Genomic DNA, 115,343 nt, shown 5'->3' on the forward strand with positions numbered 1-115,343 from the left:
GAGAACGTATCCTGGCGGTTGCCGGAGGATCGCCGCTGATGACTCGCGTTGTCGGAACCGGTTGCGCGCTGTCAGCGGTGGTGGCGGGCTTTGCGTCGCTGCCAGGCGACAGGCTGCTGCACGTCGCCAGCGCCTGCCGGGTGATGAGCCTGGCGGGCGAAAGAGCAGCCAGCGCAGCGGCTGGACCGGGCAGCTTTGTGGCGCTGTTTCTTGACGCGCTTTATGGTCTGGAGATCGGCGCATGAAGCGAATCAACGCTCTGAGCATCGCCGGGACCGATCCCAGCGGTGGCGCGGGCATTCAGGCCGATCTGAAAACCTTTTCCGCGCTGGGAGCCTATGGCGCCAGCGTGATCACCGCGCTGGTGGCGCAGAATACCCGTGGGGTGCAGTCGGTTTATCGCATCGAAGCGGATTTTGTCGCCGCGCAGCTGACCTCGGTCCTTAGCGATGTGCGGATCGATAGCGTTAAGATCGGCATGTTGGCCGAGAGCGATATCGTGGAGGTGGTGGCGGCAGAGCTAAAATCCGCCGCCGTGCCCTGGGTGGTGCTGGATACGGTGATGCTGGCGAAAAGTGGCGATCCCTTGCTCTCACCCCAGGCCGTAGCCACGTTGCGGGAGCGCCTGCTGCCCCAGGTGTCGCTGATCACGCCAAATCTACCCGAAGCCGCTGCACTGCTGCAATGCGCAATGGCGCGCAGTGAACAGGAGATGCGCCAGCAGGGAAGGGCGCTATTACAGCTGGGCTGTCAGGCGGTGCTGATCAAGGGAGGCCATCTCAGCGCTGCCGAAAGCCCGGACTGGCTGTTCACCCACGAGCTTGAGCAGCGTTTTACCTCTCCGCGCGTTCCTACCAAAAACACCCACGGTACGGGATGCACACTGTCTGCCGCGCTGGCCGCTTTGCGTCCACGTCACCATAGCTGGGTTGCAACGGTGCAGGAGGCAAAAGCGTGGCTACAGGGCGCGCTTGAGCAGGCTGATACGCTGGAAGTGGGCCACGGCATTGGTCCGGTGCACCATTTTCACCGCTGGTGGTAATATTCCTGATAGCGTGCGAAAAAAAGTTTTCACTGGGATCGTTCTGAAAAATGGAGTCAGCAATTTGCGTTAAGGGCCCAATTGGGTCCACGCTGTTGGGGTCGGAAATCTTTCAGGGCAGGCCTTGTCGCCTGCCGATTTCACTTAAACAGGAGCTAACATGACGGACATCGTACAGTTATTGGGCAAAGAAGCTGACACTCTTCTGCAACATCGCTGCATGACCATTCCAGCGGAAAGCCTTTATTTACCGGGCGCGGATTATGTCGATCGGGTAATGATTGATAACAACCGTTCTCCTGCCGTGTTGCGCAATATGCAAACGCTTTACAACACGGGCCGCCTGGCCGGTACTGGCTATCTCTCGATTCTGCCGGTCGATCAGGGCGTTGAGCATTCGGCGGGCGCCTCGTTTGCCGCTAATCCGCTCTACTTCGATCCGAAAAACATTGTTGAACTGGCGATTGAGGCCGGCTGTAACTGTGTCGCTTCAACCTACGGCGTACTGGCCTCGGTTTCTCGCCGCTATGCGCACCGCATTCCGTTTATGGTTAAGCTGAACCACAACGAAACTCTTAGCTATCCGACGCAGTACGATCAGACGCTGTATGCCAGCGTGGAGCAGGCATTTAATTTAGGCGCGATTGCAGTAGGCGCGACGATTTACTTCGGCTCCGAGCAGTCCCGCCGCCAGCTGGAAGAGATTTCCGTGGCATTCGAGCGCGCGCACGAACTGGGTATGGTTACCGTGCTGTGGGCCTATCTGCGCAATAACGACTTCAAAAAAGACGGCGTGGATTATCATGCCAGCGCCGACCTGACCGGCCAGGCTAACCATCTTGCCGCGACCATCGGTGCCGATATCGTGAAGCAGAAAATGGCGGAAAATAACGGCGGCTACAACGCGGTGAAATTTGGCTCCACCGACGAGCGCGTCTACAGCAAGCTGACCAGCGACAACCCGATCGATCTGGTGCGCTACCAGCTGGCGAACTGCTATATGGGCCGGGCAGGACTGATCAATTCCGGCGGCGCGGCGGCAGGTGAGACGGATACGGCAGAATCCGTGCGCACGGCGGTGATCAACAAACGCGCCGGCGGTATGGGGCTGATCCTGGGACGCAAAGCCTTCAAGAAATCGATGAAAGACGGCGTAGCGCTGATCAATGCCGTTCAGGATGTCTATCTGGCGAAAGACGTCACCATCGCCTGACGAGCGATATTGATAACAAGGGGCTGGCAATGCTTAGCCCCATATCTTTCACCCTGGGTGATTATTTTGTTACAAACTATCGCCTGACCACCCCCTTCATCTCCCCGCCGAACCAGATAAAATAACGCTTTAGCCTGACAAGAGCCGTTAAATCAATAATGAAGTGGTTATCAAAAAATGCAGGGTTGTTTACCGTTAAAACCTGCATTGCCGCCTTTCTGGCCTTATATATCGCTCTGGAACTCAACCTCGATAAGCCCGCTTGGGCGATGGTCTCGGTTTATGTGATTTCTCAGCTTTATTCTGCCTCTACGCTGTCGAAGGCGCTGTTTCGCTTCTTCGGCACGGTGCTGGGCGGGATATTTATCTTTCTGGTTTACCCGCTGACCGTCACTCACCCGCTGCTGTTCAGCCTCAGCGTTTCACTGTGGGTGGCCTGCTGTCTTTATCTTTCTCTGCATGACCGCACGCCAAAAAGCTACGTGTTTATGCTGGCAGGCTATAGCGCGGCGATTATGGGCTTTGCCGACGTAACCACGCCGCTGTCGATCACCTACACCGTTATTTCCCGTATTGAGGAGATCACCGTGGCGATTATTTGCAGCAGCCTGGTACATATGCTGGTTTTCCCGGTAAAGATGCGCAATCTGCTGGAAAACAGCGTCAGCCACTGGTTTGACAGCGCAAAGAATCTCTGCAACGAGCTGCTGACCGTCGAATCAAAAGAGACCTCGCCGGAAAGGGAGCAAATTCTGGTGCAGATGGCTAACTACCCGATAGCGGTGGAAACCCTGATCACTCACTGCGCGTATGAAGGTGACTCAGCGAGGAAGCTTATCCGCCTGGTGAGCGCGCAGTATCAGCACCTTTCCTATCTGATCCCAACGCTGACGGCGATTGAAAAGCGCCTGAGCCTGCTGGCTGTTCAGGGCATCGCCTTTCCTGATTTTGTGGCCCAATCCTTCAGCAGCTTCCTCGTCTGGCTTAACAGCCCGGAGCAAAGCGGCCATGCGCAGGCCATCAAGGCGGATATCAATGCCTCTCAGGAGAGAATCAAAGCGCTTTATCGCCGTGGCGAAATGAGCGCGGAAGAGGGGCTGTTGCTGATCGGGCTGCTGGAGCGGTTGCTCAACTTTATTCGTATCGCCGACTCTTATTTTGGCGCCAAAGAGCGCGTCAGCCAGCTCGGTCCGGAGAGGAAGCGCAGCAGGCATAAACTGATCAGAAAGCATCGGGACAAAGGGTTGATCCTGCTCTCATCCTTTACGGCTTTTTTTGCCACGCTGCTTGGCTGCCTGTTCTGGATCGGCAGCGGCTGGAAGGACGGTTCGTCGACGCCGATGATTGCCGCCGTGGTCTGTTCGTTTTTTGCCTCACTGGACAGCCCGATAGCCCCAATGAAGGTGTTTCTGAAAGGCGTGCTGATTGCCATCGCGATCAGCGTGCTTTACGTCGGGCTGCTGATTCCGATGACCGTAACCTTTGAGTCGCTGATCATCTGCCTGGCTCCGGGACTGCTGGCGCTTGGACTGGTGATCGCCAATCCCGCGACTAACTTTATCGGGCTGATCATCGCCACACAAATCCCCGGGTTTATTGGCATGACGCACGATCTTAAACCCGACCTGCTGTCGATTATTAACGCGTCGATCTCAACGATCGTCGGCATTTTGCTGGCGGTGATTGTGACGGCGATTATTCGTAACAGAAGGCCCGCCTGGTCCGCCCGCCGCGTGCTGCGCAAGGGCATCAAAGAGCTGTTACAGTTTACTGGAGAAATTAAAATCGACGCTTCGTCGCTGCTGTCCCGGCAGCAGTACGTGGCCAGCATGATTGATAAAATTAATATTATTCTGCCGCGTAATAAAATCGATCCGACGCCGGGCGTGGCGCTGGGCGGGAATTTGATTGCCGAAATCTGGCTTGGCGTGAACTGCTATGATTTCTATGCCCGCCATCAGGCGGCGATTAAAGAGCACCAGCTGGAAACGGATGCGGTGATGTTTGAGATCAATCAGTACTTTAAACAGCGGCTCAGGAATATTCACCTGGAGCCGCCGCAGTCGCTGCTGACCGAGCTGAACCGGCTGCTGATTAAAACCGAAGGGCTTTGCCGGGCCGATATGACTCTGTTCAGGCCGCTGTTCTATCTGTTCAATATCCGCATGACGCTGTATCCCACACAGAGGTGGCCTGCGCTATAGGGGTTTTTCAAACCAGTCGCTGTTCTGCTCGGCAATCGGCGTGATGGAGAAAATCATCTCCTGCAAATGGCGGCGTAGCGCACGCTCTGCGCCGTCAACGTCTTTAGCCGCCAGCGCCCGGAAAATCTCGCGGTGTTGCTCAATCAGGCTTTCCGGCGGAGAAACTTTACTCAGGGTGAGGAACCGCACGCGGTCCATCGCCGCCTTGATATTCTCCACGGTTTCCCACGCCAGCTCACAGTTGATGCTTTGGGCTATCAGCCGGTGAAATTCGTCGTCCAGCAGTAAAAAAGCCTGGCTGTCATGCCTCTCTGCCGCCATCTGCTGTAGCTGAAGGTTGTGCTCCAACTGGGCTAACGAGCTGGCTGACGCCTCTACGGCCGCGCGGCGGATCACCGCCACTTCTACCGCTTCACGGATAAAACGGCCGTCCGCGACCCGTTGGGCAGAGATCTTGCGCACAAAGGTGCCGCGCTGCGGCAGAACCTGCACCAACCCGGCTTCAGCCAGCTTGATAAAGGCTTCGCGAACCGGCTGGCGGGAGACGCTGAAGCGCGCGGAAACCTCTTTTTCGGACAGCAGCGAACCTGGCGGGATCGCGCAGGTCACGATATCCTGGCGCAGAAAGCGATAAATCTGCTGATTCACCGGCTCGCTGGCGGTGATGACGTATGCGGTAGACATTCGTAATATCCCTATTTATCCCTTATTTTTTCACGCTACGAATGCGTCGGCTGCTGCGTGAAGGATGAGGGAGATAAATACCCATTTTCCTTCAGGATGCTGCCGGTTAAGCTACATTCCGACGATTAAAGGGTGAGACGATGGGCGGATGCCCTTACATGAAAGTCTAAGTCTAAACAGGGCGCTGGCGCTTCGCCAGCGCTTATTCGCTTAAGCCTGTTCAAGCACGCGTTTTACCGTATCTTTTGCGCCTTTCTCGCGTAAAAGTTGGCTGAACTGGTTCACTTTCGCGACGAAAGCGGGTTCGGCGGCCAGATCTTCGCCAAATACCGCTTTTAACGACAGCAGGGCTGCTACCCGCTCTTCGCCCTCTGCGGTTTCCGCCACGCGTTGCGCCAGCTGCTCACGCATCGGATCGCGGATTTCAATGGCCTGACCCTGCTCATCGACGCCGCTAACGTAGCGCATCCAGCCCGCCACGCCAAGGGCCAGCAAATCGTAGCGACCGCCGTTTTTCAGGTGCCAGCGGATACTGTCCAGCCAGCGTTGCGGCAGTTTTTGCGTGCCGTCGTTGGCAATTTGCGCCGTGCGGTGGCGGATCGCGAGATTTTCATAACGGGCAATCAGCGAGTTGGCGTAAGCCTGCAAATCCACCCCTTTCGTCTGTAGCGTGGGTGCCTGCTCATCAAGCATCAATTGCAGCGAGGCCTGACGAAAGTGCTTATCCGCCATGCAGTCGCTGATATGCTCGTAGCCTGCCAGATTCCCCAGATAGGCGAGGAAAGAGTGGCTGCCGTTCAGCATACGCAGCTTCATCTCTTCAAAAGGCAGCACGTCACTGACCAGCTCAGCGCCCGCTTTTTCCCACGCCGGGCGGCCGCTGACAAAGTTATCTTCAATCACCCACTGGAAGAAAGGCTCGCAGGCGACGCTGACCGGATCGTCACAACCCAGCTTTTCACGCAGGGTGGCATGGGTTTCATCGGTCATTGCCGGCACGATACGGTCGACCATAGTTGAAGGGAAGGTTATGTTTCCTGCAATCCATGCGGCCAGCTCGCTGCTCTGCTTTTCGGCCAGGCCAAGCACGACGTTACGGGTGACGTGCCCATTTTCCGGCATGTTGTCGCAGGACATCACGCTGAACGGCGGCAAACCGCGCTCGCGACGGCGCACAATTCCCGCCAGGATAATGCCAGGCAGGGAGGAGGGGGCCTCAGGATGGGCAATGTCGTGCGCAATCGACGGATGCGCTAAATCCAGCTTGCCGCTGGACGGCTCGTAGCAGTAGCCTTTTTCGGTCACGGTCATCGACACGATCGCCACGTCCGGCTGCGCCAGCGCCTCAATCACCGCATCAATGCCGTCGGACTTGCCGTGCAGCGCCTCTTTCACCACGCCGATAACCCGCAGCGCCATCTCGTCACCGGCCATTTCGGCGACGGTGTAGCAGTAGTCCTGCTGCTTAAGCGCCTGGATCAGCTCCCCGCTGTTCAGGTTGACTTCGCAGTAGCCCCAGTCGCTGCCGTACTGGCTGGCCAGCCGGTCGCTGCACACGGCCTGATGGGCGCGATGGAAGGCGCCAAAACCGATATGGACCATGCGGGTCCGTACGGCCTGGCGGTCATAATCCGGACGGACTACGTCCGGGGAGAGAGAATCAAGTGAAAGCATCGATAATCCTTTCTGTTGCGGCGCGTGGATCGCCCGCGCGCCCATTCTTCACACTAAAACCGCTGTGTTCTGCGCCTTCGGACTTTTAATCACAAAGAATACCAGCACCGCACCCAATGCGGCTACACAACCGGCCAGCACAAAGGCGCTGTCGAATTTACCGGTGTGATGCACGATGTAGCCGGTAACAATGGGGCCGACGATGCCGGACAGGCTGCCGATCAGATGGATAAATCCGCTGATCCCGCCCACGCGACTTTTGTGCACCACATCCTGAATAATCGCCCAGTAGATAGCGCCGGTGATGTACAGGAAGAAAATGGAGACGGACATCAGGGCAACTGCCGGGTACACCCCTTTTACCGAACCGGCCAGGCCAACACAAATGGCGGCGGCAAACAGCGAGACGACCAGCACAATTTTTCGCGACAGCAACAGCTTACCGGTAATGTTGAAGATCTTATCCGATATCCAGCCGCCGAGCGCCAGGCCGACAAAGCCAACAATCCACGGGATCATGGTAGTCATACTCATCGACTTGATATCGAGATTGTGCGCCTGCACCAGGTATGCCGGGAACCAGCTCAGGAAGAAGAACAGGATGTAGTTGTAGCAGAAGAAGGCGAAGGCGGTCACCAGGATAATCGGCTGGCGCAGGTAGTAGCCCAGCCCGTGAGCCGCCTGAGCCAGCTCTTCGTCCGGACTGGTCTGTTCTTCTTTCAGCCTGGTGACCAGCGCGCGTTCTTCTTCACTCACGCGGCGGCTTTTCATCGGGTTATCGGCAGAGATAAAGAACCAGACAACCATCCACACAATCCCGACCGAGCAGATAATCATAAACGCCGGGCGCCAGCCAAACGCCAGCGCCAGATAGCCAATGATTGGGCCAGCGACGGCGCCGCCCAAAGGCGAACCGGCGCTGAGTAAGCCCATGGCGGTAGCGGCCTGCTTTTTCGGGAACCAGCCGTTGATCGCCTTGTTGGCGGAGGCGCAAATCGGGCCTTCCGCCATACCGAACAGCACGCGCAGGATCAGCATTGACCAGAAGCCGGTTGCCACCGCCGTCAGGCCGCAGAAAATCGACCACAGGCCAACCGCCAGACCCATCACCAGCGTTGGCCCGAATTTGTCGGTCGCCAGGCCGCCAACAAAGTTAAATATGGCGTAGCCGAAGAAGAAGCTGCCGAAGATCAGGCCAAACTGCTCGGCGTTCAGCATCAGGTCTTTTTCAATCATCGGCACGGTGAGCGACAGGGCAACACGGTCGAGGTAGTTGATCATGTAGACCATAAACAGCAGGAGTACGATAGTCCAACGTAGGTTTTTGAACATGGTAATTCCTTGATTATATTTATAATAAGTAGAGCATAAACGGCCAGCGACGCGCTGCCCGCTCCGGGTTTATTCCACGGCTAAAATCACCTTGCAGCAGCTGCGCGGATCCTTTTCGAACAGCGTCATCGCCTGTTCAATATCGCTGAGCGGCAGATAGTGGGTGACCAGTTTTTCCGGCTGAATCAGCCCCTGTTCCATCCAGCTAATGACCTCTGGGAAACGATGGCTGTTCAGGCGTGAGGTAAACAGCGACAGCTCTTTACTGGTCAGGCTTTGCTGCGTAATGCTACAGGTCTCGCCGGAGAAGCCCAGCAGGCCGATACGCCCGGCCGGTGAGGCCAGCGCGGCGGCTTCAGCCAGAATCGAAGGGTGGCAGGCGGCGTCGATAATCAGCGTCGGCTGTTCGCCTTCCAACTGGGCAGCCAGCGGAATGTCGCTGTTATTCAGCACCACGTCCGCGCCATTGGCCTTTGCCATGGCCAGGCGTTCTGGCAGACGATCGGCGACGATCACTTTACGCACGTTATATACGCCTTTCAGTACCTGAATTGCGGTCAGCCCCATCGGGCCGGAGCCGAAGATCAGCGCAACATCCTCAGGCTGCGGCTTGAGAAACGCAGTAATGTTGGCGGCGATGGTGAACGGCTCGACCAGGCTGGCAAGCTTGTCCGGAATGCTTTCGGGCAGGAGGTAAGCATTGGCGGCAGGCGCGACAGCGTATTGGCTGAAGCCGCCGTCGCGATGCACGCCAATCACCTGAAGCTCGCTGCAAACATTAGGGCGGCCGATGGAGCAGGGATAGCAATGGCCGCAGCTGACCACCGGATCTACCGCCACGCGCTCTCCGATTCGGGCGGCATCCACGCCCTCGCCGACGGCATCAATATGACCAAAAAATTCATGGCCGATCACGCGCGGATAGCGGGCAAAAGGGTTATGACCATGCCAGATATGCACATCCGAACCGCAGATGCTGGCGTACTGGACTTTGACCCGAACTTCACCGGCGGCGGGCGAAAGTTCGGGACGATTCTGGAGCTGTAATTCACCCGGGCGTTCAATCACGACACTTTTCATGCTTATCTCCTGGCCCGTTTTTACCGAGCCTTTAGCGACATCAATGCTGAAAAAATACGCGTTAGCGTACTACCATACAAGTTGTCTCGCGTGAATGTTCGACCGGGATCACATTTGTCCGCTGAGCTGGCGATTGGTCAGATTGGGGTTGGCAGGTCAGCCAAAGGCAAGGAAGTGAAATAGCGTTGTCATGGGACGGTATCCACCGCAGCACCATGACAACGTGCAGGCCTCAGGCCAGCAGCTCGCAAGACGGCGGTAAACGGCAGGAGAGGGCCTTCGGGATCACCTCAATACGGAATGAGGTGCCGCTCAGCGGTTCGCCGTCGAGGTTAAAGGTCATCTCGTGTGGGGTGGTGATTTCCAGCCACGGCAGGGATGCCCGAATGATGTTCGGGTTATCGTCATCGCCGCCAATCATCGAGTTCAGCAACGTCGGCACGATCTCTTTGGCGGTCACAATGCTCAGATCCAGCTTGCCGTCATTTATCAGCGCGAAGGGGCACAGACGCTGACCGCCACCGGCCTGACGTCCGTTACCAATGCCAATCACCAGCGCATCGCCCTGCCAGCTGAAATCCGGGCCGCGCAGCTCGCAGCTGTCGGCTTTTAGCGTGTCCATGCGCATCAGCCCGTGGATGAAATAGGAAACGCCGCCCAGCGCTGATTTCAGCCTGGCTGGCGTTTCAGTGGTGATACGGGTGCCGAAGCCGCCGGTCGCCATATTGATAAAGTAGTGAGTGTGGTTAACGTTGGCGAGATCGATAGCGGTGGCTTTACCCACCATCGCCAGCCGCAGGGCGTTTTCCATCTCCTGGGGAATACCGGCGCTGGTGGCGAAATCGTTGGCGGTGCCCAGTGGGATAATGCCCAGCACCGGGCGCTGGTGCGCTTCATGACCCGCCAGCGCCGTGGCAATTTCATTGATGGTGCCGTCGCCGCCGCCGGCTATCACCGTTTCGACCTGATGCTTCACCGCTTCCGCCACGTAGCGTTCACCGTCTCCGTGTTCCCAGGTGACGCGAACCTCGATGGGATAACCTTCCTTGCGCAGCGTAAAAATGGCTTCCCGCAGGGCTTCGTTGCCTGCGCCTTTGCCGTTCAGAATCACCAGCGTTGTCGGCTTTTTGTCCATGTCAGTCTTCTCGTCATTGGTGAGCCGTTGAGGCCAAAAGTGCTTCAGTTATAGCACATTTTGCCTCTTCGACGAAAAACCTCGGGCAAAGAAAAGCCCGCCCGGGGGAGCCGGGCGGGCCAAGGAGGTGGTTCCTGATAAAGACTGCCGTTTAGAATTCTCGTTTTTGACAAGGCGCATTCTAGCCGGGAACGATTCAGGGTTATGTGATCAAATTCTAATAAAAGTAACCTGAAGTAACTTAATTGACATTAGCCATGGCGTCAGCACGTTTTGGCGGCGCATCCGGAAAATTACGCATCAGCAGTGCAAACGACAGATCGATATCTTCCGGTAGCGGGATCCAGACAAAGTGGCCGTTGCCTGGCGCCACGTCCGTCGGCTGTAGTTTGGCATTTTCCATCGTCAGCAGATCGAAAGTGATATTGCCCGCCGGGGTCATCAGCTCCAGGCTGTCGCCAACGCTGAACTTGTTCTTCACTTCTACCAGTGCTTTCTCTCCACGGCGCTCGCCGCTGAACTCGCCAACAAACTGCTGGCGGTCTGAGGCCGAAAAGCTGTGCTCATAATTCTGATAGCTGTCGTGCGTGTGGCGACGCAGGAAGCCCTCGGTATAGCCGCGGTGGGCCAGTCCTTCCAGCGTGTCCAGCAGCGAGTCGTCAAACGGCTTGCCTGCCGCCGCATCGTCAATGGCGCGGCGATAAACCTGCGCGGTGCGGGCGCAATAATAGTGTGATTTGGTGCGACCTTCGATTTTCAGCGAGTGAATGCCCATCTGCGTCAGGCGGCCAACGTGCGCCACCGCGCGCAGATCTTTCGAATTCATGATGTAGGTGCCGTGCTCATCTTCAAAGGCGGTCATGTACTCGCCGGGGCGCATCGACTCTTCAATCATGTAGACTTTGTCCGTCGGCTGCCCTTCACCAAGCGTCGGCTCAACGTTTTTTACCGGGATCGGCTGGTATTTATGCACAATTTGCCCCAGCTCATCCTGCCTGCCTTCCTGCACCTTGTATTCCCAGCGGCAGGCGTTGGTACAGGTTCCCTGATTTGGATCGCGCTTATTGATGTAGCCAGAGAGCAGGCAGCGTCCTGAATAGGCCATACACAGCGCGCCGTGAACAAAAATCTCCAGCTCCATGTCCGGCACCTGCTGGCGGATCTCGGCAATCTCTTCCAGCGACAGCTCGCGGGAGAGGATCACCCTGGTCAGCCCCATCTGCCGCCAGAATTTTACCGTCGCCCAGTTGACCGCGTTAGCCTGCACGGAAAGATGAACGTCCATCTGCGGAAAGGCTTCCCGCACCATCATGATCAGCCCTGGGTCGGACATAATCAGCGCGTCTGGCCCCATCTCAACTACCGGCTGGAGATCGCGGATAAAGGTTTTCAGCTTGGCGTTGTGCGGCGCGATGTTGACCACCACGTAGAATTTTTTGCCCAGCGCGTGGGCTTCGTTAATGCCCAGCGCCAGATTCTCGTGGTTAAATTCGTTATTGCGTACCCGCAGGCTGTAGCGTGGCTGGCCGGCATAGACCGCGTCTGCGCCATAGGCGAAGGCGTAACGCATGTTTTTCAGCGTGCCGGCCGGAGAAAGAAGTTCCGGTTTGAACATGAGGGAGACCCCGGTTTTCATCTGATGTCAGGTCAGATATTGCGAGAAAGGCCGTCAGAGACGGCCTTATAAAGAGTGCGGGGATTGTAGAATCTCAGGCGGGCAATGTAAATTGCGCTAGATCAAGCGGCAGACATCTGCCTCCCAGCGATAGCCCATACCGTAAACCGCGCGGATGAACGGCTGGTCCGAATCGAGCAGCTCAAGCTTGCGGCGCAGGTTTTTGATGTGGCTGTCGATGGTACGGTCAGTCACCACGCGGTAATCATCATAAAGATGGTTGAGCAGCATCTCGCGGGAAAAGACCTTGCCTGGTTCCTGGGCCAGCGTCTTCAGCAGACGAAACTCTGCCGGGGTCAGATCCAGCGGGCCATCATTCCAGCTGGCCTGAAAGCGGCTTTCGTCAATCAGCAGCAGTGAGGCTTTTTGCGCCTCCTCCGGCGAACGATGACAGCGCTTGAGGATAGTTTTTACCCTTGCGACCACCTCTCGCGGGCTGAACGGCTTGCAGATATAGTCATCCGCGCCAATTTCCAGCCCCAGCAGGCGATCGATCTCTTCCGTTTTGGCCGTCACCATCACGATCGGCAGCTCGGAGAAGCGGCGGATTTCGCGGCACAGCGTCAGGCCATCCCTACCTGGCAGCATCAGATCCAGCAGGATCAAATCCGGCGGCGTCTGTTTTACCCATTCCAGCACTTCATCCCCACGCAGAAGATGATGGGTACGGTAGCTGGCGGCCTGCAGATAATCCACCATCAGTTGGCCAAGTTTGGGCTCGTCTTCAACCACCAGAATTAGCGGGGTAAGCGTTTCCTGTTCCATTACACTCATCTGCTTAACAAGAGGCGACAGACCTCTTTAGTTAGTCTTGCAGGGTAAGTGTACCGTAATTTTCAGCCCCCCGGCATCGGAGTGATCCGCAATAATGCTCCCGTCGTGAGCTTCCACAATGTTCTGGCAGATAGCCAGGCCAAGCCCGGAGCCGCCGCTGGCGCGATTGCGCGAGCTTTCCGCCCGATAGAATCGCTCAAAAATTCGCTGGCGCTGTTCGTCGGTGATGCCGGGACCGCTATCGTCGAAGTGGATAATCTGCTGGCCGGGCTGCGATACCAGCGTCACCGTCAGGCCGCCGCCCGCGTCGGTGTAGCGCAGGCTGTTCTCCATCAGATTGGTAAAAAGCTGCATCAGGCGATCGGGGTCGCCAAACAGCGGTGCCTGCTCCGGCAGACGCAGAACCAGCGAGAGTTGACGACTCTGATAGCGTCCTTTGAAATTGCTGGCGACCAGCTCCAACAGCGACACCAGATCCGTGTTGCTTTTGCGGTAGGCGAGGGCACCCTCGTCAGAAAGCGAGAGCTGGTGGACGTCATCAACCAGTTTGGTCAGCGTGCTGACCTCCCCCTGAAGCGAAACGATCGACTCCGGGGTCAGCTTGCGTACGCCGTCCTGAATAGCTTCCAGCTCGCCGCGCAGGATAGCCAGCGGCGTGCGCAGCTCGTGCGAGATATCCGCCATAAAGGCCCGGCGCATACTCTCGTTCTTCTCCAGCGTGCTGGCGAGACGGTTAAAGTCCTGCGCCAGGCGGCCCAGCTCATCGCGGCTGTTGGCCTGCACGCGGCTGGTGAAATCCCCGGCGGCAAGATGGTGAGTGCCCTCTACCAGTCGTTTGACCGGCGCCAGCAGTCCCCGCGACATCAGCCAGGTGACCAGCGCGGCCAGCAGCATGGTCAGGCCGACGATAATCCAACTGGTGCGCTTCTGCTGCTGATCGAAGTTAATATCCGCGCTGCGGGTCAGGCGTTCAGGCGGCGAGCCGATCACCCAGCCGACGATACGGCCGTCGCTGGTAGTAATATTGCGTCGCGACCCTTCCGGCGGCACCGGCCCTCGTGGGCCAATCATTACGTGGTACTGCTGATCGATAATCCAGAACTGCGTGCGCCAGCCGTGCGGAGGCAGCTGCGAGCTGGAGTCCGGGTTCTGCTCCAGCGAGTGCAGGATCTGGAATACCAGCCGGTTATTGTTGCGTAGAAAGTTCCAGTTGCCGTGCTGCTCGTACTGATCGGACAGCGCGTCGCTGAGCAGCACCAGCCGCTGCTCGTTGCCCTTTTTGATGTAGTCGATAAAGCCGTGTTCGAAGCTGAGCCGCACCCCCCAGTGCATGGTGATCAGCACCAGCATACAGGTAGAGAAAATCGCCGCGAACAGCTTGGCGGTGATGCCAATACGCATTTTTGCAAACATCAGGACTTCCTCTTGCGGCTCAATACCACGTTTTTACTGACGTCCAGCGGCACCCGCCAGAACACCAGCGCGGGCAGGATGATAACCAACGCCATGCACAGCCAGGTATAGATAAAGGCCTGATGCACCTCCGGGCTACCGGCCAGCGCGTGATGGCCGAAGGTCCCCAGCAGCAGGCCCGCCACGGTTACGCCGACGCTCATCGATAGCTGCATAATCATTGATAGCAGGCTGTTGCCGCTGCTGGCCAGCTCGTCCGGCAGCTCTTTCAGCGTCAGGGTATTCATTGAGGAGAAACGAATGGCGTTGACCATTCCCTGCAGGAACAGCACCACCGGCAGCAGGTAGTCCCAGCCCATCAGCGCCACGGCAGGGAACAGCAACACCACCAGCGCGAGGCCGATCGTGGCTCCCACCAGCACGTTGCGATAGCCGAAGCGGTTGACGATTTGCACCACGATCCGCTTCATGCCCATATTGCCCAGCACCATCGGGATCATCATCAGTCCGGCGTGGAACGGCGTGTAGCCCATTCCCACCTGCAAAAAAATCGGCGTCATAAACGGCAGCATACCGCTGCCGATGCGGCCGGTGAAGCTGCCCAGCAGCCCAATGGCGTAGATGCGATTATCAAACAGCTTCAGGCTGAACAACGCGCGGTCGTTGCCCCTGGCGTGCAGCAGATAGAACAGTAATGAGAAGACGCCAACCAGGATAAACAGGCAAAGCAGCAGCGGTGAAATGCCCAGCCCACGCTGCCCATCAAGCGCCAGCGTCAGCGTCGCCATGCCTGCCGCCAGCAGCAGAAATCCGATAAAGTCGAAGCGTCGCGGCGGCAGGCTCAGATTCGGCATCAGCATCAGCGTGGCGATGGCGCCAATCACGCCGACCGGGATATTAATCAGGAAGATCCAGTGCCAGCTGGCGTACTGCACCAGCACGCCGCCGAGCGCCGGGCCAAGCAGCGGGCCAACCTGGCCCGGCAGCGTGACGAAGGTCATCGCTGCCATATACTGCTCGCGCGGCACCAGCTTCATCACCGTCAGCCGACCCACTGGCACCATCATCGCTCCGCCGATCCCCTGCATCACGCGGGCGATAATCAGCTGATCCAGCGAGGTCGCCATCGAGCAGAACAGCGATCCAAAGCTGAACAGAACTATCGCGCTGAAGAACACATTTCTCACCCCGAAGCGGTCGGCCAGCCAGCCGCTGACCGGCAGCATCACCGCCACGGTCAGCACGTAGGAGACGATCACCGAGTGCATATTCAGCGGGTTCTCGTTCAGGCTGCTCGCCATTGAGGGCAGCGCCGTGTTGACGATGGTGGTATCCAGCGACTGCATAAAGAAGCCAAAGGCAACGATCCACAGCTGCCAGCGCACGGTTGAGGGAAGCGTATTCATGAACGGACCAGTTCCTGACGGGGCCTGCGGCGAAGTTTATCCATATACAGATAAACTACCGGCGTGGTGTAAAGCGTTAACAGCTGGCTCATCACCAGCCCGCCCACAATGGTGATCCCCAGCGGCTGGCGCAGCTCTGCGCCATCGCCGGAGGTTAGGACCAGCGGCAGCGCCCCCAGCAGCGCCGCCAGCGTGGTCATCATAATCGGCCGGAAGCGCAGCAGGCTGGCCTGGAAAATCGCCTCGCGCGCGCTCAGGCTGCCGTTACGCTGTACGTCCAGCGCGAAGTCCACCATCATAATGGCGTTTTTCTTGACGATGCCGATCAGCAACAGAATGCCAATCAGCGCGATCAGGCTGAATGGGGCGCTAAATAGCTCCAGCGCCAGCAGCGCGCCGACGCCTGCGGAGGGCAGGGTGGAAAGAATCGTCAGCGGATGGACATAGCTCTCGTAGAGTATTCCCAGCACGATATACACCGTGGCAATAGCGGCCAGAATCAGCCACAGCTGGTTGCTTTGACTCTGCTGGAAGGCCTGGGCGGTGCCCGCAAAGCTGCCGCGCACGCCAGACGGCACTCCCAGTTGGGTCATGCTGCGGTCGATGGCCTCCGAAGCCTGCGACAGCGACACCCCTTCCGGCAGGTTAAAGGAAATGGTCGATGCGGCGGACAGGCCCTGATGGTTAACCGACAGCGGGGCGTTAGCCGGTAGCCACTTAGCAAAATAAGAGAGCGGAATGGCTTTGCCGTCGCTGTTTATCACGTACATCAGATCCAGCGAGCTGGGGGCCTGGGTGTAGCGCGGATCGACTTCCATCACCACCTTGTACTGGTTAAGCGGCTGGTAAATCGTGGAGATTTGGCGCTGGCCGAAGGCATTATTCAGCAGATTATTCACCGCCGAGACGTCAATGCCCAGCCGGGCCATACTTTCACGATCGTAGGTCAGCGCCATTTCAGACCCCTGATCCTGCTGATCGGAGTTAACGTCCGCCAGCTCCGGCAGCGCAGAAAACGCCTGGCGGATTTTCGGCTCCCAGCTGCGCAGATCGTCCAGATTGTCCGACAGCAGCGAGTACTGATAGCCCGCGTTCGATTCACGGCCGCCGACCCTGAGATCCTGAACCGCCGACAGATAGAGGTTGGCGCCGGGTTCTTTCGCCAGCCGGGCGCGCAGTCGGGCGATCACCTCCTGAGCGGTTTCGCTGCGTTCGCTTAGCGGCTTCAGGGCGATAAACATCAAACCGCTGTTGGTGCGTGAGCCACCCGTGAAGCCCACTACGTTGTCGACGGTCGGGTCGTCGCGCACGGTTTTCATAAAGTCCTCCAGCTTGCCGCGCATCGCCTGGAACGAAATGCTCTGGTCAGCCTGAATAAAGCCCATCAGCCGGCCGGTGTCCTGTTCGGGCATAAAGGTTTTCGGGATGGAGATGTAGAGATAAATAGTCAGGCCGATGGTGGCGAGAAACACCAGCAGCGTCCAGCGCGAATGGTTCAGCACCCAGTTGAGCGAGCGGCCGTAACCCTGCTGGAGGGCGATCAGCATTCTGCCAAAGCCGCGCAGGCGTGGCTGTTCACGCCGGGGATGGGCGCGCAGAAGCCTGGCGCACATCATCGGCGTCAGCGTGACGGAAATGACCAGCGAGATGGCTATGGAAACCGACAGCGTGACGGCGAACTCCTTAAAGAAGCGGCCAATCAACCCGCCCAGCATCAGCAGCGGCAGGAAAACCGCGATTAGCGACAGGCTCATTGAGAGCACGGTGAAGCCGACTTCCTTCACCCCCTGTAAGGCGGCCTGAAGAGGCTTCATGCCAGCTTCGACGTGGCGCGAGATGTTCTCCAGCACCACAATAGCGTCATCCACCACAAAGCCGGTGGCGACGGTCAGCGCCATCAGCGACAGGTTGTTAAGGCTGAAGCCGCAAAGGTACATCGCGGCAAAGGTGCCAATCAGCGAAACCGGCACCGCTACGGCAGGGATCAGCGTGGCGCGGCCCGAGCGCAGGAAGGCAAACACCACCAGGATCACCAACCCGACCGAGATCGCCAGCGACTGCTCCACTTCGTCCAGCGAGGCGCGAATGGTTGGCGAGCGATCCTGCGATACGTCCAGATGAATCGAGGCCGGGATGATGGTGTTCAACTCCGGCACTTTGGCGCGGATACGGTCTACGGTATCAATGATATTGGCTTCGGGAAGCTTGCGGATCAGGATCAGGATCGCTGGTTTAGCATTTGCCATCCCGGCATTGCGCACGTCCTGCACCGAGTCGCTGACGCTGGCGACGTCGCGCAGGCGAACCGCAGCGCCGGCATTGTAATGCACCACCAGCGGCTGGTAGTCCGCCGCCTTTTGCAGCTCGTCATTGGTTTTCAGCTGCCAGCGCTGATGGCGATCCTCAATCGCGCCCTGCGGTCGCCGCTGGTTGGCGTTGGCGATAGTTTCCCGTACGGCATCCAGCGACACGCCCTGATTAAACAGCGCCTGCGGGTTAAGCTCTACCCTGACCGCAGGCAGCGAACTGCCGCCGATAGTCACGTCGCCCACGCCGTCAATCTGCGACAGCTTTTGCGCCAGCTGGGTAGACGCGTAGTCATACAGCTGGCCCTGCGAATAGGTATCCGAGGTCAGCGTCATAATCATGATCGGCGCGTCCGACGGGTTTGCCTTTCGGTAGGTTGGGCGGCTGGGCATACCGGTCGGCAACAGGCTTTGCGCAGCGTTAATGGCGCCCTGCACATCGCGTGCCGCGCCGTTGATGTCCCGGTCATAATCAAAAACCAGGATAATACGCGTGCTGCCCAATGAGCTGGTCGAGGTCATTTCGCTGACTCCGGCAATGCGCCCCAGCGAACGCTCCAGCGGCGTGGCGACGGAGGAAGCCATTGTTTCCGGCGCCGCGCCGGGAAGCGTAGCGGAAATCACGATGACCGGAAAATCCACCTGGGGCAGGGGAGAGACCGGAAGCAGCCGGAAGCCCAGCACGCCCGCCAGCAGGATGGCGAACGTCAGCAGGATCGTCGCGACCGGCCGGTGGATAAAGAGCGCAAAAAACTTCACTACGCCTCCTCCGGCTTAAAGCGGCGGCGGGTGGCGTGGGCCAGCCGGTCAAACAGCAGGTAGATCACCGGCGTGGTGAACAGCGTCAGCACCTGGCTGACCACCAGCCCTCCTACCATCGCCACGCCCAGCGGCCGCCGCAGCTCGGCCCCTACGCCGGTGCTGAGCATCAGCGGCAGCGCCCCCAGCAGCGCGGCCAGGGTGGTCATCAAAATCGGCCTGAAGCGCAGCAGGCAGGCCTGATAGATCGCCTCATAAGGCGCCATGCCCTGCTCGCGTTCGGCAGCCAGCGCGAAGTCAATCATCATGATGGCGTTTTTCTTCACGATGCCGATCAGCAGAATGATGCCGATAATGGCAATCACGTCCAGCTCGTTGCCGCTGATCATCAGCGCCAGCAGCGCGCCGACGCCTGCGGTGGGCAGGGTAGACAGAATGGTGATCGGATGGATGAAGCTCTCATACAGCACGCCAAGCACGATATACATCGCCACAATGGCGGCGACGATCAGCCAGACGGTGCTGGATAGCGCGGCCTGAAACGCCAGCGTGCTGCCCTGGAACTGGGTCATAATCTCCGGCGGCATCGCCAGATCCTGCTCTGCTGTGCTGATGGCGTTGACCGCCTGCTCCAGCGAGTAGCCGTCGCTGACGTTGAACGAGAACGTCGTGGAAGGGAACTGGTCGAGGTGGTTAATGCTCATCGCGCCGTGGCGTTGCTCAATGGTGGCGATGGCGCTCAGCGGCACGATGCCGCCTTCGCTGCTGTTCAGACGAATGCCGTCCAGCGAGGCCAGGCCCGGCGTGGCCGAGGTATCATGCTCAAGCACCACGCGATATTGATTGGCCTGGGTGTAAATCGTGGAGATCAGGCGCTGACCAAAGGCGTTGTACAGCGCGTTATCCACGTCCGCCATGGTAATGCCGAGGCGGCTGGCATTGTCGCGATCCACCTTGATATAGGCTTCCAGTCCCTGATCCTGCCAGTCGCTACTGACATCCTTCAGTTGCGGCAGCGTGGCCAGCTGCGCCATCAGCTTCGGCACCCACAGGCTTAGCGACTCCAGCGAGCCGGCCTGAAGCGTGAACTGATACTGCGTGCGGCTGACCGTGGTATCAATCGTCAAATCCTGCACCGGCTGGAGGTAAAGGTTAACCCCCGGCAGCCTGGCTACCTCGTTTTGCAGGCGATCGATCACCGCCGGAATGCGATCGTCACGCTCGTCGAGCGGCTTAAGATTGATTTGCAGCCGCCCGCTGTTCAGCGCCGGGTTAGTGCCGTCAACGCCGACAAACGAGGTCAGACTTTGCACCGCCGGGTCTTTCATAATGATCGAGGCGACCTGCTGCTGACGCTGCGCCATACTGGCGTAAGAGACGGACTGCGGCGCCTGGAGCGTGCCCTGAATAATGCCGTTATCCTGCACCGGAAAGAAGCCTTTGGGAATGACGATCCACAGCAGCACGGTGATCGCCAGCGTGCCCAGCGCCACCCCCAGCGTCAGCCAGGGATGGTTGAGCACCCGCCGTAAAAAGCGGCCATAGCCAGCAATAATTCGATCGAACAGGGCCTCGCTGGCGCGGGAAAAGCGGTTCTGCTTACGCAACGATTCCACGCTGAGCATTCGCGCGCACATCATCGGCGTCAGCGTCAGTGACACCACGGCTGAAATCAGAATGGAGACGGCCAGCGTGACGGCAAATTCCCGGAACAGGCGGCCAACGATATCCCCCATAAACAGCAGCGGGATCAGCACCGCAATCAGCGAGAAGGTGAGGGAGATAATGGTGAATCCAATCTCTCCGGCTCCTTTAAGCGCGGCGGCCAGCGGCTTTTCGCCTTTTTCGATATAGCGAGTGATGTTCTCGATCACCACGATGGCGTCATCCACCACGAAGCCGGTGGCGATGGTCAGGGCCATCAGCGTCAGGTTGTTGATCGAAAAGCCAAGAAAGTAGATCACCGCAAAGGTGCCGACCAGCGAAAGAGGAACGGCTACCGCAGGGATAATCGTGGCCGGAACGTTGCGCAGAAACAGATAGATGATCATCACCACCAGCGCGATAGCCAGCATCAGCTCGAACTGCACGTCATGCACAGAAGCGCGGATGTTGGTGGTGCGGTCGGTCAGGACCTTGACCTCAACGGATTTCGGCAAAGAGGCGGTGAGCGCTGGCAGCATCTGGCGGATGCTGTCGGCGGTAGTGATAATGTTTGCGCCGGGCTGGCGCTGGATATTCAGCACGATCGCCGGCTGGCGGTTAGCCCAGGCGCCGAGCCAGCTGTTTTCCGCACCTTGCTCAACGGTCGCCACGTCGCGCAGCCGCACCGGTGAACCGTTCTGGTAAGCCACAATCAGCTGGCGATAGTCCTCGGCTGACTTCATCTGGTCGTTGGCGGAAAGGGTAATTGAACGCTCCGGGCCGTCCAGGCTGCCTTTGGCGGAGTTGACGTTAGCATTGCTGATAGCGGTACGGACGGTTTCGCTGTCCAGATTCAATGCCGCCAGCGCCTGAGCATTGAGTTTTACCCTGACCGCAGGCCGCTGCCCGCCCGCCAGCGTCACAAGACCCACGCCGGAAACCTGAGAGATTTTCTGCGCGACCCTGGTTTCCACCATATCTTCCACCTGCGTCATCGGCATACTGGTGGTGGTGACCGCGAGGGTCATAATGGGCGGGTCGGCCGGGTTGACCTTACTGTAAACCGGCGGGTTCGGCAGATCGGAAGGCAGCAGGTTGGTTGCGGCATTGATCGCCGCCTGCACTTCCTGCTCGGCGACGTCCAGCGGTAAGGTTAGCTGGAATTGCAGGGTAACGACCGACGCGCCGCCGGAGCTTTGCGACGACATCTGCTTTAAGCCCGACATCTGGCCGAACTGGCGCTCAAGCGGCGCGGTAATGGAGGAGGTCACCACGTCCGGGCTGGCGCCGGGATAGAGCGTCACCACCTGTATCGTTGGGTAGTCCACTTCCGGCAGCGCCGAGACGGGTAGCGAGCGATAGCCCAGGATACCCGCCAGCAGAATAGCGACCATCATCAGCGTGGTCGCAACCGGACGAAGAATGAACTGGCGGGACGGGCCGCCGCTGGCGTTAGGAGGCATGACCTGCATCAGGAGCTGGCTCCTTTCGAAGGCAGCGCGCTTTTACCTGAAGTCAGCGGCGTGGCCTGCGGTGCAACGACCTCCACTTTAGCGCCCTCGGTCAGGCGATCGATGCCGTCGGTGACAACCCGCTCACCGGCATCCAGCCCGGCCGTCACCACCACCTTCTGGCTATCCTGCAATCCGGTGGTGATCAGTTTCTTGCTGACTTTATTTTCTGCGTTGACCACCCAGACAAAGTTCCCTTCATTGCCCATTTGCAGCGCCGCCGACGGGATCACAATCGCGTCCTGCAAGGTGCTGACCTTCAGGCGGGCATTAACAAACTGGTTGGGGAACAGCATATCGTCCTGATTGCTAAAGCGGGCCTTCAGCTTTACGGTGCCGGTAGTCGCGTCAATCTGGTTATCCATGCTGAGCAGCGTGCCGCTGGTCAGCAGAGTTTTATTGCTGCGATCCCAGGCTTCTACCGGGATCGGCTGTCCGCTTTTTTGTGCGGTGAGCAGGGTGCTGATGGCGTTTTCCGGCAGGCTGAACACCAGGTCGATCGGGTGCGTCTGGGTAATCACCACGATGCCGCTAGTGTCTCCGCTGGTAACGTAATTCCCCACGTCAACCTGCTTCAGCCCGACGCGGCCGGAAATGGGGGACGTCACGCGGCTGTAGGTCAGATTGAGCTGCGCGCTCGCCACGCTGCCCTCATCGGCTTTCAGGGTGCCCAGCGTTTCGTTCACCAGCGAACGCTGGGTATCCATTTCCTGCTGCGAGACGAGGTTGGTTTTAGCCAGCTTCTCGTAGCGGGCCAGATCGCGGCGGGCATTCGCCAGCGTAGCCTGATCTTTTGCCAGCTGTCCCTGAGCCTGGGTTAACGCCACCTGGTAAGGACGGGGATCGATCTCTGCAATCAGCTGTCCGGCCTTCACCTCCTGTCCTTCGGTAAAGTGCAGGGCGACCAGATCGCCGTCAACCCGGCTGCGCAGGGTGACGGTATTGGCCGCCGTCACCGTGCCCAGACCGGAGAGATATTGCGGTACGCTTTGCCGCAGCGCTTCCGCTGCCTGAACAGGCGCCAGCGCGCCCGCGCTGCCGCGGCGCCCACCGCCTTTACCTCCTCCGTTCCTGTGATGCCCGGCGTCGGCCGTTTTCTCCGCTGTGGTACCGCTGTGGCTGCTGTGCCACCAGTACCAACCGCCTGCGGCAATTGCGGCAATAATCAGGACGGGCAAGATTTTTAAGGAACGGCGCTGGGCTTTCATCTTGTTGTTAGCTCTCCGGTAGCAAAAATGTATCCACAAGGGCCAAAAAGAAGGCCCATAATTTTCCTATTTTAGCGAATTTATCAACCGCAAAAGTGAAGGAATTAAGGATAACCGTTCAACTGATGTAAGTATTCCTGTCGTGCACATCTTTTGCCACAAATCAGCGAAGCGCGGGCGAAGATGTTTGCTACGCTAGAAGTCACGCGAGAAACAATTCATATTCAGGAGAGTCATGATGAGTCAATCAGAGCACCGTTCGCTAGGCCGCACCGGTATTCAGGTTCCCACGCTGACCTTTGGCGGCAACGTGTTTGGCTGGACCGTAGACCAGAAAACCTCGTTCTCCCTGCTGGATGCGCTGGTGGAAAAGGGGCTGTATTTCATTGATACCGCTGATGTGTATTCACGCTGGGCACCGGGAAACGCAGGCGGCGAATCCGAAACGATCATCGGCAACTGGCTGAAACAGAGCGGCAAACGCGACAAAATTGTGCTGGCTACCAAGGTGGGCATTGAGATGGGGCCAGGCAAAACCGGGCTGTCGCCGAAGTATATTCGCCAGGCGATTGAAGACTCGCTGCGCCGTCTGCAAACGGAAACCATCGACCTTTACCAGGCCCATCGCGATGACGCTGATACGCCGCTTAATGAAACGCTGGCGACCTTTGACGCGCTGATTAAAGAAGGCAAGGTGCGTGCGATTGGCGCTTCTAACTATTCGGCAGAACGCCTTAGCGAAGCGCTGAAAATCAGTGAAGAGCAGGGGCTGGCCCGCTATGAAACGCTGCAGCCGGAATATAACCTCTACGATCGCGAAGAGTATGAAAGCGGACTGGAAGAGGTTGCGCAGAAAAACGGTCTGGCGGTCATTAACTATTATTCTCTTGCCAGCGGTTTCCTCAGCGGCAAGTACCGTAAGCCGGAAGATGCCAGCAAAAGTAAGCGCGGCGACGGCGTGGTAGAGAAATATCTCAACGAACGCGGGCTGCGTATTCTTCGGGCGTTGGATCAGGTTGCCGAGTCAACGCGCGCCACGCCAACGCAGGTTGCGCTGGCCTGGCAGATTGCCCGGAAAAGCATCACCGCGCCGATCGTCAGCGTAACGTCGCTGGCGCAGCTTGATGAACTGACCAAAGCGGCCTCGTTAAAATTGAGCGATGCGGACATTCGCGAGCTTTCTGAAGCCAGCAGCTACTGAATGGCGCTCCCTGCGCCGCCTTCAGGGAGGCGCAGGGAGATCGTTGGTAAAGCTACTGGCAGGCTGCCGGTTTGCCGTTAGCGGAACAGGACCTGCGCCCAGCGCGCCAGCCCAGCGGTAACGGAGCCAAAATCATCACCGCTGGCGAGAGGGATATCAGGCAACTGCTGCTGCAACGCCTGGCGCAGAATCGGTGAACGCGCGCTGCCGCCGGTCAGATAGATCACTTCCGGGCGGGTGCCGCTGGCATCCAGCGCCAGGCTAACCTGCTGCTGAATCCGTTCTAACGGCTGAGCAATCGCCGCCTCTAACCCTGCCACGTTGATATCGGTATCCAGCGCCTGTTCAATAAAATGCAGAGCGGTAGTGACGGTAGCCTGTTCAGAGAGCGCGATTTTGCTCTCTTCTGCCGCTCGTACCAGACGGTAGCCCAGACGCTGTTGCCACACCTTCAGCAGGCGTTTCACCTTTTCCGGCTCCTGCGCATCACGGATCAGCTCCAGCAGCAATTTTCTGCTGGCGGCGGCATAAAAATCGCTCTGCGCCGGGACATCGTTGATGGCGACGGCATTCCACCACGGCAGCGCGGGCAGGGCGATCCCTTTCTCCGTTGCCCCTCCCAATCCCAGCAGCGGCATCAGCTCCTTAAAGGCCAGCATAATGTCGAGATCGTTGCCGCCCACGCGGCAGCCGCTGTGGCCTAACAGGCTGTCGTTGCGATCGGCTTTATCGTGCCACTTTGGCCCCATCAGCAGCATTGAACAGTCGGTGGTTCCGCCGCCAATATCCACGACCAGCACGCGCGTTTCCGTCGTCAGGGTCGCTTCAAAATCCAACCCGGCAGCCACCGGCTCAAACTGAAACGCCACGTCCTTAAAACCGGCCCGGCTGGCCGCGCGGGCAAGAATCCCCTGTGCCTGCCGGTTTGCTTCTTCGCCGCCAAGTCCCTGGAAGTTGATCGGACGCCCGATCACCGCCTGGGTCACGCTGTCATTCAGATGGCGCTCCGTCTTCAGGCGGATATGCAGCATCATCGCGCAGACCAAATCCTCGAAAAAGGCCACCTGCTGCGGTTTCAGGCCGCTGGCGCCAAGAAAGGATTTAGGCGATTTCACAAACCAGACGTCTTCAGGATCGGCCATATACTGCGCAAGGGAAGCCAGACCAAACTGGACGCTGGCCGCCGTCACTTCAATATCTTCTTCGCGATTGAACGCCAGCGCGCGGCGCAGGACGGCCTGATTTTCAGCCTCAGGCGTCGGGATCTGATGATGGCGGAACAGCCACTCGCTGACCGCATCACGGGTGGGCGCGCTAAGCATCGAGGGTAATAAGGTGGAGCCTTGCTCCAGTGGCAGCAGTGTCGGCGCGCCTTCATTCATCACGGCGACCGAACAGTTGGCTGTCCCGTAATCAAACCCTATAAACATTTATCCCCCTCAGCTGGAAAAAAGGGGGCGACTTTAGCCCAGGCCTGGGTGGAGAGCAAGGACCCGAGACTATTTAATCGTAAAGTAGCTGTTGATCAGAAGCTCGCTCAGCGGCTCACGGGGAGAAATTGCGCCGCCCCAGACGCCATCCACGCCAATGTTCGACAGGGTGCTCAAGGTTACCGCCTGCTCAACCGGACCGGCAATGGTGGCAATAGCCATGCGCTGCGCGTGTCCATGAAGGATGGAGACCATCATTTCATCCATCAGGTTACAGTGCACGTTAGCAATCAGTTCCTGGCTGAGGATCAGGTAGTCAATGATATCGCCCGGCAGATGATACATAGCGTCCAGATTGCGGCCAAAATCACAGAGCACAATTTTGCAGCCGCGCTCGCGCAGGCGTTCCACATTGCGGCGAATCTGCTCATCCGCATCGATCAGCGCGTCGGCATGAAGTAAAAAGTGCAGAAGATCGCCAGGCATGGCAAAGCGCGTTATTTGCGCCAGCATCTCGCTAATGAACGTATCGTTACGCAATCCTTGAGTGGACAGGGGCAGGGCGAGCGTCAACGCTTTGCTGAGCACCCCCTGGGCGTAGTTCTGGAAGAATTCGGCAATCAGCTTACGGTCCAGCGCGACAATCAGGTCTTCATCTATCAGCCCTGCGCGGAAGGTACGCTCATCAATTTCCTGACCTTCCGGAGTGAATAGCTGCATTTCCGTCAGATAAAAGCTGACCGACTGCGGCTTGCGCGGAGGGCTGACGGCGGAAACCAGCAGTCGCATTGGCTGCTGGGTAATAATCTGCTCATTATCCCGACGGGTGAGCGTGGGTTTTAGCGTGCGCAACAGCTGGGCATCATAGACCGCAAGCTGACCGCGACCGCTGTGCTTGGCGTTATAGCAGGCCAGATCGGCCTGCGCCATCACGTCGCTGAGGCTGGCATTCTCCCTGGTCAGCTGAGTGATCCCGGCGCTGGCGCCGACGCGATGCATCCGCCCCTCCCAAAGGAAGCGATAGTCATTGACGGCCGCCACGAGACGACCAATAACGTCGCGCGCGTTGTCCGGCGGGCAGTCGTGCAGCAGGATGCCAAACTCATCGCCACCCAGCCGGGCGAGGAAATCGCTGCTGCGCAGGTGGTGCTGCATCAGCCCGGAAATTTCCCTCAGCAGGGCATCGCCAGCCGCATGGCCTGCGGTGTCGTTAACCGCCTTAAAGCGATCCAGATCGACAAAGACCAGCGCATGTTCTTTCTGCTGCTCGACCGCCGAAAGCAGCAGCGTTTTGAGCTTCTGCTCAAAGCTGACGCGGTTTGGCAGGCTGGTCAGCATATCGTGCGAGGCGCTGTAGCTCAGGCGCCGCATCATTTCCCGCGATTCGCTGACGTCCTGAATCACGATCACGCTGCCAATATGGTCACCCTTCAGCGTCTTCAGCGGCGTGATGCTGTAATGGATATCGTACTGGCTGCCCGCGCTGTTATGCAGCACCAGATCCTGCTCCAGCTCTGGCCTGGACCTGGTCTCAGGGATTTCACAGACCAGCAGGCTTTCCAGCTTCGGCCCATTTCTACCGTGAGTGATGCGCAGAATCGTGTTCAGCGGCTGGCCTCCGGCGTTTTCCTGCGACCAGCCGGTCATGCTTTCCGCCACCGGGTTCATAAAGGTCACGCGCATCTCTTCATCGGTACTGATCACCGCTTCGCCGATAGCGTCAAGCGTGATGTGCATCCGCTCCTTTTCCTGATAGAGCGCATCCGTCAGCGCGCGAACGGGCGTCACGTCCTGATTGATGCCCAACATGCGCTCGACGTCGCCGTTTTTATCCAGCACCATGTTGGCCTGGCTGCGGATGTGGCGAATGCCCAGGTCGGTATCAATGCGAAACTCGATATCAATCGGAGAAGAGGTTTTTACCGCATGATCAAACGCGTCAATCGCCGCCTGCCGGTCTGCCGCCAGCAGGCTGTTCGCCCAGGTCAGATAGGTCGCCTTACCGCTTTCCGGCAGACCGTAGATCTGGAACATCCGCTTGTCCCAGCTCATTTTTCCGGTAGTCAGGCTCCACTCCCAGACGCCAATGCCGCCCGCCTCGTTCGCCAGGGTGATGCGCTGCATCAGGCGTTTATTGACCTCTTCGGTTTTTTTCAGCTCGGTAATGTCTTCAATCTGGGAGATAAAGTAGAGCGGCAGCTGCTCGCTGTCGCGCACCAGCGAAACGGCCAGCAGCGTCCAGACAATCTGTCCGTCCTTGCGGAAATAGCGCTTTTCCATGCTGTACGTTTCAATCTCGCCCGCTAACAGCGCGTTGACGAACTCTACATCTGAATGCAGATCGTCTGGATGCGTGAGCTGCTGGAAATCGATTTTCTTCAGCTCTTTTTCCTGATAGCCCAGCAGAGTACAGAGGGATTTATTGGCCTGGAGCAATTTCCTTTCGGGGGAAACCAGCGCCATGCCAATAGAGGAGAATTCCATCGCGTGGCGGAAGCGCGTCTCGCTTTCGGAAATGTGCTTTTTCTCTTCGCGAAAAGAGTGCATCACCAGCACCATCATATGATTGGGGAGCAGGGCCATTAAAAAAGGCAGCCAGGCAGAGTTGGATGCCGGCCACTTGCTGCTATGAATATCAAGCACACCCAGCGCCAGCATCAGCGTCATCATGGTCAGCGTGGCGAAAAACACGACAAAAGCCTCGAAGCGGGGCAGGCGCACGGCGCTATAAAACAGCACCACAATTACGAAGGTGAAGGGCCAGGGCAGATAGCGCAATGAGATGTAGCTTAGCGCCAGGGTGACGACCAGCGTCACCAGCGTTTCAAACAGCGCGTTCTGATGTCGGGCTTTATGAAAATAGTCATTCTTCCACAGCAGACAAACGGGTCCGATCGCCAGCATACCGATCGCTTCGGAAATCACCCAGGTGGAGAAAAAGCGGAAGCTGGCATGGTCGCCTGTTCCCTGTGCCCAGGTTGCCAGCAGGCCGCCAATCAGCGGGGAAAACACGCCGACCGTCACCATCATTTTGCTCCAGCTGAGCAGTGAGTCGAGCGGCGAGTGGCGATCCAGCATGACCCGCAGTAGCGATCCGCCAATGATGGCCTGGAGCAGATTAATGAGCGGAAATTTGACGTTCGCCAGCATCGGACCGATGACCAGTGCGTTGGCCAGCACTATCCCAAGAAAACAGCTCAGCAGAACCCGCGGCAGTGAGGAAAGGGATAACCGGAAGATGAGAATGGTCATCAGCGCCGTAGAGAACCATAACGGTGAGATTTGCCCACTGACCTTAACCAGCTCCAGGCAGAAGAAGGTTAAGACAAAACTCAACCCGCCCAGTAGTAGCGCCTGGGGCCAGCGAAGGGCTGTGCGTTTCACGGATAACAGGGTGTCAGTCGTCATTCATCAGTCCAGCACGGCGCCGGAGTCCCTACTGAACCGGAGGCGCAATCTACGTTACTTGAGCGATGCTAACATAACCGATTATGAATGCTTGTGGTAATTCAAAACAGGGCTGTATTCGGCCGATTGAACGACAGAAATTCGCCCTTTTGTTGATCCCTGCACGGTTACTGGCGCAGTTTCAACAGATCGGCGCGGGTCCAGGCATGATCGATACCGGCGATTTGCATCGAAAGATGCTGGAGGTACTGCTGGGTAGTAGCGTTGCGCCCGTGGCTCAGTAGCACCAGGGGGAGCAGCAGCGCTATGCCGACCTGGCCGGTTGAAAAGCCCTGGAGCGTTGAACGACGCTGGCTGACGAGAAACACACTGCTGAGGGTGAATCCCAGAATCAGTCCGCTGATCACTTCACTGGTTGAGTGGTAATTCAGGACCAGGCGAGATACGCCGACCATCAACGGAATAAGGTAGCCAACGGCTACGGTCACAGCTCGCCAGCCAGGGCTGAGGCGACCGCTAAGCAGCCAGAACATCACCGGCCACAGGGTGGCGGACATGGCGCTGTGGCCGCTAAAACCGGTGAAATTAAAGCGAGCGCTGCCGATGCCGAACCCCATAAAGGCAATTTTAGACAGGCTGACGATGGTGCCAGCGGCACAGAAAGCCAGTGCCCAGTACCAGACGGCACGATGGTCGCTGTTTTTCCAGGTGATCAGGACTGCCATAATCACCGCGGTGGGGATTAACAGCATGCTGTCGCCAAAATAGGTCAATATATGCAAAATGTGCCCGTGCACCTGATTTCCTTCTTGCTGTGTTAAAAGGCCAGTTAAGTTAATCAGCGGCTTTACATGGCTTGCAGAGCTGTTGCCCGCTAAGCCTCTGCCGCCTGGCTAAAAATGTGAGAGTGATCTCATTACCATCAGTTTAACGACCAATGCCATGCGCGCCTAACGGGATAGTCTGAAAAGCAAAACCGCGCTTTTCTCTGGCATCAACCTCCCGAAATCCTTATAATTACGCGCGAAATCGTCCTCTCCTTTGTCTTTGACACCAGTAATCAGGTCTTCAATTTATGACTGACAAGTCGCACCAGTGCGTCATCGTAGGTATTGCCGGCGCATCCGCCTCGGGAAAAAGTCTTATTGCCAGTACGCTCTATCGCGAAGTGCGCGAGCGGGTTGGCGATGAAAATATCGGCGTCATCCCCGAAGATGCGTATTATAAAGACCAGAGCCACCTGACTATGGATGAGCGGGTTAAAACCAACTACGATCACCCCAGCGCGATGGATCATAACCTGCTGCTACAACACTTGCAGAAGTTGAAGGCGGGCGAGGCTATCGAACTCCCGGTATACAGCTACGTTGAGCATACCCGTACTGCGCAAACTGTTCAGCTTAAGCCGAAGAAAGTGATTATTCTTGAAGGCATTCTGCTACTAACCGACGCTCGCCTGCGTCAGGAAATGAATTTCTCCATCTTCGTCGACACGCCGCTGGATATCTGCCTGATGCGCCGCATGAAGCGTGATGTCAACGAGCGCGGGCGCTCTATGGATTCCGTAATGGCGCAGTATCAGAAAACCGTTCGCCCAATGTTCCTGCAGTTCATTGAGCCTTCCAAGCAGTATGCCGACATTATCGTGCCTCGCGGTGGGAAAAACCGTATCGCTATCGATATTCTGAAGGCCAAGATCAACCAATTCTTCGAGTAGCCGCCGGGACCCGGTTATTGATAGCCGGGCAGAGAGGCTGCGCGGGGAGCACAAGGACGTAGCGTTTCCCCAAGCCGTTCAGGCACCACCTTATTCCGAGGGAGTTTTAACCATGAGATTATGCGACCGCGACATTGAAAGCTGGCTGGACAACGGCCAGCTTGAGATTATTCCACGCCCCCCTATCGAGCGCATTAATGGCGCGACGGTCGATGTGCGGCTGGGCAATCAGTTCAGAACCTTCCGCGGCCACACGGCGGCGTTTATCGATCTTAGCGGGCCGAAGGATGAAGTGAGCGCGGCACTCGATCGCGTTATGAGCGATGAGATAGTGCTGCCGGAAGGCGAGGCGTTTTTCCTGCACCCTGGCGAACTGGCGCTGGCGGTGACGTTTGAATCCGTGACGCTGCCGGACAATCTGGTCGGCTGGCTGGACGGGCGATCTTCGCTGGCGCGTCTGGGGCTGATGGTTCACGTCACCGCACACCGCATCGATCCAGGCTGGCAGGGCCGGATTGTGCTCGAGTTCTATAATTCAGGTAAGCTACCTCTGGCATTACGCCCTGGGATGCTGATCGGCGCGCTAAGCTTCGAGCCGCTTTCCGGGCCCGCCGCGCGGCCGTACAACCGCCGTAGCGATGCAAAATATAAAGGGCAGCAGGGCGCGGATGCCAGCCGGATAGACAAAGATTAGGATCATCAGGCCGTCAGCGTATTGCCTGCGAGCATACCTGTCGGGAATAAGGGGAAGGCATGAGACGATTTATTACCACGCTGGCTATTTTGCTGGTGGTAATTGTGGCCGGAATGACAGCACTGGTCTTATTGGTTAATCCCAACGATTTTCGCGGTTATATGGCTCAGCAGGTTGAGCAGCGCAGCGGCTACCGCCTGGCGTTAAGCGGCAATTTGCGCTGGCACGTATGGCCGCAGCTGAGCATCCTCTCCGGCCAGATGACGCTGACCGCACCAGGGGCTAAGCAGCCGGTGGTCAGCGCCAGCAATATGCGTCTTGACGTCAGCCTTCTTCCTTTAATTTCGCATCAGCTTGCGGTCAAAAAAGTGATGCTGAAAGGGGCGATCGTTAATCTGACCCCGGACAGCGCAGCGCAGCGGCCTGCCAATGCCCCCGTTGTCCCTGATGATTCTGTTCCGGTCGATGAGGTGACTAAGGGATGGACGTTCGATATTGCTGAGCTGCGCGTTGCTGACAGCCTGCTGATTTGGCAACAGGGCAACGGCGAACAGCTAAATCTTCGCGATCTTAATCTTCAGCTTTCGCAGGACCGCAAACGCCAGGCCCATATCGAGCTGAGTAGCCGTATCAGCCGCGACCAGCGTGAACTGCTGCTCAATCTTAACAGCGATGTGGACGTCAGCCGCTATCCGCAGCATCTCTCTGCGACGATCAATCAGCTCGACTATCAGCTCACCGGCGCGGATCTGCCGAACGAAGGGCTGAAAGGGCAGATGAAAATGCAGGCCGACTGGAACGCAGGCGCTCAGGCCTTCAACCTTAAAAATCTCTCCCTGACTGCCAATGACAGCCAACTGAGCGGCAGCGCCAGTGGACGGCTCAGCGCCCGCCCGCAGCTGAAGGTGGACCTGCATTCACCCGAGCTGAATATGGACTCGCTGCTGGGCCTTGAGCCTGACAGCGACAACGGGGGGCAGACCGTTCAGGCGCAGCGGCAGGGCCGTGGTCCGGTGATCTCTCAGCCCGCTGAGCATGATAATGCTGATTCACCGCTCAATGCGATGGACGGCAATATTGCGCTGACCATAGATAAGATGCGCTGGCGGGGAATGCATTTCGACCAGGTAAGGATGAACGCCTCCAGTCAGGATGGCCTGCTGACTCTGGCGACGCTGAACGGTAAAGCCGGAGGAGGAGAGTTCTCTTTACCCGGCAGCATTGATGTCCGTACCGCCGAGACAAAGGTAAACCTCCAGCCTGAGCTAAAAAACATTGCCGTGGCGCCGTTACTTAATGCCTTTGATCTGCCTGCATCGTTGAGTGGCGAGCTCTCTCTGTCCGGGGCATTCAGCGGTTATGGCCTGACCGTTCCTTCCTTCAGGCAGCGCTGGAAAGGCACGGCAGCGGTGAGTCTGGACAACGCCCAGTTGGCCGGGCTGAATTTCCCGCGGATGATCCAACGGGCCGTTGAGCGTAACAGCAACCGGGTTCGCGGACCGGCAGAAACCGCCAGCAGCAGCAATTTGCAGCAGATTAAAGGTGAGGCGACGCTGGATAACGGCGTGCTGACCTTCCCGGGGCTGAACGGGCACTCTCCGATGATGGACTACAGCGGCAAAGGGCAGGTAAATCTTGTCAGCCAGCAGGCCGATTTGACCTTTGGCATTAAGGTAACCAACGGCTGGAGCGGCGACGATGAGCTGGTCAGGCGTTTGCAGCAGACGCCGGTGCCGCTGCGCATTTACGGTCCCTGGCTTGGGCTGAACTACTCGCTGCAGGTCGACCAGGTTCTGCGTCAGCAGCTACAGGACGAGGCGAAGAAACGATTACAGCAATGGTCAGATCGCAATCAGGACAGCGACAAGCATAACTCGGTGCAAAAGCTGCTTAAGGATATGTAGAACCGGGTGATAAATTAAAAGGGCTGATGAAAATCAGCCCTTTTTTTGGACGCGAACGTTTGGTTACTGCAGTAAAAAACTATACCTCGTAATCAGGTTCTTCCGCTATCGCCATCGGCGCGATCTGCACCTTCTGCACCCGGTGGCTTTCTACCTGCAGGACGCGGAACAGAAAATCGCCAATCTGAATCTCTTCCCCTTCCTGCGGCACGCGCTGCGTGTGTTCCATCAGCAGCCCGGCCAGCGTGTGGTAGTCCCGCTTTTCATTCAGCGGCAGTTCCAGATACATCACCAGATCATCCAGCGGCATGTGGCCATTCGCCGTCCAGCTGCCGTCGGCGTTTTGTTGAATATCGTAACGGGGATCGATCGCTTCCCCCTCGTTTGGCAGGTTGCCAGCGATGGTTTCCATTACGTCGCTCAGCGTCACCACGCCCTCCACCGAACCAAACTCATCAACGACGAAGGCAAAATGAGTGCGCGCGGAGCGAAACTGCTCTAGCGCCGGCAGCAGGGCTAACTGCTCCGGGAAGACCAACGGTTGGCGGACCAGTGCGCGAATGTCCAGGCTGTCGCCGTGCAGGGACTGCTTAAGCAAATCAATGACGTGAACAACGCCCAGCGGGTCGTCGCTGTTATCGGTCACTACGATCCGCGTATGCTGATTAATATCGAGAAGGGCCATGATTTTTTCCGGTGATTCGCTAAGGTCAACCTGCTCCACATCATGGCGTGAAGTCATGATACTGCTGACGGTGCGCTGGCCCATTCTCAGCACCCGGGCAATCATCATGCGCTCCTGCTTATTGAAGATGGCCTGGCTTTCAATATTGTCAGCCACCAGAGAGGAGGTTTGCGCATCAAGCTCCGCCTGCTCACTATGGCCGCGCAGTAAGCGCAACACCGCCTCCGCCGTTCTTTTACGCAACGGTGATTTGGCATGTAGGAAGCGGCGGCGATTATACTGCGCCAGCTGATTCAACCCCTCAATCAGTACCGAAAAGCCAATCGCGGCATAAAGATAACCCTTAGGAATGTGATAACCGAAGCCATCTGCAACCAGGCTGAAGCCAATCATCAGCAGGAAGCTCAGGCAGAGAATCACTATGGTCGGGTGCTCGTTCACAAACCGCGTTAAAGGCTTACTGGCGAGCAGCATCAGGAAAATGGCCACCACCACCGCCGCCATCATTACTGGCAGATGGTCTACCATGCCGACGGCGGTAATCACCGAGTCCAGCGAAAATACCGCATCCAGCACCACTATCTGAGCCACTACCGGCCAAAATTTAGCCCCGCGCTTTTGCGGATGTTCGTCTTCGTCCTTGCCTTCCAGCCGCTCATTCAATTCCATTGTGGCTTTGAACAGAAGAAAGACGCCGCCAACCAGCATAATGAGATCGCGTGCGCTGAAGGGGTGACCGCCAGCAGAGAAGAGCGGAGCTGTCAGGGATGAAAGCCACGAAATAGAGGCCAGCAGCAGCAGTCGCATAACCAGCGCCAGCAATAGACCCGTAACGCGCGCGCGGTCGCGCAGGGCGGGGGGCAGTTTTTCCGCCAGAATGGCAATAAAGACAAGGTTATCAATGCCCAGGACCAGTTCCAGGACGATCAGCGTGACAAGACCGGCCCAGATAGACGGATCGGCGATCCATTCGAACATTGCGTACTCACCTGCGAGAATTTAAAGAAGAGCTTTGATGATAGTGAATCGGATGCAATACAACAAATATTCAGAACAGAAGTGGGGAAGTGAAGGTCAGTTTATAGCCACATGAGGGATAATTGACAAATGAAATTACTCAGAAGAATCCAGTCTATATCCGTACCGACGTTTTCAAGACTATTCGCATAGGTCACCCTGATGAATTGAGTGATACTTAACGGCTGATGGCAATCCGTAAGGATTAATCTTATCCAGATCGAATTAATCTGAATTTCATCAGGAGAAAAGAGGGCATCAAGGCTATGGGCTGCGAAGAGAGGTAGTCTTAATCCTAAAAGCCAGCGTACGGGAAGGCGACCTCTTGTAAACAGGCCAGTTATAACTAGTATAGCAACGTGTTAGTAAATGTCTGCGTTAATGATGCTGGTTAGCGTAGTAATGGTGTCTGAATGTCCATTTTTGTGAACAGCGACACGTTAAGGAGACAAACACGTTAGCCTGCGCCTGGAGAGGACAGGATAAAAACAACAAGGTAAAGCAGCGATACAGCACATTGGCAGCTACAAGCCAGGGGCGGTAGCGTGTTTAGCCGGGGACAACAGCCTGACCGAACTGCTGAAATATTACTCGCGTTGTTGTTGATTTTACATGTCAATTCTCTTACCGCATTGCCAGCTACAATGACTTTTTATACGGCTCCCAAATACGTTTCCTGTGTAATAAATGACGTGAATAAAAACACGAAATCATTTTCAGTGGTGGAAATAAATAAATCACAGGCTTCCGAAGAAAAAATTAAGAGTTAACTATGCGCGATATAGAGTTTACCATTAAAGGATTGTTAATTAAGCTGTCACTGGCTCTTTCTGATCTTATCTTATTTAACGCCTCTTTGTTTGTTGCGGTGCTGTTGTTGAATGCATTGCCCGGTAATATTCTGGGTGACATTTCAGCACAGTCGCTGCAATTAAAAATAGCGACACATATCATCCTTTCTGTGGTATGCGTTTTTTGGTTCTGGGTGCGTCAGCGCCATTATACCTATCGCAAGCCATTCTGGTTCGAACTAAAAGAAATCTTCAGAACCATCCTGATATTTTCCGTTATCGACCTGTCGATTACCGCTCTGTCTAAAGGGGAGATGTCCCGCTGGATTTGGGTTATGACCTGGCTTCTGGCGCTGATATTTATTCCCGTTGGTCGCGCCGTAGTGAAGCGTATTCTTAACCATATCGGTTTGTGGAAAAGGCAGTCGATCATTATCGGTAGCGGTAAAAATGCTGAGGAAGCCTACCTGGCGCTGCAAAGTGAAGAGGTGATGGGGTTTGACGTTGTGGCATTCTACGATGTTGATGGCACTACGCCAGCGCCTGCCTTATTTGGCATTCCGGTTATCCGTGAGGAAACGCCGCTGTGGCACCTGGTGAATGGCGATACCCAGTTTATCGTCGCCGTCGAATATGAGCAGAGCCAATATCGCGATTTGTGGTTAAAAAATCTGGCAAAACACAACTGCCGCTCCGTTTCCGTGATACCTTCACTGCGTGGCGTTCCGCTTTATGGCACTGATATGGCCTATATCTTCAGCCATGAGGTGATGATTCTGCGAGTCAGCAATAATCTGGCGAAACGGACCTCCCGTTTCCTGAAGCGCACTTTTGATATTGTTGGCGCGCTGAGCATTATCATCATGCTGATGCCGGCGCTGGCTGCGCTGATCTTTATGGTTGCCCGTGATGGCGGTAGCCCAATTTATGGTCATGAGCGCGTCGGCAGGAACGGCCGTAAGTTCAAATGCCTGAAGCTCCGCTCTATGGTCGTTAATTCACAAGAAGTGCTGGAGGAGGTTCTGCGTACCGACCCGGCTGCCCGCGAAGAATGGGATAAAGACTTCAAATTAAAAAACGATCCGCGTATCACCCGTGTTGGGCACTTCATTCGTAAAACAAGTCTTGATGAACTCCCGCAGCTGTGGAACGTTGTGCGCGGGGAGATGAGCCTGGTCGGCCCGCGTCCGGTTATCGAAGATGAACTGGAGCGTTATGCCGGTGACGTGGATTACTACTATATGGCTAAGCCGGGTATGACCGGTCTGTGGCAGGTCAGCGGCCGTAATGATGTGGATTACGAAACTCGTGTTTACTTTGACTCATGGTATGTAAAAAACTGGTCACTGTGGAACGATATTGCCATTCTTTTCAAAACGGTTGGGGTGGTTTTGAAACGCGATGGCGCTTATTGATAGGTGGCTGTAGTCCTGTCAAAAAGGAGCGAACGCCCGTCGGTTCGCTTCAAAATGAAAAGCGTCTTTTGACTGTTAACTGTCATTGACTTGCGAGCTAAACAAACTTTTTTTGACGAATGTTGAGCGTCGGCTTTAATCAAACCGGCAAGGCATAAAAAGGATAGGGAGTTGAAGATAATGACTGACAGTTACAGTGCTTGAAAAGTGGCATCCCCTGAATAATTTTGCATGACGCTACACAGCGGCGGACTCGCCACTATCAATCAAATTACTGATAGCGAAGAACCAGATGATCACAATCAAAACGAAATTGATACCCCTGTTGGTATCGGCCACACTCCTCTCAGGATGCACCATCGTTCCTGGAAGTACTGTTTCCACTTTTGGAAAAGATGTTATTAAGCAACAAGACAGCGACTTTGATATTGACAAGTACGTTAACGTTTTTCCAATGACGCCGGCTCTGGTTGAGCAAATGCGAGTTAAGCCGGTGGTAGCTCAGCCGAATCCGCAGTTGCAGACTGAGTTACAGACTTATGAGTACCGTATTGGGGTAGGGGACGTGTTGACTGTGACCGTTTGGGATCACCCGGAACTGACTACGCCAGCTGGCCAGTATCGCAGCGCCAGCGATACCGGTAACTGGGTACATTCTGACGGCACGATCTTCTATCCTTACATTGGGCGTGTCCGGGTTGCAGGCCGTACCGTGCAGGAAGTTCGTAGTGAAATTTCTAATCGTCTGGCTCAGTTCATCGAAAGTCCGCAGGTTGACGTCAGCGTGGCTTCGTTCAAATCGCAGAAAGCGTACGTAACCGGAGAGGTGACCACCTCTGGTCAACAGCCGATTACTAACGTTCCTCTGACTATCCTTGATGCCGTTAACGCCGCTGGTGGTCTGACTGCAAACGCCGACTGGCGTAATGTGGTGCTGACGCACAACGGTAAAGAAATGCCTATCTCACTTCAGGCACTGATGCAAAATGGCGACCTGTCTCAAAACCATCTGCTTTATCCAGGCGACATTCTCTACGTTCCGCGCAATGACGATCTCAAAATCTTTGTGATGGGCGAAGTGAAACAGCCTGCCACCATGAAAATGGACCGCAGTGGCATGACGCTGGCGGAAGCGCTGGGCAACTCGCAGGGTATGGACCAGACCTCCTCCGATGCTACCGGGGTGTTCGTCATTCGCCAGATTAAAGGGACTAATCGCCAGAAGATTGCGAATATTTATCAGCTGAATACTAAAGACGCTTCGGCGATGGTGATGGGTACGGAATTCCAGCTGCAGCCTTACGATATCGTCTACGTCACGGCTACACCTCTGGCGCGTTGGAATCGTGTCATTTCTCAACTGGTACCAACCATCAGTGGCCTCTACGACGCAACGCGTAACGTTCAGGTTATTCATAACTGGTAATACCGGGGAACATTATGATTAATTCAATCCTGGTGGTCTGTGTTGGAAACATTTGCCGCTCTCCTACTGGGGAGCGGTTGCTCAAATCGTTGCTGCCAGAAAAAGAAATCGCTTCAGCCGGGCTCGGTGCCTTGGCAGGAGAGGCAGCCGATGAGACAGCAAGCAGCGTGGCCGACGTTCACGGCGTTTCGCTGGCGGGCCATATCGCCCGACAGCTGACGTCGGACATGTGCCGGGATTACGATCTGATCCTGGTGATGGAAAAGAAACATGTCGATCTGGTCAACCGCATCAACCCTTCCGTACGTGGCAAGACCATGCTATTCGGCCACTGGCTCAACCAACAGGAAATAGCGGATCCTTACAAGAAAAGCCGCGATGCCTTTGAAGCCGTGTACGGAATACTCGAAAACGCTGCCCAGAAATGGGTCAACGCATTAAGCCGATAGTTGAGAATATTCATGAATATAAAAAGTAAGGCACCGTCATTACCGAAAGAGGAATCTAACGGATTAGATTTTGCGCATCTTGTTGGGCAGCTGATAGACCATCGTTGGGTTATTATGGCTGTTACCGCACTATTTATGCTCGTCGGGACGCTCTATGCATTATTTGCCACTCCTATCTACAGTGCGGACGCATTAGTTCAGGTCGAGCAGAGAAATCCAAATACTGTCTTAAGTGACCTTAGCGAAATGCTTCCGGGGATGACGCCACAGTCTGATACGGAAATCGAACTGATTGAATCTCGCATGGTTATTGGGAAAACCGTCAGTGATTTGGGTCTGGATACGATTGTGCAGCAGGACTATATGCCGGTTATTGGTCAGGGACTGGCCCGGATCTTGGGTAATAAACCGTCAAATATCGCCGTCTCTCGTCTGGATATCCCCCTCACCTGGGATAAGCGTACTATCGGCCTCGAGATTAACGATGCACAATCCTATACCGTCACGCGTGATGGTGATGAAATATTTAAAGGAAAAGTTGGACAATTTGAGCAGCATGATGGCGTGAGTATTCTCGTCAGCGGTACTAATGCGGAAAAGGGAACCAGTTTCACCATTACCAAACTCAGCGATCTCCAGGCGATTCAGATGGTGCTGGGTAATCTGGTTGTTGCGGATAAAGGTAAAGATACCGGCGTGTTGGGTATGACCTATACCGGCGAAGACCCGATATTGATCAGCAAGGTGCTTAATCAGATAGCCAATAACTATCTGCTGCAAAATGTGCAGCGCAAGTCTGAAGAAGCCGAAAAGAGCCTTGAGTTCCTGAAAGTTCAGTTACCGCAGGTGCGGAATAATCTGGACGTTGCCGAAGACAAACTCAATAAGTTCCGCCGTGAGAACGAATCGGTGGATATGTCTCTGGAAGCGAAATCTGCTCTGGATTCATCGGTAAGCGTGCAGAGCCAGTTAAATGAACTGACTTTTAAAGAAGCAGAAGTGTCACAGCTGTTTACTAAAGATCACCCAACTTATCGCGCATTGTTAGAAAAACGTAAAACGTTGGAAGATGAACAGGACAAGCTGAACAAGAAAATAGCTGGTATGCCGCAAACCCAGCAGGTGATTTTACGTCTGACCCGTGATGTCCAGGCAGGTCAGGAAATCTATATGCAGTTGCTTAACCGTCAGCAAGAGCTGGGTATCAGTAAAGCAAGTACGGTGGGTGATGTCCGCATTGTTGACCGGGCAGAAACGGCCGGTATGCCCGTGCAGCCTAAAAAACTGCTGATTCTGCTGGCAAGCCTGGTGGCTGGTTTCATCCTGGCCGTCGGGGGAGTACTGGTGAAAGCGCTGTTCCATCACGGTATCGAAACTCCGGATCAGCTGGAAGAGTTGGGCATGAACGTTTATGCCAGCGTGCCGCTGTCAGAATGGCAACGTAAGAAAGACACTGAAGCATTGGCGCGACGGGGCAAAAGCAAAGCGAATCCCAATAACTCTCTGCTGGCATTGGGCAATCCTACGGACCTGTCAATTGAAGCGATTCGTAGTTTGCGCACCAGTCTGCACTTCGCCATGATGGAAACAAAAAATAACGTACTGATGATTAGCGGAGCGAGTCCAGGCATTGGTAAAACGTTTATCTGTTCTAACCTTGCCACGTTGGTGGCGAAAGCCGGACAACGAGTGCTGTTTATCGATGGGGATATGCGTCGTGGCTATACGCATGAACTGTTGGGAGCAGATAACACTGTAGGTCTGTCAAGCGTGCTGTCGGGTAAAGCAGAAATAGGGCCAGGTTTGATTCAGAAGGGTGAATACGGCTTTGACTTCGTGCCACGCGGTCAGGTGCCACCGAATCCTTCCGAGTTGCTGATGCATCCACGTATGGAGCAGCTTCTTGCCTGGGCTACTCAAAACTATGATCTGGTGCTGATTGATACGCCTCCAATTCTGGCTGTTACCGATGCGGCTATTATTGGTAAGCTGGTGGGCACATCATTGCTGGTCGCACGCTTTGAAGCTAACACTGTTAAAGAAGTCGAGATCAGCTACAAACGTTTTGCGCAGAATGGTACTGATATTAAAGGCGTAATACTCAATGCCGTTGTACGAAAAGCAGCAAATTCATACGGTTATGGCTACGATTATTATGACTATAAGTACACTAAAGATATAAATAGTTGATTTAGTGTTCGCGGGGGGACTTTTCATCGAAGATGGAAGGTTCCCTTAAAATTTTCAGCGTTAAATCCGCTTCCATTGCGGCGGTATAAAAGGTGCCTGGGAAATGAAGGACATTCGCTTTTCAATCGTAATTCCGGCATACAACGCATCAAAATCGATCGTGAAGACACTCGATTGTGTGGCTGCGCAAACCTACCAGAATTTTGAAGTGATAATTATTGATGACAAGTCGGCTGATGCGAATGAACTGGCTGCTATCGTTAAGGGTGAGCGGTACAGTCAGTTAAACATTACGCTTGTGCTATCAGAGGATAAACTGAATGGCGCGGGTGCGCGTAATAAAGGCATTGAACTGGCGAGTGGAGATTACGTCAGTTTCCTTGATGCTGATGATGACTGGCGACAGGATAAATTGCAGATTTGCGCCGAAAAAATTACTGCGCTCGAAGAACAGGGTAAAGAAAATTTTATTCTTTATAGTCAGGTCAATATCTATGAAGACGATCGTTTCCTGAAAATCATGCCTGTTAAAGCTGTTGCCCCTGGCGAAAGCGTCGCGGAGTATCTTTTCGGATTGTATGGTTTTATTCAGACCAGTACCATCGTACTCAAACGCGAGTATGCTGAAAAAATAAAATTTGATTCTCGCTACATTCGTCATCAGGATTATGACTTCTGCATTCGTGCTGATAAATTACATTTTGAATTCATTATGATTGCTGAACCACTGAGTAATTACTATATGGTGACTACGCACAACTCAAAACATAAAGGCGAGTCCGTTAAATACTCTTTCTTCTGGCTTGATAGCATGAAGCCATTCCTCACGCAGCGTGAGACGTATACTTATAAAGCATATAAATTACCTATTCGTTATAAAATGGATGGTCAAAAACTGCGTGCGTCATTAAGTTTTATGAGCTATTTCTTTCTGACCGACAGAACTAATCGTCATTACTTTATCGGGCGTCTGAAAGAGAAGGTTTACTCCCGTATTTTGGGACGATAATCTCAAAACAATAATAAAAGGCAGATATGTAATGACAGTATATTGGATAATAAGTTACATCATACTTATATTTTGTGCATTTGAGCTATTTTCCATCAAACAGCTCAATGATACGAAGGTCAGGCACTTTCTCAACTGGTGCTTCTTTGTTGCTGCAATCATCCTGGTTTTCTTTGGGGGAATGCGCGGCGCATCCTCGGGTATTGATGATGGGCAATACGTTGCGTTTTATCATGATTTTGCTGCGCAGTTACACATCAGCGATTATGACAGCATCACCGATATTTATCGTTATGAAAAATTGTTCATGCTGCTCGCATGGGTGCTTTCGTTTTTCACCAGTCAAAGTTATTACTTTTTGTTCTTTGTCTGTGTGGTTGCGGTCTCAACTAACGCTTACTGTTATAAAAAATATTCACCACTGATTCTTTGTTCGCTGTGTCTTTATTCAGCACATTTGTTTATCAACAAAGATATGAATCAGATCCGTTTCGGCTTGTGTAGTGCTTTTGCTGTTGCCAGCCTTTGTACTGCCGCTAACCGAAAATATCTCTGGTCATTAGTATTCTTTATTTTCAGTACACAATCCCACTCGACGGGTTGGACATTATTACTGATCCTGCCATTCCTGTTCATCAGAGAAATGAAATATCTCGGTATCATCATGATCCTGGTGGCCATACCGTTAGGTATTATTGGTGGGAAAAAGCTTTTCCTCGACTCTTTTGGTCTGGTGCCAGTGTTAGGGGACAGGGCAATGGACTATAGTGGGACAGCTTTTGATACTAATACGCCAGTCTTCAGTCTGGGTAATTTCAAAAACATAGGTTTTGTGGTCTTCTTTACTTTGTACTATTTCAAGGAAGGGATTAAAGAAGATGAACGGCTGGTTTATATACTGTTAATTGCCTACTCTATTGGTGCTGCTGTACGTATTACCTTCTCAGACTTTGGTATATTTGGTGGTCGCGTTGGTAACCTGTTCCTGCATACTGAACCTCTGCTGCTGGCTTTCTTGCTAAAACGCTTGCGTAATCCTTTATTGACGTTTGGCATCCTGGCTGCAATGACGACTTACTATCTGGCTTACAATACGATATTATCGGTGCAATCTATTTTAGGGTATTCCGTAGCGCCGCTCTTTAAAATATTTTAGTGCGGGATTTTATGCTCAATTAAATATGTTGGTTTTATGAAGTTGGCACGAAGCATTCATTAAGCTGACTCATTGGGCGAAGTTGTTATCCGGTAATAAATTAAAAAGTAGGCGAAATAGAATGAAAAAATTGATCATGCTGATTGATGGCATTTCAAACAGTGGTGGCACGGATCGGGTGGCGAGCACGCTCTCGAGCCTGTTATGTGAAGAGAAATATGACGTAACCTTATATTCTTTAACACCGGGAGAACCTTATTATCCGACCAGTGATAGGGTAACGGTTATTAATCCCTCGGCATCGGTCAGAATGTTGAAGTTGGTACAGTTCTGTCAGTATTTAAAGAAAAATCCACAAGATGCCATCATGATCATTTCGATGGGTAAACTATCTGTTCAGGCTTTACTGATATTGAAGTTTTTCAACAACAAAACAAAAGTTGTCTGCTGTGACCATGTTTCTATTGAATCATTTTCAAAGACTATCCGTCAGTTAAAGCTATTCTGCTATAAACTAGCCGATGAAATTGCGGTACTGACCGATCATGACAAACGTTTGCTGAGTGATACGCATCATCTTCAGAACGTACACGTCGTCAGAAATATCTCTCCGTTTCATAATAATAAAATTGATATTATTTTTGCAGATATGATGGCGGCTAAGTCTAAAACAGTAATCGCTGTTGGCCGGCTTACCCGGCAGAAAAACTTTTCTCGTATGCTTGATGTCTGGAAAGAGGTAGATAAGCAAGGTTGGACATTGCTCATTGTCGGCAATGGGGAAGAGAAATCTGAATTACAGAAGAAAATTTCTGATTTTAACCTGCAGGACAGCGTGACGATTGTTGAGCCCAGTAGAAAAGTTGATGAGTATTACCGGAATGCTGGTTTTCTGTTAATGACATCACGTTATGAAGGCTTACCGATGGTGCTGATTGAAGCGAAAGATTTTGCTCTTCCAACTGTGGCGTTCAACTGTAAAACAGGTCCAGATGAAATTATCACTGACGACGGATATGTTATTCCTTATGAAAATAACACCGACTTTGTTGAGAAAGTTAACCTCTTAATCGCCGATTCTGCAAAACGCCAGTCCTTATCCGCGAATGCCTGGAAAAATGCCAGCCAGTATGGCCCGGAGCGAATTATTAGTCAGTGGGAACAGATCCTGGGATAAAAGAGAGAGAATTATGTTTTCTGTATTAATGTCGCTCTATTCCAAAGAAAAGCCAGATAACCTCGATCAGTGCCTGAGCAGTTTGTATGCCCAGACGCGTAAAGCTGATGAAATAATCCTGGTTTACGATGGTCCAGTCACCGAAGAGTTGCAGGCTGTTGTAGAAAAATGGCAGCCTCTGTTAATGCTGACATTGGTTAAACTTGAAAAAAATGTTGGGCTGGGGAATGCGTTAAATGCAGGCCTGAACCGCTGCACGCATGATCTGGTCGCCAGAATGGATACTGATGACATCTGCCTACCGCAACGCTTTGAAAAGCAGATTGCTTTTATGGATGCAAATCCTGGCGTTTCATTGCTGGGTGCGGCTGTTACTGAATTTGATGAGCATGGCAAAGAACGTTTGAAAAGTTTGCCCGTCACATATAGTGAAATCTGTCACTTTGCCAGACTAAAAAATCCTTTCAATCATATGTGCGTCGTGTTCCGTAAGCAGGCGGTTATCTCTGCGGGTAGCTACCAGCACCATTTGTTTATGGAAGATTACAACTTATGGTTGCGGATGATGGCGGAAGGGCAACAGATGGCTAACCTACCTGATGTGTTGATGCGTGTCAGAGCAGGAAGTGAAATGGTTAGTAAGCGGCGCGGTTGGCCCTATATTAAAAGTGAAATTCAATTGTTTAAGCTTAAGAATAAGCTAAAACAGGTTCCCTTGTTGACGGGAAGTATTTATTTTCTTATCCGCACCTCTACGCGCGTTATACCTACAGGTCTGATGAAATATTTGTATGAAAGAGACCGTGGGAAGTAGGACGGATTTTCATATTAAACATCATGCTTTCATGGGGTGGGGACCTACCACTATAAAAATAATCAATGTCTCTGGGATTAATATGATTCTAAATTCACTCTCGTTATAACGGAGTTTTGATATGAAACGAAGAGAACTCATTCGTACTGCATTTTCATCCCTGGTCGCTACAACGGCTTTGGGAACGTTAGCTAACGCTTACGGCGCTGAACCAGATAATATTACTCTTAAGAAAGTGCCGAGTGAAGCTTTACCGAAAGAGTACATTTCAATCGCTTCGCCGCAGGATATCTTTATGATGCCTGACCGATTCTGGACAGGTTTCAAAGGGACGCTTTATATTGGTAAGGAAAATAGTGACCCGAAGCAGGATGGTAATCACATCGATGTTTTCTATAAACGTCCTAATGGTGAGCTCGCTATTCTAAGTCAACCTATTCAGCTGACCAAAGAAAACATTGAAAATCTTATCAGTGATAAAGGTTCTCTTTGGTCAGCCGCAGAGTATTCGATGGCCGTTTATGACCATGACGGAAACCGGATATTCTACTCGCCGGATGTAAAAGGTTCTGGCGTTGCTGAGTTTAACCGTCGTCTGACGGCACCTGCTGGTTACCAGCTTATTGGTGAGATTGAATCCTGGCAAGATCTTCAACAACTTCCACCACTGTTTGACGGTGCCAAAGTTAAGCTACGTAGTTGGCATAAAGACGGAGAATCAGGCGGCGGGACCTTTATGGGTAAACTCTCCTCCGCAGCAGACGATAAAGGGGTAACCTGTTCGTCTGGCAAGAACTATCACTGGCAAAGAGTCATTAGTGACCATAACGATCTGACATTGTTCGATTTTGGCGCAATTAATGATGGTAAAACAGATTGTGCTGATGCTATGCACGCAATGTATTTGTGGGCGCAAAAAAACAATCAAAAAATCTCAATTAAATTTCCTGCGGGAACTTTTTTTGTCTCTGCATTTGATATTTCAAAGAAATACAGTCGTTACGTCAGAATCTCTGGTGCACCGGTGAGCTTTGGCTATTTCCCATCGACAAATATTATCTCGGACGGTAAGTCAGATTTTGTTTTCAACGTTAATGCTCGCTGGGTTGAATTAAGTAACATTTATTTCAACGGGCAAGTAGACAAAAATAAAAATGAACAGGGCTTATACAATAACATTTGTAAGGCCGGGCAATACTTCAGAGGTTCAAGTCTGAATTTCCGTTATGTCGGTGGGGTGGCTATAAGCCTTGTAGATACCCTGGATTGTAAGATCAGCCAGTGGTACGCAGGCCGCTGTACAGGCGATGTTATTAAAGCGGTATGGTCGGATACTAAAAAAGGGATGTGGAATCATAACACTGCGATTGAACTCTCTAATTTTAATGTGCAATCTTGTAATCCTGGTAAAGTGCTGAATTTACCGCGTACCACACAGGCATTAATTCATAACGGTTGGATTGAACACTCTGAAAACCCAGGTGATATTTCAGATGGGCAATGGATTATTGATGCATTGAGCATGGAAGGGTGTAAGAACCCGCTGGATGCAAAAAATTCGCGACTGAATATGCGACAAATCAATCTTCAGGTACGCAGTAAAATCGATAACTCGCGTGCAGAGGGCAGTTGGTTAAGTCGCTTTGAGCGAGGCTCGACCCGCATTGAATCCTTTGGTATCGCAACCGAAGGCAGCATGAAATACAATTTTCTTGGATCACGATTTCATATCAGCAATAAGTCTGACAATGAACAGTGGCTGGAAGTCGGCAAGCTTTTTTCTCCTGCACAGGGTGATAGCTGGGAAATTGAGGTATTTGGTAAGGCCAGCTATGAGCAAAACGCCGGCAGTCCTTATCTCGACATTAAAGCTGGCAACACCCTGAATGGCCGTGCAACCATCCATTTTCAGAGGAAGCAGAAGCTCAGCGAAATGTCCTGGTCTGCCGAGGGAGCTTCTCCGGTGGTCGATGTGGCATTTACTACGCCATCAGATACGGATGTTATTCTCTTTGTTAAGCTGGCGAAGAACCTTAATGCTGGCATGATCCTGATTAAAACTACCGCGCAAGACCGTTTTATGTCAGGACGTTGTGCACTCTTCGATGCGGTACTTGCTCCGCAAGATAACGCTCCTGGTGATGCGAAAACGGCATTGAGGCAGTTATCACTGCATAACGGGTTGGCCGGTTTTGGCGCAAACAACGAGGGTGATATCCTGGTTGCCTCCCGGGCATTGCCAGCTTCATCAGTTGAAACGAGTCAGCCACACGGATTTATTTCTGTGGTGATTAATGGCGAACAGTGTGCAATGCCATATTTTAAGACTAAATAGGTTTCGATATAATTTAAATCGGCCATGCTTGCGTATTCAGGTAATTATAATGATATAAAAAACCGTCCGGCGCGGTTTTTTATCCGTTGAGAAATTTTAATCTTTATTTCTATAAAAATATTTCTTTTTAAGTGGGAGACATAATGAAGGTCTATTATTTTAAGATCGCAGCCGGTAACTTTGGTGATGATTTGAATGCGTGGCTATGGGATGAACTGCTACCGGGTGTTTTCGACGATGATGAAAGTTTACGTTTTGCAGGTATCGGTACTATCCTGAGCTCCAGTCTTCCTCAAGCCAAAAACTGGATTGTCTTCAGCAGTGGGGTAGGTTATGGACGTTTGCCTTACAACTTTGGTGGTGAAGGTTGGGACATCGTTTCGGTACGAGGGCCGTTAAGTGCGCATATTCTTGGTTTGCCGAAGGAAAAAGCGATTACCGATGGTGCGGCGCTACTGGCAAGCCTGCCAGAGTTTCAGCCTTTACCCGAAGCAGAACGTAGTGGCACAATTTTTATCCCACATCATGATGCGTTGCACACCGGGCGCTGGCAGCAAGTTTGTGAGATGGCCGGTATTGAATTTGTCAGCCCGCAGAATGAGTCTAAATACGTTATCAACAAAATCCGCAAAGCGAAACTGGTACTGGCTGATGCCATGCATGCGGCAATTATCGCTGATGCGATGCGTGTGCCTTGGGTGCCGTTGGTGACATCAGATCAAATCAACACGTTCAAATGGCTGGACTGGACACAAACTATTCAGCAGGGCTATAACCCTCTGGTATTAGGTGGCAGTTCAATGCGTGAGGCCTGGCGTAATAAAAGTCTTCCTTTCTACGGTGAGAAATATTTTTATCCGAACGCTGATATCGATACTGTTATCAATGAGTTCATCCGTGCCCGTAAACTTAAAAATAAGAGCTGGTGGCCGAAATATACGCGGTACAGCCGCTATTTCACCGCAAATGCGCCAGACAGAATGTTCCAGCGGATGGAAAATAAATCGCCAAGAAGTTGGGACAACGCCTATATGGAACGTGCCTCAGAGCGTCTCGCACGCGCGTCTGAGAGCACCAGCTATCTGAGCGAAGATGCGGTATTCAACGATAATCTGCAAAAACTTCAGGAAAAATTGCTCACTGTTAAGAACTATGTGAAACCCAGTTCTGTTTGATTAAGGTATACAACGTGGCAACTGAAAATAATCCAAATAAACATCGAGCCAGTCTTGCATCCGGTGCAATATGGTCGTTGTTATCAAACTTGTTTTCGCAAATCATCACCTTTGTTATCTTTTTGGTTCTGGCAAGACTATTATCGCCACATTTGTATGGTGTACTAAGCGTCGCGATTATGGTGACGCTATTCTTTCGAACGGTCTTCTATGACAGTATCGCTACGGCTATTGTCAGGAAGAAAGAGCCCAGCGTTGAAGATTATAACTCTGCATTTTTGCTCTGTAATTTGATTGCGGTCCCCGGCGTAATTGTCGTTTATGTGCTGGCCGATTTTTTCGAAAGAGTCATGGGGATTGAAGGGCTGGCCACTGTGGTGCGAGGCACCTGCATTATCATTGTCACCAGCGGGCTCAGCCGTACTCACGAAGCATGGCTGACGCACAATATGCAATTTAAAGCGCTGGCTATACGGTCGGTTATCTCTATTACCCTGGGCGGCATCGTGGGGATTTATTTTGCCTGGAAGGGGATGGGTGTTACCGCGTTGGTATTACAGCAGGTGGTGACTAACGTCTCGGCAACAGTGATTCTGTGGATTACAATTCCATGGAAGCCGTCAATGCAATATTCGAAACAATCGATGAAGGAGCTGCTCTCTTATTCGAAACATGTTGCGCTGAGTGGATTCACCAACTTCATGAATCAGAACTCAGATATTGCATTTATCAGTTACTTCCTGGGAAGCTCGGCCTCTGGTATTTATTTTGCCGGTAAACGTATTGTCAATACGGTGAATACGGTACTTTCCTTCGCGCTATCAAGGATTTCACTGCCTGCATTTTCGAGGCTTCGCGATCAGCTTCCAGAGTTCCGTAAACGTTATCTCAATGCTGTTTTTATCACGATCAGTGCCACAGCTCCTGCATTTATTGGATTGTCCTATCTTTCCTATGACTTAACGCTGCAATTGTTGGGTATTAAATGGATTGAATCTGTTCCAGTGATGCAAATCGTAAGTTTTGCCGGTTTTATTACTTCAATCGGTTATTACAATAATTCGGTTATGTTCGCGCTAGATAAACCTAACTGGCAGGCAAAACTGACCATGCTGTATGCGATATCTAACGTCGTTGCATTTCTAATATTTGTAAAATATGGCATTATCGCAGTAGCATTAGCATTTACACTACGCACTATTTTGCTTTATCCGATTTCAGTTTGGTGTGCAATTACCTTGCTGAATATAACCTGGCGGCAGTATATGGCTGAGATAACAAAACCTATTTTAGGTTCTCTGTTAATGTGCGTATTCCTGTGGGGTGTTGATTCATTACTTAAACTGGAAAGTGGCTGGTTAAAAATTTCAGTGGATATTATTCTTGGCGGCGCTTTTTATCTTGTATTTACCCTGGTTTTTACCAGAAAAGACAAGTTAGGTGTTTTCTTCAGTATGGCTAATAAACTTAAAGTGAAAAAAGCAGCTTAACTTCTGCGGTGATATAACGTTATGCGCTGATGAATTTGGGACAGGCGCCATCAGGGTTTTCTGCTGGTGCCTGACTTTATGATTCATAGTATATACGTGTCTCTAAGTTCTGTGACTAAGGATATGAGTAAAATTGATGAGTATTTTATCCGTCGTGGTTCCTGTTTATAATGCAGAGGAATTTTTACCATATCTGTTTTCTCAGTTGAGCCTGTTTCCCGAAGAGCAGGTAAAAATCATCCTCGTTAATGATGGTTCTACTGATAACAGTAAAGCACTTTGCCAGGCACAAGCTGAAAGCGCTGCCAATTTTACATTAATCGATCAGAAAAATTCGGGTGTATCGCGTGCACGTAATGCTGGATTAGCTGAGGTAACAACGGATTACCTGTGGTTTTGCGATCCTGACGATAAGTTTGATGCTCATGCGATATTCAGTTTACTTGAAACTACGTTAGCCGATACGACGCAACCTGTGCCTGACGTAGTGAGTTTCTCCTATGATATATTCTTCATGGACTCTAAACAGATCTACACGTATCAGTTCGATAATATGCGCTGTTCTGGTTTGGAAGTTATAAAAAATTACAATAACTATAAGAGGAAGAATAATCTAAGTACTGTCTGGAATAAGTTATTCAGGACAGAGCTTATCCATGGTAACGAGATCGTGTTTGATATTACGATGCATCATTCAGAAGACCGGGTTTTTAATATTCATGCTTTTCAACATGCACAGCATGTAGTTATGAGTCCACTGATGGGGTATCGTTATATTAAATACTCATCGGGTACTTTATCGACAAAGTTTGATCAGGGACGGGCAATCAATACGAACAAAGCCGACACAATCATGGTTGATTATCTGGCCTCTCAGCGGGTTGACGTCAGCCAAATTCGTGACTGGATGACGTTAAATTATATCACACTCAGCTGTGAAAACGCGGTACGTGGTGATATTAGCTTGACCAAAGGATATAAGTGTTTTAGACAGGAATTCTATAAAGCGAAAGATCATCGTAGGATTAGTGCTGAAGGCGGAAGTACGGTTAATAAACTCTTCTGTTTTTTGATTAATCATAATAGTCCTCTCTTTTTTTATGTGCTGTTCTCATTAAAAATTAAAGCCCGAAATTTCCTTAATTTTTTTAAATGATAATGATTTTCCAATATCATATCTGACTAACTTCCGAGACGATATTATGATTATTGGCCTTGCAAATAATGCCTATCCAGAAAAAAGATGTATCACCTGCAACGACGGTAATACTTTTATTAATCTTAAGAAGAATAATTTTTATACATATTTGAATTTTGTCCAGGCGAAGATGGGGATAACTCAACCGAACTTCATTTTTCGCCCCATTTTCTCACTAAAAAAACATCGTCTGGATCTATTCCATTTCTTCAATCATATTCCCATTACTGATATGATGTGGGCCGTGACATTTGAAACGGCCGTACCGCGTATCCGTGAAAATATTACGCTTCATCGGGTTCGTGATGGTGAAAATCTGATGTTGCCGAATGCAAAAACACGAAAAATGCTTTCACTGGCAGCCAGAGACAATTGTATTGCATTGATTGCCATCTCAGAGTGCGCGAAAAAAATTCAGATGGCACTCCTTTCCTGTTACCCCGACCTTGAACAGCAGATAGCCAGCAAGGTGCGTGTCGTGCATCCTCCACAAACACTTTTTACTGAAGTGAAACATCGCCACGACAGCAAAATAAACTTTATGTTTATTGGTAAAGATTTCTATCGCAAAGGGGGAGCTGAAGTGCTTTTAGCCTTCAGTGAACTTTATCAGGATGGCATAATTAATGCTGAACAAGTCTCACTGAATATCATCGGAGATACTCAGCAAAAGCAGAATTATTTGCATGGTCGTTTCCCTGATGATGAGGCGTTTTATCAAAAGTTAGACGAAATTCAAAGAACACTCCCTTTTTTGCAAGCATATCAGTCACTACCGAACCAACAGGTTATCGAGATGATGCAGCGTACTGACATTGGTCTCTTGCCCTCCTGGGGTGATACCTATGGTTATTCAGTATTGGAAATGCAGGCCTGTGGATGTCCGGTTGTGACTACCAATGTCAGAGCGATGCCTGAGATTAATGGTGATGACGCTGGCTGGCTGATTGATCTCAAGCTCAACCGCTTTGGTGAGTTATTGATCGATACCGCTGAAGATAAACGACGTACTCGTGATAAAATTGTCTCATCGTTGAAGAAAATAATAGTTGACGTGGTTAATAACCCACAGCTTATCCCTGTTCGGGCAAATAAATCAATTGAACGCATAAAGCTACAACACGATCCTGAAAGATATAAACAAACTCTGGACAACATCTACCAACAATAAGACTTTTCCCTTTGTCGAATTTGTACGTATTGTGCAATAATGTGCAAAGAAAATTATTAAATTAATTTGAAATGAATTTATCTTCGGAGAGCAGTTATGAAATTGTATTTTTATAAGTCCAGGCTGGGTAATTTCGGTGACGATATTAATAAATGGCTTTGGAATGATTTATTGCCTGGTTTTTTCGATGATAATGAAGATGTTCGTTTCTCTGCAATAGGTACAATTATTAGTCCTGAAATGCCTAAAGCAAAAAAATGGATCGTGTTTGGCAGCGGCATTGGCTATGGTTTTCCTCCGGCAGGGTTTGGTGACGCCAGTTGGGATATTAAATGTGTTCGTGGTCCATTAAGCGCAAACGTGCTAGGCCTGCAAAAACACCAATATATTACTGACGGCGCGGCTTTTTTACATAGCCATCCGGAATTCACCCCACTGCCCGAAAGTGAACGCTCAGGCGTCATTTTTATTCCTCATCATAAAGCGCTGGCTCATGGACAGTGGGAAAACGTCTGTAAAATGGCCGGGGTAACGTATATCGATCCACGTACGGAGGCGAAAGAAGTCATTAACAAAATTCGCCACGCTAAGCTGGTTCTTGCCGACGCTATGCATGCGGCCATCATCGCCGATGCCATGCGTGTACCATGGGTTCCGATGGTGACTTCCACTGAAATCAGCACGTTTAAGTGGCTGGATTGGGCACAAACAATTGACACGCCTTATATGCCGACAGTGCTGGGCGGGGAATACGCCACCAACGCTTTACGTAAAAGTGGTGTTATGTACCACGGCAGCAATCAGAGCGTGAAGGGGAGAGATGTTGAATATGCCATCAATGATTTTAAATACCGTATCCAGTTGAAAAGCTCAACTGGGTTGCAGCGGCATATCGATAAGATTCGCTATATCTCTTTACGCTTGCCAGAAAAAGTGGTGAGGAGTAAAGAAGATAAAATAAACAGCAGCTGGGATGCTGCCATGGTCGAACAGGTGGCAAAAAAGTTAGAAGTGGCAAAAAATCGTCAAGGTTTTCTCAGTGACGATGCCATTTTCGCAAACAATTTGTCTCGCCTGCATGAACAATTGCAGATTGTGAAAAACACTGTTTGGTAAAGCTCCTTGCCCGGCAGGCTGTCTGGAACGCTCTGTTTCAGTAGGTTTAAAAGTTTGATACCCGAAGTGATGATGTAACTCTATGTTTTAATAGGGGGTCTTGCTCGAAGATAAGGCAGAGATAAATCCTATAATCTCCCTGTCGACCACAAGAAATATTCCATTTACGGTATTAGCTATTAAACTACAGCTGGTCAATGGACGGATACCCATGAGATTGTCCTCTGTAGGGAAGTTTGACTGCGGAATCTCTATTTTTAACATCAGTGATGGAAATACTATGACTAAATTGAAAGCAGTTATCCCCGTTGCAGGTCTGGGTATGCACATGCTACCTGCTACTAAAGCCATTCCTAAAGAGATGTTGCCGATTGTCGATAAACCGATGATTCAGTACATCATTGATGAGTGCGTTGCCGCAGGGATTAAGGAAATTGTTCTGGTCACCCACGCATCTAAGAATGCGGTTGAGAACCATTTTGATACGTCTTATGAGCTTGAAGCGCTGCTGGAAGCTCGCGTTAAGCGTTCGCTGCTGAGTGAAGTTAAGTCTATCTGTCCTCCGGGCGTGACGATTATGAACGTACGCCAGCCGCAGCCGCTTGGCCTGGCAAACTCGATTCTGTGCGCTCGTCCAATGCTGCATGATGAAGCGTTTGTGGTGGTTCTGCCGGATGTATTGCTGGATGACTCAACGGCTGACCCGCTACGTTATAATCTGGCCGCGATGGTCGCGCGTTTCGAAGAAACCCAGCGCAGCCAGGTGCTGGTCCATCACATGCCTGAGGCCGATCTCTCCGAATACTCGGTAATTAAAACTCAGGAGACGATGGATAACCCAGGTCAGGTCAGCCAGATCGTCGAGTTCGTCGAGAAACCTGAAAATCCACAGACTTTAAGTTCCGATCTGGCTGCGGTAGGGCGTTACGTTCTGTCTGCGGATATCTGGACCGAGCTGGAAACCCTTGAACCGGGTGCCTGGGGCCGTTACCAGCTGACCGATGCTATCGCCAATCTGGCGAAAAAACAGCCGGTTGAAGCGCATCAGCTTTCAGGCGCCAGTTTTGACTGCGGTCGCAAACTGGGTTATATGAAAGCCTTCGTTTCCTGGGGTCTTAGAAACAACGCGCAGGGACGTGAGTTCCGCGAAGAGATCAAAAAGATTCTGGCAAAATAAACCGCAACCCTAACGTAGCCGCGTCGCGCGTGGTTACAAGGAGTTTATATGGCTATTTTAGTAACGGGCGGAGCTGGCTATATCGGTTCTCACACGGTGCTGACGCTGCTTGAGCGTGGCGACGACGTAGTGGTACTGGATAACCTGAGTAATGCATCGCGCGAATCCATCAGCAGGGTAGAAAAGCTGACTGGGAAGACGGCCACCTTCTGTGAAGGGGATATTCTGGACCGTGCCTGCCTGCGCGACTTGTTTGCGCAGCATAACATCTCCTCGGTCATTCATTTTGCTGGCCTGAAAGCGGTGGGGGAATCTACCCGTATGCCGCTTGAGTATTACCAGAACAATGTGACCGGCACGCTCGTGCTGCTGGAAGAGATGCGGGCCGCTGGCGTAAATCAGTTTATCTTCAGCTCCTCGGCGACGGTTTACGGTGCTGATGCGCCGGTTCCCTATGTGGAAACTACGCCAATCGGCGGCACGACCAGTCCTTACGGCACCTCGAAGCTGATGGTTGAATTTATCCTGCGTGACTATGCGAAAGCTAACCCGCAGTTCAAAACCATCGCGCTGCGCTACTTTAATCCGGTAGGCGCGCACGAGTCCGGCCAGATTGGTGAGGACCCGAACGGCATCCCTAATAATCTGCTGCCTTATATCGCGCAAGTGGCGATTGGCCGTCTGGAGAAGCTGGGCATCTTTGGCGGCGACTATCCCACCAAAGACGGCACCGGCGAGCGCGATTATATCCATGTGATGGATCTGGCCGAAGGACATCTTAAGGCGCTGGATCATATTGCTTCGGTGGAAGGCTATAAAGCCTATAACCTCGGTGCTGGGGTAGGGTATTCCGTGCTGGAGATGGTTAAGGCGTTTGAGAAGGCGGCCGGACGCGAAATTCCCTATCAGATCTCTCCTCGTCGCGCTGGCGATCTGCCCGCGTTCTGGGCCGATGCTTCACTGGCTGATAAAGAGCTGGACTGGCGCGTATCTCGCGGTGTCGATCAGATGATGCGCGATACCTGGAACTGGCAAAGTAAGAATCCAAACGGTTATAATTAAGAGTATTCTGGCCCGCTTCGCCTCCGCATAGGCGGGCCTGCATTTCTTTATCCCTCCTCGCCGTCACCACACTTCACACTACCTCCTCTATTGCTCAGATTTTTATCATCTCTTTCCACAGTCAAACAGCATATAAAAAGATATTTCCTGCTCATTATGGTCAAAAATAAAACAACCCACCCTCGCATCCCACTTTAAAGATTAAAGTTTGTAACCAACTTGTTATGCAATTATTATGTGGAAATATCACTCTCAATCTATGTAAATCAAGGTATTAGCCTCAGTAGCTAAGATAATTCCTAAAGCCATAGGTCAATATTTTGAAATCTTTAGCGTAGAGGGTGTTTTTACGCTCGGGCACAGGTAAAATTAATCCTAAAGTTACAGAACAATTTTCCCTGCTAAAGGGAGGGAATGTGGACTGAGTGGCAGCTTGAATTTAGTTTGTACAGTAGATTGGTAGCTGCAAGCCAGGGGCGGTAGCGTGCCTGCTATTTATTTTTAAGTACGATAATTGAGCAATGACTGAGCGTTTGTTGCGAAATACTTTCCGTTAGAGGTTGTCGAATGTTACTTCCAGTAATTATGGCCGGTGGAACCGGCAGTCGCCTGTGGCCGCTATCGCGTGAACTGTACCCTAAACAGTTTATTTGCCTGCACGGACAGCATTCAATGCTACAGGAAACGGTGATGCGTCTTTCTGGTGTGGAAGCGCAATCGCCGGTGGTGATCTGCAATGAAGAACATCGTTTCCTGGTGGCCGAGCAACTCCGACAAATTAAAAAGTTATCGCACAACATTATCCTTGAACCGGTAGGCCGCAATACGGCGCCAGCTATTGCACTCGCCGCGCTCAATGCCATTGAACATGATGAAGACCCGATTCTGCTTGTGCTTGCAGCGGACCATATCATTGATGACAAAAAAACATTTCATGCGGCAATAGAACGAGCCATTGCCTTCGCTGAAGAAGGTAGCCTTGTTACCTTTGGCATCGTGCCTGCCGGCCCTGAAACAGGTTATGGTTATATCCACCGTGGCGAAAGCGTTTCCGGCCAGCAGGCATCGCCCTATAAGGTCCAGCGTTTTGTTGAGAAGCCCGATTTGAAAACGGCAGAAGGCTATATCAACTCCGGCGAATACTACTGGAATAGCGGCATGTTTATGTTCCGTGCCAAACGCTATCTCCAGGAACTGGAGAAATTCAGACCGGATATTCTGGAAGCGTGCAAGCGCGCGATGGCTAATGTGAAGGCGGGCGGCGACTTCATCAGTATCGATAAAGCAGACTTTAATCTCTGCCCGGATGAATCTGTTGACTATGCGGTAATGGAAAAAACCGCTGATGCCATCGTTGTGCCGTTGGATGCAGGTTGGAGCGACGTAGGATCGTGGTCGGCGCTGTGGGAAGTCAATGAAAAAGACGACAGCGGCAACTCTCTCAAAGGTGATACCTTCGTTCATAATTCAAAGAATTGTTATATCAACACGGATGACCAGCTGGTTGCGGCGATTGGCGTTGAAGATCTGGTTATTGTGAATACCAAAGATGCCGTTCTGGTAGCCAAAAGAGATCAGGTCCAGGACGTTAAGCGCGTGGTCGAATTCCTCAAAGCGGAATGCCGTACTGAGTACCGTAAACACCGCGAAACCTACTGGCCGTGGGGCCGTGCCGATCTCGTCGTTCAGGCCGAGCGTTTTAACGTTAATCGCATTACGGTTAAGCCTGGCGAGGCGTTCGATCTGCAAATGCATTACCATCGCACTGAGCACTGGGTGATTCTCTCCGGTACGGCAAAAGTCACTATTTTAGATAAAACGATTCTGCTGACGGAAAACCAGTCGACATTTATTCCTATTGGTTCGGTGCACACGCTTGAAAATCCGGGCAAGATCCCGCTTGAACTGCTTGAAATCCAGTCTGGTTCTTATTTAGGCGATGACGATATTATCGAAATCAAAGAGCAGTTCGGTCGCAGTTAATGGATAAGATGAAGAGAACTATGTCAGCATTAACCTGTTTCAAAGCATATGATATTCGTGGCGAATTAGGCAAAGAGCTTAATGAGGATATTGCCTATCGTATCGGGCGTGCCTATGGGGAATTTCTGACCCCAAAAACCATTGTGGTGGGGGGCGATGTTCGCCTGACCAGCGAAGCGCTCAAGCTGGCGCTGGCTGAAGGATTAATGGATGCCGGTACGGACGTTCTGGATATCGGCATGAGTGGGACGGAGGAAATCTATTTTGCTACTTTCCATCTGGGAATTGATGGTGGAATAGAAGTCACCGCCAGCCACAATCCAATGAACTATAACGGCATGAAGCTGGTAAAAGAAAACGCTCGTCCGATTAGCGGTGATACCGGGCTACGTGATGTCCAGCGGCTCGCTGAAGAAAATAATTTCTCCCCCGTTAATGCTGCAAAGCGCGGTAGCTACAAACAGATTTCGGTACTGGATGCCTACATCGATCACCTGATGGGCTATATCGATCTGAATAATTTCCGTAGCAACATGAAGCTGGTTATCAACTCTGGGAACGGGGCGGCGGGGCATGTAATCGACGAGATTGAGAAACGCTTCAAGTCCGCAGGCGCGCCAGTTGAATTTATCAAAGTTCATCATCAGCCGGATGGCAACTTCCCGAATGGTATCCCCAACCCTTTATTGCCTGAGTGCCGTAAAGATACCGCCGATGCGGTAAAAGCGCATTCCGCAGATATGGGCATCGCATTTGACGGTGATTTTGACCGCTGCTTCCTTTTCGATGAGCACGCTGAATTCATCGAAGGCTACTACATTGTTGGGCTGTTGGCCGAGGCGTTTCTTCACAAAGAGCCAGGCGCAAAAATTATTCACGACCCGCGCCTGACGTGGAACACCGTCGATATTGTCGAGAAAGCGGGCGGTATCCCGGTGATGTCCAAAACGGGCCATGCCTTTATCAAAGAGCGTATGCGCCAGGAAGATGCCGTTTACGGCGGCGAAATGAGCGCCCACCACTATTTCCGCGATTTTGCCTACTGCGACAGCGGTATGATCCCATGGTTACTGACCGCCGAGCTGCTGGCCGTGAAGGGATTGACGCTGGCCGAACTGGTTGGGGAAAGAATGAAGGCCTATCCGTGCAGCGGTGAGATTAACTCTAAGGTTTCAGATACCGATAAAGTTATTTCAGAATTAATATCACTTTATAAAGATTCAGGGATTCTTGATGAAACTGATGGTATTAGTTTCGATTTTGAATACTGGCGGTTTAATATTCGTAACTCCAATACTGAACCCTTGGTGAGGCTGAATGTTGAAAGTAAAGGTGATAAAGCTTTAATGGTCAGAGAAACGGAAAGGTTACTGAGTTTTTTGAGAAGAGAAGGACAATGATTGATTCATTAAAGCAACTTTTACGTTATAGAGGTTTCATTACCAGTAGCGTTCGTCGTGAGTTTCAGAGTCGCTACCAATCCAGTATTCTCGGGCCAGTATGGATGTTTATACAACCAATATCACTGATATTGATATATACGGTAATATTCTCAACCCTGATGAAGGCAAGATTACCCGGTAATAGCGATCATTTTGCGTATAGCATATTCTTATGCTCCGGAATTATAATGTGGAACTTGTTTTCGGAAATATTAAGTAAAAGCGTTACTGTTTTTATCAGAAACGCGAATTTGTTAAAGAAGCTTAGTTTTCCAAAGATTTGTTTGCCCGTAATAGTCTTTTGGGGAAGCATAATAAATTTCGCTATTCTTCTCGGCGTATTTATTCTGGTTCTTGTTTTTTCAGGACATGTGCACTTCATTTCTCTGCTGCTCGTTATTCCATTAGTTCTTCTGTTATCTGTTTTTGCCGTTAGTTTTGGGATGATTACCGGAATAATAAATGTTTTTTTTCGGGATGTTGGACAGTTTATTTTTGTTTTTATGCAATTCTGGTTCTGGTTAACGCCTATAGTTTACCCAATAAATATTCTCCCCAGCTGGGCAAGAGAAATCGTAGAGCTGAATCCTTTAACTGGTATTGTCGTATTCTCACAAAAGATGTTTGTCTACGGTGATGTCAGCGATTACAGAATGCTTCTCCCCAGTCTCATTTCGTCAATTGTTTGTTGCGCATTGTGTATTATTTTGTTCAAAAAAAGAAGCAAAGATATGGTGGATGAACTATGACTACTCAAATTGTTGTCGAAAAATTGGGGAAGGCATATCGACAATATAAAAATAACTACTCAAAATTAAAAACAATTATATTTGCATCGAAAAATCCTGACAATTTTAAGCGTAAATGGGTTATTAAGGATGTTAGTTTTTCAATTGGCCCGGGCGAGGCAGTTGGCATTATCGGCATCAATGGGGCAGGTAAAAGTACTTTATTAAAACTCATTACTGGGACCGTCTCCTCGACCGAGGGGAGCATAAAACTTCAGGGCCGTGTTGCTGCGCTATTAGAATTAGGCATGGGATTTCACCCTGATTTTACCGGTAGGCAAAATATTTATATGGCCGGGCAGTTAATCGGCTTATCAGTTAACGAAATCAATCGCAACATAAAACAAATAATTGAATTTTCTGAGATTGAAGAATATATAGATCAACCTGTAAGGGTATACTCAAGTGGGATGCAGGTCAGACTGGCTTTTAGTGTGGCTACGGCAATAAGACCTGATATTCTAATCATCGATGAAGCTCTCTCTGTAGGCGATGCTTATTTTCAGCATAAAAGCTTCGAGCGGATAAGAAAGTTTAAAGAGTTAGGCACTACCTTGCTGTTAGTGTCGCATGATAAACAGGCGATTCAGAGTATTTGTGACAGGGCTATTTTAATCTCAGGCGGTGCGAAAGTGATGGAAGGCACTCCTGAAGAGGTCCTCGATCATTATAACGCATTAATAGCTGATACCAGTCCTCGCAAAACGCCTCCCGTTAAAGTAGTGGATCCTGTTGTTAGCGAGAATAAAAAAGATAAAAATAAAGTACAATTAACCTCCGGAACTGGCGAAGTAGAGTTAATCAATATCGCTCTGACCGATGATGAAGATCGACAAATTGAAGTGGTTAAAGTAGGCCAGACTGTTGTTCTTAAATTAACTGTGTTAGCTCATGAAGTGCTGAAAGAATTGGTTATCGGTTATGTAATCAAAGATAGATACGGTCGTGAAATATTCGGTACAAATACTCACTATTTTAACAAGACTTTGCTTGATGTTCAGAAAGATGAACAGATAAGTTATGAGTTTAAATTCCCGGCTAATATAGGTGAAGGGAATTATTCTGTTTCTATTGCAGCGCATATGGGAAGCTCCCATGTCGTTAAAAATTTTTTATGGAAAGATGTCGCTATCGTATTTAACGTAATTAATGCTGATTACGAAACATTCATCGGTAGCTCATGGATTCCACCTATAATAGAGTGTTCCAGATAATGCAAGATTTCTACAGAAAATTCGAAGACGCCTATCGTGGTTCGGAACAATTAATCGCACAACGCCTGACTTTTTACACCCCATTTATCCAGAGTTTATTGCTTGAAACGCCAAACCCAGTAGCGCTTGACCTGGGATGTGGGCGCGGTGAGTGGCTAAAGTTTATAAAGACCTTAGGCATAGATGATATGCTTGGTATTGACCTGGACGAGCAAATGCTTGAGGCGGCAAGGAAGCAAAGTTTAAATGTTATTGAAGGAAACGCGCTCACTTTCCTGGCCGACGCACCTGACAATAAATATGACCTTATCACTGCATTTCATTTTGTTGAACATATAGATTTTGCAAGTCTACAGGCGTTGGTTTCTAATTTATTTAGAGTATTAAAACCAAATGGTTTAATCATATTAGAAACGCCCAATGCGGAGAATCTGGTTGTGGGGAGTAATAACTTCCATTTAGATCCTACGCATGACAAACCTATTCCTTCGTTATTGCTCGAATTTTTGATTAAACATCATGGATTCAGGCTGACTACCACTGCAAGGCTACAGCATAATAAAGAATTTGATAACGAGGAAGAGCTTGGGCTTTTCGATGTGATTAATGGTACAAGTAAGGATTATGCGGTCATTGCCAGTAAACGAAACGAACCTCAATCAGGTAAGTTTGCTAATCTATTTACTAATAAATATGGCTATAGCCTGCGTGATATGCTGTTGATGTATGATGAGAAACGCAATGCAGAGAAATTAGATTTAACGCAAAAGATTTCTGCGTTGTCTGCATTGGAAGTTGATACTATCGCGATCCGCAAAGATCTAAGTCTGCTGGAAAGTAATTATAAAAGCCTGGAGGAAAACTTTAAAAGTCAAAACAAAAAATTAAATGAAGAATTGCAGGCTGTTTATAGTAGTTCATCGTGGAAACTTACCGGTTTTTTAAGAAAAGCTAATGCTAAAGTTAAAGTCAGAAATCCAGGCCTGCATAAAATAAAAACGGCTGTTGAACGCATTATTTTCTCTAAAACAACAAGTAAAATATATTATAAGCTTTATGCTATTAATCCTAAAGCGACATTAAAGCTAAGACGTCTTTTGATGCGTTTCGTCGCTTTTGTATCAGTAAAATCATTGCCTCATCAGGCTGCTGGCTCGGCAGCGATGGGAGGATTGAATAATCTGAACTTCACTGAGCTATCTGTCTTTATTAATCAACACGCTAACATCGATTCTAATAAATTCAGTGAATATCTCGATATTCTTCTCGACAGTGAAGCATTAGTTCCTTTCTTTTCTGAATATCCAGATGAGTTGAAAATGTGGATATCGAAACTTCTTAAGATTGCTCAGTTAGGAAATGATGATGTTATAATTAATTCCCTGCCTCATAATAACATCGATCATACAATTGGTTATGCACTTTATATTTCATTGCTTGGCCGTCTTCCGGGAAGTGTCAATGAGGTGGATTATCCTGTGAAACACCTCTGTACGGTAATTTTAAATAGTAATGAATATAAAGAATTCAGTGGCAAAAACTTATCTGGCTGGTTTAAATCATGATATATATTAACGTTACCAGTACCTATACGACTAAGCGACGTACTGGAATACAGCGTGTAGTTATTAATCTGGGTGAGCATCTGTCTAAAGATAAGCGTTTCTGCTTTGTCACATATGATTATAAGCTACATGCGTTTTTAAAGATTATAAATTTCACCTCCTTTTCTGATGCTATCTATGAAGGAGATTGTGAACTATTAATTTTAAAAGCGAGCAAGCTAACGTCTGACGATTCCTTTTTCGATATCGACGCAGCCTGGAGCGACGGCATTGACCGCCATGTTCTCTATTCAAATTTGAAAGAACGTGGCGTTAAAATTATAAATTTACATTATGATAGCGTTCCAATTGTTAATGCCGCATGGTCCCATGCTAATACTGTCATTCGCTATACTAAGTTCTTTCATGCAAAAATCGCTTATAGCGACTTTATTTTTTCTATTTCACAATTTGTTAAAGACGAAATTGATGATTTCTCCCAAAAATTTTTGGGCGTGCCAAAACCTGGCGCCGTTATCCCACTAGGCCCTCTGCCTACGGTTGACGAGTCTGATGTTTCAAATTTCGCTACACTGGAACAGAAATTTGAACATCTATTAAATAAGCCTTTCTTTGTTGCGGTCGGGACACTTGAACCCCGTAAAAATTATGAGCTGCTTCTTAAGATCTATAATGATTCTGGAATTTCTCAGGCTAATCTTGTTATGATTGGTAGGGAAGGATGGAATGTTGATAATTTAATTAGCGATATAAAATCGTCTGAAAAATATAATAAATCAATTTTCTGGCTTTCTGATGTCAACGATGAAGAATTGGCCTTTCTCTACTCAAAATGCTATGCATATATAACCACCTCACATTATGAAGGTTACGGTTTGCCAGCGCTTGAGTCGTTGAGTTTTGGCATTCCGACCATTGTTTCAAACGGTGGAGCATTACCTGAAGTAGTTGGCGACGCGGCAGAGGTCTTTGATCTTGCGAAACCAGAGCAGCTCGCCAACATAATGAAAAGAATCATAGCCGAGCCGGATTACCGTGAGAGTCTTATTCTCAAGGCTAAGGCGTATATCTCTCCATCATGGTCAGATGTTGCCGAAACGATTATTGATAATATTAAGAAAATTGAAGCACATGCCGGTGATTATGACTTTCTTTCAAAAGCTGAACAGATTGTTTATATTTCAATCGATCCGATTAAATTTGGCTTGAGCTTACATTCTGTTGTTGAAAGAATGCGTTTTGTTAATTCAGTGGTCCTTCTCACTAAAAAATCTTTATATGATGATTTTGAACGGATTCTGATTGATAGCGGATTAAAATATAACATTATTACGGATGAGGAACTGTTGTCTGAACAAGAGATTTCTGTGCTTGATCATCAGACAAGGAATACACTGCTCAGACAAAAACTTTATCAACAAGATTTCATCTCAGCTAATTTCATTTCTTCTGATGATGATTACATTGCGATTAAAGATATTGGCAGTGAATTTTATCAAAATGGTGAAAGCCACAATTGTTATTACTATTCAAATAATCTCGAATCATGGCTTGGATCCTATCCTCAAAAAACAAGTTATGACAATGGGTTAATCAAAACAGGCATCCTGTTAAAAAGCTTTGGCTACGATACCAAGGCTTTTTCCTCGCATATGCCGCAAATTATCAATAAAAAACTTGTTAATGAAATTTATAATCTCTATCTTACTGATGCGAGAAATCATGGCGTCGATGAGTGGAGTCTTTATTTCAATATCGCGAAATTTGAGATGCCTGATAATTTCTCTGTGCAGAAATATCAGACATTGAGCTGGCCCGGAAATGCAACTGATTGGGTTAGTGACGTGGCACAGGAAGGTTTTTCATTTCAGAACTATTATGATTCATCAGAACATGGGATTTCTGAAATAGTTGCAGAAAACAGTGATAAAATTATCGCTTACAGGGATGAAATGGAATTTATGAGGAGTCTCGAATTATCTGATTCTTCACATCCTTTATTGCTTGGTATTTCAAGCGACAGGTTGGCTTTCAACAGGACTGAATTTGTTGTCAAAGCGGGTAGACAATCTCTACGCCGTATTTTAGTTATAAAGAAAACTTCCGATACTATTGGGAAAATATACGTAAAGATTTCACCTGCTGATGAAGCCGTTGATGAAAATTATTTAACGATTGTTGATGCGGAACACAGTAACTGGTTCCCGCTGAATCCCCCTAATAATGCCGGGAATTATTTCATTGAGTGTTCATGTGAACATAACGGTGTTAATTTAGTCTCAAAAGCAAAGCTTACTGTAATTCAATAGTTTGATTTGTGCTGATTTTATGATGGAGAATATAATGAAAGCTTTAGTAACTGGTATTACAGGTCAAGATGGCGCTTATCTCGCTCAATTGCTGCTTAACAAAGGATACACCGTTTACGGTACTTACCGTCGTACCAGTTCAGTTAACTTCTGGCGTATTGAAGAGTTAGGCATCAAGAACAACGCGAATCTGCATCTGGTTGAATACGATTTAACCGATCTGTCAGCCAGCATTCGCCTGCTGCAGCAGAGTGGCGCCACTGAAGTGTACAACCTGGCGGCCCAAAGCTTTGTAGGCGTCTCTTTCGAGCAGCCGCTGACGACGGCTGAAATTACCGGTATTGGTCCGGTAAATCTGCTGGAAGCTATCCGTATTGTTAACCCAAAAATCCGTTTCTATCAGGCTTCTACCTCTGAGATGTTCGGAAAAGTGCAGGCTATTCCTCAGAAAGAGGATACGCCATTCTATCCGCGCAGCCCTTATGGCGTCGCCAAACTCTACGCGCACTGGATGACCATTAACTATCGCGAAAGCTACGGCATCTTTGCCTCCAGCGGCATTCTGTTTAACCACGAATCCCCACTGCGCGGTCAGGAGTTCGTAACCCGCAAAATTACGGACACCGTAGCCAAAATTAAGTTGGGCAAGCAGGAGGTTCTTGAGTTAGGCAATATGGATGCGAAACGCGACTGGGGCTTCGCGAAAGAGTACGTGGAAGGTATGTGGCTGATGCTGCAGGCTGAGAAGCCTGATACTTTCGTGCTGGCAACCAACCGTACTGAAACCGTGCGTGACTTCGTTTCTATGGCATTTAAAGCGGCAGGCTTTGAGCTGCGCTTTGAAGGGAAAGATGATAAAGAAGTGGGTATTGATGTTGCTACCGGTAAGACGCTGGTGCGCGTCAATCCTAAGTTCTATCGCCCAGCTGAAGTTGAGTTGCTGATCGGTAACCCGCAGCTGGCAAAAGATGTGCTGGGCTGGGAACCTAAAACTACGCTGGAACAGTTGTGCCAGATGATGGTAGAAGAAGATCTGCGTCGCAATAAACAAGGATTCTCCTTCTGATGATCAATAATGGCAAACGTGCTTTGATCACCGGGATCAAAGGATTTACGGGCCATTATATGGCAGCGGAATTATCCGCTGCCGGATATGAAATCCATGGTCTGGGCACACAGCCCGATAGCAGTGCAAGCCATTATCATGCCGTAGACCTGACAAATTATCAGCAGGTCGCCGATGCGGTGATGGCTATCCAGCCCGATGTCGTGGTCCATCTTGCCGCTATCGCTTTTGTTGGCCATGCTGACGCAAACGCCTTTTACCAGGTGAATGTCGGCGGTACGCGGAATCTTCTTCAGGCGCTAACTCAGCTACCGACTAAACCTGAGTCCGTGCTGGTAGCGAGTAGCGCCAATGTTTATGGCAACACCACCGCTGGGAAATTAACCGAGCTGACGCCGTTTAATCCAGCTAATGACTATGCCGTCAGTAAGGTTGCAATGGAGTACCTGGTTGCTCTTTATGCTGACAAACTGCCCATTAATATTGTCAGACCTTTCAATTACACCGGTTGTGGTCAGGCAGATAACTTCCTTATTCCTAAAATCGTTAAGCATTTCAGGGAGAGAAAGGACGTTATCGAACTGGGTAATATTGATGTCTGGCGTGATTTTTCGGACGTACGCTTTATTGTTTCTTGCTATGCTCAGATCCTCAAGTTGCCAACTGGCGGTATGACGCTAAATGTGGCGTCAGGTAAAATGGCTTCATTAAGGGACGTCATCGATCTGTGCGAGAAGATCACTGGCCATAAGATTAGGATTGAAGTCAATCCGGCATTTGTCAGAGAAAATGAAATTAAAGAGCTTTGCGGTGATACTGAGAAGCTCGCTTCGCTGATCCCGTCGTTCTCGCCCGTACCTCTTGAAACCACTTTACGCTGGATGCTGGAAAATTAATGCTCAAGGTCATTCTCTCTACGGATTGTATTAAGTATCCCCTTACGGGTATCGGTCGTTATGCTTATGAACTGGCTCAGCAACTTCAGGATCATAATGACATCGCCGACTTGATATTTTTGAATGGCCTGAGCGTTAACCGTGAGCTACCCGTCGCCGGTGAGTCAGGAAAAACGTCGGAAGGGCTGAAGCGTCGGCTGCAAAAAAGTAAGTTAGTTAGCGATATCTACCGCCTGACTTATCCCTGGCTAAAAAGCCGCGCGATAAAAAAATATCAGGACTACGTATTCCATAGTCCAAATTATTATATTCCTCCCAACACGCCGCACGCCGTTGCTACCTTTCACGATCTTTCTGTCTTTCACTGGCCTGAGTTTCACCCAAAAGGGCGAGTGCACCTTATGCAGAAAGAGCTGGCACAGACGATAAAGCGAGCCAAAATATTGCTGACGGACTCAGACTATACGCGTCTTGAGCTGGCGGAGTATTTTGATTTTGAACCCAACAGAATTATTACGGCTCCGCTGGCCAGCAGCGGTCAATTTTTCCCGCACGACAAGGCTGAAACGCACCGGGCTTTGGATAAATTTGGGCTTAGCCATAAAAAATATCTTCTGTACACCGGGACTATAGAACCGCGGAAAAATGTTCTGACCTTGCTACAGGCATATGAAAACTTACCTGCTGAAGATAAATTGACTTATCCGCTGGTTATCAGTGGCTATAAAGGATGGGAAAATGAGGCACTGCTCTCACTGTTTGATAAAGGTCAGCGGGAAGGGTGGCTAAAATATCTCGGCTTCACCTCATCTAAAGATTTACCCTGTCTTTTTTCTGGTGCAAAAGCATTTATATTTCCGTCGATTTATGAAGGTTTTGGCTTACCTGTACTGGAGGCGATGGCTTCCGGCACGCCGGTAATTTGTTCAAATACGACGTCGCTGCCTGAAGTGGCGGGTGAAGCAGCGCTGATGGCCGCGCCAGGAGATGTCGACACCTTCACTCAGTCTATTCAGCGGATTATTCATGACCCCTCCGTTGAAGAAAGCATGATTGAGCGAGGTCTCCTTCAGGCCAGAAAATTTTCGTGGCAACACTGCGCAGAAAAAACCCTGGAAGCGTATAAAAAGGCTGTTGGATAAAATGATAAAAGTTCTGCACTGTTATAAGACCTACTACCCAGATTCCTTCGGGGGGATAGAACAGGTAATTTATCAACTTTCTGAAGGCGGCGTGGCCGCTGACATTCGGTCGACAGTATTTACGCTGAGCCCTAATCCTACGGATAAGATTGAAAAATTAGACCACCACTATGCCTACCGCACGAAATGCCAGTTTGATATTGCATCAACGCCATTTTCCTGGTCTGCGGTTAAGCAGTTTAAAAAACTGGCAGAAGATGCCGATATTGTCCATTACCATTTCCCCTATCCGTTTATGGATATGCTGCATTTCCTTGCCGGGATCAATAAGCCCACGGTATTAAGCTATCATTCTGATATCGTGAAGCAAAAGTTTTTATTAAAGCTTTACTCGCCTTTAATGCACCGTTTTCTTGGCAGCGTAGATAAGATTGTTGCCGCGTCGCCTAATTATGTTCAAAGCAGCCCTATTCTTCAGCGACATCAAAACAAGGTTGCGGTGATCCCTTATGGATTAGATAAGAAATTTTATGAAAACGTAAGCCAGTCAACGATAGGTAAATGGCAAGAGAAGTTCCCTGACGGGTTCTTTTTGTTTATAGGTGCGTTCAGATATTACAAAGGACTGCATATTCTGATTGAAGCCGCCCGCGACTCTGCATATCCGATTGTCATCGTTGGTTCGGGGCCGATTGAAAAAGAGTTGAAGCAGCAGGCGGCCTCGCTTGGCGTTAATAATATTCATTTTCTTGGTGCGCTGGCTAATGAGGATAAATCAGCCTTGCTGGCATTGTCCACCTGCCTGGTTTTCCCCTCCCATCTGCGTTCTGAGGCATTTGGCATTTCACTGCTTGAGGGCGCCTTATATTCTAAGCCGCTTATTTCAAGTGAAATTGGTACAGGGACAACCTATATCAATATTGAGGGAGAAACCGGGGTCGTTATTCCTCCTTCAGATGCTAAAGCTCTGCGTAAAGCCATGGACTTTATCTGGGATAATCCGCGCGTTGCCCAACAATACGGCGAAGCGGCCCGGGCGCGTTTTGACTCTCTTTTTACTGCTGAAGCAATGGTTGAGCAATATGCTTCTTTATACCGCTCGTTATTACAGGGTAGTTAATAAAATCAGACAATTTCGCCATTAACTATCGCACCAATCACTACCTTTAATCAGCTATCCTGAGTTAACATGTTTGCCACTATTGACGCACGGCGCACCTGACATGCGCCGTGAGTGACCTTCAGACAGGAGTATGTAATGTCCAAGCAACAGATCGGCGTTGTAGGTATGGCAGTAATGGGCCGCAACCTGGCTCTCAACATCGAGAGCCGCGGTTATACCGTGTCCATCTTTAACCGTTCACGCGAGAAGACTGATGAGGTCATCGCTGAGAACGCAGGCAAAAAGCTGGCTCCTTACTACACCATCGAAGAGTTTGTTGATTCCCTTGAGAAACCCCGTCGTATCCTGCTGATGGTTCAGGCTGGCGAAGCGACCGATAAAACTATCGCTTCCCTGACGCCGCACCTGGATAAAGGCGACATCCTGATTGACGGTGGCAACACTTTCTATAAAGACACCATTCGTCGTAACCGCGAGCTGTCTGACCAGGGCTTCAACTTTATCGGCACCGGCGTGTCCGGTGGTGAAGAGGGCGCGCTGAAAGGTCCATCCATCATGCCTGGCGGCCAGAAAGAAGCTTATGAACTGGTTGCGCCAATTCTGGATAAGATTGCCGCACGCGCGGAAGGCGAAGCCTGCGTGGCCTATATGGGGCCAGATGGCGCCGGTCACTATGTAAAAATGGTGCACAACGGTATCGAATATGGCGATATGCAGCTGATTGCTGAAGCCTATTCGCTGCTGAAAAACGCCCTGAACCTGAGCAACGACGAGCTGGCGAAAACCTTCAGCGAGTGGAACGAAGGTGAACTGAGCAGCTACCTGATCGATATCACCAAAGACATCTTCACCAAGAAAGACGAAGACGGTAACTATCTGGTTGATGTGATTCTGGATGAAGCGGCTAACAAAGGTACCGGTAAGTGGACCAGCCAGAGCTCGCTGGATCTCGGCGAACCCCTGTCGCTGATCACCGAGTCTGTCTTTGCACGTTATCTGTCCTCGCTGAAAACTCAGCGCGTTGCGGCTTCTAAAGTACTGAGCGGCCCGGCGGTTAAAACCATCACTGGTGATAAAGCCGAGTTCGTTGAGAAAGTTCGCCGTGCTCTGTACCTGGGCAAAATCGTTTCCTACGCTCAGGGCTTCTCCCAGCTGAAAGCGGCTTCTGACGAGAACAAGTGGGACCTGCACTACGGCGAGATTGCTAAAATCTTCCGCGCTGGTTGCATCATCCGCGCCCAGTTCCTGCAGAAAATTACCGATGCCTATGCCGACAATGCCAGCATCGCTAACCTGCTGCTGGCTCCGTACTTCAAAACCATCGCTGATGAATACCAGCAGGCACTTCGCGACGTTGTGGCTTATGCCGTGCAGAACGGTATCCCGACGCCTACCTTCTCCGCTGCGATCGCTTACTACGACAGCTACCGCTCTGCGGTACTGCCAGCGAACCTGATTCAGGCTCAGCGTGACTACTTCGGTGCGCACACTTACAAGCGTACCGATAAAGAGGGTGTGTTCCACACCGAATGGCTGGATTAATTTCAAGCCTGTTATAATGAAAGGCTTCCTTCGGGAAGCCTTTTTTGTATCAGGGAACCAGCAGATCCCCGTCCCTGATAGCTTCTTTTCCAGCCAGCCGCACTACCAGCATCCCCGCCGTAGCAAATCGAACCCAGTGTCTCGCATACAATAACCCACCGTGTTGTGCCACCAGAGGCGTTAGCCTGTCGGTCAATGGGTCCAGAATATCAGCAACCACTTCCCCAGCATCAACCCACTCGCCAATATCTCGACGGTGGAGGATAACGCCTGAATGCGGTGTGGTAATGTATTCACAACCTGCCAGCGGCACTGGATTGTTACGCAGGGCCGGAAGTGGGGCCGGTTCACCGCTGATGTAACCGGAAAAAATCAGCGCGTTAATTATCGCTTCCGCATCCTCTTCTGCTTGCTTATGGCTTACATCCCGAACCCCACGCAGTTCTAATGTGACCGGCAGAAGTGCTTCCGGCATCGGGAAGCGTCCGCCAAAGGCGTGCTGCAGGTAAAGCCAGGGTTCACAGCAGGCTTCGTCAAAGGGCTCACCACCGGAGACGTCAGCTAAAAGCTGTACTTCACTTCCCAGATAGCGAGCCAGAGGTTCAATCTTCTGCCAGGCATGCGGTGTGGTATACAGGTGTGGAGTTGCCTCCCAGTCGCAGTGCACATCTATCATAAGGTCAGCCTGACAGGCCATGCCCATCAGCGTCTGTCGCAGGGACCCGAGCTCGGTAACAGGTTCTGTTCGCTCAAAGTAGTCGCGGACGACCCGGCGAATAATATCTCGGTTTTGTTCTGCATCCTGCGTCAGAACACTCTCCAGTTGCTCTGCCAGCGCGGGACCAAATCCAGCAAACTGACGGTTAAAATCCTGCCCGGAAGCGGTATCAAAGCGACCTAAGTGCATGCCGTGCCAGTGTTGCGCCAGCGCAATCGGATTGGCTATCGGCACCAGGGTAATCGCCGCCTCTATCCGGCCCGCCGACTCCAGTACCTTCAATCGTTGCTTCAGGTACCAGGCCACGGCCACGCCGGGAAGCTCATCACCGTGTAAGGCTGCCTGAATATACACCTGGCGCGATGAGGGCTTGCCAAAATGGTAGCTGATGAGTTCACGTTGCGTTCCCAGCGAGGCGCTGAGTAAGGGGTGATGGCGTTCTTGCATGGTCGGTTCACTTGACAGGGAAGGGGAGTCGCGCGCAAAGGCGCGACCTGGGCACTATTTTTGAATCGAAATGTCGGTCGCAAAATAGCGCTGCTGAATCTTATCGAAAGTGCCGTTTGCTTTGATCCCGGCAAAGGCATTATCAAGAGCCGTTTTCAGCTCGGCATCGTCTTTACGCAGGCCAATTGCGGTACCAGGACCAATGATCGGATCCTGAACAATGGGGCCGGCCAGTTCAAAATCTTTACCCTGAGGCTGTTTCAGGAAGCCGATTGCCGCCTGAGCCGCATCGGTAAATACCGCATCAAGACGGCCTGAAATCAGGTCGCTTTCGACCTGCGCCTGATCGCCGTACGGTACGACAGTCACGCCGTGCGGTTGCCACTTGGCCTTGGCATAGCGTTCCTGAACGGTTCCCTGTTCCACACCAACCGTTTTACCCTTCAGCGATTCTGGGGTCGGCAGCAGGCCAGAGCCTTTACGGGCGATCAGTTGCGTATGCGTATCGTAGAGCGGTACGGTGAAGTTAATCTGCTTCAGACGTTCCTCAGTGATCCCCATATCCGAAAGAATAGCATCGAATTTCCGCGCTTTAAGGGCCGGGATCATACCGTCGAACTGACTTTCCACCCAAACGCACCTGGCCTGCATCTGGGCGCAGAGCGCATTGCCAAGGTCGATATCAAAACCGACCAGTTTGCCCTGCGGCGTTTTTGATTCAAAAGGGGGATAGGTTGGGTCAACGGCAAAGCGAACCTGTTCGATTTTTGCCTGAGTACCAAAAGCACATCCGGCCATCAGCGTGGCAACGGCCACCTGACGCAGACGGAGGGAAAACGATAATTTAGCCATATTTCCTTACATCTCATCACGTTATACAGGCTAAAAGAGTACCTTCTCACCTGCGGAGTGTGAATCACTATTTTGCGTTTTTTGGCGTGCTGCAAAAAAAGGCCGGTTTCCCGGCCTTAACACTGCTTCGTTCGTCACTACTTATGATTATGACGCTGACGAAGATTATTGATCACCGTGCTCAGGTCGAGATCCTGATCCTGGAGCAGGACCAGCAGGTGATAAATCAGATCGGAGGCTTCGTTGGTCAGCTCGTGACGATCGTTCACGGTGGCAGCCAGCGCGGTCTCTACGCCTTCCTCACCGACTTTCTGCGCAATACGCTTGGTGCCGCTGGCGTACAGGCTGGCGGTATAGGAGCTGGCCGGATCGGCCTGCTTGCGCCCGGCCAATAGCTGCTCCAGCTGATACAGGAACGTCCAGTCTGGCGCGGCCGGTGAGAAACAGCTCGACGTGCCGAGGTGGCAGGTTGGGCCCTGTGGATTGGCGAGGACCAGCAGCGTATCGTTGTCGCAGTCTGGCGTGATGCTGACCACATGAAGGAAGTTCTCCGAGGTTTCTCCTTTGGTCCACAGCCGCTGCTTGGTGCGTGACCACAAGGTGACCTTGCCAAGCTCCATCGTTTTTGCCAGCGCCTGCTGGTTCATATAGCCGTGCATCAGGACTTCGCCCGAAACCGCATGTTGCACGATCGCCGGCATCATGCCGTCGGTTTTTACCCAGTCCAGCTGGGATAACTGTTGTTCTGTTAACACGCGCGGATCTCCACACCTTTTTCAATCAGGAACTTTTTCAGTTCCCCGATATTAATAATCTGCTTATGGAAGACGGAAGCGGCCAGCGCGCCGTCTACGTCAGCGTCGCGGAAGGCTTCATGGAAATGCTCCATGGTGCCCGCGCCGCCGGAGGCGATCAGTGGAACCTTACAGACTGCGCGGACTTTTTGCAGCTGAATAAGATCGTAACCGTTACGCACCCCGTCCTGATTCATCATGTTCAGCACAATTTCTCCGGCGCCGCGCTTCTGTACTTCCCGTACCCAGTCCAGCGTTTCCCATTTGGTCACTTTAGTACGGCTTTCGTCGCCGGTGTACTGATTCACCTGATACTTACCGGTTTCACTGTCGTACCAGGTATCAATGCCCACCACGATGCACTGTACGCCAAAACGATCGGCCAGCCGGGAGATCAGCTCAGGATCGGCCAGAGCGGGGGAGTTGATGGAGATCTTATCCGCGCCGAATGACAGAATCTGCGCGGCTTCCTCCGCTGACCTGATGCCACCCGCCACACAGAAGGGAATGTCGATCACTTCCGCCACGCGAGAAACCCAGCTTTTATCCACTACCCGACCGTCGGATGAGGCGGTGATATCATAAAACACCAGCTCGTCCGCCCCTTCCTGAGCATAGCGCTGCGCCAGCGGCACGATATCGCCAATAATTTCGTGATTACGAAACTGCACGCCTTTAACCACCTGACCGTCACGGACGTCCAGGCAGGGAATTATCCTTTTTGCCAGCATGAAATAGCCTCCGAAACGGTGAATTTACCTTCCAGCAGAGCGCGACCGACGATCACGCCTTTGGCGCCCGAGCCGTTCAGCGCGGCCACGTCATCCAGCGAGCCGATGCCGCCTGAAGACTGAAATGCTACCGTCGGGTAACGGGTGGACACTTCGCGATAAAGCTCAACGTTCGAGCCGCTAAGCGTGCCGTCGCGGGAAATATCGGTGCACAGTACGTGCTTCAGGCCCACGGGCAGAAACTGCTCTATCACTTCTTCCAGCGTTACGCCTGCGGCTTCCTGCCAGCCGCTGATAGCCACTTCCTTGCGATTACTGGCGTCAATACGCACGTCCAGCGCCAGAACGATGGCCTCCGGGCCGTACTGGCGGAACCAGTTTTTGACTTCTTCCGGTTCCTTTATTGCCGTTGAGCCGACAACGACACGAGCCGCGCCAGCAGCGAGTAACGCCTCAACATCTGCACGCGTGCGAATGCCGCCTCCAACCTGGACAGGTACGCTGACGCCAGCCAGCAGCCTGGTCAGCAGTGGTATCTGGCGGGCAGTCGGATCTTTGGCGCCGGTCAGATCGACCAGATGCAACACTTCAGCGCCCTGAGCTTCATAATCCTGCAGGCGCGGCAGCGGATCGTTACCGTAGTCGCGCTGCTGGCCGTAGTCGCCCTGGTGTAGACGAACGACTTTGCCTTCAATCAAATCTAATGCGGGGATAATCATGCCCGTTACATCTCCAGGAAATTTTTCAGCAGCTGCGCGCCTGCGGCACCGGAACGCTCCGGGTGAAACTGCACGCCGAAGAAGTTCTCTTTCTGTATCGCGGCGCTAAAGGCCTCACCGTAATTGCACTGGGCAATGGTGTACTCGTTAACCGGCATCGCATAGCTGTGGACGAAATAAAAGTACGATCCGTCAGGAATGTCGCGGAACAGGTGATTACCCGCCTGAGCGGTAATCTGATTCCAGCCCATATGCGGTAGCGGCAGGCCCACGTCGTTCATCTTCTGCACCGGTTTATCAATGATGCCAAGGGTTTTGACGCCGCCATTTTCATCGCTCTCCGATCCCAGCAGCTGCATACCCAGACAGATGCCCAGCACCGGCTGGGTGCAGGCTTTGACCATCTCGATCAGCTCGCGCTCGCGCAGCTGGTCCATTGCAGCCTGTGCCGTTCCGACGCCCGGCAGCAGCAGCTTATCGGCCTGGAGCACCGTATCGGCATCGCGGCTCACCAGCGGATCGAAGCCCAGGCGCTGCACGGCCCATTTCACCGAGGAGAGGTTGGCGCAGCCTGTATCCAGGATCACCACGTTCATCACAGCACTCCTTTCGAACTTGGCAACGTATTGCCTTCAACGCGGATAGCCTGGCGCAGCGTGCGGCCAAAGGCTTTGAACAGGCTCTCAACGCGGTGATGATCGTTCTTGCCTTTGGTTTTCAGGTGCAGAGTGCTGGCCATGGTGTAAGAGAGCGAGCTGAAGAAGTGCTCGACCATCTCAGTGCTCAGATCGCCCACGCGCTGATAGCTGAATTCCGCTTTATATTCGAGGTGCGGGCGGCCAGAGATATCCAGCGCGCAGCGCGCCAGGCACTCGTCCATCGGCAGCACAAAACCGAAGCGCCCAATGCCACGCTTGTCGCCCAGCGCCTTCAGCAGCGCTTCACCCAGCGCCAGTCCGGTGTCTTCAACCGTGTGGTGATCGTCAATATAGAGATCGCCCTTCACGTCGATGTTCATGCGGAAGCCGCCGTGCGTGGCAATCTGATCCAACATATGGTCAAAGAAGCCCACGCCGGTGTTGAATTTGCTGTTGCCCTCGCGATCCAGCCAGACTTCCACGCTGATCTGCGTTTCTTTGGTGCTACGCTTGACCAGCGCGTGGCGATCGCGCCGGGTCAGCTGCTGCTCAATCGCCGGCCAGTTCAGGCCACTCTGTGAGTAAAGCAGCCCGGTGATGCCCATGTTGCCCGCCAGCTGTACGTCGGTGGCGCGATCGCCAATCACGTAGCTGTTGGCGGTATCCAGCGCGCCCTGTGCCAGCCAGGCCTCGACCATTTTGGTTTTCGGTTTGCGGCAGTCGCAGTTATCGGCAGGCAGATGCGGGCAAATCAGCACCTCGTCAAACTGGATGCCCTGCGAATTCAGGATCTGCATCATCAGGTTATGCGGGCCGTCAAAATCGGCCTGCGGGAAACTCTCCGTTCCCAGCCCGTCCTGATTGGTGATCATCACCAGCCTGTAGCCCGCCTTTTGCAACGACAGCAGCGCGGGGATCACATCTGGCTCGAAGGCCAGCTTGTCCATGCGGTCCACCTGAAAATCCGTCGGTGGTTCAGAGATGATCGTGCCGTCACGATCGATAAACAGGACTTTCTGGCTCATGCTTGCTCCCTGAAGTCGGAGGCGACGGGTAAAGTTTTCAGCGCGGAGATGACGCGGTCACACTCTTCGCGGGTGCCGATGGTGATGCGCAGGCATCCCGACAGCCCCGGCTGTTTGTTCTGGTCACGCAAAATAATGCCCCGATCCCACAGCGTTTTAAAGACCTGGCTGGAGGCGGTAAAGCGGGCCAGCACGTAGTTGGTCTCACTGGGGAAAACCTGTTCCACGCAGCCGCACTGCCGCAGGTCGGCAATCAGCTTGTCGCGGGTAGCAATCAGCTCACTGACGTGCCGCTGCATGACGGCAATACCCTCAGCGCTCAGCGCCTGGGCGGCGATATCGGCCACCGGGGTAGAAAGAGGATAGGGCGCGATAACTTTCATTAATAGCGCAATAACCTCGGCATTCGCCAGGGTGAAGCCGCAGCGTAGCCCCGCCAGCGCAAACGCTTTGGACAGCGTGCGCAGAATAACCAGATGTGGATACTCTTTCAGCCAGCCGGTCAGGGAAGCCTGCGGGCAAAAATCAATATAGGCCTCATCAGCCACCACCAGCGCTTTGCCGCGGGTCATCTCCAGCAGTTGACGAATGTCATCAGGGTTAACCAGATTACCGGTCGGGTTGTTCGGGCTACAGATGTAAACCACCTTTACCCCGTCCAGCTGGTCGGCGATGGCCGGCAGATTCAGCTGCCAGTCTTCGCGCGCTTCGACCGTACGGTATTCAACGCCGATCGTTTCGGCGCTAACGCTATACATGCCGTAAGTCGGCGGGCAAAACAGCACCGCATCTTTACCCGGTTCGCAAAAGGCGCGGATCAGCAGCTCAATTCCCTCATCGGCCCCACGGCAGACCAGCACCTGATCGGTGTCCAGCCCGGCGTACGCCGCGTAGCGCTCAATCACCAGCGCAGGCTGGCACTCGGGGTAGCGGTTAAGCGTCTGCTGAGAGAGCTCAAACGGCACCGCCAGCGGATACTCATTGGCGTTCAGCCACACGTCACCGGTGCCGCCGAGACGACGGGCAGACTGATAAGGCGTGAGGGCGCGGACGTTGGACCGGGCCAGTTCTTCAATCTTGCTGCTCATGGTTTCTCCTTGAGGGCGGTAACTCGCAGGGTAACGGCATTTTTGTGGGCGATCAGCTGCTCGGCCGCCGCCAGAGTTTCAATGGTTGAGGCCAGCGTCATAAAGCCCTGCGGCGTCAGCTCCTGCACGGTCATGCGCTTCTGGAAATCCGCCAGGCCGAGGCTGGAACAGGTGGCGGTATAGCCATAAGTCGGCAGGACGTGGTTGGTGCCGGAAGCATAATCACCTGCCGACTCCGGCGACCAGTCGCCAAGGAACACGGAGCCTGCGCTGGTAATACTGTCCACCAGATCGCGCGCCTGACGGGTCTGAATGATCAGATGCTCCGGCCCATAGCGGTTGCTGATTTCAACGCACTGCGGCAAATCTTTGGTGACGATCAGACGGCTGCTCTCCAGCGCTTTTCGCGCGGTTTCCGCACGCGGCAGTTCGGCAAGCTGGCTTTCAACCGCTTCGGCGACCGCTTTTGCCATCGTCAGCGAGGGCGTCAGCAGGATAACCTGTGAGTCAGGGCCGTGCTCCGCCTGAGAGAGCAAGTCGGAGGCGACAAAAGCGGGTGTCGCGCCCTCATCGGCAATCACCAGTACTTCGGAAGGGCCAGCGGGCATATCTATCGCGGCACCGTCCAGACGCTGGCTGACCTGGCGTTTGGCTTCGGTGACGTAAGCATTGCCGGGGCCAAAAATTTTGTCGACCTTAGGCACGGATTCGGTTCCCAGCGCCAGTGCGGCAATGGCCTGCGCGCCACCGACCTGGAAAACTTCCTGTACGCCGCAGAGTTTTGCCGCATAAAGGATTTCGTCGGCAATCGGCGGCGGGGAACAGAGCACCACCCGTCGGCAACCGGCGATACGGGCCGGGGTGGCCAGCATCAGTACCGTAGAGAACAGCGGGGCAGAGCCGCCGGGAATATACAGACCCACGGAGGCCACCGGACGGACCACCTGCTGACAGCGTACGCCGGGCTGCGTTTCGACATCCACAGCTGGCAACTGCTGCGCTAGGTGGAAAGTCTCGATATTGCCGACGGCCACGGCCATCGCCTGCTTGATCTCATCGCCCAGGCGCGCGGAGGCGGCTTCAATCTGCTCGGGCGTGACGCGCAGCGCCTCAACCTGGGTTTTATCAAAGGTGGCGCTGTAATAACGCAGCGCGTCATCACCGTCAGCCTTCACCCGGTCGAGAATGTCGCGAACGGTCAGGCTGATATTCTCTGAGGCAGAGATCGCCGGACGGGTCAGCAATGCTTGCCGTTGTGCGTCGTCGCAGCTCTGCCAGTCGATGGGGGTCGCGAAGTTTGCCATCGGTTACTCCATCATCTTCTCAATGGGCAGCACCAGAATGGAGCTGGCGCCCAGCGCCTTCAGCTTTTCCATCGTTTCCCAGAACAGCGTTTCGCTACTGACCATGTGCATGGCTACGCGGCTCTTGTCGCCCGCCAGCGGCAGAACGGTTGGACGCTCGGCGCCAGGCAGCAGGGAGATGATGTCCTCCAGCCTTTCACTTGGCGCGTGCAGCATGATGTATTTGGACTCACGGGCCTGAATCACGCCCTGGATGCGGGTCATTAGCTTGTCGATCAGCTCCTGTTTGGCGCCGGGCATTTCGCCATCGCGCTGGATCAGGCAGGCTTTAGAGCGGTAAATCACCTCCACTTCACGCAGGCCGTTGGCTTCCAGCGTGGCGCCGGTCGAAACCAGGTCACAAATGGCGTCCGCCAGGCCAGCGCGCGGGGCGACTTCTACCGAGCCGTTCAGCAGGCAGGATTTAAAGGCGATGTTCTGTTTGTCGAGATATTGCTTCAGCAGGTGCGGATAAGAGGTGGCGATGCGGGAGTTTTGTAAACATTGCGGTCCGGTATACTGATCGTCGACCGGCATCGCCAGCGACAGGCGACAGCCACCGAAGTCGAGGCGACGCAGGGTAAAGTAACGCGGGTCTTCTCCCTGCGCGCGGCGGGTAAGCAGCTCTTCTTCCAGCACGTTCTCGCCAACGATACCAAGGTCTACCACGCCATCCATCACCAGGCCGGGAATGTCATCATCACGCACGCGCAGAATATCAATCGGCATGTTCTCGGCGAAGGCAATCAGGCGCTGCTGTTGCAGATTAATTTTAATGCCGCAGCGGGCGAGTAATTCGCGTGATTCATCGCTTAAACGGCCTGATTTCTGCATAGCTATGCGTAAACGGGTATTATCTAACATCGGTACTTTTCCTCTATTCCTGTCTGCTTCGATCTGAGTTTATTGGCAGTTCTACCACGTTGTCCGAGGGTAAAGCCCATAAAAAAAGCCCCCGGAAGGTGTTCTTCCGGGGGCTTCTCTTGCGTTCTGCACCACTGGAAGATCCTAAACGTCTTCCAGCACACATCGCCTGAAAGACTAGTCAGGATGATGGTGATGATGGTGGTTGAACTGAACGCGTGTCATAAAATTCTCTTGGATGAATGGATATTCATTTCTTGACCAATAACCTAACGCAGGTGGCGCGCCGGGCGCAACACTTTTTTGTCAATTATGAAAGATTCTCTCATCATCTGTGCATTGTCACTGACAATTCGCTGGCGTAATTTTAGGGTATTGAGCAGGCCTCACTTCAGGAGTCAGAGGATGAAAAAAGTCGCCATTATTGGTCTGGGCTGGTTGGGGATGCCGTTAGGGCTGTCGTTAACCGCTCACGGCTGGCAGGTTACCGGCAGCAAAACGACCCGGGACGGGGTTGACGCGGCCCGCATGTGCGGCATTGAAAGCTATCTGCTTGAGCTGAGGCCGGAGCTGATTTGCGATCCTGACGATCTGGATGCCCTGCTGAACGTCGATGCGCTGGTGATCACCTTGCCCGCCAGCCGCACGGCAGAAGGGGGCGAAAACTATTTGCTGGCCGTACAGCAGATTGTTGACAGCGCGCTGGCGCATAGTATCCCACGCATTATTTTTACCAGCTCGACCTCGGTTTACGGCAGCGGAACGGGGGTAATGAAAGAAAGCTCGCCGCTGGAGCCGCAGACCGTCGCGGGCAGAACGCTGAAGGAGCTTGAGGACTGGCTGCACCATCTGCCAGGCACCTCTGTCGACATTCTCCGGCTTTCCGGGCTGGTGGGGCCGGAGCGTCATCCGGGCCGCTTCCTGGCGGGAAAAACGGATTTGGCCGACGGTAGCCACGGCGTAAACCTGGTGCATCTGGAGGATGTGATCGCTGCCATTTCGCTGCTGTTGCAAACGCCTAAGGGCGGGCATATTTATAACCTGAGCGCGCCAGCACATCCTGCCCGCAGCGCATTTTATCCGGCCGTCGCTCGCCAGCTGGGGTTGACGCCGCCAACGTTCCGCCCACAGCAGGACGGGGACGCCGGCAAGATCATCGATGGCAGCAAGATCTGCCGCGAGCTGGGGTTTGAGTATGGCTACCCGGACCCGGCAAAAATGCCGCTGTTGTAGAGGCGGCAGGTTTCCCGGACTGGCGGCGGCGGTACAACCTTTATACCCCCAGCCGATCCCGCAGAGAGTACCAGGCTGCGCCGATAGCGGTCAGCGGCACGCGGAAACGACGGCCGCCGGGGAAGGGCAGATGCGGCAGTTTGGCGAAGGCGTCAAAGCGCTGTGGCTTACCGCCCAGCGCCTCATTCACCAGTTTTCCCGCCAGATGGGTAAAGGTCACGCCATGTCCGCTGTCGCCCTGAATATAGTACACGCCGTTATCCAGACGACCGACTTGCGGCATCCGCGACAGCGTCAGCAGGAAATTACCGCTCCAGCTATAGTCAAACTTAATGCCGTGCAGCTGTGGGAAGGTTTTTAACAGTTTTGGCCGGATCAGCGCATCGATATCTTCCGGCTCGCGCGCGCCGTAGACCACGCCGCCGCCGTACAGCAGGCGGTTATCGGCCGTCAGGCGGAAATAGTCGAGCAGGTAATTACAGTCTTCCACGCAGCGATTGTTTGGCAGCAGCGCCAGGGCCCGGTCAGCCGACAGCGGTTCGGTGGTGACAATCTGCGAGCCGCAGGGAATGCTCATGCGTGTGATCCTTGGCTCAAGATGCGGAGCAAGGTAGGCATTTCCGGCAAAAATAACGAATTTCGCGGTCACCCGCCCCTTCGCTGTAACAATCTGATGCAGGTTGCCATAGGTCACCGAGGTCACCTCTGACTGTTCATAGATGCGCCCGCCGTGTCGCCGAATCGCCTCCGCTTCACCCAGCGCCAGATTCAGCGGGTGAAGATGACCTCCATGCTTATCCAGCAATCCTCCCACGTAGCGATCGCTGGCTACTTCGCGGCGGATCCCCGCTTCATCCAGCATTTTCAGCCCGGTGTTGCCATACTGCTGCCAGCGCTTCTGCTGTTCCGCCAGATGGTGCATCTGGCGCTTGTTCAGCGCGGCAAAGATGCCGCCGGGCCGGTAGTCGCACTCTATGGCGTAGCGATCGATACGATCGCGGATCACGCTGGCGCCTTCAAACATCATGCTGCCCAGCAGGCTGGCGCTCTCTTTCCCGTAGCGCTGCTCAATCACGTCCACGTCACGACTGTAGGAGTTCACCACCTGGCCGCCGTTACGCCCGCTGGCGCCGAACCCGACTTTCGCCGCTTCAAGCACCACCACATCGTGGCCCGCCTCGCTAAGAAACAGCGCGGAAGAGAGCCCGGTAAATCCGCCGCCAATCACGCAGACATCACACTGAATGCTGTCCTGAAGCTGTGGCCAGGGAGCGTGAGGATTAGCCGTCGCGGCGTAGTAGCTCTTCACATGTTCCATAACTCCCTCCTTTTTATAGACGATACCGGCTCAGAACGTTGCCGGGGTATGCGCGCTGACAATCCGACAGGGCTGCGTTGAAGAATTGGTGAAGCTGTGGGGAAGGCCGGTGTTGATCACATAGCTCTGACCGGCATAAAGGGGGTAAATCTGCCCGCCGATGGTCAGGGTAATCTGCCCCTCCAGCAGCGTGCCGGTCTCCTCTCCCTGATGGCGAATCTTCTCGCCGGTGGTGGCGCCTGGCTCATAGGTTTCCAGCAGCATCGCCAGCGTGCGCGCCGGGTTGCCGTTGTGGATAAGCCGCAGCGAGACGCCCTGGCTGCCAATATCAATCAGCTCGTGCTGGTCAATCACCACCTTCGGCGGCTCATCCCTGACGGGCTCAGAGAAGAATTCGGAGAGCGAGAGGCCATAAACTTTTAATAACTTCTGTAGGGTGCTGACCGCAGGGCTGACTTTATCCTGTTCTATGGTGCTAATCGCACTGTGCGTCAGACCCGAAAGTTCGGCGACGCGTCGCTGTGACATTCCCATCTGCTGGCGGATTTCCGATAAACGTCGTCCCGGAGCCAGAGTGGCTTCGTTCATAGCCTTGTTTCCTCCTGATGCCGTTGGCAGGCGTGGATAAACCCATCGAACAACAGGCGGGATAACGTCGACGTCTCGCTTTGCCATTCCGGGTGCCACTGCACCGCGAGGGCAAAAGGATAGTCCCGCAGACTGATGGCCTCAATCAGGCCGTCGGCCGCGCGCGCCTCGATGCGGAGCGGGGCGCCGAGCGAACGGATCCCCTGTTGGTGAAGCGAATTAACCCAGAACTTTTCGCAGCCTTCAACCAGCGGGGAGAGCAGGCCGTCCGGCTCAACAAAAACCTCATGAACCGGCGCATACTGCTCATCCAGCGACAGGCCCTCGTCCTCACGGTGTTCCTGAAAGCCGGGAACGGTATGCAGCTGACGATGAAGCGTGCCGCCGGTGGCGACGACCAGTTCCTGTAGCCCGCGACAAATGGCCAACAGCGGCAGGCGCTTAGCGCGAGCGGCGTTGATTAAGGCAAAAGCGAGAGCATCCCGTCCGGGGTCGGCGCAGGCTTCGGTGCCCGCTTCGCCATAGTGGTGAGGTTCGATATTGCTGGGGCTGCCGGTGAGCAAAATGCCCGCCAGCGGTGCCATAGCAATTTCTAATAGATCGGGTGAGGAGAGCAAACCTTGCGGTAAAGCCAGCGGCACGCCGCCCGACTGGATCACGGCCTGTAGATATTTGTTGTGCACCATCTGAGTGGGATGGCCGCCTTTGTCAATCTGACACATCACTACGCCAATCAATGGCTTGTTAAAAATAATGCCCATCATTCCCCTCGTCAGACTGGTAAATATATCAACCGGAAAGGGCGCTTTCGGCGCAATTTTGTGCAATATATTGTCAATCTAGCAATCGACTGCACATTATTCAAACGTATTTGGCGACAAAAGAAACTTGAATGTAACATTTGCACACTTTTTGTGTTGGCGCTATGTTAGGAATGTGGCTGTTATTTTGAGCAACGCTCAACGAACGAAACAAACGCGGGGTAACCTCATGACCAATATTGTCGAAGTAGAAGACTTCACGAGGCACAGTGAAGAGAAACGAACCAGCGCGTTCCAGCATGAAGTGCACGCTTATCTGGAACGCCATCCTGAAACCCAGTACGTCGATATTCTTCTTAACGATCTCAACGGTGTCTTTCGCGGTAAGCGCATCCCCATCGCTAATCTGTATAAACTTGAGAAAGGCTGCTACTTCCCCGCTTCTGTTTTCGCCATGGACATCCTCGGTAACACGGTCGAAGAGGCCGGTCTGGGCCAGGCGCTCGGTGAACCGGACAACATTTGTCTCCCCGTAGAAGGTACGCTAATCCCTTCCGCTGCCGACCCGCAGCACCTGGCGCAGGTTCTTCTGACCATGCGTAATCAAGATGGTACTCCCTTTGACGTTGAACCCCGGAACGTTCTCAATCACCTCTGGCAACGGTTGCGTAATCGAGGTCTGTTTCCGGTTGTAGCGGTAGAGCTGGAGTTCTATCTGGTCGATAAAAAGCGTGACGCGGAGGGCTATATTCAGCCGCCGTGCGCGCCGGGCAGCGACGAGCGCAATATGCAAAGCCAGGTCTATTCGGTGGATAACCTTGACCACTTCTCTGAGGTGCTGAGCGAAATTGACACGCTGGCTAAACAGCAGGGCATTCCGGCCGATGGCGCGCTGGCGGAGGCCTCGCCAGGCCAGTTTGAGATCAACCTTCATCATACCCGCAATGTGCTTAGCGCCTGTGACCACGCGATTCAGCTAAAGCGCCTGGTACGCCAGGTGGCTGAGAACCACGGGATGACCGCCACCTTTATGGCTAAGCCCTATGAAGAGTACGCCGGTAGCGGAATGCACATACATATCAGTATGCTGGACGCGGCCGATCATAATGCCTTTGCCTGCGATGACGGCAGCGACTCCCCGCTGCTGAAACGCACGCTGGCCGGGATGATCGATTTGATGCCTGCCTCGATGGCGCTGCTGGCACCTAACGTTAACGCCTACCGTCGCTTTCTGCCGGACGCCTTCGTTCCCTTACAGGCGTCCTGGGGACATAACAATCGCACCGTGGCGCTGCGCATTCCCTGTGGCGATGTTGATAATCACCGCATCGAATACCGCGTAGCCGGGGCGGATGCCAATCCTTATCTGGTGATGGCGGCTATTCTGGCCGGGATGCTGCACGGCATGGATAACCAGCTGCCGCTGCCTGCGGCGGTGAAAGGCAATGGTCACGAAGCGGACGGCAACCCGCTGCCGATCCGTCAGAGCGACGCGCTGTATGAATTCGAGCAAAGCTACCCGCTGCAACAGCTGCTGGGTGAACGCTTTGGCTTTGTCTGGCATAGCTGTAAGCACCATGAGCTGATGCACTTTGAGCGCCTGATCACCGCTACCGAAATAGACTGGATGCTTAAAAACGCCTGATGGGAGGCCGACAATGACGCAAACTAACCAGCAATGGCAGGTGAGACGTGAAGCGGCCGTGACGCCTGGCGTCGGCAGTTCACTGCAAGTTTATCTGCAAAAAGCTCTGAATGCCGAACTGTGGGACGTGGAGGGTAAGCGATACATCGATTTTGCTTCCGGCATTGCCGTGGTAAATACCGGGCACAACCATCCCAAAGTGATTCAGGCGGTGACCGCGCAGCTTGCGTGCTTTAGCCACCCCTGTTTTCAGGTGACCCCTTACGGCGGCTATGTGGAGCTGGCTGAAAAATTGAACGCGCTGGTTCCGATAGCCGCGCCGACGCAAACGCTGCTGATGTCTACCGGGGCGGAAGCCGTTGAAAATGCCATCAAGGTGGCCAGGATTGCCACCGGACGAAGCGCGGTCATTGCGTTTCGCGGAGGATTCCACGGCCGCACGCTGCTGGGCATGGCGCTGACCGGTAAAGTCCAGCCGTATAAAAAAGGCTATGGGCCTTTCCCCGGCGGCATTTTCCACGCGCCTTATCCGGCCGATTATTTAGGCATCTCTGAGTCACAGTCGCTGGCTTCGCTGCAGGGTATTTTTGCGGCAGATGTCTCGCCGGACGACGTGGCGGCGATCATCATTGAACCGGTGCAGGGTGAAGGCGGTTTTTACGCCGCTCCTGCCTCTTTCCTCAGACAACTGCGCGCCCTTTGTGATGAACACGGCATTGTACTGATTGCCGATGAAATCCAGAGCGGATTCTGCCGTACGGGAAAAACCTTCGCCATTGAACACAGCGGCGTGGAGCCGGATTTGGTCACCATGGCGAAAAGCCTGGCCGGCGGCTTCCCGCTTTCAGCCGTGGTGGGGCGAAAATCGCTGATGGCAAAGGCGCAGGCTGGCGGCCTCGGCGGCACCTATGCCGGATCGCCCGTTGGCATTGCGGCGGCGCTGGCGGTCATAAGCTTAATTGATGAAGAGCAGCTAAACGTTAAGGCGCAGCAGCAGGGCGAGTGGCTGAGCACTTTTCTTCACCATCTGGCCGAAGAGTTTGACTGTATCGGCGATATTCGCGGCCGGGGCGCCATGGTGGCCATGGAGCTGGTTGAGTCGCGGGACCGCGCCAGGCCTGATAAGGCGCTGACCCAGGCGCTGGTGCAGGAAGCCGGACGGCAGGGGTTGGTCCTGCTCTCGTGCGGCGTGCGGGCCAACGTGATTCGCTTCCTGATCCCGCTGACCGCCAGCAAAGAAATTGTCACTGAAGGCCTTAATCTCTTGTCATCCTCCCTCCGTCTGGTGCAAAATATGCGCCCTGCAAAATGAATCTATAACCGACGCTTATCGCGCCGGTTATTTTTTTGGCAGAAACCACATTCGCATTCAAGAGGCCGGTCCAGAACCGGATAGATACACGCTTTTAGCACGCACGGACGTGCTATGTTGAGGAAAAGAACAATGGGGCAACACTTCATTACTCCAGCGCACGCCGGTATCCGCCAGCGTGATGACTACGGCGCCGCGGCAGGCTTCACCTTCATCCCTTCCTGCCAGTCCGTTACCCCCTTAAAGAACAGCTCTCGCATCATGCGAAGTTTCCCTGTGGTTCAACCCAGAACGGTTGGCGCTATGGGGAGGCTGAATCATGTCGCTTAATCCTCAAACTTCTCGTCCGCATCTGAAAAAAACGCTGACATTATTACCTGTGGTAATGATGGGGCTGGCCTATATGCAGCCAATGACCCTGTTTGATACCTTTGGCATTGTCTCCGGTCTGACCGATGGTCATGTGGCCACCGCGTACGCCTTCGCGCTTGTGGCGATCCTCTTTACGGCGCTGAGCTATGGCAAGCTGGTCCGTCGCTTCCCCTCTGCGGGTTCGGCCTATACCTATGCTCAGAAAGCTATCAGCCCGCACGTCGGGTTTATGGTGGGCTGGTCATCGCTGCTGGACTATCTGTTCATGCCGATGATCAATATCCTGCTGGCAAAAATTTATTTTGAAGCGCTGGTTCCGGGCATCCCCTCATGGATTTTCGTAGTGCTGCTGGTGGGCTTTATGACGCTTTCAAACCTGAAGGGCATCAAGACCGTTGCTAACTTCAACAGCGTGATCGTGGTGCTTCAGGTTGCGGTAATGATCGCCATTATGGCAATGGTGGTGTATGGCGTGGCGCACGGCGAAGGTGCCGGTACGCTGGTCAGCAGCAAACCGTTCTGGTCTGAGAACGCCCACGTCGTGCCGATGATCACCGGGGCGACGATCCTCTGCTTCTCGTTCCTCGGCTTTGACGGCATCAGTTCGCTTTCCGAAGAGACGAAAAACGCCGAGCGCGTGATCCCTAAGGCCATTTTCCTGACCGCGCTGATCGGCGGGGCGATTTTTGTGGTGGTGTCCTACTTCCTGCAATTGTACTTCCCGGACATTTCACGCTTTAAAGATCCTGACGCCTCGCAGCCGGAAATCATGCTCTATGTGGCGGGCAGAACCTTCCAGTTTGGCATCCTGATCTTCTCCTGCGTGACCGTGCTGGCCTCTGGCATGGCTGCGCACGCAGGCGTGTCGCGCCTGATGTATGTAATGGGACGTGATGGCGTGTTCCCGGAGCGTTTCTTCGGCTATATCCATCCTAAGTGGCGGACGCCAGCGCTGAACGTGCTGCTGGTCGGGGCGATTGCTCTGTTGTCGATCACCATGGATCTGGTGACGGCGACGGCGCTGATTAACTTTGGCGCGCTGGTGGCGTTTACCTTCGTTAACCTGTCGGTGATTTCCCAGTTCTGGATAAGAGAAGGGCGCAACAAGTCGCTGAAGGACAATATCAACTTCCTGCTGCTGCCGCTGTGCGGCGCGCTGACGGTTGGCGCGCTGTGGATTAACCTGGAAGAGAGCTCGATGATTCTGGGGCTGATCTGGGGCAGCGTGGGTCTGATTTATCTGGCCTTTGTGACCCGCAGCTTCCGTAACCCGGTGCCGCAGTGCACTGAAGAGCCAATGTAATTTTCCGGCTGAAGGGAAACAGAAAAGGGCGCTCAGGCGCCCTTTTTTATTGGTGCGGCGCGTGGCTGGCCTCCGTACCAAAATACAGCCCGGGCAGTAATTAATCCGGTCGCTATTTATGGCAACGCCGCGAGTTATTGCCGGAAAAGTCGCTAGCGCCCGCAAATATTAGTATCCTGCAATTCGATAGCGATATTTGTTCTTAAGAAGAATAACGTCGCATTCAATATTAATTACGCCGTAATTCAAACCGCGAATAATAGTTATCTCAATAATGAAAACCCTTGTGCGGATATAGCATAACCGCGCTATTTACTTGTTCCAGGCCGCCTGACTATCATTCCTGCCATCCTGTTATTTTTCCTGTGAAATAAACCATGACGCAAAATAATGCCAGCAATCCTGGCAGCGCGGCAGTGCTGAATAGCGATCGTGACGCGCTCATTATTGCGCGCCATATTGCCGGGCAAGCCAAAGCGGGCGCGATTGAACGCGATCGCCAGCGTATTTATCCCATCGGGTTACTTAATCAATTTACGCAGCTGGGACTGGGCAGCATTAGCGTACCGCGCCAGTTTGGCGGAGGCGGTTTGTCATTCCAGACGGTGGCAGAGATATTCCGCCTGATTTCCGCCAGCGATCCGTCACTGGGCCAGATTCCGCAAAATCACTTTGGGCTGATTCAGTTCATCCTTGCTGAAGGCACCCCTGCGCAGCAACAGCAGTTGCTCAGTGCGGTGGTGAGTGGAAAGCGTCTCGGTAACGGCGGCCCGGAGAAAAACACCCGGCATACCCGCGATGTGCAGGCGCAACTGGTGACAACCTCACAGGGGGAGCAGCTATCCGGCGAGAAGTTTTATTCCACCGGCGCGCTGTTTGCCGACATCCTGGTGACCACTGCTATGCAGGCGCAGCAGCCGGTGATGGCGTTTATTCCCTTGCCTGCCGCAGGAGTGGAGATCGTGGATGACTGGTCGGGCATCGGCCAGCGTACCACCGCCAGCGGTACGGTAAAACTGCACCAGGTAGCGGTCGATCCGCAGCTGATCATACCGCTGCCCTGCGCGGAAAAACCTACGCTGCGCGGTGCGGTATCGCAACTGATTCAGGCCGCGATTGATGCCGGCATTGCGCAAGGGGCGCTGGATGATGCGCTGGAGTTTGTGCGCAACAGTTCACGTCCCTGGGTGGATGCGGAGGTCAGTCGTAATGCAGACGATCCCTATATTCTCGCCGATGTTGGCCGTATCGGCACTGAACTGACGGCAGCCAATGCGCTGCTGGTACGCGCGGCGAAGGCGCTGGACAGCCTCGATCGGCAATCGCTGAGCGCGGAAAACTGCGCATGGGCGTCAATTGCGGTGGCAGAAGCCAAAGTGCTGACTACCGAGGTCGCGCTGCGTGCCAGTGAGAAGCTGCTCGAATGGGGCGGCAGCCGCGCCACGCTGTTGCGCCACGGCCTTGACCGCCACTGGCGCAATGCGCGTACCCATACCCTGCACGATCCGGTGCGCTGGAAGACCCATGCCATCGGCAACTATTACCTCAATGACGCGCAACCCGCGCGCCATGCCTGGATTTAATGAGCAAACATGACGCAGGTTCAGCCGAAACACCCCGCAATACGTCTGGAAACCGCACGGCAGGCGCTGGCGGTGGCACAGGAACTGGCCGCCGATTTCCGCCGCGATTCCGCGCTGCGCGACCGCGAACGCCAGCTGCCGCATACCGAGTTGCAGCAGTTTTTTGCTTCCGGCCTTGGTGCGATTACCGTGCCGCGAGCCTGGGGCGGCATCGACATTCCGACCGCCACGCTGGCGGCGATTGTCGCCATTATTAGCGAAGCGGATGCGGCCATCGGTCAGGTGCCGCAAAACCACTATTATGCTCTGGAAGTGCTGCGCGTTAACGGCAGTGAAGCGCAGCAACGGCGGCTGTTTGCTGAAGTGCTGGCGGGGGTGCATCTTGGCAACGCGCTGGCGGAGTTCAGCTCCCCGGCCGCGCATCAGCGCACCACCCGGATTGAAGGGCTGCGGCTCAACGGCAACAAGTTTTACGCCACCGGCGCGCTATTTGCCGACCGTATCCCTACGGCCGCCCGAGGGGAAGATAATAAAGAACAGCTGGTGTTTGTGCCGCGTCAGCAGCCGGGCGTCAGCGTGATTGATGACTGGAGCGGCTTCGGCCAGCGCACCACCGGCAGCGGCAGCGTGCAGTTTGTGGATGTGGCCGTCAGTGCTGAGGATGTGGTGCCGTTTCAGACCGCCTTCGAACGGCCCACCACGGTCGGCCCTTTGGCGCAGATTCTGCACGCGGCTATCGATCAGGGCATCGCCCGCGCCGCCTTTAACGACATGCTGGCCTTCCTGCGCAGCCGCGCGCGACCGTGGCCGGACAGCGGCGTGGATCGCGCAACGGACGATCCGCTGACGCTGGATCGCACCGGACGCCTTGCCGCTCGTCTTGCGGCTGGCGATGCACTGCTGGAGCTGGCCGGGGATGCGGTTGACGTTGCCCGCCAGCAGCAAACGGCGGCAAACGTGGCGACGGCGTCTGTCGAAGTGGCGAAGGTCAGGGCGTGGACCACGGAAATTGCGCTGGAGGCGGGGAATCTGCTGTTTGAACTTGGCGGCTCCCGCGCCAGCCTGCGCGAGCACAATCTGGATCGCCACTGGCGCAACGCGCGCACCCATACGCTGCACGATCCGGTTCGCTGGAAATATCCAGCGATTGGTAACTATCTGCTGAACGGCGTGTTACCGCCGCGCCGGGGGACAATATGAGCCAGAAGCAGATCCTGCTCAACGCCTTCAATATGAACTGCGTGGGGCATATTCATCACGGCATGTGGACGCATCCACAGGATCGTTCCGTCGATTTCAATTCGCTGAGCTACTGGACCGGGCTGGCGCAGCTGCTGGAGCGCGGCCTGTTCGACGGCATTTTTATCGCCGATATTCTCGGGGTCTACGATGTGTATCAGCAGGGGATTAACCTGACGGCCAGCGAGTCGATTCAGCTGCCGGTCAACGATCCGCTGATGCTGGTTTCCGCGATGGCGGGGGTAACGCAGCATCTGGGCTTTGGCGTCACGGCTAATCTCAGTTACGAAGCTCCCTATCCCTTTGCGCGTCGTCTTTCCACGCTCGATCACCTGACCGGGGGGCGGATTGGCTGGAACATCGTCACTGGCTATCTCGACAGCGCCGCACGCGCCATGGGGCAACGTCAATTGCTGGCTCACGACCGACGCTACGATCAGGCCGATGAGTTTCTCGATGTGGTGTATCAGCTGTGGGAAGGCAGCTGGCAGGATGATGCGCTGGTGGTGGATCGTCAGCAGCGGCTGTACGCCGATGCGCAAAAAATTCATCAGGTGAACCATCAGGGCGAGTTTTATCAGGTGCAGGGTTATCACCTCAGCAGCCCGTCGCCACAGCGTACGCCCTTGCTGTTTCAGGCAGGCAGTTCAGCGCGCGGGATTCAGTTCGCGGCGCGCCATGCCGAATGCAGCTTCGTCAACGCCAGTTCACCGGCCGCCATGCGTCAGCAAACCCAGCGTTTGCGACAGGCTGCGCTGGATGCGGGACGGCGCGCGGACGATCTGCGCATCTTTATGGGCGTCAGCGTGATTGTGGCGCCCAGCGAACGCGAGGCGCAGGAGAAGCATCGTAGCTATCTCGAATACGCCAGCCCGGAAGCGGGCATCGCCCATTTTTCCAGTTCGATCGGCATGGATTTGGCCGCCTTCGATCTCGATGAACCGATTGTCAGCGGTGACACGCGGGCGATTGAGTCGGTCAGTAAAGCCTTCAGCAGCTGGACGCGTCGGCGCTTGCTGGAACAGCACGCGATGGGTAGCCGTTATCCGCTGCTGGTGGGCAACCCGTCACAGGTTGCCGACGCGCTGATTAACTGGATCGACGAGGGCGACATTGATGGCTTTAACCTGACGCGGATTCTCAATCCGCAAAGCTATCGCGACTTTATCGATCTGGTGGTGCCGGAGCTACAGCAGCGCGGGCGCTATAAAACCGCCTATCAGCCGGGCTCATTACGTAAAAAGATCTTTCAGCAACAGGATCGCCTGCCTGAACGCCATCCGGCGGCGCGCTGGCGACCTGCGGCCACGCTTCGTTAATCCATTTACCTTTGGGAATGACTATGAAAATTGCATTAAAACTGACTGCCGCGCTGCTGGCACTGAGCACGATGGCGAGCGCCGCCGACTATAGCGGGCCGCTAAAAGTGGGCACTACCGCGGCCTTCGCGCCGCCGCTGGAAACCGCCGTCGCCGAAGCGAAAAAGCAGGGGCTGGAGGTGCAACTGGTGGAGTTCACCGACTGGACCGCACCGAACGTCAGCGTGGAAAACGGGGATATCGACGTCAATTTGTTCCAGCACAAACCCTTCCTTGAGAACGCCAATAAAGAAGGGGGCTTCCACCTGGTGCCCTACGCACCGGCGATCATTAATAACATCGGCTTGTATTCGAAAAAGCACAGCGCGATTGACCAGATTCCGCAGGGTGGCACCGTGGCGATTGCTAACGATCCGATTAACGGCGCGCGCGGTCTGCTGCTGTTGCAGAAAGCCGGTCTGATTACCCTGAAACCCGGCGTCGGCCTGAAAGCCACCGTTGACGACATCGCCAGCAATCCGAAAGATCTTAAGATCATCGAAGTGGAAGCGGTGCAGCTGTCGCGTTCGCTGGATGAGGTCGATCTGGCGCAGGGCTATCCTCACTATCTGCGTCTGGCGAAAACCATCGATCCGGAAAAAGCGCTGCTGTTTGATGGGCTGGAGCATCCGGAATATGTGATTCAGTTTGTGGTACGCGACGGGCATCAGGACGATCCGCGCCTGGCGAAGTTCGTTGATATCTATCAGCATTCGCCGGTGGTCCGCGCCAAACTGGATAGCTTTTACGGCAAACTGTATCAGCCGGGCTGGAGCCAGTAGTTATGTCGAGCCTGACGTTGTCCACCGAACAGGATGCGCTGTTTGAGCCTGCGCGGGAAGGCGCTGGCCCGGTACATGTGCAGATTCATGGCTTGAGTAAACGCTACGCCGGGCAGCAGCAGGAGGCGTTGAAAAACGTCGATTTGCAGGTCAGACGCGGCGAGATCTTTGGCATTATCGGACGCAGCGGCGCCGGTAAATCTACGCTGATCCGCTGTCTTAACCGGCTGGAAGCGCCGACTGCCGGGCAGGTAGTCATTGACGGCATTGACATTGGCACGCTCACCGAGGGGCAACTGGTGCAGTGGCGACGCCGCACCGGCATGATTTTCCAGCACTTCAATCTGCTGTCGGCGAAGACGGTGCGCGAAAACATTGAGCTGCCGATGAAGGTCGCCGGTGTGCCAAAGGCACAACGTCAGCGCAAGGTGGATGAGCTGCTGGCGCTGGTCGGACTGGAGCCGCGCCAACATGCCTGGCCCTCTCAGCTGTCCGGCGGGCAGAAACAGCGCGTCGGCATTGCGCGCGCGCTGGTGCACGACCCGGAACTGCTGCTGTGTGATGAAGCGACTTCAGCGCTTGACCCGGAAACCACCCGTGCCATTCTTGCGCTGCTGAAGAAGATTAATCAGCAGCGCCATATCACTATCGTGCTGATCACCCATGAAATGGATGTGGTGCACGATCTTTGTCATCAGGTGGCCGTTATCGATCGGGGTGAAATCATCGAGCGCGGCCCGGTGTGGCAGGTGCACAGCGACCCGCAGCTGGAGACCACGCGTCAGCTGCTTAACCCGCAGCATCAGGCGCTGCCGGAAAATATTGTGCCGCTGTTAACCCCGATGCGTCAGGACGCGGCGTCTCGCCTGCTGGTGCGGCTGCGCTATACCGGGCAGGGCGCGTTACCGGATATCGGCGCGCTGAGTCAGCGCGTGGCGGGAGAGGTAACGCTGCTGTTCAGCGCAATCGCCTGGGTAGAGGGCAAGCCCACCGGCCAGCTGCTTTTGCTGCTGGACGCGCGGCACCACGCCGATGACGCACGGCAGGCTCTGACGGGGATTGCCGACCAACTGGAGATTGCAGGTTATGTCACTGGCTATTGATCGTTTATGGACCGGATTGCTGGATACGCTGCTGATGGTGGGCGTATCGTCCTTGTTCGCGCTGGCGCTGGGCCTGCCGATGGCAGTGATTCTGGTGGTCACCGGGCGTGGCGATCTGTTTCCCAGTCCACTGCTGAATCGCCTGCTCGGCTGGCTGGTGAACCTGTTTCGCTCCATTCCATTTTTGATTCTGATGGTGGCGCTGATCCCCTTTACCCGCTGGGTGGTAGGCACCACCTATGGCGTATGGGCGGCGACGGTGCCGTTGACGCTGGCAGCGACGCCGTTTTTCGCCCGCATTGCTGAAGTCAGCCTGCGCGAGGTGGACAAAGGGCTGACCGAAGCGGCGCAGGCGATGGGCTTTCAGCGCTGGCACATTGTCTGGCATGTGCTGTTGCCGGAAGCGCGGCCTGGCATTGTCAGCGGCTTTACCATTACGCTGGTGACGATGATCAACGCCTCGGCGATGGCGGGGGCGATTGGCGCGGGTGGGTTAGGCGATCTCGCCTATCGTTACGGCTATCAGCGTTTTGATATGCAGGTGATGCTGACGGTGATCGTGGTGCTGGTGGCACTGGTTACCCTGCTGCAGTTCTTTGGCGACCGCCTGTCGCGGCGGCTCAACCACCGTTAACTCCGGGCGGGCAGCCGCTGCCCGCCAGCCGGAGCCGGTCATGTTGCTCAGCGCAAAACTAAGAAACCAGCTCCCGCGCATAGTCGAACAGCGCCTTCAGCTGGCCCAGCTTCGCCCGATCGCCCTCATACTGATTCAGCAGCATCTCCAGCTCCTGAACATAGCTCTGTACCCGCTCAGGATTCAGCACGGCGCGACGGTGTTCCAGCCAGCGCTTCTGCTCGGCTTCATCCAGCGTCCCGGGGAAGTTACGGGCACGATAGCGGAACAGCAGTTTATCAATGCGGGCATCGTTGAACGTCAGATCGAGGGCGGGCAGATTCTCAGGGATCGTTTGCTGGATGATATTCATCGCCGTGCGATCGGCATCGCTGAAGAACCCGTCGTACAGCTGGGCATCGACATCGTCCGAAGCCTTAAACGGTTCCGCTTCGGCATACAGCGCCACCACCTTTTCACGGATTTCAGGATGCTGCCGCAGCAGGGCAAGGTTATCCAGGCTGCGCTGACGATCGATTCCCAGCCGTTCAGCATCTTCCGGGCGTAGGGTATTAGCGGGAGCGACTACCGGGCACTTATTAATGTGCATCAGTTTTAGCGGCACCGGCGAGTTATCACCCAGCTCATCACGGCGGGTGTAGAGACGCTCGCGCAGGCTATCCGCATCCAGTTCCAGCAGCGGAGTGATATCCCCGGCTAAATCGCAGGTAATCAGCGCATTTTTGTTCACCGGGTGCCAGGCCAGCGGTGCGATCCAGCTGGTGTTTCCACGAAATGCGCCAAACATGCCGGAAATATGCACCAGCGGCTTCATCTGCGGGATATCAATCAGCGCGGTGATTTTGTTTTTGTTGCGGTGAGTAAACAAAAAATCATACAGGCGCGGCTGCTTCTCTTTCACCAGCTTTGCCATGGCGATAGTGGCATATACGTCAGCCATCGCGTCATGGGCGTTTTCATGCGCCACGCCGTTGGCTTTGGTCAGATGCTCAAGCCGGAAACTGGGAAAACCGTCGTCGTTTTCCGGCCACTCGATGCCTTCCGGACGCAGGGCGTAGCAGGCGCGCATGACGTCCAGCAAATCCCAGCGGCTGTTGCCGTTCTGCCAGCTCCAGCCGTAGGGATCGTAAAAGTTTCGGTAAAGCAGATTGCGCGTCACCTCATCATCGAAGCGCACATTGTTATAGCCCACGATACAGGTGCCTGGCTCGCTGAACAGCGCATGGATTCGCCTGGTGAAATCCACTTCGTTCATGCCTTTTGCCAGCGCCAGCTGTGGCGTGATGCCGGTAATCATCACCGCCTCAGGCTGCGGCAGATAATCATCCGCTGGCTGACAGTAGAACACCTCAGGCTCACCAATGATGTTGAAATCCATATCGGTACGAACGCCGGCAAACTGCGCAGGGCGATCCAGCGACGGGCTTTTGCCGAAGGTTTCGTAATCGTGGAAGAGGAATGTTGGCTGTACTGGCTTGTCTTTCACTGTATGTAATTGCCCACGGTTGATGATTTAACTATATGTTTTAATTGAATTAGTTGATTGTTTGTGGCTGTCTGAGGTTCTGATTGCCCATCATTGTTTAGTGATGTATTCGTTAGCACATGGCGCACCGTGTACAGGGTGAGTACATAAGCACAGAATCTTTTGAGTACAAAATATTAGTATGGCTATCAGCGGCACAAAGCTTCGTTCTATCTATGGTAAACCATATTCGAGTCCACCTGAAATAACTGATTCAGACGGGCTGGCAGTCAGGATCGCGCTTCAGATACAGGTGGCAGGGAAAGCAGCACCGTATCGGTATCGGCAGGTATCCTGCAATATCACTTCGTGAATCGAGGGACAGGGAGCTTTGCCTGGCTGTAAAAGGGGCGTTTGACCAGGAGGAAGGTTTATGGATAGTGACGGCAGAGAAAAGCAAAACACGGAGAATGATCCGCCGTCCGATCTTCAAAACTATAGGGCTATTCCTGGATAAAGCTGTAATGACATATAGCGATGTGCTTTTCCCAGACCCTAATCTTAAGATGCCAATGACGATAGCGGGAGCTAATCGTGATCCTGGCAGGATCAAGAATTCTGTAGCATTTGGAGAATTCACCGCTTATGACTTCAGGCGTACCCTTGCTACCAGACTGCCAGAGTAAGGTCTAGCCCCGCGCGTCATTGAAAAAATTTCTGGGGTATGAATTGGGAGAGGGGAAATTGAATTCATTTCCTATGTGTGAAGAGGGGATGGGCATCCCCTCTGCTACGAAAAAATCAAAGGTCTGCGTACTCCAGAATATCTTCTCCCATCAGTGTACAATCGATTGCCGAATAGTAAGTGAGGCGCATCCTGTATTTTCCCTTGTAGATATATCCCCATGTTTCCAGGACATCAAAGGTTTGGGAAGCATTCTGAGGGTTTTTAATTTGTGGACGAGGGGTCACTTTATCATCAATAGATATTCTGTCATCGTTATCACGGTAGAATGAAAGAAGCTTTTTCGCATCTCTGAGGGCACTATCTTTACATGTCATTGAAGATTTATTGGTAGCCGCGAATGAGCTGAAAGCCGTTAACATGACCATTGAGGCCACAATTATTTTTAGTTTGATCATCATTATATACCCATTTCTTTTTTTATGCGGTCAAGGGCCAGTTTTCTTTGTGAAAGGCCGTTATAACCCCCATTAACAATGTATGTAACAGCCTGCAAATCATCTTTGTCAGCATGCGGATTAACAAAACGCCTTCGCCAAAATTCACAGGCCGTTTTCACTGCTATATTCGGGTCTTCAGCTACCGAACTGGGATGGTTGACAAGGTCCTCATGGAGAATTTTTCCATACCTGTCATAATTTTCCCTTCCTGTAAGGTGTAGCATTCCACGTCCAATATATTTAGGTCCATCGCCGGGAAATTTATTACCTACCATGCGTCCCGTTCTGGTGTCAGGTTCGTACTCCTTACCACCATTTCTCGCATGCTCAGTAAGTGCAGAAAAATTAGCTGTTTCAACACAAGCCTGGGCAAGGAAATGAGCAATCCTGAGATCAGTATTAATATCATAGAAAGAAAACCAGCGATTGATAGGTGAGGCAAGCGCACCCATGTTACGTCTTTGTGAGTTAAGGAGGCTTTTATTACTCAGGTAGTGTTGAGATATTTTCCATAAAAAGCTGGGGGTTATGTTAAGCATAGTAATAAATCCCTTTTTTATGAGCTGCGTCAGACCTTTTAAACCGCAGACGAATTGATAAGCAGACATAATGAAACTTTATCTTAACCAAGATCACGAAAAATAAAAAGTAGACTTTGGCCCAAAATTGGCTCATTGCCCCTCTAAAATGGGGCTTTATACGCATGCACCAACAACACATTCCAAACCTCGCCAACCAGCGGGTTTTTGCTTTCTGCGCAACAGATAAGCTGCCTGACGAATTGAACCGCATAGCTGAGCACCCATGTTGTGAAACAGGCTGCTTTTCGTTGTGGTGAACACGGGATATGGGCGAGATTCGGACGATTAGAAATATCACAGTGGAACTGACCAAACGAATAAGGCCGGTAATTCTGAGTCAGAAGCGCGTCCCGGCTAAGTGATATCTTTTATATTGTTGATCAATTATTCTCGTAGTCATGGAACAGAAAGGTGGGCTGCGGTTTGTCAGGTTTCACTGGCGATATTTCAATTGCTGGGATGGCTGGTTAAGGAGCACGGAGGCAACATGGTAAACCATATTGTTGATGTCATGAAGCCTAAACCGGGCTTGCTGATTTTTGGTTGTCGCCAGGCAAATCACCACCGGGGGCATCTGCTAAAACAGCAAGGCAGTATTAAACCTATTTAGCTGAAAATTAATATTTTCTTGCAATTTTTTGACGCGCACCATCGCAGAAATCCGTAACAATGGCTGGTTTTTTTACACAGCAGATTATTGAGGGTGTTCCGTTGAAGAAGCGTCAGCTTATAAGTAGTAGTGTGATTCTGGCCGTTGCCCTGGTGGCGCATGCCGATGACAATCCGTTAGCTTTTCCCGTCACGCCGCCCAGTATAGACGCCGCGTCCTGGGTGCTGATGGATGCCACCACCGGGCAGGTGTTGACCGAGGGAAATGCCGATCAGCGCCGTAATCCGGCCAGCCTCACCAAGCTGATGACGGGCTATGTGGTTGACCGGGCGATCGATGCTAAGCGCATTACTCGTGACGATATGGTAACCGTAGGGAAAGACGCCTGGGCTGCCGGAAATCCGGTATTTAAAGGCTCTTCGCTGATGTTCCTGAAGCCTGGCGAGAAGGTGTCGGTGCGCGATCTCAGCCGTGGCGTGATCATTGATTCTGGTAACGATGCCTGTGTGGCGCTGGCCGATTACGTCGCCGGCAGCCAGGCCGCCTTTGTTGAGCAAATGAATCAGTACGTGACGAAGTTAGGTCTGACCAATACCCATTTTGAAACGGTGCACGGTCTCGACGCGCCAGGTCAGTACACCACGGCAGGCGATCTGGCTAAACTTTCCCGGGCTATTATTTCCGGAGAGCCGGATTTCTATCAGATGTACAGCGAGAAATCCCTTAGCTGGAATGGCATCACCCAGCAGAATCGTAACGGTTTGTTATGGGATAAAACCCTGCGGGTGGACGGACTGAAGACGGGCCATACTGAGAGCGCCGGTTTTAATATTATCGCCTCCAGCGTGGACGGCCAGCGCCGCCTGATTGCGGTGATTATGGGCGGAAAGAGTTCTAAAGGAAGGGAAGAGCAGGCGCGCAAATTGTTAATCTGGGGCCAGAACAATTTCGACACCGTGCAGCTGTTCCATGCCGGTAAAGAGATTGGCCATGAAACGGTGTGGTACGGCAGTCCTCATCAGGTCTCGGTCGGCAGCGACAAAGATGTCTATCTCTCTTTGCCGCGCGACGAGGTGAAGAAGATCAAAGCCAAATACGTCATCGATCGCAAAAACCTGGAAGCCCCGCTCAAGGAGCATGAGCAGGTAGGCGCTATCCAACTGGTTGACGGAGATAAGCAGCTGGCAACTTACCCACTGGTTGCCCTACAGCCCGTCAACGAAGCGGGCGTGTTCACCCGGATTCAGGATTATCTGAAGCTGAAGCTGTGAGTCATAAGGGCGACCCGCAAAGGGTCGCCTGCCGCCCGTATTGATTTACTTTCTCCTGTCCGACCAGCTCTTCAGACAAAATAAGTCTGTTTTGCAGGCTGGCTCGCAAAACATCATTATTGCCGCTTTTCTACTCGATCAATCTACCCTTTAACTGTATGTTTAACCAGTCATCAGCAAAAGGAGCAGAAAGATGAATGTAGAAATTCAGCAGCGTGAAGCCAGTAAAATTGCCGGTTTTCATCTCGTCGGCCCCTGGGAGGTTACCGCTCCGGAGGGCTTCGCTAAGCTCGTTGCCTGGACCACAAAGCACCAGTTGATTGGGCCGTGGATGGCGGTTTACCACGGCAATCCACAGGTGGTGCCTGCGCAGCAACTGGAAATTCAAACCGTGATTGGCGTGCCGACAGATTTCGAACTGCCTGAAGAGAGTGAAGGGGTGAGCCTTGATGAGCTGGCGGCGGGCACCTACGCCAGGGCGTTGGTCCATGTCAGCGACGGAGACTTCGCGAAACCCTGGATCGCCCTGTTCAGCGAGTGGCTGCCTGACAGCGGCTATACGCTGGCCGAAGGCCCCTGCTTTGATAACTACCTGAATGACGGTTCACAGAGTGGTGAATGGGATATCGAGCTGTATATTCCGGTTAATAAGGCTGAGTAGCGCTGCGGTGAAGGGATTTTTGCTGCATCAGGCCGCTAATGAAAGTCTCCCTCTCCGGGAACGGAGAGGGAGGAAACCGCGTGAAACCTCTCACGCCGCTTCTTTTCAGGCTATGCTAGCGGCGCTCGCTGGGCGACTTTCAGGTAGTAAAGCTACTTATGCAGCTCTTCCTTCAGCTCTTTAACCTCGCTGGCGCTAACCGGTGCCGCCGCGTTACCCCAACTGTTGCGAACGTAGGTGATGACGTCCGCCATCTCCTCATCGTTCAGGGTTCCGGCAAAGGACGGCATGGCAGGCGCCGTTGGACGGCTATCCGTATCCACGCCACGGCTTCCCGCCGCCACGACGTGAATCATTGACGTGGCGTCAGGCGCGTTCACCAGCGGGTTGTTTGCCAGCTGTGGGAAGATGTTTTTGCCGCCCTGGCCCTGAGGCGCATGGCAGGCTGAACATTTGGCTTCGTAAAGGGTTGCGCCGGTTTTCATCCTGCTGTCGTCAGCCGTCAGCGGGGCCGGTTTGTCGCCAGCCTGCTTTGGCGTCGCCTTCAGGTAGGTGGCAACCGCCTGCAGATCCTCATCGCGCCAGTACTGCGTGGAGTTTTTCACCGCGTCAGCCATCGGCCCGGAGGCGATGTCATAGCGGTTTACGCCCGTGCGCAGATAGCTGACAATATCTTCCTGCGTCCATTTACCCAGACCGGTATGCTCGTCGCTGGTCAGATTGGGCGCCCACCAGCCTTCGACCACCGCACCAGAGATAAACTGGCTGCTCTTATCGCCGCCAAGAATATTTTTCGGCGTGTGGCAGGTGCCGCAGTGACCCAGCCCCTCAACCAGATAAGCGCCGCGGTTCCATTCGGCCGACTTGCTCATATCCGGCTTGAATTCTCCCCGATCGAAGTTCATCCAGTTCCAGACAATCAGGCTGGTGCGAACGTTGAAAGGGAAGGGCAGCTGGTTAGATTCCACTTGCTGATGAATCGGCTGGAGGCTTTGCAGATAAGCCCATAAATCGGCGTTATCCTGGCGAGAAACTTTGGTATAGGCGGTAAACGGCATTGCGCCATACAGCCGCTTGCCGCCGTGGCCCACTCCTTCCGACATCGCCCGCTGGAAATCATCAAAACTCCAGTTGCCAATACCGGTATCGCGGTCAGGGGTGATGTTGGCGCCCAGCAGCGCGCCAAAAGGCGTGTTCAGCCGAACGCCGCCGGCAAACGGTTTCTTCGGATCGACGGTATGGCAGGCCGTACAGTCGCCGAGGGTGGCTATGTAGCGCCCGCGTGCAATCTGATCGTATTCAGGCTGCGCCCAGGCTACTGATGCGCTGAGCGCGGAGAGTGAAATCGCAGCGAGTGCGTAAAGCGTGCGCTTTTTCATGCGGTAATCATCTCCCCTGGACGCTTCAGATAGTGCTGGCGGATGTCGTGTGCGGCCTTAAAGGCCAGCGCGCCAACGGTGCCGGTTGGGTTATAGCCTGGGTTTTGCGGGAAGGCGGAGGCGCCTACCACAAACAGGTTTGGCACATCCCACACCTGTAAATGTTTGTTGACCGAGCTGTTGGAAGGATCGGCACCCATAACGAAGCCGCCGCAGACATGTGAGGACTGGTAAGGCACGCTGTTCCAGTGTCCGCTGGTTGGTTTAGCCACCAGCTGGCGCGGGTTCATGTTTTTAGCGATTTCCGCTACTTTTCCGGTGCAGTACTGCGCCATCCGCAGGTCATTTTCCGGGAAGTCAAAGGTGATGCGCAGCAAAGGACGGCCGAGCGGATCTTTGTAATTCGGGTCCAGCGACAGGTAGTTCGTGCGCTGCGTATAGCTGCTGGCCTCGCAGCCGATCGACATGGTGCTGAGGTAGTTTTTTACCGTGGCCTGCTTCCACGCCGAGCCCCATTTGGGCGTGCCTGGTGGAACCGGGCGGCTGTTGATCGGCGCGGCGCCGATTGGCGTAACGCGAATGCTGCCGCCGCCGAAGAAGCCGAGGCCGCTGTGGTCAAAGTTATCGTTGTTGAAATCATCGATGCCCATGCCGACGGCGCCGGCCCCGATAAACGGATTGAAGTTTTTGTCGTCAAAGAACAGCGTCACGCCGTTAGCCGTCTGGTAAGCATAGTTACGGCCAGTCGTGCCGGTATTGGTGAGCGGATCGTAGGCTTTGCCAATGTTGGAGAGCAGCATCAGGCGCACATTTTCGAAGGTGTAGGCCGCGACGATCACCAGATCGGCAGGCTGTTCCCACTCGTCGCCGCTGGAGTCCATATAGGTTACGCCGGTGGCTTTTTTGCCGCTGGAATCGGTCAGTACCTTGAGTACTTCACAGCTGGTTTGTGCGGTGAAGTTGGGTTTACGCATCAGGGCTGGCAGCACGGTGGTAATGGCGCTGGCCTTCGAGTAGTTGGCGCAGCCGTAGTTAGTGCAGTAGCCGCAGAAGGTGCAGGGGCCCATAGTGACGCCGTACGGGTTGGTATAGGCCTCTGAAACCAGCGAGGAAGGGACGGCAAAGGCGTTATAGCCCATGTTGCGCGCCGCTTCGGCAAACAGCGTCGGTCCGTAGGGCTGCTTCATGGGCGGAGTAGGGTACTCGCCGGATCGGGAGCCCTCAAACTGGTTGCCGCCTTCCTGCTTAACGCCGTTGAGGACGCCCGCCTTCCCGGAGGTACCAGCCACGCGCTCGAACTGCATATAGTGCTTTTCGATCTCATCCCACTCCATCCCCCAGTCCTGTAAAGACAGATCGGAAGAGATAGCGTTAGCGCCGTAGCGCTCGGTCAGGTGGCTGCGTAAGCGAAACTCTTCGGGCTGGAAGCGGAAGGTAATCCCCGCCCAGTGGTTGCCCGCGCCGCCAGTGCCGTTGCCGGGGTGGAACGATCCCCAACTGCGCATTGGCAGGGCAGTCTGTGAAGGATTATTACGCATGGTGCAGGTGTTCTGGCGGGTGCGCAGCATCAGCTCTTCGCGCTGAACGTAGCGCAGCTCGTCGGTAATGGTCGCCACGTTAAAGTCGCGGGCGGTATCACGCCACGGGCCACGTTCGATGCCGACCACGCTCAGCCCTTCGTCCGCCAGCTCATTGGCGATAATAGAACCGGCCCAGCCGAGACCAATTACCACCACGTCAGTTTTAGGCAATTTCTTCGCCATGTCAGGATCCTTTTTTCTGGGTTGGCAGGTCGGCAATACTCACCGGTGGCAGCTTCAGGTTCTCGTTATGGCGACCGATATAATCGCGGTAGTCATAGCGCGCGCCGGGGAAGCCGAGCATTTTCCAGGAGACCATGCCTTTGTTGCCGCCATAAATCGGATCGGCGAAGAAACCTTCCATCGCGTTGCTCAGCACCTGGGCAAAGAAAGCGGCGCTGTCATAGCCCTCCAGCGCAATGCTGCCGCTTTCCAGGCCCTTAAGCAGCTCGTCCTGCTGGCTGGCCGTCAGATCCTTAAAGGCTTTTTGCTGAGTGGACTGGCAGTACTTATTCAGCGCGGCTATACCCAGGCGGTAGCGCTGACGGGGAACCAGCGGAGACTGATCGCCCTGTTCGGGTATGCCCTGCTCAAAAGGACCTTCCATATAGAGCCGTTCAAAGGTGCCGTAAAAACCGTGCAGCTGACGGTCAATAAACACCGTACATCCGGCCTCTTTGCCGCCGATGCTCAGTTCATCCGCGGGGATCAGCCGGTCAACGATGGCGTCTATCGTTGCCGCTTCTTCATCGGTGAAAAACAGCAGGCCCCCGGCATCAAAGGTTTCAGGGGGATTGTCAGAAAAAGGCGTCCAGCCGGGAGCGCCGGTCAGGGTGACGGCTTTAGCTACGCCGGTAGCGGTAGCCGCAATCGCCCCGCTCGACCATGTCAAAACCTGCCGCCGGGTAACACCGGGCAGCGTTGGGGTTGGTTTACGCATTGAGCTTCCTATTGTTCCAGTATGTAAAGTTAACGCTAAAATTTGTAAAAATATGAACAAGCTAACAGTATTGTGTATATCGCATGTTGCCGTTTTGTTAATTAGTGTTATTCCTTAAAAAATGTAAGGAATCCCGTCAGTAAAAATAGTGCAGAATCAATGACGGCGCTTTTTTTGATGGGTATGATGCCCAGCTTAATTTGCCGTCAGGAGATCCTTGTGCGCCCGGACAAGCCGCTATCGGCCTTCGAATTCACTCTCTATCGCAATTACCGCACGGTGCATGGTGTCCGCATTGCGCTGGCTTTTGTGCTGACCTTTCTGCTGGTCCGGCTGTCGAATATCCCTGAGGGGAGCTGGCCGCTGATCACGCTGATCGTGGTCATGGGACCGATCTCTTTTTGGGGTAACGTTTTTCCACGGGCGGGGCAGCGCATCGGCGGCACTATCTTCGGTTCCGTCTCGGGGCTTATTGCGCTCAAGCTTGAACTTCTCTCCCTGCCGGTGATGCTGGTCTGGTGTCTTGGCGTCATGTTCCTGTGTGGTTTTCTGACGCTGGGAAAACAACCCTATATGGCGTTGCTGATCGGCGTGACGCTCGCAGTCATCTGCGGCGCGCCGCCGGGGGATATGGTGACGGCGCTGTGGCGAGGTGGGGATGTGATCCTCGGTTCCCTGCTGGCGCTGCTGTTTACCAGCATCTATCCTCAGAAAGCCTATACTCACTGGCGCATCAAGCTGTCGGACTCTCTGCTGGAAACGGCCAAAATTTATCATGCCGGGTTCTCACCCAACCTGGTGGACAAGCCGCGGCTGACGCGCCCTTTACAGCGGCTGTTGACCGGCGTGGTGAAAATGCGCGCGCTGATTGAGCCTTCCAGCAAGGAAACTAAAATTCCGCGCTCGGTGTTTGAGGGTATCCAGACGCTGAACCGCAATATGGTTTGTACCCTGGAACTGCAGCTGAACGCCTGGTGGAATTCGCGCGAAAGCCACCTGATTATGCTGAATGCCCCGGCGCTGCGGCGTACCCAGCAGATGACGGAAAACACGCTGCGCGAGCTGTCAAAGGCCATTGTCGAAGGCAATACCGAAAAAATTGCCGCCAACAGCGGCGAGCTGGCGGACATCAGCCGCGAGCTGCGGCAGCTGATGAATGATGCCAACAGCGATGAACGGGTGGAAACGGCGATCCACGGCTACGTCTGGCTGAGCCTGGAGATGGCGGGGCAGCTGGAAAGACTCTCGGATCTGATGCGGCTGGTGCTGCGTAAATAGGCGATTTGCAACAACTTACTGCGGGAAATAGCCGTTCGCGGTAAGATGGACTTCAGTCCGACTCTACAATTTCAAAATTGCCTTCGGCCGCGGTGAGCCGCTAAGCTGAGCGCTACGATAATGACGCCTGCGCAGGCAGGCCTAAATGAAAGGTGTCTTCATGGAAAATGCAAAGCAATCATTTCAGGACGTGCTGGAGTTCGTGCGGATGTTCCGTCGTAAGAACAAGTTGCAGCGCGAAATTCACGATAACGAAAAGAAAATTCGTGATAACCAGAAGCGTGTGTTGCTGCTCGATAACCTCGGCGAATACATCAAACCGGGCATGAGCATAGAAGCCATTCAGGAGATCATCAGCAGTATGCGCAGCGACTATGAAGATCGCGTTGATGACTACATCATCAAAAATGCCGATCTGTCGAAAGAGCGTCGCGATCTGTCGAAAAAACTGAAGGCCATGGGCGAACCAAAGCCTCAGTAACTTCGCGGCGTTATCACGGCCAAAGGGCGATCTGCGATCGCCCTTTTTGCTTTTTGCCGCTGGTTAAAATGCGGCGTCCGCTGCTCAGAACTTCGCCGCAGTAGCGCTGGGTTTTTTCGCTGCTGCGGTGGTTTCCCTGACGATCAGCTCGGTCGTAAAAGGGAGCAGCAGCGCCGGGCCTTTGTCGGCGCTCAGCTTCTGCACCAGCCAGTCAACGCTGCGTTCGCCCAGCAGTCTGATATCCTGGCGGACGGTCGTCAGTGGTGGCTGATACCAGGCGCTCTCCGCCGTGTCGTCATAGCCTACTACCGAAATATCCGCCGGGAGGGACAGCCCAGCCTGATGCAGCGCCCGCAGCGCGCCCAGTGCCATCTGATCGTTCGCCACCACGATTGCCTCCGGCAACTCTCCACCGGAAAGACTGAGCAGCGCAAGGTAGCCGGACTCGGCGCTCCAGTCGCCATACAGCTCGACCTGCGGCCTGAGCTGATGCTCTTTCAGCACCGCCAGCCAGCTCCGACGACGTGCGGCCGCCGCTACCGAACTTACCGGTCCGTTGAGCAGGGCAATGCGGCGATGCCCCAGCGCCAGCAAATGCTCTATCCCCTGACGCGCGCCAGTTTCCGCGCTGAACTGGCAGGCTGGCACCGGCGCATCGTCAGGAACGTCGAGAAACAGGCTGGGCGTCTCCCCGGCCGACGCGGCTATCCTGACGGCGTCAGCACTCTCCAGCGGCAGGTTAATCAGCAGCGCATCAACGCGCTGGGCCAGCAGCTCCTGCACCGCCCCGTCGGCGCCCTCGGCACCCGCCATTGCGATCACCAGCCGGTAACCCAGCGCGCTGGCGCGATGCTGAATCGCCGAGGCCATCTGCGCCGGGGCCAACAGTGCGAGATCGCTGGTCGCCAGGCCCAGCGTGCGGGTGTTCTTTCCGGCCAGCTGCTGCGCCACGCGGTTTGGCACATAGTTCAGCTCGCTCATTGTCGCCTGTACTTTCTGTCTGGTCTTCTGCGCAACGCTGGCCGAGTGGTTCAGCACGCGGGAAACCGTCTGGTACGAGACGCCCGCGGCAGCGGCAACGTCTGCCAGCGTAACGGAACGGGGCTTCATGGCTTTCTCCTGAAAAATCATCGCGTCAGTTTAGCAATAAATTTTGCGGCAAAGCGGAAACTTCTTCGCCCGGTGGACGCTGGCGAACCGCCTTTTTGTGCAGCGTAAAGAAAAAGACTTTGCATATTACACAGGCTTTTACCATCATCAATTAAGCCTACTTACCTCTTTCTAGCTGGAACTATCTTGCAAAACTTCAGAGTTTCTCTGCTGCAGGCGATCAAGCATTCGGCGTGGTACCCAAAAAGACGTTCCTACCGGGTTTTATTCTGGCGCGAGATCACACCGCTGGCCGTGCCTATTTTCTTTGAGAACCTCTGCGTCCTGCTGATGGGGGTGCTCAGTACTTTCCTGGTGAGCTGGTTAGGCAAGGAGGCAATGGCTGGCGTTGGTCTTGCCGATAGTTTCAACATGGTGATTATCTCTTTCTTTGCCGCCATCGATCTCGGCACCACGGTGGTGGTGGCCTTCAGCCTTGGCAAACTGAACCGTGAAAGGGCAGAAGCGGCAGCCAGGCAGTCGCTGGTGCTGATGACCCTGTTTTCGATCCTGCTGGCGGTGCTGATTGAGTTCTTCGGCGGGCAGATTATCGACGCGATCGCGGGCGCGGCAGAGCCGGAGGTTAAGGCCCTTGCGCTGACCTACCTGAACATTACGGCCTGGAGCTATCCGGCGGCGGCGATTGCGCTGATTGGCTGCGGCGCGCTGCGCGGCGCAGGCAACACCAAAATTCCCATGTTAATTAACGGCGGAATGAACATTTTAAATATCGTTTTCAGCACGGCACTGATTTATGGCTGCTTCGGCTGGAAAGGGATGGGCTTTGCGGGCGCAGGGCTGGGCCTGACGATTTCACGCTACGTCGGGGCGCTGGCCGTGATTTACGTGCTGATGATTGGCTTCAACCCCCGTTTAAAAATCACCCTGAAAAGTTACTTTACGCGCCTCAATACCGGCATCCTGATGGAGGTGCTGGGTATTGGCGTGCCTGCCAGCATTGAGTCGGTGTTGTTTAACGGCGGCAAGCTGCTGACGCAGGTATTTGTGGCCGGAATGGGAACCGACGTAATTGCCGGTAACTTTATTGCCTTCTCCATTGCCTCGATGATTAACCTGCCGGGAAACGCGCTGGGATCGTCGTCGACCATCATCGTTGGCACCCGGTTGGGCAAGGGGCAGTTGCTACAGCCGGAGCGTCAGCTCTGGCATATTTTCTGGCTCTCAACCCTCGGCTTATGCGTGCTGGCCGCGCTGACGGTGCCTTTTGCCGGCGTGCTGGCCGCTTTCTACACCAGCGACGATGATGTCAAACATGTGGTAAAAATCCTCGTGTGGCTGAATGCGGCTTTTATGCCCTTCTGGGCGGCGTCCTGGGTGTTACCGGCCGGGCTGAAAGGCGCCCGCGACGCGAGGTATACCATGTGGATCTCGCTGCTGGGCATGTGGGGATGTCGCATCGTGGCAGGCTATACGCTTGGGGTTCTGTTGGGATTTGGCGTAGTCGGGATTTGGCTGGGTATGTTCCTGGACTGGATTGTGCGTGGCGTCTTCTTCTATCGCCGCCTGAACAGCGGCCGATGGCTGTGGAAGTATAATAAACCTGCCGCTTCACCCTGACGGCCAATGGTCTTCGCTTACTGTGCAGAATAAAAACAACTAAGACATTTATATCAGGAATAGCTATGCGTTCTTCTTCATCCGCCCCGGCGGATTCCCTGTTGCAACACCGATCTTTCGTCGCATTCTGGCTGGCCCGCACCACCTCCAGCTTTGGTTTTCAGATGCTCTCCATCGCGGTGGGCTGGCAAATTTACTCGATTACCGGCCGGGCATGGGATCTGGGGCTGATTGGACTGGTGCAGTTTCTGCCTGCCGTCCTGCTTGCGCTGCCTGCCGGGCACGTTGCCGACCAGTTTGACCGCCGCCGGGTGGTGCTGTTCGGGCAGATCACGGAATGCCTTGCCATAGCGGTGCTGGCTGGCCTGACGTTGGTGCAGCGGACGGATGAAGTCACCATTCTTGGGCTGATTTTTATTATCTCCGTAGCCCGCACGCTGGAAGCGCCTTCGCTTCAGTCCATGCTTCCTGCGCTGGTGCCCCCCGCCATGCTGGCGCGAGCGACCGCCGCCAACGCTGCCTCCATGCAGACGGCATCCATGCTCGGCCCGGCGCTCGGCGGTTTTCTCTACGTTGCCGGACCCGGCGTGGTTTACGTTACCTCGGGCGTGCTGTATCTGATTTCGATCGCTATGGTCAGCCGCCTGCATTATGAACATGCGCCGCCAAAGCGCACGCCAGCTACCTTTGCCAGCGTCTTCGCTGGCGTTCGATTTATTCGTAACCGTCCCGACGTGCTGGGCGTGATCTCACTGGACTTGTTCGCGGTGCTGCTGGGCGGGGCGACCGCGCTGCTGCCGATCTTCGCCAAAGATATTCTCCATACCGGACCGTGGGGACTCGGCCTGCTGCGCGGCGCGCCGGCGGTTGGTGGGCTGCTGGTAGGACTTTGGCTCAGCCGACGCAGCCTGGAGCGCAATGTTGGCATGATTATGTTTGGCTCTGTAGCGGGGTTTGGCGTCGCCACGCTACTCTTTGCGCTGTCGAAGGAGCTGTGGCTGTCGATTCTGGCGCTGTTTGCGCTGGGCGGTTTTGATATGGTCAGCATGGTGATCCGTGGCTCGCTGGTACAGCTGGACACGCCTGACGAGATGCGTGGACGGGTCAGCGCGGTTAACTCGATTTTTATCAATACTTCCAACCAGCTGGGTGAATTTGAGTCCGGGATGCTTGCTGCCTGGCTGGGGGCGACGCCGGCCGCCGCCGTCGGAGGCATTGGCACGCTGATCGTGGTTGGCCTGTGGATGGCATGGTTCCCTAGCTTGCGTCGCCGTCAGCGATTACACAATGAGTAGACGGCTAGCCTTCGTGCGGTAAAATCATTTTCATCTTCCAAGTGATAATGATTATCGTTATATTGCGTCAGTGAATGCCGCCAGACGGCAGAATTGACGCCAATATTTGCGACAGGAGCAGCACTATGGCCGCAGGCTACCGTATTTTTAACGTCACGCTGAAACGGCGTATTCAGGTTACTCCTTCGCTGCTGCGCTGCGTGTTCAGCGGCGATGAAGTGCTGGAGATGAAACATGACGCGCCCGACCAGCGTATTAAGCTGCTGTTTGCGGCGGAAGACGGCTCATCTCCGGCAATGCCGGTCAGCGACGGCTGGTATCAGGACTATCTGGCCCTGCCGAAAGGGCAGCGTCCGGTGATGCGGACCTACACGCTGCGCGATCTGCGCCGCAAAGAAAAAGAAGTGGACGTTGAGTTTGTGCTGCACGGGGAGACTGGCCCCGCCTCAAGCTGGGCGATGCACGCCAGCCCGGGTGCAAAGATGCAAATTGTCGCGCCCAATGCCGCCTCGCCGGAAGACAGCGGCGGCTATGAGTGGATTTATCATGACGGCATTCGCCAGGCGCTGCTGATTGCCGATGAGACGGCGGTGCCTGCGGCGGTGGGTATTCTCGAACAGCTTGCCAGGCTGGACAATCCACCGAAGGTACAGGCGTTCTTTGAAGTTCCGCTGGCGTCGGATGCGCAGAGGGGGGAGTTTCCCTTCGCCGAGATCCACTGGTTAAGCCGCGAACATCATGCTCCCTTCGGCGCAAAGCTGCTGGCGGCGCTGCGTGACTATGTGACTATTCCCGACTGCGCCCGCGTAGCCGATCAGTCGCTTGAGGATAAAAGCCTGATAGAAGACGCTATCTGGGAGCGTGCCGAAGGGAAGCATCCCTTCAGCGCGTGGGTGGCGGCGGAGTCCGGCGTGGTGAAGAAGGTGCGTCACTGCCTGATCGATGATTATCAGCTTGACCGTGAAGTGGTGAATTTTATGGCGTACTGGACGCTGGGCCGCGGCCGCTGAAAACCTCTGAGTTTGTACCCGGCAGGGTTATCTTGCTGCCGGGCGACATCGTCAGGCTTTGTTCTGTCCTCATCCTTTCGGCCGTCAGGATGTTAAACACCCTGCGTCGCGACGATTAGCGCGGTACATTGCGCGGGCGCTCGGTACGAAATCCCATGCCAATAATCCAGCCGAAAACGTAGGGCAGGAACGGCAGGCGTTTTACCAGTCGCGGAATCGGGCTGCCCTTGCTGGCGTCACGCTTTCGGCCGCTCATTTTGATCTGAATAAACTGCGTGGCCGAGGTCGGGAACTGGCGTCGTTTCTGGACTTTTGTCAGCTGACGAAGGCTGACCTGAGCGCCCAGCAGCGGCGTCGCCAGAAGGTTGGCCGTCGCTACGGCGTCCTGAATAGCCAGGTTAACGCCAACCCCGCCGATCGGCGACATGGCATGGGCCGCGTCGCCAATACACAGCAGTCCCTCTTTCGCCCACTTGTCTAGCCGGTCAATGCGGATACTTAGCAGCCTCAGATCGTCGTTACCTTTTAGCTGTTCCAGGCGCTCTGCGGGGAAGGGCGCAACGGCAGCAACCTGGCGTTTAAACACCTCTATGCCGCCACCCACTATGTTGAGGAACTCTCCTTTAGGAATCGACAGGCCGCACTGCCAGTAATCCCCGCGATCGATCATGATAAAATTCTGCTTTGGTCCCTGGTGACCGGTACTCCATTGCGGATCGTCAGGGTGCTTAAGCAGCCTGAACCAGACAACGTCGCGCGGCGAGCCAAACGAACGCCCGGTCAGCCCGGCTTTTTCCCGAACCTGCGAGCCACGTCCGTCTGCACCCACCACGATCTTCGCGTTGATGACCGTTTTTTCTGCTCCGGATGAAGCGTGGATGCCGCACACCTTTTCATCTTTATACATCAGGCCGTCGAAGCGGGTCGATTTCAGCAGGGTAAACCCGGCCAGCTGGCTGGCTTTAGCGGCGATAAAATTCAAAAAGTCCCACTGAGGCATAAAGGCAATAAAACGGCATTTGACCGGGAGCCGGGTAAAGTTAGCCAGCGTCACCGATTCGCCGCCGATTTCCGCCTGAAGCCGCTCCACGCGCTGATGGGGAAGAGCCAGAAACTCTTCAAGCAGGCCAAGATGATGCAAAATTTCCAGCGTGGAGGGGTGAATGGTATCGCCACGGAAATCACGAAGAAAATCCGCATGTTTCTCGACCACCACCACGCGAACGCCCGCCAGGGCCAGCAAGTACCCTAACATCAGTCCGGCGGGGCCGCCGCCAACGATACAGCAGTCGGTTGAATAGGTTTCCGCTAACGACGCCTGCATAGATCCAGTCCCGGAAAAATGAGTGTGCATGTATGATAATGCTTATCATTATCTTTATCGAGTGAAGACAAGAAAAAACCCGATACCTTTCGATCTCTATTTTGATAAATGAGCCTGTTGGTCATCATCCCGAATTTTTCCCTACAGCGGATGCCGCTTTTCTCGTTATGCTTCTGGTAAGGATCCATGCCGCCATTAATTTTTTCCACGCCATGCCGATAATCATTTTGGCATACCCGTGCTGCCTGCACTTTATCTGCGAGAAAAATGATGTTCCAGAAATTGCTGAAAAGAAAACCCAACGTTGAGAGGGTATATCAGACAGAGGAGAATCCGCTGCCGAAAGAGGTTGTTCAGGTTGAGAACGATCATTCTGGACTGCTGGAGTCCGCTATGGTGTTGATCCGCGAAGGGGTGTGGAGCGTGGCGTATTCCGGCGCTTTGGATAATGTTCCTATCCATTTTTCACCAAAGGCACATCAGCTTCTCGGGTATCAGGCAGGGGATGGCACCGGCCTCGCGTCTCTGGTACAGATGATCCATCAGGACGACAGAGAGTCCTTTAAACTGTTTATCAGCCGCGCGGTCACTCATGACACGGCTGACGGACATCAGCTCCGATGCCGTATCAGAACTGGAGCGACGGTCTTTCCGTGGTTCCGCATTTCGGCAAAATATTGTGCGCAACTCAACCCGCCGCGGCTCGTCGGCGTGCTGGAAAATATTGAGGATGAAACTGCACAGGCCCGTCGTTATGACATTGTTTCCACCCGCTTTGATCTGTCCCGTGAGATGCTGAACGATGGACTCTGGGATCTGGATATTATCGACGGCAATCCCATGCATCAAGGCAACGTGTTCTGGTGGTCACCGCAATTCAGAAAGCTGCTGGGGTTTGACACGGTGGAGGAATTTCCTGACGTCATGGACAGCTGGGCATCCCGATTGCATCCGGAGGATAAAGAACTGGCGCTGGAATCCTTTGTGCGTCATTTGCTGGACCTCAGCGGTAAAACCGCCTTCGACATTGAGTACCGCCTGAAACTGAAAAGCGGTGAGTATCGCTGGTTTCAGGCGCGAGGGCAGACGAAGCGCGCAGCGGATGGTACGCCGTTGCGCGCGGTCGGTGCGCTGATTGATATCCAGGATCGTAAAGACCGGCATCTTTATGAGGAAGGCGAGGCGCATCGCCGGATGCAGGCAACGGAAACGGCTAAGGAAATCGCTGAGCTGGCTTCGGAAAACGGCAACATCGCCGCACAGATTAAACTTATTTCACTGAATGCCAGCATTGAGGCAGCCAGGGCAGGCGTTCATGGCAGGGGCTTTTCGGTGATAGCCAGTGCAATCAGAGTGTTGGCAGAACGCACCACCGATATTACCGGTCAGATATTTCGCCTGCAGATGCGTATCAGAAGCTCAGCCGGGGAGCCTGAATAACCCAGTAGTCACTATTGTGCTAACGCGCTTCCTTTAAGACAGACATCAGTGGCCGCTCAGTTTTTACCTCGTCACGACGCTGGGGGATTGCGCGGCCCACTATTTGGCATTTAAGCCCGACTAACAGGTTTCCGCTAACAACACCCGAGAAAATCCTGTCCCGGACAATGAGTGTCTGTGCAGGGTATATCATTAGTGAGGCTTTTATTTCTCATTAAAATAAAGACGCTGTGGAGCGGAGATGGAAATCCTGCTGTTAATTTTAATGGTTTTATTTTTTTTTTTTTTGTTATTTTTGATAATAACGGTTAAATTAATATCTTCCTTAA

General features: G+C 53.2%; 91 protein-coding genes and 1 other annotated feature (1 of these 92 cut by a window edge). Of the genes, 53 read left to right on the plus strand and 38 right to left on the minus strand.

Translation table 11 applies throughout. The features are described from left to right. From thiM to NG99_RS01300, 4 genes are all read left to right on the plus strand, one after another. On the plus strand, positions 1 to 245 hold the end of the coding sequence (thiM, locus tag NG99_RS01285; RefSeq protein WP_034887808.1) for a hydroxyethylthiazole kinase. It extends 541 nt beyond the left edge of the window; only the last 245 of its 786 coding nucleotides appear in the window; its start codon lies off the left edge, out of view; its stop codon occupies positions 243 to 245. Continuing rightward, a complete protein-coding gene (thiD, locus tag NG99_RS01290; protein ID WP_034887567.1) occupies positions 242 to 1,042 on the plus strand; it encodes a bifunctional hydroxymethylpyrimidine kinase/phosphomethylpyrimidine kinase in 801 nt (266 codons plus the stop codon). Before thiM ends, thiD begins: the two co-directional genes overlap by 4 nt. 160 nt (positions 1,043 to 1,202) lie before the next feature. Then, on the plus strand, positions 1,203 to 2,255 hold the full coding sequence (gene fbaB / locus NG99_RS01295) for a class I fructose-bisphosphate aldolase (protein WP_034887568.1): 1,053 nt from the start codon (positions 1,203 to 1,205) through the stop codon (positions 2,253 to 2,255). A 158-nt stretch (positions 2,256 to 2,413) separates the two neighbouring features. Next, positions 2,414 to 4,459 (plus strand): FUSC family protein, encoded by a 2,046-nt coding sequence (locus tag NG99_RS01300; RefSeq protein ID WP_034887570.1) that lies wholly within the window; start codon positions 2,414 to 2,416, stop codon positions 4,457 to 4,459. Here NG99_RS01300 and NG99_RS01305 read toward each other — a convergent pair. The 12 genes from NG99_RS01305 to NG99_RS01360 form a co-directional block, all read right to left on the minus strand. Beyond that, positions 4,454 to 5,143, minus strand: coding sequence for a GntR family transcriptional regulator (locus NG99_RS01305; RefSeq protein ID WP_034887572.1), 690 nt, complete (start codon positions 5,141 to 5,143; stop codon positions 4,454 to 4,456). The two genes, NG99_RS01300 and NG99_RS01305, sit on opposite strands and share 6 nt — an antisense overlap. 210 nt (positions 5,144 to 5,353) lie before the next feature. Beyond that, on the minus strand, positions 5,354 to 6,817 hold the full coding sequence (locus NG99_RS01310) for a mannitol dehydrogenase family protein (protein ID WP_034887573.1): 1,464 nt from the start codon (positions 6,815 to 6,817) through the stop codon (positions 5,354 to 5,356). Between the two features lie 48 nt (positions 6,818 to 6,865). Then, positions 6,866 to 8,149 (minus strand): MFS transporter, encoded by a 1,284-nt coding sequence (locus NG99_RS01315; protein WP_034887576.1) that lies wholly within the window; start codon positions 8,147 to 8,149, stop codon positions 6,866 to 6,868. 69 nt (positions 8,150 to 8,218) lie between these two features. Then, positions 8,219 to 9,229: a Zn-dependent oxidoreductase gene (locus tag NG99_RS01320; protein WP_034887578.1), complete on the minus strand. Its 1,011-nt coding sequence runs from the start codon at positions 9,227 to 9,229 to the stop codon at positions 8,219 to 8,221. 232 nt (positions 9,230 to 9,461) lie between these two features. Beyond that, on the minus strand, positions 9,462 to 10,364 hold the full coding sequence (gene yegS / locus NG99_RS01325; protein WP_034887580.1) for a lipid kinase YegS: 903 nt from the start codon (positions 10,362 to 10,364) through the stop codon (positions 9,462 to 9,464). A gap of 241 nt (positions 10,365 to 10,605) precedes the next feature. Next, positions 10,606 to 11,979: a prephenate-dependent tRNA uridine(34) hydroxylase TrhP gene (gene trhP, locus NG99_RS01330; RefSeq protein WP_034887582.1), complete on the minus strand. Its 1,374-nt coding sequence runs from the start codon at positions 11,977 to 11,979 to the stop codon at positions 10,606 to 10,608. Between the two features lie 117 nt (positions 11,980 to 12,096). Further along, the gene (baeR, locus tag NG99_RS01335; RefSeq protein WP_034887584.1) at positions 12,097 to 12,804 is read right to left on the minus strand and encodes an envelope stress response regulator BaeR; all 708 of its coding nucleotides are present in this window, start codon (positions 12,802 to 12,804) and stop codon (positions 12,097 to 12,099) included. Positions 12,805 to 12,840: 36 nt separating this feature from the next. Then, positions 12,841 to 14,226, minus strand: a complete 1,386-nt coding sequence (baeS, locus tag NG99_RS01340) for an envelope stress sensor histidine kinase BaeS (RefSeq protein WP_034887587.1) — start codon at positions 14,224 to 14,226, stop codon at positions 12,841 to 12,843. Beyond that, positions 14,226 to 15,632: an MFS transporter gene (gene mdtD / locus NG99_RS01345; protein ID WP_034887589.1), complete on the minus strand. Its 1,407-nt coding sequence runs from the start codon at positions 15,630 to 15,632 to the stop codon at positions 14,226 to 14,228. The genes baeS and mdtD overlap by 1 nt, the downstream gene beginning before the upstream one ends. Continuing rightward, positions 15,629 to 18,697, minus strand: coding sequence for a multidrug efflux RND transporter permease subunit MdtC (gene mdtC / locus NG99_RS01350; RefSeq protein WP_034887592.1), 3,069 nt, complete (start codon positions 18,695 to 18,697; stop codon positions 15,629 to 15,631). The genes mdtD and mdtC overlap by 4 nt, the downstream gene beginning before the upstream one ends. Continuing rightward, a complete protein-coding gene (locus tag NG99_RS01355) occupies positions 18,697 to 21,813 on the minus strand; it encodes an MdtB/MuxB family multidrug efflux RND transporter permease subunit (protein ID WP_034887594.1) in 3,117 nt (1,038 codons plus the stop codon). The genes mdtC and NG99_RS01355 overlap by 1 nt, the downstream gene beginning before the upstream one ends. After that, positions 21,813 to 23,060 carry an MdtA/MuxA family multidrug efflux RND transporter periplasmic adaptor subunit gene (locus NG99_RS01360; RefSeq protein ID WP_034887597.1) on the minus strand — a complete coding sequence of 416 codons (1,248 nt, stop codon included), beginning with the start codon at positions 23,058 to 23,060 and terminating at the stop codon, positions 21,813 to 21,815. Before NG99_RS01360 ends, NG99_RS01355 begins: the two co-directional genes overlap by 1 nt. 238 nt (positions 23,061 to 23,298) lie before the next feature. Here NG99_RS01360 and NG99_RS01365 point away from each other — a divergent pair, with 238 nt between their 5' ends. Further along, positions 23,299 to 24,261: an aldo/keto reductase gene (locus NG99_RS01365; protein WP_034887599.1), complete on the plus strand. Its 963-nt coding sequence runs from the start codon at positions 23,299 to 23,301 to the stop codon at positions 24,259 to 24,261. Positions 24,262 to 24,338: 77 nt separating this feature from the next. Here NG99_RS01365 and yegD read toward each other — a convergent pair whose 3' ends face one another. The 3 genes from yegD to NG99_RS01380 all read right to left on the minus strand — a co-directional run bounded on the left by yegD (position 24,339) and on the right by NG99_RS01380 (position 29,851). Beyond that, positions 24,339 to 25,691 carry a molecular chaperone gene (yegD, locus tag NG99_RS01370; RefSeq protein WP_034887601.1) on the minus strand — a complete coding sequence of 451 codons (1,353 nt, stop codon included), beginning with the start codon at positions 25,689 to 25,691 and terminating at the stop codon, positions 24,339 to 24,341. A 69-nt stretch (positions 25,692 to 25,760) separates the two neighbouring features. Next, positions 25,761 to 29,099, minus strand: coding sequence for a diguanylate cyclase (locus NG99_RS01375; RefSeq protein WP_052130505.1), 3,339 nt, complete (start codon positions 29,097 to 29,099; stop codon positions 25,761 to 25,763). 167 nt (positions 29,100 to 29,266) lie between these two features. Next, positions 29,267 to 29,851 carry a phosphatase PAP2 family protein gene (locus tag NG99_RS01380; RefSeq protein WP_052130513.1) on the minus strand — a complete coding sequence of 195 codons (585 nt, stop codon included), beginning with the start codon at positions 29,849 to 29,851 and terminating at the stop codon, positions 29,267 to 29,269. Positions 29,852 to 30,174: 323 nt separating this feature from the next. Here NG99_RS01380 and udk point away from each other — a divergent pair, with 323 nt between their 5' ends. From udk to asmA, 3 genes are all read left to right on the plus strand, one after another. Continuing rightward, positions 30,175 to 30,816 (plus strand): uridine kinase, encoded by a 642-nt coding sequence (gene udk / locus NG99_RS01385; protein WP_034887604.1) that lies wholly within the window; start codon positions 30,175 to 30,177, stop codon positions 30,814 to 30,816. A 112-nt stretch (positions 30,817 to 30,928) separates the two neighbouring features. Then, on the plus strand, positions 30,929 to 31,510 hold the full coding sequence (gene dcd / locus NG99_RS01390; protein WP_034887606.1) for a dCTP deaminase: 582 nt from the start codon (positions 30,929 to 30,931) through the stop codon (positions 31,508 to 31,510). Between the two features lie 59 nt (positions 31,511 to 31,569). Next, positions 31,570 to 33,414: an outer membrane assembly protein AsmA gene (gene asmA, locus NG99_RS01395; protein ID WP_034887609.1), complete on the plus strand. Its 1,845-nt coding sequence runs from the start codon at positions 31,570 to 31,572 to the stop codon at positions 33,412 to 33,414. Between the two features lie 79 nt (positions 33,415 to 33,493). On the opposite strand, the gene NG99_RS01400 is transcribed toward asmA, so the two are convergent. Beyond that, positions 33,494 to 35,077 carry a TerC family protein gene (locus NG99_RS01400; protein WP_034887611.1) on the minus strand — a complete coding sequence of 528 codons (1,584 nt, stop codon included), beginning with the start codon at positions 35,075 to 35,077 and terminating at the stop codon, positions 33,494 to 33,496. Between the two features lie 811 nt (positions 35,078 to 35,888). Here NG99_RS01400 and wbaP point away from each other — a divergent pair. The 27 genes from wbaP to gndA all read left to right on the plus strand — a co-directional run bounded on the left by wbaP (position 35,889) and on the right by gndA (position 71,337). Next, entirely contained in the window at positions 35,889 to 37,322 is a 1,434-nt protein-coding gene (gene wbaP / locus NG99_RS01405) for an undecaprenyl-phosphate galactose phosphotransferase WbaP (protein WP_034887613.1), read from the plus strand. Between the two features lie 292 nt (positions 37,323 to 37,614). Continuing rightward, positions 37,615 to 38,748: a polysaccharide export protein gene (locus NG99_RS01410; protein ID WP_034887615.1), complete on the plus strand. Its 1,134-nt coding sequence runs from the start codon at positions 37,615 to 37,617 to the stop codon at positions 38,746 to 38,748. A gap of 14 nt (positions 38,749 to 38,762) precedes the next feature. After that, positions 38,763 to 39,197, plus strand: a complete 435-nt coding sequence (locus NG99_RS01415) for an arsenate reductase/protein-tyrosine-phosphatase family protein (RefSeq protein ID WP_034887617.1) — start codon at positions 38,763 to 38,765, stop codon at positions 39,195 to 39,197. A 12-nt stretch (positions 39,198 to 39,209) separates the two neighbouring features. Next, positions 39,210 to 41,387, plus strand: coding sequence for a tyrosine-protein kinase Wzc (gene wzc, locus NG99_RS01420; RefSeq protein ID WP_034887620.1), 2,178 nt, complete (start codon positions 39,210 to 39,212; stop codon positions 41,385 to 41,387). 103 nt (positions 41,388 to 41,490) lie between these two features. After that, positions 41,491 to 42,396, plus strand: a complete 906-nt coding sequence (locus tag NG99_RS01425) for a glycosyltransferase family 2 protein (RefSeq protein WP_034887623.1) — start codon at positions 41,491 to 41,493, stop codon at positions 42,394 to 42,396. A gap of 31 nt (positions 42,397 to 42,427) precedes the next feature. Then, positions 42,428 to 43,552, plus strand: coding sequence for an EpsG family protein (locus tag NG99_RS01430; protein ID WP_034887625.1), 1,125 nt, complete (start codon positions 42,428 to 42,430; stop codon positions 43,550 to 43,552). Positions 43,553 to 43,673: 121 nt separating this feature from the next. Beyond that, positions 43,674 to 44,729 carry a glycosyltransferase family 4 protein gene (locus NG99_RS01435; protein ID WP_034887627.1) on the plus strand — a complete coding sequence of 352 codons (1,056 nt, stop codon included), beginning with the start codon at positions 43,674 to 43,676 and terminating at the stop codon, positions 44,727 to 44,729. 13 nt (positions 44,730 to 44,742) lie between these two features. Next, positions 44,743 to 45,543, plus strand: a complete 801-nt coding sequence (locus NG99_RS01440) for a glycosyltransferase family 2 protein (RefSeq protein WP_034887637.1) — start codon at positions 44,743 to 44,745, stop codon at positions 45,541 to 45,543. 121 nt (positions 45,544 to 45,664) lie between these two features. Continuing rightward, positions 45,665 to 47,878 carry a phage tailspike protein gene (locus NG99_RS01445; protein WP_034887639.1) on the plus strand — a complete coding sequence of 738 codons (2,214 nt, stop codon included), beginning with the start codon at positions 45,665 to 45,667 and terminating at the stop codon, positions 47,876 to 47,878. Positions 47,879 to 48,021: 143 nt separating this feature from the next. Further along, the gene (locus NG99_RS01450; RefSeq protein ID WP_034887641.1) at positions 48,022 to 49,053 is read left to right on the plus strand and encodes a glycosyltransferase family protein; all 1,032 of its coding nucleotides are present in this window, start codon (positions 48,022 to 48,024) and stop codon (positions 49,051 to 49,053) included. Between the two features lie 14 nt (positions 49,054 to 49,067). After that, on the plus strand, positions 49,068 to 50,543 hold the full coding sequence (locus tag NG99_RS01455; protein WP_034887643.1) for a lipopolysaccharide biosynthesis protein: 1,476 nt from the start codon (positions 49,068 to 49,070) through the stop codon (positions 50,541 to 50,543). Positions 50,544 to 50,679: 136 nt separating this feature from the next. Continuing rightward, positions 50,680 to 51,699, plus strand: a complete 1,020-nt coding sequence (locus NG99_RS27410) for a glycosyltransferase (protein ID WP_052130506.1) — start codon at positions 50,680 to 50,682, stop codon at positions 51,697 to 51,699. Between the two features lie 46 nt (positions 51,700 to 51,745). Continuing rightward, on the plus strand, positions 51,746 to 52,912 hold the full coding sequence (locus NG99_RS01465) for a glycosyltransferase family 4 protein (protein WP_034887644.1): 1,167 nt from the start codon (positions 51,746 to 51,748) through the stop codon (positions 52,910 to 52,912). Positions 52,913 to 53,008: 96 nt separating this feature from the next. Beyond that, the gene (locus NG99_RS01470; protein ID WP_034887646.1) at positions 53,009 to 54,028 is read left to right on the plus strand and encodes a polysaccharide pyruvyl transferase family protein; all 1,020 of its coding nucleotides are present in this window, start codon (positions 53,009 to 53,011) and stop codon (positions 54,026 to 54,028) included. A gap of 280 nt (positions 54,029 to 54,308) precedes the next feature. Continuing rightward, positions 54,309 to 55,205, plus strand: coding sequence for a UTP--glucose-1-phosphate uridylyltransferase GalF (gene galF / locus NG99_RS01475; RefSeq protein WP_034887648.1), 897 nt, complete (start codon positions 54,309 to 54,311; stop codon positions 55,203 to 55,205). 48 nt (positions 55,206 to 55,253) lie between these two features. Beyond that, positions 55,254 to 56,267, plus strand: coding sequence for a UDP-glucose 4-epimerase GalE (gene galE, locus NG99_RS01480; protein ID WP_034887650.1), 1,014 nt, complete (start codon positions 55,254 to 55,256; stop codon positions 56,265 to 56,267). A gap of 567 nt (positions 56,268 to 56,834) precedes the next feature. After that, complete coding sequence (locus NG99_RS01485) at positions 56,835 to 58,250, plus strand: mannose-1-phosphate guanylyltransferase/mannose-6-phosphate isomerase (protein ID WP_034887652.1); 1,416 nt, start codon at positions 56,835 to 56,837, stop codon at positions 58,248 to 58,250. A 20-nt stretch (positions 58,251 to 58,270) separates the two neighbouring features. Further along, positions 58,271 to 59,650 carry a phosphomannomutase CpsG gene (gene cpsG / locus NG99_RS01490; RefSeq protein ID WP_034887654.1) on the plus strand — a complete coding sequence of 460 codons (1,380 nt, stop codon included), beginning with the start codon at positions 58,271 to 58,273 and terminating at the stop codon, positions 59,648 to 59,650. Beyond that, a complete protein-coding gene (locus NG99_RS01495; RefSeq protein ID WP_034887657.1) occupies positions 59,647 to 60,441 on the plus strand; it encodes an ABC transporter permease in 795 nt (264 codons plus the stop codon). Before cpsG ends, NG99_RS01495 begins: the two co-directional genes overlap by 4 nt. Next, on the plus strand, positions 60,438 to 61,694 hold the full coding sequence (locus NG99_RS01500) for an ABC transporter ATP-binding protein (RefSeq protein WP_034887660.1): 1,257 nt from the start codon (positions 60,438 to 60,440) through the stop codon (positions 61,692 to 61,694). The genes NG99_RS01495 and NG99_RS01500 overlap by 4 nt, the downstream gene beginning before the upstream one ends. Then, entirely contained in the window at positions 61,694 to 63,259 is a 1,566-nt protein-coding gene (locus NG99_RS27415; protein WP_052130507.1) for a class I SAM-dependent methyltransferase, read from the plus strand. Before NG99_RS01500 ends, NG99_RS27415 begins: the two co-directional genes overlap by 1 nt. Further along, positions 63,256 to 65,568, plus strand: coding sequence for a glycosyltransferase family 4 protein (locus tag NG99_RS01510; protein WP_034887661.1), 2,313 nt, complete (start codon positions 63,256 to 63,258; stop codon positions 65,566 to 65,568). Before NG99_RS27415 ends, NG99_RS01510 begins: the two co-directional genes overlap by 4 nt. A 34-nt stretch (positions 65,569 to 65,602) precedes the next feature. Then, positions 65,603 to 66,634, plus strand: coding sequence for a GDP-mannose 4,6-dehydratase (gene gmd / locus NG99_RS01515; protein ID WP_408606378.1), 1,032 nt, complete (start codon positions 65,603 to 65,605; stop codon positions 66,632 to 66,634). Continuing rightward, positions 66,634 to 67,530 carry a GDP-mannose 4,6-dehydratase gene (locus tag NG99_RS01520; protein ID WP_034887662.1) on the plus strand — a complete coding sequence of 299 codons (897 nt, stop codon included), beginning with the start codon at positions 66,634 to 66,636 and terminating at the stop codon, positions 67,528 to 67,530. Before gmd ends, NG99_RS01520 begins: the two co-directional genes overlap by 1 nt. Next, a complete protein-coding gene (locus NG99_RS01525; protein WP_034887664.1) occupies positions 67,530 to 68,672 on the plus strand; it encodes a glycosyltransferase family 4 protein in 1,143 nt (380 codons plus the stop codon). Before NG99_RS01520 ends, NG99_RS01525 begins: the two co-directional genes overlap by 1 nt. 1 nt (position 68,673) lies before the next feature. Beyond that, positions 68,674 to 69,792, plus strand: coding sequence for a glycosyltransferase family 4 protein (locus NG99_RS01530; protein ID WP_034887666.1), 1,119 nt, complete (start codon positions 68,674 to 68,676; stop codon positions 69,790 to 69,792). 138 nt (positions 69,793 to 69,930) lie between these two features. Beyond that, entirely contained in the window at positions 69,931 to 71,337 is a 1,407-nt protein-coding gene (gene gndA, locus NG99_RS01535; RefSeq protein ID WP_034887667.1) for an NADP-dependent phosphogluconate dehydrogenase, read from the plus strand. A gap of 49 nt (positions 71,338 to 71,386) precedes the next feature. On the opposite strand, the gene NG99_RS01540 is transcribed toward gndA, so the two are convergent. The 11 genes from NG99_RS01540 to hisL form a co-directional block, all read right to left on the minus strand. Next, positions 71,387 to 72,502, minus strand: a complete 1,116-nt coding sequence (locus NG99_RS01540) for a succinylglutamate desuccinylase/aspartoacylase family protein (protein ID WP_034887669.1) — start codon at positions 72,500 to 72,502, stop codon at positions 71,387 to 71,389. A gap of 54 nt (positions 72,503 to 72,556) precedes the next feature. Next, positions 72,557 to 73,354, minus strand: coding sequence for an ABC transporter substrate-binding protein (locus tag NG99_RS01545; RefSeq protein WP_034887671.1), 798 nt, complete (start codon positions 73,352 to 73,354; stop codon positions 72,557 to 72,559). 137 nt (positions 73,355 to 73,491) lie between these two features. Next, positions 73,492 to 74,109: a bifunctional phosphoribosyl-AMP cyclohydrolase/phosphoribosyl-ATP diphosphatase HisIE gene (gene hisIE / locus NG99_RS01550; protein ID WP_034887673.1), complete on the minus strand. Its 618-nt coding sequence runs from the start codon at positions 74,107 to 74,109 to the stop codon at positions 73,492 to 73,494. After that, positions 74,103 to 74,879 carry an imidazole glycerol phosphate synthase subunit HisF gene (gene hisF / locus NG99_RS01555; RefSeq protein ID WP_034887675.1) on the minus strand — a complete coding sequence of 259 codons (777 nt, stop codon included), beginning with the start codon at positions 74,877 to 74,879 and terminating at the stop codon, positions 74,103 to 74,105. The genes hisIE and hisF overlap by 7 nt, the downstream gene beginning before the upstream one ends. Continuing rightward, positions 74,861 to 75,598 carry a 1-(5-phosphoribosyl)-5-[(5-phosphoribosylamino)methylideneamino]imidazole-4-carboxamide isomerase gene (gene hisA / locus NG99_RS01560; protein ID WP_034887677.1) on the minus strand — a complete coding sequence of 246 codons (738 nt, stop codon included), beginning with the start codon at positions 75,596 to 75,598 and terminating at the stop codon, positions 74,861 to 74,863. Before hisA ends, hisF begins: the two co-directional genes overlap by 19 nt. Before the next feature lie 5 nt (positions 75,599 to 75,603). After that, positions 75,604 to 76,194 (minus strand): imidazole glycerol phosphate synthase subunit HisH, encoded by a 591-nt coding sequence (hisH, locus tag NG99_RS01565; protein WP_034887679.1) that lies wholly within the window; start codon positions 76,192 to 76,194, stop codon positions 75,604 to 75,606. Then, the gene (hisB, locus tag NG99_RS01570; RefSeq protein WP_034887682.1) at positions 76,194 to 77,261 is read right to left on the minus strand and encodes a bifunctional histidinol-phosphatase/imidazoleglycerol-phosphate dehydratase HisB; all 1,068 of its coding nucleotides are present in this window, start codon (positions 77,259 to 77,261) and stop codon (positions 76,194 to 76,196) included. The genes hisH and hisB overlap by 1 nt, the downstream gene beginning before the upstream one ends. Further along, the gene (hisC, locus tag NG99_RS01575; protein ID WP_034887685.1) at positions 77,258 to 78,349 is read right to left on the minus strand and encodes a histidinol-phosphate transaminase; all 1,092 of its coding nucleotides are present in this window, start codon (positions 78,347 to 78,349) and stop codon (positions 77,258 to 77,260) included. The genes hisB and hisC overlap by 4 nt, the downstream gene beginning before the upstream one ends. Next, complete coding sequence (hisD, locus tag NG99_RS01580; RefSeq protein ID WP_034887686.1) at positions 78,346 to 79,653, minus strand: histidinol dehydrogenase; 1,308 nt, start codon at positions 79,651 to 79,653, stop codon at positions 78,346 to 78,348. Before hisD ends, hisC begins: the two co-directional genes overlap by 4 nt. Before the next feature lie 3 nt (positions 79,654 to 79,656). Further along, positions 79,657 to 80,556 (minus strand): ATP phosphoribosyltransferase, encoded by a 900-nt coding sequence (gene hisG, locus NG99_RS01585; protein WP_034887689.1) that lies wholly within the window; start codon positions 80,554 to 80,556, stop codon positions 79,657 to 79,659. Between the two features lie 80 nt (positions 80,557 to 80,636). Then, positions 80,637 to 80,758 (minus strand) — a sequence feature (His leader region). Beyond that, positions 80,734 to 80,781 (minus strand): his operon leader peptide, encoded by a 48-nt coding sequence (hisL, locus tag NG99_RS29045; protein ID WP_100396937.1) that lies wholly within the window; start codon positions 80,779 to 80,781, stop codon positions 80,734 to 80,736. (Overlaps the previous feature by 25 nt.) A 180-nt stretch (positions 80,782 to 80,961) precedes the next feature. Here hisL and NG99_RS01590 point away from each other — a divergent pair, with 180 nt between their 5' ends. Further along, complete coding sequence (locus NG99_RS01590) at positions 80,962 to 81,789, plus strand: SDR family oxidoreductase (protein WP_034887691.1); 828 nt, start codon at positions 80,962 to 80,964, stop codon at positions 81,787 to 81,789. 40 nt (positions 81,790 to 81,829) lie between these two features. On the opposite strand, the gene NG99_RS01595 is transcribed toward NG99_RS01590, so the two are convergent. The 3 genes from NG99_RS01595 to puuD are packed head-to-tail and all read right to left on the minus strand — an operon-like array spanning position 81,830 to position 84,456. Further along, entirely contained in the window at positions 81,830 to 83,107 is a 1,278-nt protein-coding gene (locus NG99_RS01595) for an NAD(P)/FAD-dependent oxidoreductase (RefSeq protein ID WP_034887694.1), read from the minus strand. A 30-nt stretch (positions 83,108 to 83,137) separates the two neighbouring features. After that, on the minus strand, positions 83,138 to 83,695 hold the full coding sequence (gene puuR, locus NG99_RS01600; protein ID WP_034887696.1) for an HTH-type transcriptional regulator PuuR: 558 nt from the start codon (positions 83,693 to 83,695) through the stop codon (positions 83,138 to 83,140). Continuing rightward, positions 83,692 to 84,456, minus strand: a complete 765-nt coding sequence (gene puuD / locus NG99_RS01605; RefSeq protein ID WP_034887698.1) for a gamma-glutamyl-gamma-aminobutyrate hydrolase — start codon at positions 84,454 to 84,456, stop codon at positions 83,692 to 83,694. The genes puuR and puuD overlap by 4 nt, the downstream gene beginning before the upstream one ends. 229 nt (positions 84,457 to 84,685) lie before the next feature. Here puuD and NG99_RS01610 point away from each other — a divergent pair, with 229 nt between their 5' ends. The 9 genes from NG99_RS01610 (at position 84,686) to NG99_RS01655 (ending at position 95,787) form a co-directional block, all read left to right on the plus strand. Further along, positions 84,686 to 86,101 (plus strand): glutamine synthetase family protein, encoded by a 1,416-nt coding sequence (locus NG99_RS01610; RefSeq protein ID WP_034887700.1) that lies wholly within the window; start codon positions 84,686 to 84,688, stop codon positions 86,099 to 86,101. Between the two features lie 13 nt (positions 86,102 to 86,114). Further along, positions 86,115 to 87,413, plus strand: a complete 1,299-nt coding sequence (gabT, locus tag NG99_RS01615; protein WP_034887702.1) for a 4-aminobutyrate--2-oxoglutarate transaminase — start codon at positions 86,115 to 86,117, stop codon at positions 87,411 to 87,413. Positions 87,414 to 87,732: 319 nt separating this feature from the next. Then, positions 87,733 to 89,088, plus strand: a complete 1,356-nt coding sequence (locus NG99_RS01625) for an APC family permease (RefSeq protein WP_034887706.1) — start codon at positions 87,733 to 87,735, stop codon at positions 89,086 to 89,088. A gap of 377 nt (positions 89,089 to 89,465) precedes the next feature. Then, positions 89,466 to 90,671, plus strand: coding sequence for an SfnB family sulfur acquisition oxidoreductase (locus NG99_RS01630; protein ID WP_034887708.1), 1,206 nt, complete (start codon positions 89,466 to 89,468; stop codon positions 90,669 to 90,671). 9 nt (positions 90,672 to 90,680) lie between these two features. Then, positions 90,681 to 91,871: an SfnB family sulfur acquisition oxidoreductase gene (locus NG99_RS01635; RefSeq protein WP_034887710.1), complete on the plus strand. Its 1,191-nt coding sequence runs from the start codon at positions 90,681 to 90,683 to the stop codon at positions 91,869 to 91,871. Then, the gene (locus tag NG99_RS01640; protein ID WP_034887712.1) at positions 91,868 to 93,229 is read left to right on the plus strand and encodes an LLM class flavin-dependent oxidoreductase; all 1,362 of its coding nucleotides are present in this window, start codon (positions 91,868 to 91,870) and stop codon (positions 93,227 to 93,229) included. Before NG99_RS01635 ends, NG99_RS01640 begins: the two co-directional genes overlap by 4 nt. A 23-nt stretch (positions 93,230 to 93,252) precedes the next feature. Continuing rightward, positions 93,253 to 94,050, plus strand: coding sequence for a MetQ/NlpA family ABC transporter substrate-binding protein (locus NG99_RS01645; protein WP_034887713.1), 798 nt, complete (start codon positions 93,253 to 93,255; stop codon positions 94,048 to 94,050). A gap of 2 nt (positions 94,051 to 94,052) precedes the next feature. Next, positions 94,053 to 95,153, plus strand: coding sequence for a methionine ABC transporter ATP-binding protein (locus NG99_RS01650; protein WP_034887716.1), 1,101 nt, complete (start codon positions 94,053 to 94,055; stop codon positions 95,151 to 95,153). Continuing rightward, positions 95,137 to 95,787, plus strand: a complete 651-nt coding sequence (locus NG99_RS01655; RefSeq protein ID WP_034887719.1) for a methionine ABC transporter permease — start codon at positions 95,137 to 95,139, stop codon at positions 95,785 to 95,787. The genes NG99_RS01650 and NG99_RS01655 overlap by 17 nt, the downstream gene beginning before the upstream one ends. 58 nt (positions 95,788 to 95,845) lie before the next feature. Here the strand turns inward: NG99_RS01655 and sbcB are convergent, their stop codons facing one another. The 3 genes from sbcB to NG99_RS01675 all read right to left on the minus strand — a co-directional run bounded on the left by sbcB (position 95,846) and on the right by NG99_RS01675 (position 99,045). Further along, complete coding sequence (sbcB, locus tag NG99_RS01660) at positions 95,846 to 97,273, minus strand: exodeoxyribonuclease I (protein WP_034887721.1); 1,428 nt, start codon at positions 97,271 to 97,273, stop codon at positions 95,846 to 95,848. Positions 97,274 to 98,053: 780 nt separating this feature from the next. After that, complete coding sequence (locus tag NG99_RS01670) at positions 98,054 to 98,398, minus strand: hypothetical protein (RefSeq protein ID WP_034887725.1); 345 nt, start codon at positions 98,396 to 98,398, stop codon at positions 98,054 to 98,056. Beyond that, positions 98,398 to 99,045, minus strand: coding sequence for a glycoside hydrolase family 19 protein (locus NG99_RS01675; RefSeq protein WP_232298146.1), 648 nt, complete (start codon positions 99,043 to 99,045; stop codon positions 98,398 to 98,400). The genes NG99_RS01670 and NG99_RS01675 overlap by 1 nt, the downstream gene beginning before the upstream one ends. A 642-nt stretch (positions 99,046 to 99,687) precedes the next feature. On the opposite strand from NG99_RS01675, the gene dacD reads away from it, so the two are divergent. Then, positions 99,688 to 100,899, plus strand: a complete 1,212-nt coding sequence (gene dacD, locus NG99_RS01680; RefSeq protein ID WP_052130508.1) for a serine-type D-Ala-D-Ala carboxypeptidase DacD — start codon at positions 99,688 to 99,690, stop codon at positions 100,897 to 100,899. A 193-nt stretch (positions 100,900 to 101,092) separates the two neighbouring features. After that, a complete protein-coding gene (gene sbmC / locus NG99_RS01685; RefSeq protein ID WP_034887727.1) occupies positions 101,093 to 101,560 on the plus strand; it encodes a DNA gyrase inhibitor SbmC in 468 nt (155 codons plus the stop codon). 152 nt (positions 101,561 to 101,712) lie between these two features. Here sbmC and NG99_RS01690 read toward each other — a convergent pair whose 3' ends face one another. From NG99_RS01690 to NG99_RS01700, 3 genes are read right to left on the minus strand one after another with little or no spacing between them, the layout of a single operon-like run. Next, positions 101,713 to 102,939: a c-type cytochrome gene (locus NG99_RS01690; RefSeq protein WP_034887730.1), complete on the minus strand. Its 1,227-nt coding sequence runs from the start codon at positions 102,937 to 102,939 to the stop codon at positions 101,713 to 101,715. Then, positions 102,936 to 104,702 (minus strand): GMC family oxidoreductase, encoded by a 1,767-nt coding sequence (locus NG99_RS01695; RefSeq protein WP_034887731.1) that lies wholly within the window; start codon positions 104,700 to 104,702, stop codon positions 102,936 to 102,938. The genes NG99_RS01690 and NG99_RS01695 overlap by 4 nt, the downstream gene beginning before the upstream one ends. Before the next feature lies 1 nt (position 104,703). Further along, positions 104,704 to 105,459 carry a gluconate 2-dehydrogenase subunit 3 family protein gene (locus tag NG99_RS01700; protein ID WP_034887733.1) on the minus strand — a complete coding sequence of 252 codons (756 nt, stop codon included), beginning with the start codon at positions 105,457 to 105,459 and terminating at the stop codon, positions 104,704 to 104,706. A gap of 219 nt (positions 105,460 to 105,678) precedes the next feature. Here NG99_RS01700 and NG99_RS01705 point away from each other — a divergent pair, with 219 nt between their 5' ends. Beyond that, positions 105,679 to 106,737, plus strand: coding sequence for an FUSC family protein (locus tag NG99_RS01705; RefSeq protein ID WP_034887820.1), 1,059 nt, complete (start codon positions 105,679 to 105,681; stop codon positions 106,735 to 106,737). Positions 106,738 to 106,897: 160 nt separating this feature from the next. Next, positions 106,898 to 107,218: a DUF496 family protein gene (locus NG99_RS01710; RefSeq protein WP_034887822.1), complete on the plus strand. Its 321-nt coding sequence runs from the start codon at positions 106,898 to 106,900 to the stop codon at positions 107,216 to 107,218. An 84-nt stretch (positions 107,219 to 107,302) separates the two neighbouring features. On the opposite strand, the gene NG99_RS01715 is transcribed toward NG99_RS01710, so the two are convergent. Further along, positions 107,303 to 108,328, minus strand: coding sequence for a LacI family DNA-binding transcriptional regulator (locus NG99_RS01715; protein WP_052130509.1), 1,026 nt, complete (start codon positions 108,326 to 108,328; stop codon positions 107,303 to 107,305). A 186-nt stretch (positions 108,329 to 108,514) separates the two neighbouring features. On the opposite strand from NG99_RS01715, the gene NG99_RS01720 reads away from it, so the two are divergent. From NG99_RS01720 to NG99_RS01730, 3 genes are all read left to right on the plus strand, one after another. Beyond that, a complete protein-coding gene (locus NG99_RS01720) occupies positions 108,515 to 109,945 on the plus strand; it encodes an EmmdR/YeeO family multidrug/toxin efflux MATE transporter (RefSeq protein WP_034887736.1) in 1,431 nt (476 codons plus the stop codon). Between the two features lie 65 nt (positions 109,946 to 110,010). Beyond that, a complete protein-coding gene (locus NG99_RS01725) occupies positions 110,011 to 111,240 on the plus strand; it encodes an MFS transporter (RefSeq protein WP_034887738.1) in 1,230 nt (409 codons plus the stop codon). 125 nt (positions 111,241 to 111,365) lie between these two features. Then, complete coding sequence (locus NG99_RS01730) at positions 111,366 to 112,250, plus strand: siderophore-interacting protein (RefSeq protein ID WP_034887740.1); 885 nt, start codon at positions 111,366 to 111,368, stop codon at positions 112,248 to 112,250. A 115-nt stretch (positions 112,251 to 112,365) separates the two neighbouring features. Here NG99_RS01730 and NG99_RS01735 read toward each other — a convergent pair whose 3' ends face one another. Further along, positions 112,366 to 113,574 (minus strand): FAD-dependent oxidoreductase, encoded by a 1,209-nt coding sequence (locus tag NG99_RS01735; protein ID WP_034887742.1) that lies wholly within the window; start codon positions 113,572 to 113,574, stop codon positions 112,366 to 112,368. Positions 113,575 to 113,841: 267 nt separating this feature from the next. On the opposite strand from NG99_RS01735, the gene NG99_RS30185 reads away from it, so the two are divergent. Continuing rightward, complete coding sequence (locus NG99_RS30185; RefSeq protein ID WP_269745663.1) at positions 113,842 to 115,014, plus strand: PAS domain-containing protein; 1,173 nt, start codon at positions 113,842 to 113,844, stop codon at positions 115,012 to 115,014. The last annotated feature ends 329 nt before the right edge of the window (positions 115,015 to 115,343 follow it).

It is taken from the genome of Erwinia typographi (assembly GCF_000773975.1).
Classification (GTDB): domain Bacteria; phylum Pseudomonadota; class Gammaproteobacteria; order Enterobacterales; family Enterobacteriaceae; genus Erwinia; species Erwinia typographi.

Coding starts and splice junctions, on each gene's coding strand:
- thiD (WP_034887567.1), top strand. CDS start 242: ATGAAGCGAATCAACGCTCTGAGCATCGCCGGGACCGATCCCAGCGGT.
- fbaB (WP_034887568.1), top strand. CDS start 1,203: ATGACGGACATCGTACAGTTATTGGGCAAAGAAGCTGACACTCTTCTG.
- NG99_RS01300 (WP_034887570.1), top strand. CDS start 2,414: ATGAAGTGGTTATCAAAAAATGCAGGGTTGTTTACCGTTAAAACCTGC.
- NG99_RS01305 (WP_034887572.1), bottom strand. CDS start 5,143: ATGTCTACCGCATACGTCATCACCGCCAGCGAGCCGGTGAATCAGCAG.
- NG99_RS01310 (WP_034887573.1), bottom strand. CDS start 6,817: ATGCTTTCACTTGATTCTCTCTCCCCGGACGTAGTCCGTCCGGATTAT.
- NG99_RS01315 (WP_034887576.1), bottom strand. CDS start 8,149: ATGTTCAAAAACCTACGTTGGACTATCGTACTCCTGCTGTTTATGGTC.
- NG99_RS01320 (WP_034887578.1), bottom strand. CDS start 9,229: ATGAAAAGTGTCGTGATTGAACGCCCGGGTGAATTACAGCTCCAGAAT.
- yegS (WP_034887580.1), bottom strand. CDS start 10,364: ATGGACAAAAAGCCGACAACGCTGGTGATTCTGAACGGCAAAGGCGCA.
- trhP (WP_034887582.1), bottom strand. CDS start 11,979: ATGTTCAAACCGGAACTTCTTTCTCCGGCCGGCACGCTGAAAAACATG.
- baeR (WP_034887584.1), bottom strand. CDS start 12,804: ATGGAACAGGAAACGCTTACCCCGCTAATTCTGGTGGTTGAAGACGAG.
- baeS (WP_034887587.1), bottom strand. CDS start 14,226: ATGTTTGCAAAAATGCGTATTGGCATCACCGCCAAGCTGTTCGCGGCG.
- mdtD (WP_034887589.1), bottom strand. CDS start 15,632: ATGAATACGCTTCCCTCAACCGTGCGCTGGCAGCTGTGGATCGTTGCC.
- NG99_RS01355 (WP_034887594.1), bottom strand. CDS start 21,813: ATGCAGGTCATGCCTCCTAACGCCAGCGGCGGCCCGTCCCGCCAGTTC.
- NG99_RS01360 (WP_034887597.1), bottom strand. CDS start 23,060: ATGAAAGCCCAGCGCCGTTCCTTAAAAATCTTGCCCGTCCTGATTATT.
- NG99_RS01365 (WP_034887599.1), top strand. CDS start 23,299: ATGAGTCAATCAGAGCACCGTTCGCTAGGCCGCACCGGTATTCAGGTT.
- yegD (WP_034887601.1), bottom strand. CDS start 25,691: ATGTTTATAGGGTTTGATTACGGGACAGCCAACTGTTCGGTCGCCGTG.
- NG99_RS01375 (WP_052130505.1), bottom strand. CDS start 29,099: ATGACGACTGACACCCTGTTATCCGTGAAACGCACAGCCCTTCGCTGG.
- NG99_RS01380 (WP_052130513.1), bottom strand. CDS start 29,851: ATGCTGTTAATCCCCACCGCGGTGATTATGGCAGTCCTGATCACCTGG.
- udk (WP_034887604.1), top strand. CDS start 30,175: ATGACTGACAAGTCGCACCAGTGCGTCATCGTAGGTATTGCCGGCGCA.
- dcd (WP_034887606.1), top strand. CDS start 30,929: ATGAGATTATGCGACCGCGACATTGAAAGCTGGCTGGACAACGGCCAG.
- asmA (WP_034887609.1), top strand. CDS start 31,570: ATGAGACGATTTATTACCACGCTGGCTATTTTGCTGGTGGTAATTGTG.
- NG99_RS01400 (WP_034887611.1), bottom strand. CDS start 35,077: ATGTTCGAATGGATCGCCGATCCGTCTATCTGGGCCGGTCTTGTCACG.
- wbaP (WP_034887613.1), top strand. CDS start 35,889: ATGCGCGATATAGAGTTTACCATTAAAGGATTGTTAATTAAGCTGTCA.
- NG99_RS01410 (WP_034887615.1), top strand. CDS start 37,615: ATGATCACAATCAAAACGAAATTGATACCCCTGTTGGTATCGGCCACA.
- NG99_RS01415 (WP_034887617.1), top strand. CDS start 38,763: ATGATTAATTCAATCCTGGTGGTCTGTGTTGGAAACATTTGCCGCTCT.
- wzc (WP_034887620.1), top strand. CDS start 39,210: ATGAATATAAAAAGTAAGGCACCGTCATTACCGAAAGAGGAATCTAAC.
- NG99_RS01425 (WP_034887623.1), top strand. CDS start 41,491: ATGAAGGACATTCGCTTTTCAATCGTAATTCCGGCATACAACGCATCA.
- NG99_RS01430 (WP_034887625.1), top strand. CDS start 42,428: ATGACAGTATATTGGATAATAAGTTACATCATACTTATATTTTGTGCA.
- NG99_RS01435 (WP_034887627.1), top strand. CDS start 43,674: ATGAAAAAATTGATCATGCTGATTGATGGCATTTCAAACAGTGGTGGC.
- NG99_RS01440 (WP_034887637.1), top strand. CDS start 44,743: ATGTTTTCTGTATTAATGTCGCTCTATTCCAAAGAAAAGCCAGATAAC.
- NG99_RS01445 (WP_034887639.1), top strand. CDS start 45,665: ATGAAACGAAGAGAACTCATTCGTACTGCATTTTCATCCCTGGTCGCT.
- NG99_RS01450 (WP_034887641.1), top strand. CDS start 48,022: ATGAAGGTCTATTATTTTAAGATCGCAGCCGGTAACTTTGGTGATGAT.
- NG99_RS27410 (WP_052130506.1), top strand. CDS start 50,680: ATGAGTATTTTATCCGTCGTGGTTCCTGTTTATAATGCAGAGGAATTT.
- NG99_RS01465 (WP_034887644.1), top strand. CDS start 51,746: ATGATTATTGGCCTTGCAAATAATGCCTATCCAGAAAAAAGATGTATC.
- NG99_RS01470 (WP_034887646.1), top strand. CDS start 53,009: ATGAAATTGTATTTTTATAAGTCCAGGCTGGGTAATTTCGGTGACGAT.
- galF (WP_034887648.1), top strand. CDS start 54,309: ATGACTAAATTGAAAGCAGTTATCCCCGTTGCAGGTCTGGGTATGCAC.
- galE (WP_034887650.1), top strand. CDS start 55,254: ATGGCTATTTTAGTAACGGGCGGAGCTGGCTATATCGGTTCTCACACG.
- NG99_RS01485 (WP_034887652.1), top strand. CDS start 56,835: ATGTTACTTCCAGTAATTATGGCCGGTGGAACCGGCAGTCGCCTGTGG.
- cpsG (WP_034887654.1), top strand. CDS start 58,271: ATGTCAGCATTAACCTGTTTCAAAGCATATGATATTCGTGGCGAATTA.
- NG99_RS01495 (WP_034887657.1), top strand. CDS start 59,647: ATGATTGATTCATTAAAGCAACTTTTACGTTATAGAGGTTTCATTACC.
- NG99_RS01500 (WP_034887660.1), top strand. CDS start 60,438: ATGACTACTCAAATTGTTGTCGAAAAATTGGGGAAGGCATATCGACAA.
- NG99_RS27415 (WP_052130507.1), top strand. CDS start 61,694: ATGCAAGATTTCTACAGAAAATTCGAAGACGCCTATCGTGGTTCGGAA.
- NG99_RS01510 (WP_034887661.1), top strand. CDS start 63,256: ATGATATATATTAACGTTACCAGTACCTATACGACTAAGCGACGTACT.
- gmd (WP_408606378.1), top strand. CDS start 65,603: ATGAAAGCTTTAGTAACTGGTATTACAGGTCAAGATGGCGCTTATCTC.
- NG99_RS01520 (WP_034887662.1), top strand. CDS start 66,634: ATGATCAATAATGGCAAACGTGCTTTGATCACCGGGATCAAAGGATTT.
- NG99_RS01525 (WP_034887664.1), top strand. CDS start 67,530: ATGCTCAAGGTCATTCTCTCTACGGATTGTATTAAGTATCCCCTTACG.
- NG99_RS01530 (WP_034887666.1), top strand. CDS start 68,674: ATGATAAAAGTTCTGCACTGTTATAAGACCTACTACCCAGATTCCTTC.
- gndA (WP_034887667.1), top strand. CDS start 69,931: ATGTCCAAGCAACAGATCGGCGTTGTAGGTATGGCAGTAATGGGCCGC.
- NG99_RS01540 (WP_034887669.1), bottom strand. CDS start 72,502: ATGCAAGAACGCCATCACCCCTTACTCAGCGCCTCGCTGGGAACGCAA.
- NG99_RS01545 (WP_034887671.1), bottom strand. CDS start 73,354: ATGGCTAAATTATCGTTTTCCCTCCGTCTGCGTCAGGTGGCCGTTGCC.
- hisF (WP_034887675.1), bottom strand. CDS start 74,879: ATGCTGGCAAAAAGGATAATTCCCTGCCTGGACGTCCGTGACGGTCAG.
- hisA (WP_034887677.1), bottom strand. CDS start 75,598: ATGATTATCCCCGCATTAGATTTGATTGAAGGCAAAGTCGTTCGTCTA.
- hisH (WP_034887679.1), bottom strand. CDS start 76,194: ATGAACGTGGTGATCCTGGATACAGGCTGCGCCAACCTCTCCTCGGTG.
- hisB (WP_034887682.1), bottom strand. CDS start 77,261: ATGAGCCAGAAAGTCCTGTTTATCGATCGTGACGGCACGATCATCTCT.
- hisC (WP_034887685.1), bottom strand. CDS start 78,349: ATGAGCAGCAAGATTGAAGAACTGGCCCGGTCCAACGTCCGCGCCCTC.
- hisD (WP_034887686.1), bottom strand. CDS start 79,653: ATGGCAAACTTCGCGACCCCCATCGACTGGCAGAGCTGCGACGACGCA.
- hisG (WP_034887689.1), bottom strand. CDS start 80,556: ATGTTAGATAATACCCGTTTACGCATAGCTATGCAGAAATCAGGCCGT.
- NG99_RS01590 (WP_034887691.1), top strand. CDS start 80,962: ATGAAAAAAGTCGCCATTATTGGTCTGGGCTGGTTGGGGATGCCGTTA.
- NG99_RS01595 (WP_034887694.1), bottom strand. CDS start 83,107: ATGGAACATGTGAAGAGCTACTACGCCGCGACGGCTAATCCTCACGCT.
- puuR (WP_034887696.1), bottom strand. CDS start 83,695: ATGAACGAAGCCACTCTGGCTCCGGGACGACGTTTATCGGAAATCCGC.
- puuD (WP_034887698.1), bottom strand. CDS start 84,456: ATGGGCATTATTTTTAACAAGCCATTGATTGGCGTAGTGATGTGTCAG.
- NG99_RS01610 (WP_034887700.1), top strand. CDS start 84,686: ATGACCAATATTGTCGAAGTAGAAGACTTCACGAGGCACAGTGAAGAG.
- gabT (WP_034887702.1), top strand. CDS start 86,115: ATGACGCAAACTAACCAGCAATGGCAGGTGAGACGTGAAGCGGCCGTG.
- NG99_RS01625 (WP_034887706.1), top strand. CDS start 87,733: ATGTCGCTTAATCCTCAAACTTCTCGTCCGCATCTGAAAAAAACGCTG.
- NG99_RS01630 (WP_034887708.1), top strand. CDS start 89,466: ATGACGCAAAATAATGCCAGCAATCCTGGCAGCGCGGCAGTGCTGAAT.
- NG99_RS01635 (WP_034887710.1), top strand. CDS start 90,681: ATGACGCAGGTTCAGCCGAAACACCCCGCAATACGTCTGGAAACCGCA.
- NG99_RS01640 (WP_034887712.1), top strand. CDS start 91,868: ATGAGCCAGAAGCAGATCCTGCTCAACGCCTTCAATATGAACTGCGTG.
- NG99_RS01645 (WP_034887713.1), top strand. CDS start 93,253: ATGAAAATTGCATTAAAACTGACTGCCGCGCTGCTGGCACTGAGCACG.
- NG99_RS01650 (WP_034887716.1), top strand. CDS start 94,053: ATGTCGAGCCTGACGTTGTCCACCGAACAGGATGCGCTGTTTGAGCCT.
- NG99_RS01655 (WP_034887719.1), top strand. CDS start 95,137: ATGTCACTGGCTATTGATCGTTTATGGACCGGATTGCTGGATACGCTG.
- NG99_RS01670 (WP_034887725.1), bottom strand. CDS start 98,398: ATGATGATCAAACTAAAAATAATTGTGGCCTCAATGGTCATGTTAACG.
- NG99_RS01675 (WP_232298146.1), bottom strand. CDS start 99,045: ATGTCTGCTTATCAATTCGTCTGCGGTTTAAAAGGTCTGACGCAGCTC.
- dacD (WP_052130508.1), top strand. CDS start 99,688: ATGGCTGGTTTTTTTACACAGCAGATTATTGAGGGTGTTCCGTTGAAG.
- sbmC (WP_034887727.1), top strand. CDS start 101,093: ATGAATGTAGAAATTCAGCAGCGTGAAGCCAGTAAAATTGCCGGTTTT.
- NG99_RS01690 (WP_034887730.1), bottom strand. CDS start 102,939: ATGAAAAAGCGCACGCTTTACGCACTCGCTGCGATTTCACTCTCCGCG.
- NG99_RS01695 (WP_034887731.1), bottom strand. CDS start 104,702: ATGGCGAAGAAATTGCCTAAAACTGACGTGGTGGTAATTGGTCTCGGC.
- NG99_RS01700 (WP_034887733.1), bottom strand. CDS start 105,459: ATGCGTAAACCAACCCCAACGCTGCCCGGTGTTACCCGGCGGCAGGTT.
- NG99_RS01710 (WP_034887822.1), top strand. CDS start 106,898: ATGGAAAATGCAAAGCAATCATTTCAGGACGTGCTGGAGTTCGTGCGG.
- NG99_RS01715 (WP_052130509.1), bottom strand. CDS start 108,328: ATGAAGCCCCGTTCCGTTACGCTGGCAGACGTTGCCGCTGCCGCGGGC.
- NG99_RS01725 (WP_034887738.1), top strand. CDS start 110,011: ATGCGTTCTTCTTCATCCGCCCCGGCGGATTCCCTGTTGCAACACCGA.
- NG99_RS01730 (WP_034887740.1), top strand. CDS start 111,366: ATGGCCGCAGGCTACCGTATTTTTAACGTCACGCTGAAACGGCGTATT.
- NG99_RS01735 (WP_034887742.1), bottom strand. CDS start 113,574: ATGCAGGCGTCGTTAGCGGAAACCTATTCAACCGACTGCTGTATCGTT.
- NG99_RS30185 (WP_269745663.1), top strand. CDS start 113,842: ATGATGTTCCAGAAATTGCTGAAAAGAAAACCCAACGTTGAGAGGGTA.